Source organism: Clostridium ljungdahlii DSM 13528 (genome assembly GCF_000143685.1).
In the GTDB taxonomy this organism is placed as follows: domain Bacteria; phylum Bacillota; class Clostridia; order Clostridiales; family Clostridiaceae; genus Clostridium_B; species Clostridium_B ljungdahlii.
Genome location: NC_014328.1, coordinates 3,862,772 through 3,978,114, shown reverse-complemented (window position 1 = coordinate 3,978,114; position 115,343 = coordinate 3,862,772). Strand labels below are relative to the sequence as shown.

Genomic DNA, 115,343 nt, shown 5'->3' with positions numbered 1-115,343 from the left:
ATGAGAAAAATATTAGTGGCAGCAGTAGCAAGAGTATTTAAACCAGGTTGTAAATTTGATAATATGGCAGTTTTAAGTGGACCACAGGGAATAGGTAAAAGTACTTTTATTAAAAAACTAGGTAAAAAGTGGTACTCTGACAGCTTAACTACTGTAACTGGTAAAGAAGCATATGAGCAATTACAGGGTGTATGGCTCTTAGAAATGGGAGAAATGATGGCAACAAAGAAAGCTGATATTGAAGCTACAAAACATTTTTTATCCAAGCAGGAAGATATCTACAGGGTAGCATATGGCAGAAGGACAAGCAGATTCCCACGTCAGTGTGTAATTATAGGTACTACAAATGATAGGGAGTTCTTAAGAGATAAAACCGGTAATAGAAGGTTTTGGCCAATAGATGTAGGTGTAACAGCCCATAGCAAAAGTGTATTTAAAGATATGGACAGCTATACAATAGATCAAATATGGGCTGAGGCTGTAGCACTCTGGAATGATGGTGAGACTTTGTATTTAAGTGCTGATGAAGAAAAAGAAGCACAAAAACAGCAGGAGGCTCATAGCGAGGAAAGTGCAAAGGCTGGATTAATTGAAGAATATTTAAACAAGCCTTTACCTGAAAACTGGTATAGCCTGTGTATGGCGGATAGGAGAAATTATATACATGGATCTGAATTTGGTGATATACCTGAAGGAAATATACAAAGAACTAAAACCTGTGTAATGGAAATATGGTGTGAGCTTTTCAATGGTGATCCAAAGCATCTTACACCAATTCAGTCACGTGAAATTAATGATATCCTTAAAAGCTTAAAGGGATGGAAAAAATATAATAATTCCTTAACATTTGGGAAAATTTATGGGAAACAAAGAGCTTACACACGCAAAATTTAGGCAACAGAATTAGCAACAAAGCTATTTTTATATTTAATTACAATGGCAACAAAGGCAACAGAAAAAATAATTTTGTTGTCGAAGTTGTTGCCATTGTAATGCTAATAATACCAAAGACTTAAATACTATGAGCAACAAAAGCAACAAAAAATATTATATAAGTATTATTTATATAAATAGGCATATATGTATATACATATACACGCCTAATATACGTATACACATATATAAGAAAAAATTGTTGCCTTTGTTGCCTTAAATAGAAGGTGATTTATTGTTAGAAAGTGTTATCGAAAAAAGACTGAAAAAAGAAATTGAGAAGATAGGTGGTAAAGCATTAAAGTTTGTTAGTCCAGGGATGTCTGGGGTACCTGATAGGATTGTTCTTTTACCACATGGAAAGATTATTTTTGTAGAGCTTAAAGCACCAGGTAAAAAAAGAAGAAAGCTTCAAGAGTATAGGGCAAAGGAATTAAATACTTTAGGATTTAGAGTTGAATGTATAGATAGTATTAGTGGAGTTAAACAATTCATTAAGGAGTTGAGATAGATGCCTAAAATAAAAGTAAAATGTGAAAATTGTGGTAGAGAAATTTATAGATACAAATGTGAAATAAAAAACCATGTATTTTGTAGTAGGGAGTGTTCAAAAACTTATACAAGTAAAAGAATGACAAAAATGAATAAAGAACTTAATCCTACAAGAATGACTGATGAAGTTAAAGAAAATATAAGATGGGGCCATTTATTAAAAGGTAATGGCAAATCATACCCAAAGATTCATGGTAGACATGCGCATAGGGTAATAGCTGAAAAAGTATTAGGAAGAAAACTAAGAAAGGGAGAAATAGTTCATCATAAAGATGAAAATAAATTAAATTTTAGTGAAGATAATTTGGAAGTACTACCTTCTCAAAAGGAACATGCAAAATTACACCAAAAGAATGGCAGATTTAAATAAAAAATTGGAGAAAGAGGGAAGGTGATACTATGAAATTTATACCTTATGAATATCAGAAATATGCTATAAATCACATTATAGATCATGAAGCTTCTGGCCTATTTCTTGACATGGGTATGGGTTGAGTATGGTAAAACTGTTAGTACATTAACAGCAGTAGATGAATTATTATTTTTAGGTGAAGTTTATAGAGTTTTAGTCATAGCACCTTTAAGAGTGGCAGAAGATACCTGGAGTACTGAAGTTGAAAAATGGGATCATCTAAAACATTTAAAAATATCAAAGATTATAGGAACTAAAAGTAACAGAGAAAGGGCTTTAATGGCTGATGCAGATATTTATGTAACTAATAGAGAAAATGTTGATTGGTTGGTTAAATATTGTTTTAATAGATGGCCATTTGATATGTGTGTCATAGATGAATTAAGTTCTTTTAAAAGTTCTAAGGCAAAGAGATTTAGGTCCTTAAAAAAAGTAAGACTCTATTTTAAAAGAATAGTTGGACTTACAGGAACGCCAGCACCTAACAGCTTAATTGATTTATGGCCACAAGTTTATCTACTTGATGGTGGCAAAAGGTTAGGAAAAACAATAGGCAGCTATAGAGAACAATATTTTACCCCGGGTAATAGAAATCAATTTGTAGTTTATAACTGGAATTTAAAAGAAGGTGCAGGAGAAGCTATTGAAAATAAAATAAGTGATATTTGTGTTTCTATGAAAGCAAAGGATTATTTAGATCTACCTGAAAGAATAGATAATATCGTAGAAATTAACTTACCTGAAAAAGCAAAAGATAAATATAAAGAGTTAGAAAAGGATCTTGTGTTGGAACTTGGAAAAGAAGATATAACAGCAGCAAATGCAGCAGTACTTACGAACAAATTATTGCAGATGTCTAATGGAGCTATTTATTCAGAGGATAAGAAAGTTGTTAAAATTCATGATGAAAAATTAAAAGCATTATTTGAAATTATAGAAGCAGCTAACGGAAAACCAGTTTTAGTATTTTATAGCTTTAAACATGATTTTGATAGAATAATTAATTTCTTAAGTTCTAAGAAATTAAAAGCCGTAGGTTTAAAGGATTCAGCAGATATTAAAAGATGGAATAAAGGAGAGATACCAATACTTTTAATACATCCAGCAAGTGCGGGTCATGGCTTGAACCTTCAATATGGAGGAAATATTATTGTTTGGTTTGGACTTACATGGAGCTTGGAGTTATATCAACAGGCAAATGCAAGATTACACAGACAAGGGCAGAAGGAAACTGTTGTTATAAATCATATAATAGCAAAAGGTACTGTTGATGAAGATGTTATGAAATCCTTAGGAAATAAGAAAGTAAATCAAAATATACTTTTAGAAGCAGTAAAAGCAAGATTAGAAAAATATAAAAGTGAGGCGATATAAGCAATGAAGCATAATACAGTAAGTATAGATGAAACTATAAAAAGAGCAGCAAAAGAGGCTATAAAGGAATTCGATCAAGAAAAAAAAGAAGAAAAAAGAAAAAATGTATTTCATAATACTAAATTGCTTTTAGAACATTATAATGATCTTGTAAGTCATGTAAATAATGCCATAGATGATGTAAATAAGTTGGAACAGGATTTGGAGGATATAGATGATTTAGACAGGGATGAATTATATATATTGTCTATTAAAAAGAGTAAGAGTAAAACATTAATAATGATTGCCCACATAGATATGGCTATGGAGGTATTAAAGAAAAAGCAACATAAAATGTGTTCACCTGAGAAATATAGAGCATTAGAATTGTTTTATTTAAAAGAAAAAACATACGAGGAAGTAGCTGAGAGATTAAGTTGTGGGGTTGTTACAGCTAGAAGATGGATAAGGGAAATGACAGATGAACTTAGTATCCAGTTGTTTGGTATAGATGGCCTAAAGTTGGATATGATAAATTGATGATAAAAAGATGATATTTTAATGATAATTCTTACATGTTATAATGTTATTAAGTAAAATTATAAAAACAAAGAGACACTTAGATTAAGTTCTGAGTGTCTTATTTATGTTAAGTGTAAAGGAGGGATAGAGTTGCTTACTAAAGATCAAGAGAAGATGATTACAATGCTTATAGAAGGTTATAGGATTACTGATATTGCTAAGAAGATTGGAGTAAGCAGAACCTCAATTTATACATGGAAAGATAGTGATGAGGTTAAGGCTGAGCTGAACAGGCGAACGCAGGACATCAAGAACCAAGGCAATGCTTATATATTAAAGGATGTAAACACTTATATTGATGAAGTAAAGAAGATAGCAAAGGAAAGTACAGATCAAAGAGTAAAGTTTTCTGCTAATAAGTATTTAATAGACAGAACACTAGGTGTACCAACGGCTATAGATGATGATGAAACAGACGAAACAAACAAAACTGTAAATGAGAATGAACTTGCACAGGAGCTTGAGAAGTTCCGTAACATGAAAGTTATCAAGTAGAAAATACCTTGAAAGCATTGATATGACTATGATTGAGTGACTTTTTATAACTTCGTTAAAACACTATTTAGCGAAGTTATAATAATATAAAAGGAATAAATAATTTATTCTAAAATGTATTATAATATAATAGTATAAAAGTACAAAAGTATAATCTGGAGATGATGGTGTGAAGAAAGAAGAATTTTTAAAATTGAGTATTGAGGACAGAGTAAGGTATTTTAATGTAAGGATTAAAGAGGTAGGCTCTTATAATAAAGTTTGTAAAGAGCTTAATATTAGTACATCTCAATCTGGAATCTTAAAGAAACATGGATGGGTACGCTCAGGAGATAAATTTATATATTATAAAAATTTAGATAAAAACAATGTGAAAGATAATGAAGAAATTTCACAACAACATACGGACAATGGTGATTGCCAGGATACATGTTTAGGTAATAAACAATCAATGGAAACAGTAGGTAATATACTAACAGATAATATAGATAAATTAGCGAACTACAAAGAGGTTAGCAAAAAAATTAAAATGACTAAAGATGGATCACCATATGATACTGATAAGAGCAATATAAAACCAGTAGATAATAATATAATAAAAAAAATAGGAAGGCCTTCAAAGCCCGGTAGAAGAAAATACAGTTTAAATCTTAATATAGCAGATTTTAAGTCGCTCCAAATTTATTGCATTTTAAATGATATAACTCCTAGTGACGTATTAAATGACCTTATTAAAGATTTTTTAAAAACTATAGACCCTAATATGATAAATCATAAATATTTAAAATAAAAGGTAAAGGAAGCGTATAATATGGGTGAAAAAGATAAAAAAATTCAAACTTTAGATGTAAAAGTAACGGAATTAAAAAAAGACTTCCAGATGCAGACAATCTATTTAAGAGGCTTGGAAAAACAGTTCACATCAGAGTTTAGAGATGAATTGACCGCTGAATTTATAACTAAAAAGTAAAGGGGTGATTAAATGAGTATAGAAGAAGATGTTTGGAGATTTTTAAGAAGTAAAAATTTTTCTGAAAAAAGTACCGCAGCTGTAATGGGAAATATCTATGGTGAAAGTAGTTTTAACCCTAGCGAAATTGAATCAGGAAGTGGGGATGGTTTTGGATTAATTCAATGGAGTTTTGAACGTAGGACACAGCTTGAAGCATATGGAACTGATTTAACACACCAGCTTAATTTTTTGTGGGCTGAATTAACTGGAGACACCGGAAACACCGGGGCAGAATCCCAATGGACAAACGTAAGTGGTTACTTATCACATGATAATTTCATGTCTGGTAACGGAAGCATAAATGATTTAACTGCAGCAATGTGCTTTTGTTTTGAAAGACCAGGAGTACCACGATTAAGTACAAGGCAAGAATATGCACAAAAATATTATAATCAATTTACAGGAACCGCAGGTACACCAAGTGCAGACTCCCAGCAATCTATTTCAATACCTTCTACAAATTATCAAGTAGTTGCAAATAGCCAAAAAGAAGGACAGATACTTTATGGTAGAAGATATAGAATAACTGTAAGTGATGAAAAAGGGAATGGTTTTGATGTATCTCAATTAAGATGCACATTCAGTATTGTAAAAACTATATTAATGGAGCCTAACACAAGTGAAATAACCATATATAATCTAAATTCTCAAACAGAAAATAACATTGAATTATACGGTACAAGGGTTACAGTTGAAGCGGGGTATGAAGGTAGCCAATACGGAACGATATTTGATGGAGATATATTACAAACTATAAGGGATAAAGAGGACTCTGCTACATATAGATTAACAATAATAGCTTTAGATTCGGATAGAGCTGTAAATTTTGATATAGCTAATTATTCTATAGCAAGGGGTCAAACAGCGAGGTCTATAGTCGATCATATAGTTAATAAAGCACAATACCCTGTTAGTTTAGGAAGCATATCAGAGTCTTTAAATAATTCTCCTAAACTCACAAGAGGAAAAGTTTTCTTTGGAAAATCTTCTGACTATTTAAATCAAATTGCAGAAAGTAATGGATGCAAATATTACACAGAAGATGGAAAAGTAAATTTAGTGAAACTTGATGAAATGCCAAAAGGTGAAATATTTGAGTTAAGCCCTTCTAGTGGGTTAATAGGGACACCAGAGCAAAGTGATTATGGGATTACAGGGCAATGCTTATTAAATCCACAGATTAAAGTAAATTCACTTATTCATATAGATAATAGTTTAATAAGAGCAAAGAAAATAAGCATAACAGGGAATAGTACAGTACCAACTATGGGAGGTAGTAGTACAAATTCAACTAGGCAAAAGATTATAGATAAAGCAAAAGAAATAGTTCAAAAACATCAAGAGGGTAAAGCTGTTTACGTTCTAGGAGGTAGAGGAACAAATTCACAAGGACAAGAAATGTATGATTGCTCTATATTTGCAGAAACTTGTTATGCAGCAGCAGGAATAACAATGTCAGCACCATCATCAAGTCAATATTCCAAATGTGCAAATGGAGGGCTTATTTCAAGTGATATGAATAGATTGAAAAACGAAGGAAAGCCAGGGGATTTATTATTTGAAGGTTCTGGGGGGTCAGAACATGTTGAAATATACGATGGTAATGGTGGAAACTATGCGGCACATACAGCAAACAGGCCTATACCAGAACAAATACGACATGATAATAACATAACATCACCTTATATGACTTCTTGGGGTAGACCTAAGGAATTAATGGATGCTGATAATGGTAATCCCCCTAGCGCTAGTGGAACAAATACCACAGATTCAAATACTACGCAAACACCTGTGTATAGGTCGCTGGACAAGGATGGAATTTTTAGGGTACTAAAGGTTACCATGTCAGGAGATACGAGAGGTGACGAGTGGTATACGTCTTTTACTGCGATAGATCAGTTGGGAGGCATAATACCTATAACTGCAATTTAGTAAAGGCAAACTAAATTAGCTTTGCGTAAAACAAATTAATTATTATTAACTTACAGAGTAAACAGTTATAGTACAATCAGTAATAAGAAAAATTATTATAAAAATTGACTAATGAATAAAAACTGTACAAGCATATTTATTATTAGATATAATTGTATATATGCTTAGAGCTAAAAAGTAGTATATTGAATCCAAAAATATCTTAGAAAATGAATTAAATATAGTCTCTAAAAGTGTAAAAATAAATGAAGTAGATATAAACCCTTGGTTTTATTTGACCTCTTTTTATTATATTATTTATATAAGAAGGGGGAATATATATGAATAGGAAAATTTTAGGAATGGTTTTTAGTTTTACTTTATGCTTTACTTTATTATTTACATATGGAGTGAAAGCAGATGGATTACAGGTTACTAGACTAGGAGGACAAGATAGATTTGAAACAAATGAAAAGATTGTAGAACAAGGGTGGCAATCATCTAGTGATTACGCAATTATAGTTAGTTGGGACAGTTTTGCAGATGCTTTAGGTGCAACCACATTAGCTAAAAAATATAATGCTCCAATAATTTTAACATGTAATATTGCTATAGACCCTAGCCTTAGTGATTTATATCCTAGTACAGTAAATGAGTTAAAAAGACTAGGTGTAAAAACAGCATTTATAGTTGGTGGAACTGGCGTTATAAGCAACGGTGTGGAAGATAAAATTAAAAATATGGGAATAAATACAGAAAGATTGGCAGGAGAAAACAGATATGCGACTTCTATTGCCATAGCTAATAAAATTGGCACTCAAAATGGGGTGGTTATTGCTACAGGTGATGATTATTCCGATGCTCTTTCAATAGCCCCAATAGCTGGGAAAATGCAAATGCCTATAATATTATCGCAAAGGGATGCTTTAACTTCTATACAAAAGAAATTTATAGCTAATAATACAATTCCAAAAACTTATATTATAGGTGGGACGGATATAATTAGTGATAATGTAGCATCTAAGTTCTCAAATGTGCAGAGAATAACTGGTGACAATAAATATACTAGAAATTTAAATGTTATAAATGCTTTTGTTAATGATATTGATTTTAGTACAGCCATATTAGCATCTGGTGAAAATTTTCCTGACGCTCTTAGTGGTTCTGCTTTTGCAGCTTTAAATTGTAATCCTATATTTTTAGTTGGTGATACAAATAATAGATATATAGAAAACATATTAGGGAATAAAGGCACAAAGAATATATTCGCTTTGGGACTACAAGAATCTATAAGTGATGATGTTTTAAACGGTATAGTAAATGAAACAAATGCTTTAAATACAATAGAATCCAAGATAAAGCTTAACTCTAATTTAAGATTTGGAAATGTAGGTTCTTACAGTTACGATGGAAGTAATTATTATAGAATAGCATTATATGATTACAATAAAACTTCTAGTACATGGACAACAGATTATTACCAATATGATTTCCTAGTGGATAAAGAAACGGGAGATACTTATAAAATAGATAACTCTACTAATGAAATAAGTCCATTAGATATTACAAGTATAGGTGATAATACAAGCACACCATTAAATAGCGCTTTGACTATTAATCAAGCATTAGAATTAGTTAAATCAAAAGTGAAACTAGATGTAGGTTATACTCTGGACCTTCCTTACGTAGAATCTGAAAGAACAACTATGTATAATGGTGATAATTATTATGTTATAATCGAAGATTACGATGATGATGCTGAGATATATGAGTATTTAGTTAATGTGAAAACAGGAAAAATCATAAAACATACTCAAGATCAATATATACCAATAAATTAATACATTTAGCCTTAGAAAGTTTCTAGGGCTTTTTTATTTTGCAGGATATGTTAAATGTTTTAGAGAATATACTTATAAAAATGAAAGAAGGATTAATTTTATGGGTATATTTAAAAAGATATTTGGTAATAGAAATACATCAAGAACAAATCCTGAGCCAAAGACATGGAGAGAAGCATCTGCAAAAGCTACTAAAGGAAATGAAATGTATAAAGAAATAAAAAAAGAATTAGATTATTCTTTATATGAAAAGATATATAAAAAAGTAAAAAATAATTATATGGTAATGAAGTTTTTCCCAGAGAATATTCCCCAAAATATCGTATATCATGTAATAAATGAACATTTTAAAGGTAGGCGACCAGAAAGCATATGTGAAGATATACAAAATAAATTTTTCGATATATCAAACAAAGATATGCAGAAAATTACATTTACAATATGTAGCATATGTTCAGCAAGTTTCAATCAAAATAGAAGCCAAGATTTAGGACTTAATTGGTATATTTGGCGCTCATGTATGGATAGTAAAACTCGAAAATCTCATAAAAACATGGAAGGAATAGTTGTTAATTTTAACGAACCACCTTCACCAGAAAAATTAATTGGAGAACCCTTTATAGGAGAATATAATGCAGGTGAATGTGATGGATGTAGGTGCTATGCAGAATCAGTAATTAATATAGATTTTATCAAATTCCCAAGGCGTGTTTATTATAATGGAAAAATTCAAGTTATGAAAAAAGCGGAATTTATGAAAATATATTAATATAAGTCCGATTTAATTAATCTTTAGGCAATGATAGAGCTGTATATAGTATAGATTAAGGTCCAATATATAAATTTTTAAGTGTAGAAAAGATGATTTTGTTAATAGCTTTTATGCAGTTACAATTTTAGGAGTGAAGTGTCATGATTGAGAAATATAAACGCCATAATTGGCATGAGCTAAAAAAAGAATATATAATAGGGCATTATGATTCATTAAAAGCCTTTGCTGCTGCTAAAGGCTTAAATTATAAATCTAGTCAATTCTGGGTGCATTGCAAGGGCTGGAATTCAGTTAAGAAATATATGAAATTTAATAAACTGTTGACTGAAGGGATAGAATTATATATTAATGAATACATGAGTGGAAAACCACCTTACTTCTTTGACTATGGAAGTGCTACATGGATAAACGCTGAATTAACTTATAAATGTGATACCAGGTCAAAACCTTGTAAGTTAAAAGATATTGCTAAATGGTATGGATTAAACTATCAGTATGTTAGGCTAAGAGCCGCAAAGGAACATTGGAAAGATAAAAGAGAAGAGTATCTAATGATGGTTTATAAAAAAGTTCGTCTTAAGAGGCGAGGGCATTTCCTCTAGCGATAAAATAAAATATAGAGAAACTATCAACAAAAAATTAAACTTTTAAAACGTTGCAAATAATATAGATTTTGTTACAAATAGCTCTAATACTTACTTGAAAGGTAATGCAACTTTATCAAAAACCGAAGTAATACAAAAGGAACGTGTTTTTTATTATAACGTTACTAATAAATTTAGATTAACTAAATGTTCAAATTTTGAAGAATACAATATTATTAGGACATAATTAGATGGTAGAAAGATATAAAAGGCATAATTATGATTAATTAAAAGCCTTTGCCGCCGTTAAAGATTTAAACTATAGATCCAGTCAATTCTTTGTAAATATAAAGGGATGAATTAAAATAAAGGAAATTATTAATATGAATCCGCTTCTATTTAATAAATATAGTGAGAACCTCAATAAATTATTAGAGGATATACCACATTACTTTTATACAATAATGGAAAGTAAATTAGAAAATGTAGTAGCTACATACATTTAGAATATAAGGAATAATCCATGTACTTTAGAACAAATAGCGGAGTGGTATGGAGACATATTAGAACTTAAAGATGTAGCTTTAAAAGAGCGGTGGAAGTATTTCAGGCAAAAAGAAAAGAAAGGGCAATGTGGGTATGCTGAATACACGGGTGTATTTGAAGAGCGAAGTATAAGTAAGAAATCGTAAAGCATACTGTGTTTACATTTCCCAATTTTGGTGAGTGCTCCGGTGTACGAGTTTTGTGTTACATATTGCAAGCTTACATAAATTGAAGTGGTTGTGGGAAAGTGCGGGATATATAAACTGGAGTCACTAAGGTAAAATAAGGAGTATATAACTGAAGTAATCCTAAGAAAATATTAGATAAAATTGAATTACACTGGTAATAAATAGAATATTAATATAATTAAAGCAATGTTGGTAAGTAATAGTATATGGATACTACAAATCTTTATACAGCAAAAAAGCATGCATATAAAAACTAAAAGTATACACATATTTTTAGTTTTTATATGCAACCATTTAGTGCAACCAAAAGAAGTTTAAATAGTTGCATTTGGTTGCATTCAGAAGTAAAGTTTTTTTGAACATTATTATCAAATGATTGAATATAATATTCTCGTAGTGTTCAATACCTAAAATGCAGATAGAATATCAAGAATTTATTAAGAATTTTAAGGGAGGTTGTGACTAAACTTAAATTAAAAGTAGCTACTAAGTGTACAGTTATTGACATGTAAAAAAGGTATGCACACAAAACAAAAAAGTACGCATACAAAAAAAGAAAAAGTATGCACACAAAAAAGGATGCATTACAGGATATAGAAGAACCAAATATTGAAGAAATAAAAGATATGAGCGACGGATTAAAACTTACTGATAAACAAAGATTATTTTGCTTTTATTATAGTAGATGCTTAAATGCAACTAAAGCATATCAAAAGGCTTATGGATGCACTTATATAGAAGCAGCAAGATATTCATACAGCTTGAGGAAAAACGAGGACGTAAACAAGCTTATAGATAGATATGGATATAGGCCAAAGATAAATAATTGATAGGTAAAAAAAGGATTTAAATTAGTTTAGATGCACGGTGGAATAAGTTATGCCAAATAACGAGTTATCTAAAGAATTATTATCTATGAATAAAAAAACATATAACAGAAATACACTAATAAAAATTCAAGATAAATCCGGTTAAATATACATGTATATGAATCTAAAAATCAAAAGACTGTAACACAGGAAGTATATAAAGTTTTAAGACAGTATTTTGGAGACTTGTTTGGCGAAAAAATGGATACTATAAAATGCCAAGGTGGACTTTAGCTAAGAATATTGATTATTATGGTAAATGAAAATATATTTTAAAACAGAAGTATTTTATTGTTAAACTGTGTGAAAGTTTTGATATTACGCTTTGACAAGAGGCATGTAAACTTTCAAGATAACTTACCAAGGGAGACAAAATTGATTTTGAAAATACATAGATAGATGAACAAAATTTTTACGACCTGTGTTTGGAAAAATTTACTCAAAGTGCTAAATATTTTACAAGGTGGATGATAGGAGCAACTCATTTCTATAGGGAAAACATGGCAACATAAAAAATTAAGTTATAAATAAAATACTATAAGTATCATAGAGATTTTTAGTATACTAAGGCAAGTAAAATCAATGACTAAGATAAAGTTAAGGTGTCCAATGGGTTGGATACCTTTTTGATATGGTTTTAGGCATATCCTTGGATAGTAAAGGAATAGAGGATTTTATCATATTTTATAGAATTATCTTTCTAAGGAGATGACTTTATGACAATTTTTGTAATAATTATTATAGTGCTTGTTATTTTCTATAATATACATAAAAGTTCAAACAATAAGTCTGCAATGACAAGTGAACCAATATTAAATAAAAGCAAGGATAGTAGATTAAGAGAAAAAATAGCACGACTTGGAAACTTAGAATTTACTGATGATATTTTTAAAGAATTTGTGGCACTAGATTTTGAAACAACTGGACTTGATTATAGAAATGATAAAATAGTTGAAATTGGTGCTGTAAAATATAAGGATGAGAAAGAAACAGATAAATTTCATTTTTTGATAAATCCACATATACATATACCAGAAAAAATTACAAAAATAAACGGTATTGAGGATAGTATGGTTAAGGATAGCCCTTCTATAAATGAAGTAATTCCTAAGCTTATAGATTTTATGGGTAACTTACCAATAGTGGTTCATAACGCAAGATTTGATATTGATTTTCTAGATGAAAATATGTCAGACAATAAATATAGAGGTAATTCTGTTATTGATACACTGAGTATAAGTAGAAAAATGTTTGAGAATATAGATAATCATAGGCTACAAACTATTAAAGATTATTTAAAAATAGATTTAAATAGTCACAGAGCAATAGATGATGCTAAAGTTGCAGCAGAAATTTATTTAAAATATTGTAGAGAAGGCTATCCAATAAAAAAAGATTATGATAAATTAAGAAAGCAAAAAAATAAAATTAATCTTGAAACGTCATTTAAATATGATCCTATAGATGAAGACATATATAAATGTTTTATAGCCTATAAACTTGGTTATGAGAGAAGAGATGGTACTTTAAAGCAATTTCATAAAATCGAAGACAAAATATCTGAAATATGTAAAGAACATGGTGGAAGATATTTTAAAACTGCAGCCAAGACAGCTAAATTTGCGATAATATTTGATGATAAATCTATGTTTTATACATACATTAAAGAGCTAAGAGATAAAGGCTACAAAGTAACTTCATTTGATAAAGCATTAGAATACTTTGGTATAGCTGATATGTGGGATATAAAGGCACTGTATGAATTAAGAGATGAATACATGAAATATATGAAAAGTGATTGCTAAAGCAAAGTAAATGGTTATTCTAATTTAGTTGTGGTGTAGAAATATGGTATGGAAGTTTTATAAATAAATTTTATATTTTAAGCTACTTTTTAGTGGCTTTTTTTATTAAAAAATAATAAAAAAGTATTCGAAAATACACATAATAGATATGAATAAGAAAATATTATGTCTTATGGAAGAGGCAACATAAAATAAATTGGTTTATTTAACTAACATGAAAAATATATTTAAGCAATTTTTAATAGAGCAAATAAATTGAATTTCATAAGAATAAAAGATAGTTAGGATTGGTTGTTTAATTGACGTTTGGAGCCGTCCCTTTGTTTTAGATTCTAGGCGAGTTATTTAAACAATTAAATTCTAGTACATTACTTAAGGGGAAAATCAAATCCGCATGCGGTTTACTCCCGCACGCAAAATGAGGGAGTAAACCGCAGTAACACTGTGGTAAAGATTTTTAAAACAGAATTCCAGTGAAGGGGTGGGTTTGCATATATGCTTAATGCAAGACTTTTTTATTCACTGTTTACACATATAAATAAATTTGAACACATGATAAGGTATGCTCGTACTTAGGCACATACAGCGAAAGCTAGAAACAGATCTATACCAGTAACCTAAGTCAAAGATTTAATTGCAGGTGGATGTCCTTGAGAAAGATATCCATATATACTGCGACTCCTTATGTTAAAAATGCATAACGAGGGTAAAGGGGTTTGATCTCTACAAGCATTATTTTTGTATCCAGGAGGTTGATATAATGGCAAGTTTAAAATTCCAAATTCTTAAGCGCATTGATAGTCTCAAGTGTTTTGGTCAATCTAGGCATAAGGCCAAACAGAAACAAAAAGAGGCAGATTTATTCCTTGAAGTAAAGCAAAATTCACTCCGTGCACCAGGTATTTACAGCAAGTCAACATGTGATAACTATAAAAAACATGCATTAAATTTTGCTACTTGGGAGCGTGAAAAGCATCCTGAAAAGGAATATAAGATACTTGATAATATTCCTCGGGATCATGTGGGAGAATGGCTAAAGGAGAGTATGGACAAAGGGGAAAGTGGGTATACTACCCGCCTTAAGGCTGCATCTTTAGCAAAAATTTTCGGATGTCATACGTACAGTTTTGAAATTAAATTGCCAAGCAAAAGAGGTGATAGATTAAGAATAAAACGTAGTAGACATGATGTGGAATATGATAAGCACTTCTCTGAAAAAAACAATAAAGAGGTAAAAGAGTTTTGCAACGCTACGGGACTTAGAAGAAGTGAAGTAGCTAAAATTAAACCAGAGCAGATCATAAAGGATGAAGAGGAAAATGTAATACTAGATTTTAAATCTAAGAAGGAATACCGCGTTATGACTAAGAATGGCCGTGGCAGGTTTATACATCCTTTACGTGGTACATATAATATTATTCTTAAAGCCAAGGAAAAGGCAGAAAAAGCAGGACAAGCCACTGTGTTTGAAAAAATACATCATGCGCTGGATGTACACAGCTGCAGGAGGTATTTTGCACAGCATAAATACATGGAGGTACTTCAGGGATTAAAAGAAAAAAAGCTTGACTATATCTGCAGAGATGGATCCGGGCGTAGATATAATAAAAAGGCTCTCGGAATTACTTCTGAAAACCTTGGACATTCACGCCTTGATGTAGTGGTTAAGAATTACTTATAACAAATAGTAAACTGGATAGCCAATGAAATGTATGGAGGGGCTAGGAGTACCGCTTATAGGAGAAGAAAAGAGGTTATAAATTACATATGGGAGTCAGGTATGGTCAAAATTACTATACCTAAAGTTAGCTCAAGAATAGGAAATTCGTAAAATGCGAGTCTTTTTTTATTGATTTGAGTTTTTGATTTAATGAAATTTAATAAAACGTAGAATTATAAAATAGGTTAGAATCATTTTAGGGTAGAAATAAGTAATATAATAGCGAGCGAAAGTTAAAGGATAATATTTTCTTTTGTAGAAATATAAAATATAGAAATAAATTTTATATTATAGGAGTGATATGAAAAAAATATCGAATACGGTATTTAGTTTAATAGCATGAATAGCATATTATATAAGGGGGATTGCTATGAGTAGCTTTATATGTGGCAAATGTGGGAATAAATATCCAGTGTATAATCAGGATAAACTAAAATTTACAGGGATAGTACAAGACTCTTGTATGGATAAAGCTGCAAAATTAAAGCAGAGCTTAGATCTAAGTGATATAAAATATATTTATTATTATTTTGACAAAAAAGATTTACTAGTAATAAAAAATAATTGTAATGCAGCAGGAAAACCAAGAGAGTATTGTAGTAAGTGTATAAATCAAACTATTACTGATACCTTTAAGTATAAAGATCCACATTATGGAGATGGAGTGTATTTGTCTATACATGATAATTTAAAAATGGCATCAAAATATGTAAAATATGCTCATGGCCAACAAGTAAGTAATAGAGATTACAGAATAAAGTTTAAGATAATTTCATATATGGACTTAAAAAAGATAAAACATACTGGCGGTGTTGTGAAAAGTAAAGAAACTAAATGGTATAAAAAAGATACACTTATACTTTTAAATAATAAAGATAGAAAAGTTGCTGAGTTTAAGTGTATTGAACAGTATAAGCATGGTGAGTGGACGGTTTTATAATAGTAATAAGTGAAATAGTCTTATAATATATTTTATTAAATTACTAAAAGTAGGAGGTGATTCCATAATGGAAAATATAGGTAGTATTATAAAAAGTTTATTATTTAACTTAGGAAAAGATGAAAGTATAGCTAAAAATAATTTAAAAAAAGTTGCACTTGCAGCATGGGATCAGTCTACATCGGATGAAACATTAAAATTATTTGTATCCGCTTATGAAAAGGTAAGAAAAAATAAGAAAGAGGTATACTTTTGGAAATGTTTTAAAGCTATCCTCCTTGAAGATAATGATACAAGTACGATTCTTGGAATGATTGATTTACTGCTTGAAATTGAAGCATATAGTTTTATTAATGACAAGTACATTAATGAAATTAGAGAATGCCTATATAAGGTGTTTTTAAGTTCAAGTGAATTAGCAATTCACTACGAGTTATTCGGATATCTGATGAATTTTACCCAATATAAAACTAAACTTATTAAGGCTATTCAAGAAAGTAAGGACAAATACAAAGATTTATTACCATCTGTTGAAAGAATATGCAAAGTTGACGAGTTCATGGTTACTTTTGAAAAAATGATTTTTTCATTGTGTAATAAATGGGATAATAAGGTTGTAGCATTTTTTATACCATTTTTTGAACAGTATGCGCAATATATTCCCCAAATAGCAGCAACTATTAGGGATTATTATCGTAATGGTAATAAGAAAGAAGAGATAAATAAGTTCTTTTATAAAGTCTTAATTTGCAATAAAGAATTTGGTTATAAGAAGGAAGTAATAGAGTTAATATTATCAATATATGAAGCAAAAGACTTGTTAATTGATATGTTATCTTTATTTAAAAATTTTGTACAATATGCTGAAAAATCTGCAACTACTGTTAATGATGATTATGTTAATGATCTATCAACGGAAATATGTGAGCTTGCTGATTATATTGAAGTTGCTGGTGTTTTCAAAAACGAATTAAAGAATAGAACTTCTATATATGATGAAAATATGATTCATTTAATAAAAATATTAAAAAAGGAAAAACGATTTGTTAAATTAGAAAATGTAGCTGCAAGAAAAGATGTGATGCTTGATTATGATGATTTATTATTAATAAATAATATTTACCGAGCAGTAAAAAATTCAAATAGACAATATAGTGAAAAGCTTAAAGCCAATCTAACATATAATGCGGCTGATATGAGAGAATTTTTGAAACTTAATACAAATAATGATAATTTAGAATTTGCTATCAAAAAGTTTGGGATACAGTTATACTTTAAAGATTTTTTAAAATCAGAATTTACTGGCTGTTTACTTAGATTTCCGTATTTAAGAAAAGCAGCAATAGTAATAAATGGACATTTAACAGAAGGTAGATTGAATTTTACTATAGCACATGAATTAGGGCATTTAGTTCATGCTGTGGTGAATACTGAAGGCACTATCAGTGATCCACTATATTTATCTTTTTTCTATGATAAAGGAGAAAAAGAGTGTGATAAATTTGCAAGTGAACTACTTTTACCAGAAGTATATGTAAAACAACAAATTAAAAATTTTGATTTGGATTTTAAGTTAATATCAAATATTGCAAACTATTTTCATACTTCTATTGAAGCTACGATATGTCGTTGCATTGATTTATCACTTGATAGGTATATTTCAGTGGTTTATGAAAATTACCAAATGAAGTATTTTCACTGTAATAATGATTATATTAATGAGTTTATAAATGCGGATTTAAAAGACAAGTTGGATAATGATACCATTGCATATAAAATTGTGAATGATATTAAGGAATATGGAAATAACTATTTTTCATCAAAGAGAGAGGAGGACATTTCTATATGGTTTGATAAATATGTTAGTAGTTTTACAATAAAATCTCAGGTATATGTACAATATGAAGAAAATAAAAGAATTATTGTATTACTGCAATTACCTAATAAAGAGTTGTTTTATTAAGCAGTATACTATATGAATTGAGAAAATTAAAATATCTACATTATAATATTTATATACTTGTGGTATAATATTAGTAATAAGAGGGTGGATTATGAATTTAGTCTGCTTAGTAAAATTGTATAATGGTTAAATAATAGATAGGTCTCGGAAAAGGCTATCTATTATTTTTTTTGGAATTATTTATGTTTACTTTAGTATCAGATGATATTTCATCAGGTCTTAAAGTAATTTTATTTTCAATTTTTATATCCGAATTTTTGTTAGATAATGCTACTATAACCATAGCAGTTATTGAAAACAAACTAAAGAATAACAGTAAGTATCCTTCTGACATAAATTGCATCACCTCTTCTTCATACGCAGACATTATTAACCATAATCCACCCACAAATAAAGAAGAGGTACCTATACAATTTTTCTTATTACATTTTAAATTATAGCATATACTTTGATTACTGGAAACTTGCAAAAAAGGGAAACCCAACTTATGTAGGTGAGTAGCAAAATGATATGTACCTTTTATATTGCGTATATAGCCATTTTAAGAGTAATTTATAATTAGAAATGGAATTATGCCTATAAGCAATTTTATACTAACTATATAAGCTGTGTGAAAGATGTAATATATAAAATTATGCATTATAAGATAAAATTTATAGATTTAAAGCTGTAGTTAAAAAATAAATATATTTTTATAAACCATTGGTAGCGCAGTGATTGAATATATAAAAAATTGTCCCCATATTGTCCCCAAAGTTTTAAATAAGCATAAAAAATAGTACTTTTAAATAGTATATAATAACACTTAAACAATTGAAAATAAAGGAACTTAAAAAACACCAAAATATTATAAAATCTAAAATTCGAATCCAGAGGCCGGGAGTTCGAATCTCCCTGGGTGCACCAGTATCAATGCTTTCACGATGTCGTGAGGCTTTTTTTATTGCCAAATAACACAACCGTAACACAACCACCATAAAAATATATAAACACAAATAAAAAGACGCCCTATGAATTTATAGGGCGAACAAATCATTATCTACATATTTTGTTTTTTCGTAAAATTGCTTTCGTACAAGGTTTCCAGTATCGTCATGTCTTATAGTAATTGTAGTTCTCCATCCTTTTAGAACTCTATCTTTATAATATTTTTGTATGGAGCCTTCAGCATTTGCTTTTTTAGAGGGCATATATTACCCATTTCTTCTATATGTAATTATGACTGCTGTTTGACTGTGTATTTTAATGAATTTAGTGTATCATCAACCAGATCTGTAAAGGATTTGTTTAAGTGTCTTGAAAAATAATTTTTATTAAACTCATTTCCATTGATATATTCTAAAATCTCATCTTTAAGCTTTATTTTGGATTGTTCATCACAGAATAGAACAAGGTTTTCAAGTTGATCTATTATTGAATCAAGCGCAACTTTTGTAATAAATTTAAGCTTGTTTATATCTTTAAGTTTATTCCTGGAGGTTGTAAAGAATTTTCAGAGAGACAGTGGACTTGCAGTTGATGGTATTGTTGGGATTAATACGTGGAATAAGTTGTTTGGATAAATATTGTGGATAGTTGTTTTCAATACATATAAGGAATGTTTCTATCACGAAGTTTATGGAAACATTCCTTGTAACATAAAGATTCATCAAGAAATTAAAAATCATTACTAGAAAATAAATGTACTTTTATTTTCTAGATAAGTAAAGAACCTAATAATGCTAATTTTCATTGAAATTTATAAATAATTCTATATATGAAATAGAAAAAATATAAGGAGAAATGATAAATTAGTGAAAAGCTTACTTTTCAGTACATGATATGCTTGTTTTCATTACTTCTAAATCTCGAGAAAAATGCTCATGTAAAAGATTTTAAAACTTTTACTTTCTATATGAAGGAATTTTATATAATATATAGAATATATACTAAAGTATAGTAATGTCAAAGAAAAATATAGATTATCCAATTTTTCTATGATGAAATGTAATTTCATCATCAACTCTACATGAAAAGGTAGCTGTAAAAACAGGAATTGCAGGATGTATAGATAGAGGCAAAAAGTAATTTTATTACATTCAATATATAATAAAGAGTGAAAGGAGACTTACGAATGTTAAAAAAATTAATGAATTTTTGTATAACTACCACTATAGTATTTGGTATATCTACTGCAGCATATGCTAAGACAAGTTATAATGTAACAAGACTTTGTGGTAATGATAGATATGAAACGTCAATAAAAATTGCAGAGAATTTTCAGAGCGGTACCCTTCAAAATGTAATACTTGCAAGTGGGAGTAATTTTCCTGATGCATTGGCAGGAAGTATTCTATCAAAGAAATATAATGCACCAATACTTTTAATAAATAGTGACCTGAATAGTAATTCAGAACAATTAAATTATATAAAAAATAATGTTGATAAAAATGGAAACGTATATATTCTTGGGGGTACTGGATCTGTAAGTGATAAATTTGTAAATCATATAAAAGATTTAGGATATAATAATATCATAAGACTTGGAGGAGATAATAGATTCAGCACAAATAAAGAAATAGTTGATTCTATGGATGTTAAAAGTGGAACTCCAATTGTAATTGCAAATGGATATGGTTTTGCGGATGCATTAAGTATATCAAGTGTAGCAGCAGACAATGGTTATCCTATATTTATGACGAAAGCTGATAGTCTACCAGATGAAACTAAGGACTTAATTTTAAGTATCAATCCAAGTACGGTTTATATAATTGGTGGACAGGCCTCAGTTGAAGATAAAGTGTTAACACAGTTAAAATCACTTGTTCCATCTTTAAGTGATGATAGTATAAAAAGAATTGATGGACAAACTAGATATGATACTTCATTAAATATATGTAAATATTTTAATGTGAATACAGATACAGCTGTACTTGCAAGTGGAGTAAATTTTCCGGATGCATTATCTGGAAGTACACTAGCTTCAAAATTGAATGCACCTATAATACTTACAGATGGCAAAAATATAACAAATCAAAAAAGTTTTATGGACCCAAAAGGCTATAAAAATGTAACTATACTTGGTGGATTTGCTTCGGTAGAGTTAGCTGTAGAATATCAGCTAGTAGATCCATCAAAAATTCCTCAGGCTGAAAAAGATTATTTGAATAATTTGAAAAATTATTGCGAGTCCTATAAACAGGAAACAGATACATTTTTAAATAACTTGGATACAGTCCAAAATAAAGTTAGCAACTTAACATCAACTTATAATACTGTGGAGGATATAGATAATAGCATATCCCAATCAATTTCAGCGGTGAATGAAGTCAATTCATATCTGTCAGATTATAAAAATAATTTAAACAGCTTAAAAGATAAAGTTGCAAATTTACAGGTACCAGACAAACTTAGTAACTTGAATAGTCAGTATTTAAATAACATAAATACTCAAATTGATGATATAGATAAGTCTATAGATTATATGAACAGTTATGTATACAAGTTTAATTCTTTTAAACAGGCAGTAGATGATTTAGATTTTGATAAAGCTAAATCTATAGGAAATTATATAATTCAACCGCCAGATATACAAACTGGAAGTGCTGGGATATCAAGCTTATACGATACAGTTAATGCAGCTATAAATAGTTTACAACAATAATTTTAATTTATTAGAATTGAAAGATGTCATTCCTAGATTTTTATGTTTGGTGATGACATCTTTATTATATTTATAAAGGTGGATACAATTCTGTTTTTTTACTATAGTTGAGAAAGTTTCATAACATATATTTACTGCTCAATACATGAAAGTGCCAATGATTCCTTCAGAAAAGGACTTATATTACGGAGAAATCAGGTTAAAAAAATACTATTCAATGGATATATTAATCTGCTAAAAATGGTACTTTATTTAAGACTGTTTTAAAAACTATAAAGATGTTTAATTATATTACAAATATATACTGTAAGTATTTATACTTATTTTTTCATTTATAGTTATTAAGTTAAAAGAAGGAGTTAACTTTATGTTAAGTGAATTTTAAATTTTTATTCTTTTCAGCAATTATATAATATAAATTGTTCATGTGTTCTAAAGTAAAATTTTATATAATTATCAATTGTTATATAGTTTTTTGATTTTGAGTATATATGTTGTTATATAAATATAAAGGAAGTTGGATATGTGAGTATGTTTAAAATGAAAAATAGAAAACTAATTTTATCGTATGGAATTATAAGTATAGTTATAACACAGTATATAAATTCATTTACTATAAATTCCACTTAGAATAACTAAATCATTTAGTCTTACCTGATGGGTATATTATTGATCAAAGTATTTCTAAGTATACGTGAAAACTTAAGTGATAACGATTTTTAGGCTCTAATGAGCTTTAAATAAGAGAAATATAATTATGCGTAAGCCTAAAAAATATATGAAAAGAGATGAAAGTATGATTGCAGAAATAAAAGGGAAGATAAGTAGTACTGGCTCAAATCTTAATGATAGATTAGAAGATGATTTAACTGGAAATGTTTTTGGTAGCTTAAGATATATGTCATTTAATCACGGTTTAAAACAAATTCTTATTCAAGGGATATATCCAAGAAGTTTATCAAAGATCATTGAGAATATTGATGAAGATGAGTGGAGCGAATTTATTGAATTTTGGCCTTATGATAAAGAAGGAGAGATTGATGCTTTAATAAAGTTTGAAAATACTATTATTGGTATTGAAGTAAAGTATCTTAGTGGCATTTCATCTGATGATGATGTAAGTAATTCTCTAGGCTTGGAAGGTGAATTTACAACATATGATAATGTTAAGAGCGTAAACCAACTTTCACGTGAATCAAGAATTGTTTCACGGTCAGGTAATAATAAAAATAAGATACTACTATTTGTAGCAGATGGAGAAGCTTGCAGAGAAGTCTATAAAAATATTAAAGCTAGAAATATTATTGAAAATAATGTGGAATTTGCCTATATTTCATGGCAAGGCATTTTGTATGGTCTTGAAAATTTAAAAATAAATAATGTCTATGAAAAAGTCATAGTAAGTGATTTAAAAAATCTTTTAATAAAAAAAGGATTTGAAAGTTTTAAAGATTTTATAATTGAGGGTAATGTAGAAGAAAAGTGGTATGACTTTGGTGCTGTAAAAAAAAATACTATTTCTTTTGATGTGAAAGAAACAATAGAGGAGGATTTATATTATGAATTCAGCTGAGAATATACGAAATGCATTTAAGGTAGTAAATAAAACTTATGAGAACATAAATAAAATGATGAATTATTGTAAAACAATCGCAGATGAAGGAAACGAATATGTTGTTTCAGTTCCTAAGTTTTTAAGATGGAAATCTGACGCTGAAGTTGATGGATGGTTAATTAATGATTTTATAGTACTTTTTCAAAGTAAACATGATAAAGAATTAGAAAATGGATGGCGTAATGGGCCGATTTATGTGCTAGATATAGAGCTTAATTATGGTGATACTCCAAAGATATATATTTCAAAATTTGAATATAAGAATATGGAGAATTGGAGTAATGGATGTTCACCAACCAATCATTGGCGTTTTTATTGGCCGATAAGGAATATGAATGAGTTTGAGGGTGTAAAGACTGATGATTATAAAATATGGACTCCTAAAAAAGGAAAGGAGTCAGTAGCAGATAGTTCTTATTGGGGGATAAAAAGAGCAGTATGTTACACTGAAGAATTGATAGATATAAATGCAGATAACATACAAGAAAAAATATTTGATAGATTCTTATGGCTTAAGGACAAGTAGGCGTCAATTAAATTAGCAAAGACTTTCAAGGAAGCCAGACTAATTATTGAATGTAAATTAATACAAATCACTACCGCAAATCCCGATGATTTTTGCCCAAAAGAAGCTAAAGACTATATAAAAGAAGCTTATAAAGATCCAAATGAAGTCCGCAAATATGCATTTGGAAAAATCACCCATGATTGGGTAGAGAAATAAAAATAAACGAGAATTAACAATGAGGGAATGATTTATTAATTTTTCATGCATTAATGAAAAATTAAGTAACAAGCATAATATTCAGTTCAGTTATTACATATTCTTCTTAAATTATGACATAACTCATGTATGAGTAATGGGATTAAGAAAGCCTAGTACAACTTCCAATTATCCATAGCAAGGCATATTTTTAATTCTATGCAGTTTTGTTATTAGTAGGAGGAGATTTACAAGGGTAATAAATCTGACGAATTTGTTTCAACCACAGAGGGGGCATAAGGATAAATCTCCGCCTAATAGCTTCTGAATTAGTTCAAGGGTTGAAGTATTCTCTTTAGCCAAGATAGATGTATTAGTAAGCTGCTTACAAATACACTTCCATGGGCAAGTTTTTTTTCTATTGTAAGATAGTGGAGGAAGGCTCTGATATCTTTTTCTCCTGGCTCTGTTGCAGGTTTATCAAAATAGCCTTGAAAAATTTTAGCTTTAGTATAATATTCATCCTGAGTATGCTTGCTTTGATAAAAGCACGTATAAGGTGGACTAGACATGGGCTTGTCAAAGGCGCCAATCGTGTGTGAAAAATTCAATTTAATTAAATACTTTGTGCGTAGATGGAAGACACCAGAGGAATACACCGGCAGTACAGTTAAAATAGGAACTTTTATGAATTATTAAAGAAGCACTTTATCCGCAGGAAGCCTTCCTTTTATTTTTATCTGGAAATTTATCTATCATAAAGCTGACGAGGACTAAAAAAGTGCTGGTGCTTGAAGAAAAAATAAAGCGGTTTATTATTTTAAAACATATGGATAAATTAAAGGTATATATAAAGTATCTATATGTGTAGTAATAAATTTTTGAGGTGATAGCGAAACAAGATCATAATAGTGTATTTTAAATTCATACGCAGATATTGATTTCATGAAAATATAGGAACCTATTTTGCAAAGATGGAGGAGCACTGGGCTGCTTATTTGAAGTGATAGATGAAATAATTTATAAATTGCCTTTGGACAAGCCTTTGTTTTGAGCACTGTAGGGATAAGTCCTACATATAATAGATGTTTTACTTTAAGTGACTATTGATGCAGTAGCTAAGTGAAAAAGAAAGTGCTAGTCCAAAGCTTCCTTGCGAGGGAACCCGAGCCTATTATAAGACATAGGAGCATTACTCCCTGGGTTTGGGGCGGAGCATCCCATTAAAATTAAAGGCACTGGCCAAGCTTTTGTCTGAGTGAGGGAAGAGATAAAGCTTGGCCAGTGCTTCAGCTTATAGGTTATAACTTTTACATACAATAAACGTAAAAAAATTACATAATAAATAAAAGCAGACGTAAAAAGCATACACTTTTTTGAAATTTGAGTATAATATAAATAGGAGAAGGTGATAAAAATGTTAAGCAAAATAGAAATAGAAAACTTTAAGTCTTTTAAACATTTAACAACAGTAGATTTTACAAGCACTAATTATAAAATTCTTAAAAAAAGGAATGTTTCAGATGATGGAATACTAAAAGGTGGAATATTTGTAGGATCTAATGCCTCAGGCAAAACTAATATAATACTATCCATTAAGCTTTTACTAGAATTACTATTTGCAGAAAAAATAATTGATATTGGTTTATATAAATGTTTATTTTCCAGTAGCGACAACATAAGGCTTCACTATGAGTTTCAATTTGGAGATAACATTATTAATTACAATATTGAATATGATACAGATAAAAAAATTATGGTTGAGACTTTGCTCGTGAATAATAAAATTATGCTAAATAGGATTGGAGAAAGCGCAAAATCATATATTACAGATAATGAAGTATTTGATAATCTTGATAAAAAATCCTTGCTTTTAAGATCCATATATTTTAATACAAAGTTTAACAATTATCCTGTTTTAAAAGAGTGGTTTAACTATTTGATAAATTCAGTTTTTCTCGATGCATTTCTCAGGGGAGGAATAAATCCGTCAAACAATAACCTGGATTTGAAAGAATACCTGGACAATAACGGCGTAGATGATATTAATAGTTTCTTTAAAAAATATAAATTCGGCCAATTAATAGAGTATTCAAAGGAAAGTACGGGAAGCTTAATTTCTATAAATGCAGAAGGAAACAAAAGCATTTTCTTTAAAAGAGATGATATTGGAGAACCAATTCCATTTGTGATGGAGTCATTAGGCAATAGAAATCTTTTAAATATGCTGCCTGCATTTTTCCATGTTATAAAAAATGGAGGTATGTTAATTATAGATGAATTTAGCAGTGCATTTCACAATGATTTAGAAGAACTTCTTATTAGATATTTCATGGAAAAGTCAAGTAAGGCTCAGATATTTATAGTTTCACATTCAACTAACCTATTATCAAATACTATCTTTAGACCGGATCAGGAATATGCAGTTGAATTTAGAGGAAACGATGGAAGTTTTATAAATAGGTTTTCTGATGAAAGACCAAGAGAAGCACAGAACATAGAAAAAATGTATACGAGCGGAGTTTTTGGCGGAAAGCCGGTATATGAAAATGAGTAAAATAGTTTTTGCTGATTTTGAAGTGGTATTTTTTCAATGATGTTTAATTTGAATGGTAATAAAAGATATAATATTGAGTTGTGAGATGAATTCTTCAGTATTATTTAGATTTGGAGGCATGAAAATTGGAGAAAATAATATGTATGTCATGTCAAAAGACTATTGATAGTGATAGCCGATTTTGTAAATATTGTGGTGCAAGGGTAGTTTCAACGAAAAAGTCCAAAATCAATAATGATAAGTTAGTGAGTATTTTTCAAAATGTATGTGATACATTATGTTTAAATAGTGAGTATACTGAACAGGAATTTGAGGATGAATTTAGTAGATTTAAAAGTTATGAAAATAGGGATATTAGTGATAATGAATATTATAGATTACTTGTAGATATTATCTTTTATTCAGGTTTTAAAGCTTCAACAGTTGATAAATATCTGGATGTAATTCACTCACATTTTGAAGATTATGAGATTGTTGCAAAATATAATCTGGATCAAGTTGAAGAAATTAAAAACGATAAAAATATGATACAAAATAAGGCCAAAATAGATGCTTGCATTAGAAATGCAGTAAGAATAAAAAAGATAGTTGAAAAGTATGGATCCTTTAAAAAATATATAGATTCCTTTAAGCCAAACTCGAGTGATGAATGCCTTTTTAAACTAAAGAAAAGTTTAGAGAAGAATTTTAGTTTTATAGGAGGAACTACGGCGTATCATTTTATGACTGATATAGGATTAAATGTGTTGAAACCTGATAGAGTTATATTAAGAATCTTTTATCGTTTAGGATTAATCGATAATGAAGAAGATTTATTTAGTGCAGTAAAAGTTGGAAGATTATTTAGTAGGGCAACAAAATTGCCAATTAGATATATTGATATTATCTTTGTATCTTACGGGCAATTAAATCAAGAAAAAATGGAATGCATATGTTCTGAAAAGAATCCTAAATGCCTGAAATGTGGTGTAAAAAACTATTGTAATTATTATATTGGTAGTGTGCTATAAGAGAGTTATGTATATAAAAGAAATAAAATAGTGGTAAATAAAGGTTAACAAAATTATTAAAAAATATAGAAATGGTAATACAAAATAAAGTAGGTAATATAACTTAAAATATAATAATTTGCATACTAATATGTATTTTTATACATCAAGATTACTTATATAGTTATTTACAAAATATATAATATGTTTTGATGAAATTGTGAAATTTAATATTTGATCTGTAACACAACCGTAACACAACCGGGAGTTCGAATCTCCCTGGGTGCACCACAAAGTATTGATAACACTACATTCTAGTGTTTTTTATTTTACCCTAAAATAAAATTTGCCCTATTTTTTGCCCCTTATAGATTTTCAAAAATAAAAAAGGAGTTATTTTTCCATCATGAATTTATATAAATCATTTAATTTAGATGCCGCTTTTTTCTTCATACCTTCCAGCACATGAGTATATATCTAAGGTGATAGATATATTACTATGACCAAGTAACTCTTGGACCGTTTTTGGCTCCTCACCTAATTCAAGTAACCTAGTGACGAAGGTATGTCTTAGATCATGGAATTTCCTATCTTGTAGGCCAGCATTAGTGATTACTTTTTTAAATCTTTTACGGAGATTGCTGCAGTTTAAGTATTTACCATATATGCTGCAGAAAACTAGATCGTTAATGACTTTGCAAATCATTTTTTCTCATTAATAGAATAAATTCTAATAGTTAGCACTAAAGCTATTAGAATTTATTATAATGCTATACTTTTACTTGAAATAATTGTTATTTTAAATATAGAATTATATAGTAAACATTTCTCTTAATAATCAATTCGCACTATATTATAGGAAAGGTGATATTCATGAAAACATACTTACGACTTGAAATAATTTCACAAGATAGAATAGGAATGTGTTTAGATATTTTAAAAAAACTTTATGAGAATAACATGAGTATTCATTCTCTCGAAGTTTTTCCAAACAAAGTATATGTAAAAGTAGAAGGCTTGCAAGAGGAAGAAGAAAAATTAAATATTATTAAAAATTTACGTAATATAAATGGTGTTTTAAAAGTTCATGAAGTTGAACTACTTTCATATGAGAAAAGTGAAAGGAGACTTCATGCTATTATAGATGCTGTACAAGATGGTATACTGGCTATAAACCATAATGGAGAAGTAGAACTTTTTAACAATTACTGTGAAAAAGTGTTTCATGTAAAAAAAGAAAATATAGTTGGAAAAAATATAAAAGAACTTTTAGGCTTTGAAGGTCGTATTATCAACCTTTTAAGAACTGGTAAAGATCATGACAATATTGAAGTGCTTACAAAAAATAAAAAAAATGGTTTCCACTATATTACTTCAGGACGTTCTGTAAAAGATGATAAAGGAAAAACTATAACTGCTGTTGCATCACTTAAAGATATTAATGAAGCCATTGAAATGTCAAATGTCATTACTTCAAAAGAAGATTTCGTATTTAAAGATATTATAGGAAATAGCTCTTCTATTCTAAAAACTAAAAATATATGTGCATCTGTAGCAAAAAGTAATTCAACCATACTTCTCCGTGGCGAAAGTGGTACAGGCAAGGAACTATTTGCAAAAGCTATACACAAGTTAAGCTCAAGAGCAGATAAAAATTTTCTGGCTATAAATTGTGCTGCTCTTCCAGATGATCTTATAGAAAGTGAACTTTTTGGATATGTAAAAGGAAGCTTTACTGGTGCAGCAGAGAAGGGTAAGGATGGTTTATTCAAAGCAGCAGATAATGGCACTTTATTTTTAGATGAAATAGGTGAATTATCTCTTCCAATTCAAGCAAAACTTTTAAGGGTTTTACAAGAAGGCACTATAAGAAAAATAGGCAATACTGTAGAAGAAAAAATAGATGTAAGAATAATTGCAGCAACTAATAGAAATTTGGAGGATATGATTAAAAAAGATACTTTTAGAGAAGATTTATATTATAGACTAAATGTAATACCTATATATATTCCTAGTCTTAGAGATAGAATTGAGGACATACCTATGTTAGTTAATTTTTTTATAAAAATCTTAGATAAGCAGATGGATAAAAACATAAAAGGTGCAGAAACGGAATTCATAGAAGAACTTGTAAAGTTCAACTGGCCTGGTAACATACGTGAATTAAAAAATATTGTAGAAAGAGCTATGAATATGTGTCATGGAGTTTTTCTTAAAAAAGAAAATTTAATTATGGGTTTTCAAAAAACTACAAATCATGAAGTAACCTCCCAAAATTGTAACTTTAATTTTAAATTGAAAGATGTCGTAGCAGCTGCTGAAAAGAAAGCTCTTATTGCCGCTATGCAAGGCCATAAAAGCTGTAGAAAAGCTGCGAAATCTCTTGGAGTATCTCATACTACCATAATAAATAAATTAAATAAATACGGAATAAAAATTCATTAGTCTCCAATTCAAATTGTGCTATAAAGTCAGGTGTAGTACAAAGCTTACGGCATGTTAGACAAGAATTCAATTGAGTATGACACTCTTGTTTCTTGGGCTTCATGCAGTACTTAAAGGCATTCTAACAGCATCTAGGTTATGCCTTATATACTCCCACTCAATAAAATCTTCATTTTCTATATCTGATATATCTATCTTTTTTAACGTACCAACATCATCAATTCTAAAAAGTCCTTGCTTAGTGGGTTCCCCATGATTTTCTCATTGTAGTGTCAAGTATTTTAACTCTAATTTTAGACTAGAATTAAAAAAGCTAAAATTAATTTTCTTATATTTTATATCATTCATATTAAAAACTTTTATATTAACTTAAATTATGATTAATTTACCTATAAAATGACATTATGTTATAATTGTAAAGAAATGTTTACAATTATAAAAATTTCTTTACGTTTTAATTAGTAAAGTGGTTTAAAATGTTTACATGCTTTTTTATTAGTTGGCTTATTTTATTAAAATTCAAGCTATTACAACTTTTGAACATATTGGCATAATAAATGCTAATGTTAATTGTATTGAACTTACATAGAAACATAAAAGGAGGTATTCAAAATAATGAACCAAAGAAAAGGAAGTGCCATTGCATTATTACCATTAGGTATATTTATGGTTCTATTTCTTGGTGTTTCAATTATAATGAAAGACTTTTATAAAATGCCTGTAGTTGTAGCTTTAATAATTGCATCCACCATAGCTATACTCCAAAACAAAAAAATACCTGTAGAATTAAAGGTTGAAAGATTTTGTAGAGGTGCCGGAGACTCCAGTATCATACTTATGTGTTTAATTTTTATTTTAGCAGGTGCTTTTGCTGAAGTCAGCAAAGCTATGGGAGCTGTAGATTCTACTGTAAATTTAGGACTAGCTGTTTTACCACATAGCTTTATAGTAGCTGGTATATTTATAATTGGTTCTTTTATATCAATGTCACTTGGAACTTCGGTTGGAACAATAGTAACTCTAGCACCTATCGCAGTTGGGATTGCACAAAAAACAGGGTTACCTGTGGAATTTTTAATTGCTGCTGTAGTTAGTGGTGCTATGTTTGGTGATGGATTATCTATGATATCTAATTCTACTGTAGCTGCTACTAAAACTCAAGATTGTGAAATGGTAGATAAGTTCAAAGCTAATTTTAAGATAGTACTTCCTGCAGCTATTATAACATTACTTATATATGCATTTTTAACTTTTGGTATGCAAGTCAATCATACTGGAGTTTATAACTACCAATTTATTAAAATATTACCTTACATAGCTGTACTTGTAGTAGCTTTAACAGGCTTTAACGTAGTCTTAGTATTAGTTGGAGGTATCGTACTCGCATCTATAATAGGTCTTATTTATGGTTCCTTTAATATATTTATGGTATTTCAACTTTGTGCAAAAGGTATTGCAGGTATGGAAGACATATCTATAATATCCATACTAATTGGTGGTATAGGTGAATTAATAAAATTCAATGGCGGTATAGATTTTTTATTAAATACAATACAAAAAAGAATTCACTCCGAGAAAGGTGCTGAATTTGGCATAGGTATATTGGTTAGTTTAGTAAATTTATGTACTGCTAATAACACTGTTTCTATAATTATAGTTGGTTCACTAGCTAAGGATTTATCTGAAAACTATGGTGTAGATAGGAGAAAAACTGCCAGCCTTTTAGACACTTTTGCTTGCTTTATACAAGGATGTATACCTTATGGTGCCCAACTTTTGGTTGCTTCTAGTCTTGCAACAATTTCACCATTTTTAATAATGAAATACATTTGTTATCCATATCTTTTAGGCATTGCATCAGTATTGGCTATAATAATTGGTATACCTAAATTTAAGACTCCAGCTAAAGGTGCATTAAAGCTAGAAGAGGAAGACTCTTCTGCTAGGGTAGGTCTGGTAAAATAAAAATTATGAAAATAATATAGATTCTCATGATTATAGTTATATATAGTATTAAATTAACTTTATTTGTAACATCCTATAGTATGCAATTTTAGTTGCTTACCACAACTGGTAAAGCGGAATTTATAGAGCAAAAAATAATAATTAATAGGCAAGAAGTAAGGAGTAATAAGAGTGTGATGGATAATGGGTGAAGGTATAGGTAGTATGATTTTAAGGAGCTTGAGAGGCAGCTGCTTGGATGGGATGATTTATGCTTTTGATGCATTTTTGTATTAAAAGGTGCTATTATGGTGTTAAAGACTGATTTAACATATAAAAATCTTAATACAAATAGTAATTTATTGTGAGGATTAATTTATAAAAGAGGGCGTGTAAGTGAAGAGTGTATATGATATAAAATTGTTCGTGAATCTATATGATTGTTTCATGAGAAAAATCATGTTTCCAAGATGCTTTAATACGACAATAGAAACACATATGGGCATATTAAAAAATGAGTTGAAGGATATACATGGAAAAAAAGTGCTAGAGTTGGCTGCAGGAACTGGGAGTACGTCAGAGGTTCTACCTATAGACAATTCTTATATTGGAACAGATGTAAGTATGAGAATGTTAAATATAGCAAAATCAAAGTTTAAAAAAATGGGTTTTGAAGATACTGTATTTGAAATAGCCGATGCATGTAATCTTAAATTTGAGGCTGAATACTTTGATTTGGTAATCTGCAACTTGGCAATGACCTATTTTATTAATATAGATGATTTTGCTGATGGACTATACCATATTTTACGGCAAGGCGGAGAATATCTATGCAGTGTTCCAGTGTCGTTAAAGAATGGAAATAAAAAATATAGGATCAATGAAAAAATAGAAACACCTGAAAAAATCAAGGATTTATTTGTGAGGCATGATCTAGTATTTGAACCGCTAAAAAAACAGGCGGGAGAATTATTATATTTTAAAGCATATAAAATTGCGTACCCAGCTAAGGGTAATTAGTGTAGAAACAGAAAAGGGTGCGGATCTAAAAAAATATTTGCATGAAAGAAGCATTGGCTATCAAAAAATAAATAAGGATACTTATTTATTTTTTGTATGAGCTTATACAGAGAGTTTTATTTATAAATAATAGGACAGCAGTTATCTGCTTGTTTATAATCCTTATACAGTGCATAAGATAAACATTTTAGTCCGCCCCTGCATTTTTCTGAGTATGTACATTTAAAACATTTATCAGGAATGTTTTTATTTCTTAAGTCTTTAAATACATTATTATTAAAATAAATATCCTTTAGAGAAGTTTTAAGAGCATTCCCACATGATATAGGCATTCGTCTGCAAGGGAGTACATCGCCATTTTCAAGAATAGTAATTAATGAGTCTCCTGCACTGCATCCATAAGGCATTTCTCCACTTTTTAGAAATTGCAAAGCTCGGTTAGAATAAATTTCAAGACCAGTTAGTTTATTTCTAAGAGTTTTCTTCTTTTCATTAAGTATTATAGAGAAATATTCTAAGGCCTCTTTAGAAGTAAATAACATGTCCGACATATCCTGCCCATTTCCTATAGGAACAAGTCTATCTGTCCATAATTTTGAAGCCTTATATTTTCGTGCATACCTGGCAACTACAGGGAATTCTTTATAATTACCTTTATGTGCAGTAAATGATACTAAAGTTCTTATATTATGTTTTCTGAGTATTTTAACAGCATTCCAAGTTTTATCGAAATTTCCTTTGCCTCTTAAAGCATCGTGAGTTTCCCTGTTCCCATCAATACTTACTTGTGTATGAGCTATATTCAAACTTTTCAATTTTTTAGCTATGTCATCTGTAATATAACTGCCATTAGTAAGTATTCCAAAAGAGAAATACTTTTTATTTTTACTGAATACTTTCAATATCTGAAGAAAGTCCTTCCTAGTAAAAGGTTCTCCTCCTGTTATATTTATATGTCCTCTAATAAAATCTTTATTTTTACTTTTTGAATAAAGTCTTAATAGGTCTTTATATTGCTCCAAAATATTAAGAATTTCATTAAATGAAAGCTCTTTTCCTGCATAACACTCTTGATAACAGTGTTTGCACCTTTGATTACATTTTGCTGTTATATGCCATTGCAAGGTTAATCGGCTGGTTGGTACACAAAACATATTAATCCCCTCCACAGCCGCCACATGATGAACAACTACTACAGCTGCTGCAGGAAGAACAACTGCTACAAGATGAGCCTCCTCCTCCTGAATTATTATTTGAAGAAGAATAATGATCTTGATTTGCTATTATAGAGCTAAATAAAATTGTTTCAGGATAATTTATCAATGAAGTTGGTCCATATAGGCACATAGAATATTCTAATTCTTCATCTGATGCGTTTGACGAAGAAACCTTTGGATATTTTGATTTCATTTCATCTAGTATTAATGGTTTATCTCTGACTTTATTAATTAAGGAATAAATAAATAACATCAATACATAAAGAACTACTAATGCCAAAACAGGTTTTCTGTTAATAATGCCTAGGCAAAGTTTGATTATAAATGGGATTGTTAAAGTTAGGAAGCCTACTCCAGATATAATTTTTTCATCATTGAATGAACTGATATTAACACATTTTTTATTCTCTAATTTTTTTCTAGTTTTTTTAATGAGATTTTCAACTTTTTTAAGTAAAGTTTTTGAATGCATAATACTATCTGGGGTATCTCCATTATCATAATGTTTTAAAATCTCCCGTTCTATTTCATCTGGAAACAATAAAGAGAGCTTACTATCTTTATTTGTTTTTAAATAAGGATTAATTTTATCACCTTCTAATAAAAGATATTTGTCCTTCCATAGTTTATAAAGATAGAACTCAATAATTTCATTGCATACATTGTTATCTTTTAGCACTATTAATTCTATTGGTGTTATTAGATCTTCTTGAAGCATCTCTTTATGATATCTATGTTTCAATCTAGTTCTAGTAAAAAATAGAGAAATTCTTGTAAAAAAAATAACGCATAAAACATATTTAAAAAATAGTAAAAGAAATTGAGGCCCAGGTATACTCTTTAAATAGTGTATCACTTTAATCACTTACCTTTATAATTATTTATTTAACCTATTATAGGTTGTACACTGTTATAAGAAAGATAAAAATCCTTTTTCTGCATATCTAATAAATATGCTGGAGCTATTCTTATAATTTTATCATTAACTTTTATTACTATGGTTTCATAAAATTGACTTAAACAATTTAAATTTGTTTTCTTAGTTGAGTATCCTATGATGTCACATTTATAAGTTTCATTTTTATTTTTATAATATATGTCTTTTAAATCAGCTGCTGTACGACTTAAAAGCTTCCATTCCCTTAACTTGTTTATCTTGTCATCTAAAGTGTTAAAAATAATAGTTGAATTTAAGTCAACAACTTCATTGGAATCATCAAAACTATTTTCTTTATTGGGAGTTTTGATCAATTCTAGAAATTCGGATTCATTCAAAATTTTTATAGAAGATCCGTTTTCATTTAATTCAGCTGCTTTTTCTTCCTTGGAACTTATTCCATTTTCACCTACAAGAGATTTATCCTGGTTTCCAACTATTAAGTAATCTGTCTTTTTAGATACACCACTTTTTAATGTGCCACCTAAGTTGACTACTTTTTGCATAGCTTCTTTTCTACCTAAACTTTTAAGTTCACCTGTGAAGACCACATTTTTATTATAAAATGGATTGGACGTATCGATAATATTGTCATTGTCAGGTTTAATTTCAGATATTTTAACTGTATTGAATTTGTTATTAGTGAAACTGTTTTTAGTATTCGCAATAAAACCTTTTTGAGGATTTAGATCTTTAAAAGTTTTTATTGGAAGGCTGGTATATGTATGACAAAAAGATTCAAGGTTCTTTTTATGAGCACGTTTTATGCATTCAATTACTAAATTTGCACATGCTGCAGCATCATCTAAAGAATTATGATGATGTCCTAAATCTACTCCAAAATATTTGGCACGGTCTTCTAAAGATTTACCAATTCCTTTCCCTCCACATAATTTTGTGGATATAGGTATACTGCAGATATAGTTGAAATTAGGCATAGAAATATCATATTCTAATAAACAATTTTTTAGTACTGACATATCAAATACGGCATTGTGAGCAATTATTATATTATCATCAAAGTAAGTATGTATATCATTCCATATATCAGGAAAAAGAGGTGAATTTTCTATGTCCTTAGGAGTTATTCCATTTATGGAGATATTCTTTTTATTAAAATCAAGAGTTGGTGGATGAATTAAAAAGTAATCTTTTTTACATATTTTATTATTTTTTACAGCAGCAATTCCAAGTGAACAAGCACTGTTGAAATTATTATTTGCTGTCTCAAAATCTATTGCTACAAAGTCAAATAGCATAATAGTTTCCTCCTTATATTTTACCCGTCGTTTCTGTATTCTTTATCATCTCGCAATACTTACATTATACATGTTACTTTCTAAGTAGGTATTATGTCAATATGGGTGTATATTCAGGTACACTTTAGCAGAATGTATTGTATAATTAACTTAACAATAGACACAATAAAAACAGGGTGCTGCTAACGCCTTGTAGTATACAATTTTAGTTACTTAGGACAACTAAAATTAAAATATTTATGTTATAATATTAGTAATAAGAGGGTGGATTATGAATTTAGTCTGCTTTATAGATTTGTATAAGTGTTAAATAATAGATAGAGTTTGAGGAAGCCTACCTATTATTTTTTTAGAATTATTTATGTTTACTTTAGTGTCTGATGATAATTTATCAGGTCTTAAAGTAATTTTGTTTTCAATTTTTATATGTAAATTTTTGTTAGATAATGCTACTATAGCAATAGTAGTTATTGAAAACAAACTAGGGAATAACAATAAAATGCACTTCATATTATGCCAAATCCTGATAAAGCACTAACAGAAATTCGTTGTGTGTTAAAAAAAGGGGCATTGTTGATTGCACCGACATTTGTATATGATGAAAAATCAATAAGATACGAATTTGGTTAATGGAAAGAATTGAATTTCATACTTTTCATAAATGGAAATCTGATGAATATATAGAATTCGTCCGAAAAAAGGCTTTGATATAATTAATAGTTCTGTAATTGCAGGAGAAATGTGCCGGAATGTATATTGATTTGTAAAACATAAATTCAAATTTAATGAGGTGAAATGAATGGGCATAGAAGCAATTTACAATAGGAGAAGTATACGAAAGTATAAATCTAAAGAAATACCAATAGATATTCTTAATGAAATATTGGATGCTGGAAGAGCTGCACCATCTGGGAAGAACAAACAGCCCTGGAAGTTTATTGTGTTTGGAGGAATTAAAAAAGAAGAACTTTTATCAAAAATGGAGGCTGGAATCCAGCGTGAATTAAATGAAGAAGCATTATTGCCTAATTCAAGAGATGGAATACCAGATGCAAAGAATACTTTACGAATTATGAAAGAAGCTTCAATTATCATCATGGTTTTTAATACAAATGGTAAATCGCCATTTAAAAATATAACTACGGCAGACGAACGATTTACGGAAATTGTAGATACACTTTCTATAGGTGCAGCTATTGAAAATATGTTGTTACAGGCAGAAGATTTAGGATTAGGTACATTATGGATTGCAAATACATGTTTTGCATATAATGAACTGGTAAATTATATTGATGTAAAAACACAGCTGGTTGGGGCTGTTGCACTTGGATATCCTGATGAGAAACCAAATCCAAGACCTAGAAAGACGCCAGATAGCATTATTGAATATAGACTTTAAAAATTTATTTCCATCTTTTTTCGAAATTGTGATTATAAAATGGGATATCTTAAATTTGAGATATCCCATTTATAGATTAAAATTTATACTTTAAATTTATGAACCATTTCATTAAGTTTTTGTGCAAGTTCAGCTTGACTTTGAGCAGATTCAGAAACCTCACTTACAGCTTTTGTTATCTCATTTATACTGCTCATTATATCTTCTGAACTAGCTGCTGATTCTTCTGAAGTTGCTGATATATTTTCAACTGAACCACTTATATTACTTATAGCATTATCCATTTGTTTTGATGAAGTTGAAATTTCCTCAGCCATATTTTTTATAAATGCAGCATCTTTTTCATATTGTATACCTGTGTTCATAAGAAGTTTATAATTAGGATTTACATTATTTGATATATAATCTAAGATATCTTGTCCACTTTTCGATAAAGAATCAAAGGCATCTTTTACTTGAGAAACCATGCTTTGTATACTTACTACAGCTTGAGAAGATTGTTCTGCTAAATCTCTTACTTCCTCTGCAACTACAGCAAAGCCCTTTCCTTGTTCCCCAGCTCTTGCAGCTTCTATTGCAGCATTTAATGCAAGGAGATTTGTTTGTTCTGCTATACTTCCAATGGAATCGGCCATAATTTTAACTTCTTCGACAACTTTGCCATCCTCAATAGATTTTATAATATTATCGTGTTTTTCTTTATATATTGCATTTCCATCCTCTATATTTTTAGCCGCTTTATTTTTTATTTCAACTGCACGTTTACTTATTTCATTTGAAGAATTTTGGGCATTTATTGATTTATCTAATAATTTATTAGTTGAAGTAGAAATCTCCTGCATAGAAGCGTTTACCCCTTCTGTTGTTGAACTTAATTCTTGTGCACCTTGTGCTATTTGTTCGGTGGATTCATTTGCAGCTTCCATCATAGATGTAATTTCCTCAGTAGTTGCAGATAGCTCTTCACTAGAAGAACTTATATCTCCAGCACTATTCATTATTGAACTTATTAATTCTTTCATATTCTCACAAGCTTTATTTAAAGCTTTGCCTAAGTTTCCTATTTCATCTTTGCTATCCACTTCTATAGATTTAGTTAAATCTCCATCTCCCAAAGCTTTTGCTAAATTTAAAACCTTAGTAATTTCTTTTGAAATCATAATTGCTATAAATAAACCAATAATAACTCCAACAGCAAGCCCTAATATAATTATTGTATTGGTAATAACTAAAGATGATGTATATGTAATTTTATTTTGATTATCTGCATTATCCGCTTCATTAGAATTTGTTGCTATTAATTTATCCATATCACTGTAAATTTTCGTTCTTGCCTTAGTAATATCAGAAAAATTTTCTTGTGCGTCTTTATAATTATTTTCATCAATAAATTTTAATACCTTATTAAATGCCTCTTTGTATTCATTCCTATCCTTTTTTAACTGTGAAAAAATTGAATCTTCATTCTTAGATAATAATGTCTTCTCATAATTATCTATAATTGAATCATTTTTAGCACTTAAATCATTAATTTCTTTTTTTAACTTATTTTTGTCACCTAAATTTTGTTGATAAACAATTTTTAATAAATCTGATCGAATATCTGCAAAATTTTGTTTCGTGATCATTAAGCTTTCTATTGACTTAAGATTATAATCATGCATAGAATTAGCGTTAGAATAGATGGTTTTCATATTATGTAATCCAATAAATCCAACTACACCGATAAATAAAGCTACTAGAACAAATGAAGATATTAATTTTTGTATCATCTTTAAATTTTTAAACCACTGCATAATTTGCGCCTCCTTAAAATTTTACTAAAATTTGCTTAACATAAAGAAAATTTGCCCTAAAATGTTGAATGTATTAAGTACAACTCCCAAAATAATAATTAAGGTGAATACTATGTATATCGTATTATTCGACAAAAATATTTATTATTTTTTGATAAAAATATGAAATATTAATATAAAATTAAGTTAGATTATAGTACTAATGAAAATTTGAAATAAAGAATTTAAATAGAAATGATAAATTATAGAAAAAATTTAAAAAAGGAATTAATTATATTTTTAAGAATATTATGTAATGAGGTGATTAATATGAAACAAGAAGATATAAGCTGCATAGTAGATCATGAAAAGTTAAAATTACATATAATATACATTATAATCATTAGTATAGCAGTTATAGCAATTTTTATAACAACGTCGTGTTATTGGAATATTAAATTTGTAGATGAAGTGTCTTTTGCAGTGGCAATATCATCAATAATATTATCAATAATTGCTATAATAGTGACAATAAATGGGGAACAGAAATCTAATAATACAAAGAACAAACTTGAAAATGTATCTGATAATCTTGTAGACGTATCGCGAGAGACAAAGAGCAAATTTGAGGATGCATTTGATAATCTTGCAGATGTATCACAAGAAATAAATGTAGCAGCAAACAGACTGAATCAGATTAATGATATGAAATTTAAAATAGAAGAATTAAATAAGAATTTAGACGGAATGGATTCTAAAATTAATCATAAATTGAGAGATTTGGAATCAACGATGACCAGCTTAATAGATAATGAAGCTAATAGTCTAGATAGTGAAGATAATGATAGTTATATTAAAACATTGAAAAGTTTCTTAAAATATAGTAAAAATAATACAGATAAGAAAATTATTGTTTGCACTATATATTGGATTAATTCAATAAGTGAGATAATAAAAACTAATAAAGATAAAAATTTAAAATTTAAGTATTGTTTTGAGCAATATAACCAATATCTCAATGATATTGGTGGGAATAAAGGTCTTCAATATTATTATTTAGGGGTGGCAACAGTATTTGCTAATAATGTTTGGGTTAAAAAGCATATATTAAATGAAATGGAAGAGAAATATTATAATGAAAAAAGTATGCTGCAAAATCAAATAGAAAAGAGATTCAACGGCTAAAGCAAAATAGATTAAATAGAGTAAATAGAGTGATACTGGTGAGAACTTGAAAACAATATATAATTATCCAAACAGGAAATGGGTATAGATTTGTGTAGAAACTAAATCTATACCCATTATTTTTAGATGAATATCACTTTAATAAATAGAAACAAACTTTAAAGTTTTATAGTGCCATTTAAGCCTTTATTTGACGGCCAATTGATAATTTTGTTATTAAAATTAATTTCAACATGATCATTTAGAACCCTAATACATATACTTCGAGAATTATTTCTATACTTTAATATATTAGCTAAACATATAGCTTTTTCCAGGCCATCTCCCATTTGATAGTTGCATACTTCATCTGGTTGAGCCATTCGGGAGCCGTTATATATGGATACATTAGGCATATTCTCCAATGCATTTATAACTTCATCTTCATTTAAGTTTTCATACATATTAATAGAAACGGGATTTCGTTCTAAGGCTGCTTTGATAAAAGGATCCCATTCGGTTCTGGAAAAATCTCTTAATGCGTAAAAAGCAAGATCTGCAGAAACGTTTGTGTCTCTAATAGACTCTAAATAGTTAACAATATCTTCACGGCTCATTTCTGGCGACAACTGTATTGGCTCTGCTTTAATAAAATTTTTATTCTTTCCAGGAAGTCTTGGATCTATATTGCAAAATTCATATAATGAAGTTAAAATCTCCTTTAAAGGCATATTAGGGCAGTTAAGTTCATCCATTACACTGATAATATCCTTCTCATCATTAAAATCTACTTTGTGTTTTTTAAAGAATTCATCAAAATTATTAAGACATATCCTATTTTGTATCGGTTCCTGAGAAAATTCATACTCGTCAATCTCAGACAGCAATTTGTCTCTCGTACTCTTATTGATCTTAAAAGAGCTAGTATGCTCATAAGCATAGGCTTTTTCAGCGGGAATATATCTGTGGCCGCCATGATACTCATGCTTAATTTGAAAGAATTTTTGAAGATGGCTCTCCTGTCTAAGAAAATTGCATAACATCTCATAATCTATGTCATGTACAAGGAATTTCTTGAGCTTTTTTTCAAAGCCCATATATACTTCATGATCTATGGTTGCTTCGGGATATACTACATGGACAAAACCTGTGTTATGAGAAATAATTGTAATTTGTTCGTTTCGTATTGCTCTTTGAGCTTTTACCGTAAGTTCAGTACCGTTAAACCACATATTTTTAGTAACAATTCTTCTATTATTTGTTACTATTCCACCCTTTACATCTACAAAATTTTGTGAATGAAGTGGTGTTGCAAGTAGGTATATGTCTTTAAGAGGTATTTTACATATTATAAACAATGCAGCGGCATAAAGAGTAGATAGGGACACACATTCACCTGCACCTTTTTCATAGTTCTTTTTGTATTTGAATGCATTCATTGCTTCTACAGTTTCAGTCTTCCAATAAGGAATCATATTAGAGTTATATTTATCAAGGCCAAAATGTCGTCTAATATCCATACTAAAATAATATTTGTCTCCTTCATAACCAAACAAGGCATTACTTCTGCTTATTGTTTCAACATTCATAAAGGGTTCAAAACGTGCTATTTCATTCTCTTTAGTTGTAAGTCCCCATGTATCAATATCCAGATTGAAATCATAATTGTCCATTATATACTGCTTAAGTCTTAATATTTTCCTATATGGATTTAGTTTATCAATATCCTTAAACCATTCATCCTTTTTCCATTCCCATATAATTGGAGACATTATGTTTGCTAGCAAGAGACTATATAGAAGTTCCGGAAATATGAAAATTTCCATATCTGATAGGGTAACTGCTGATGAATACTTTTCTATATCCTTATTATTAAAAATCTCAAACACATCCTTTTTATTGATAAAATTATACTGCTACGTATATAAATTTTAACATCTTCATAGTGTAGCTACAAGTCTAGAATATGGCGAAAATATTATTTATGCTTATAAAACTAAAAGTTTTTTGATAATTTAAGCTTATTTATGACAGATAAAAGTTTTATTTTTTTAGTGACTTAAGTGATCAATTCTTTTGTTTGTAAATAGTTGAGTCCCTATGAAACTTTATCATAAAAATAATACATTTTTTACATATTTATGGAGAAGAAATAGAACTTGTACTATAATAAAAATATATATTAGGATGTTTAATTTTTTGATTATGTAAATTCCTCAAGTATAAAAACACCCACTAATCAGCTGTGAAGGAGAAAAGATGAAAAGAAATTTAAAGTTTTACGAAACATTGTTTGTGTCAACATTTTCAGTTAGCGCTTTCACCTTTGGGGGCGGATATGTGATTGTGCCATTGATGAAGCATAAATTTGTTGATACACTTCACTGGATTGATGAAAATGAAATGCTGGATATTGTTGCCATTTCACAGTCTTTGCCGGGGTCAATGGTCGTCGATGCTTCTGCTTTGGTCGGTTACCGTCTGGCTGGTATTCCAGGAGTAATTGTGGCGCTTATCTCAACGATTTTGCCACCTCTGGTAATTATAGCTGTTGTTTCACTCTTTTACCAGACGTTTAAAACAAATCCAGTGGTAAATGCCGTTCTAAAGGGAATGCAGGCAGGAATTGCGGCTATTATTGCCGATGTGGTGATTTCTGGTGGAACTGAAATCTTCAAATCGAAAAACACTCTTTCAATTTTTATCATGATTGTTTCCTTCTGTACAATTTATTTTCTAAATGCAAATGTCATATGGGTCATTCTGGTGTGTGGTGCACTTGGTGGCATTTTAACAGCTATTCAAAACCGAAAGAAGGTGATGAAAACATGATTTATTGGAAATTGCTTTTGAGTTTTCTACAGGTAGGACTTTTTAGTTTTGGCGGTGGTTATGGAATTCTTCCACTTATTCAGCAGCAGGTTGTCACACAGAATCACTGGCTGACGATGAAAGAATTTGCCGATGTAGTGACCATTTCTCAAATGACACCAGGACCTATTGTTTTGAACGCTTCCACATTCGTAGGAATGAAAATGGCAGGGGTAACAGGTGCTATTGTGGCGACTTTCGGCTGCGCATTTCCAACGACAGTACTAGCAATTATTGTTGGATACTATTATTACAAGTATCGAGACATGACGCTTGTAAAAGGAATTTTTGAAGGACTGCGTCCGGCTATCGTTTCTCTGATTGCTACAGTTGGGATGTCCATTTTGTTTTTATCACTGTTCAATGCTGAAGCATTTACTTTGAGTGTATTTTCTCATGTAGATTGGAAAGCTGTAGTCATGTTTCTAAGCTGTCTGTTCATTCTGCGCAAATGGAAAACGAACCCGATTTACATCATGCTTGGTTCTGGAGTCGTCGGAATAGTTGTTTATCTTTTGATGGGGTAATATAAAGGAATGTGTCACTTAGAGGCAAATTCTTTAAATGAACTTAGTTTTCTTACTTTTTCTAATTCCTCATCTTCTAAAACATATTTTAAAAATTTGGGATATAACTTTAAAGCCGTAATTATATCTTCACAGGCCTTATTTTCTTCATTAATTAAGGCATAAAAACAACTTCTGTTGTAATATAAAAAATGTACTTTGCTGCAATTATTAATTCCATTAGATAAAATTTCTATACCCTTTTTTGTAGCTTTATATTTATAAATTACTGCTAAATTCAAATAACTGTATTCATAATGCTTGTTTTTATTAATTGATCTCTCATAGAAACCAATGGCCTTTTTTATCATATTAAACTTATAACAAATTACTCCCATGTTGAACAAAGCTAAATAATTATTTGGATCTATTTTTAAAGCTTTTGAAAACTTCTTATACGCAAGATCGTTTTGATTTTGTTCTTCATAAATGCTTCCTAAGTTTAAATTTGCCCAAAAATCCGTAGGATTTAAACTTAAAAGTTTTTCATAAGTTTCTATTGATAAATCCTTTTCTCCAGATAAATCGTAAGCATTTGCTAGGAAAAAGTAAGCCTTATGATAATTTGGATTTATATAAATAGCTTTATTGTATAATTTTATAGCTTGTTCATAATTTCCTTCATCATCATATATTGCAGCCAAACCATAGTAAGCTCTTTCCTCGCAGTTATCTATATCTAAAGCTTCTTTGTAATACGCCTTAGCTTTCTCTGATTTTCCCAAAGTATCATATATTAAAGCTAAATTAATTATTGAATCTATATCTTCGCCATTTGAAAGTTCATAAACTTTATTATATAAATTTAATGCTTTAATTAATTTATTCTCTTCAAAGGCTTCCTCTGCTTTTTCTAAATATTTATTAATTTGTATATTATCCTTCATAAATACACTATTCCTATATAAATTATTTTATTTGATAATTGAAATATTATTATCTTTAGAACATACATTAAACTATTATTAATAGCAACTAACTTCCTTTTTATTATATTAGTGACTGTAATTTTTCAAATAGTTCTGTATGATTTTTCTTTAAATTAATTATTTTAAAGTTATTATTAACAAAAGCGTGTAATGTGCTTCCTTTTGCAATTTCCTTTTGGTCGTTTTCTCTAATAACCGAGTAGTTAAATTTTGCTTTAACTGGTGTTAATTCTTTAATCCAAGTTTTTATTAGTAGTTTATCTTCATATTTTGCACCCTGTAAGTATCTGCAGTTACTTTCAACTAGAGGAAACATTATACCGTCTTTCTCCATTTGTGAATAACTTATACCAGTCTTTTTTATAAACTGTGTTCTAGCTTCTTCAAAGTATATATAATAATTAGAATGATGAACTATACCCATCTTATCAGTTTCTGCATATCTAACAACTACCTTTGTTTCATTTATGTACAAGCTTGACACGTCCTCTCTATAATAGAATTATTATACACAATATTATAACACCATTCATTATAAAGAAGAATCCGCTCGTAATATTCAACATTGAATTTTATACAATTATGAAGTGTCTATTGCACTAAGAAATTAGTATAACAGACACTCTAGTCATATTTCGATATTCTTTTATTTAGGTGTAGATAAAAAATTTAACACGTTTTTACTTAAAGGTTAAAAAATTGGTTTATTGTCTAGGTTATCACTTTCATCCCCATTAGGATTGCTTCTCAAATATTCTCTACCATTTTTGGCCTTTCCAACATTTATGCCCTCTATTAAGCCGTCCTTTGTCATCATTATTGCTTCATCTATTGAATATATATTTCCATTTTCAAGCATTACATCAGTTATATCTCCCTGAGAATTTTTCTTTACCTTTATAACTTTAGATTTGTCACTCATACTAACACCTCACCTGTATTTTTGATATTACTTCATCAAGAGATTCTTAGGTTCAGGTGGGGTTTGCTTATAAGGAATACCTTTTCTCCATCTGAACTTTAGAAGAACTTATCCAGGCGCGTAGCAGTGCTTATCCCCTTTGAAGAAGATGGGGGTGTTAGCAATGGTAGCGATCGGATAAGGTTTCTTTTTAATATTATTTGTAGTAATGTTATATACTATTCTTATTTAAATCAATAATTAAAAGAAAAAGGTATTATGGTAATTGATGAGAAGTTAGGATAATTGTCATGAAAAGTAATAGAGAGATATTGTATAAAATGATATAATTTACTTATAGGTTAATGAGCAGCGGTAAATTTCTTCAATCTTGAAAGGAGGAAGTAAAGAATGTTTGGTGAAAAGTCTAATAAAAGATTTGAGGTAATTTTTAAAGAGGGTGCTACAGCTGGATATAAGATAATAGTAGATAAAGAAACAGGAGTTGAATATTTATTTAGTTATGATGGATATGCTGGGGGATTAACATTGTTAGTTGATAAAGATGGAAAGCCAATTATTAAAGATGATAATAAATAACATTTTTAATTTGTGTATTATAAGATAGTTCAAATTGAATTCAAATTTGGACTATCTCATAGGTAATAAAATAAACATTCCTATCATAATTTAAAAATAGAAAGTGGATTATATAAAATTGATTTTGAATAATTATATATATTAACAAAGGAAGCACTTTATCTGCAGAAAGGCTTCCTTTTATTTTTGTCTAAAAATTTAATTATGGAGGTATAAAATGATAGATAATGTATTAAAATCAATACTAACTTTTTTTAATGGTATTTTTAAAAGAAAGTATAAAGTAATTCCACAGAAAATTAATTTGAAATTCAATCAAAATGGGGAATTTAAAATTGTTCAATTTACAGATTTACACGAGTATTCTTTCAAAAATAAAAAAACTATAAGACTTATGGAAAATGTGTTAGATACTGAACAGCCAGACCTTGTTGTGCTAACTGGAGATATTATAGACGGTAGGTTTTGTAAACTAAAAGAAGAAGTTAAAAAGGCAATTGTAAATATTGCAAAACCAATGGAAGATAGAAAGATGCCCTGGGCAGTAGTTTTAGGTAATCATGATGATGAATTATGTATGGCAAATAGAAAAAACCAGATGAAAATGTACATGTCGTACAAGTATAATCTTAGTCAAAGCTTTTCAAGTGTAATTGGTAGAGCAGGAGACTATAATCTCATCATCAAGGATTTTAAAAATGATAAGCCTATATTTAACATTTACATGATTGATTCAGGCAGCTATGACATAAAAGGGTATGGGTATATAAGAAAAGAACAAATAGATTGGTATAAAAAATTATCAACTAATCTAAAAAAACAATTTGGCAAGATAATTCCATCACTTATGTTTTTTCATATTCCACTGCAGCAGCAATATAAGGTATGGCAAAGTGGAAAAGCTATAGGAGAAAGAAATGAAAAAGAATCTCCACAAGCTGTTGATAGTGGATTGTTTTCTGCACTTATTGAAATGGGGGATGTTAAAGGAGTATTTGTAGGGCATGATCATACTAACGATTATATAGGAGATTTAAATGGTATTACTTTAGGATATGGGCGTAAGACAGGATATAACTCTTACGGAAAAAAAGGCTTTGCTAAAGGAGCAAGAATAATTATTTTAAATGAAAACAATTTAGAAAAGCTTAAAACATATAAAAAATTAGAAGTGCAAAATAATAAATGAGTATTCAATTTATATTTATTAGTATACAAAAATTTTATCTTACATAAATGTATAAAATATCGTTGTAAATTTCTACATCATGTAGGGTGAAATGTAAACGTATAAATATTATACTATATACATATAGAAGATTTAAAATGTTCAAGTTTATTTCAAAAAATTATGGGGGTGAAATAACATGATACCAAAAGAGATGACTGCAATACGTGATAAAAGAATGATGGCCGCACTAAATATGAAAAGTTTTTTAAAATCAAAGAGCGAAGAAGGGAGTTTAAGTTATGAGTAAAGGTAAATCAGCAACTATATTCGCAATATTTTCTTTTTCATTTCTAGTTATGGCACAAGGAGCAACTTCTCCTGCACTTGCAAGTATAGGTCAGGCTTTCCCCAAAATAGATTTTAGTGTAGTGGTACTTATAGCTACATTACCATGTTTAACCACGATTCCATTTTCAATGATAGGAGGAAAATTAGCCGGTAATATTATGACATTTAGAAGTGTTACCATTATTGGAATAATTCTTACTATCATTGGTGGTGCTTTCCCTTATTTTACAAATAGCTTTGTTGTAATTCTTATTATGAGGGCTATATTGGGAGCTGGGGTAGGTTTAATATCTCCAATTCCATCAGCACTTATTATGAACTTTTTCCAAGGAAAAGATGTAGAAAACCTCATGGGTTACAATAGTGTTATTCAGAATATAGGTGGTATCGTATTCCAAATACTTGGAGGATTTTTATGTGTTATTAGCTGGCGAACTACCTTTTTAACTTATCTTTTGGCTGTTATATCTCTTATCGTAGTTATTTTCATGTTACCTGAGCCTGCAAAGGTAGAAAAGGCAAAGAATGAAAAAGTAAAGATGCCTGGTATGGTATATGTATGGTCAATAATTTTCCTGGTTTATACTTTAATAAATTACCCAATGTTAACGGGTATATCATCTTTAATAGTTGATAATAAATTGGGAACTTCAGCTAGTGCAGCGATGGCACTTACTATGTTCTCTATAGGTGGGATGTTAACTGGTGCAATTTTTGGAAAATTATATCATGTGGCTACAAAGTACACCATAGTTGTAGGAACGGTTCTCCATGCTATAGGATTTGTGATTTTGATCTATGGAAATAGCGTTTTTATGTTTACTATTGCAACAACTATTGTTGGAATGGGATTTGGACTTGTGGTGCCAGCTGTAATTATGTATGTTGGTATGCCGGTGCCTCAGTCAGCACAGCCTTTTGCAATTTCTATAGCTCTTGCATTTATGAGCATAGGTGGTTTTGTTTCAAGCTTCTTCTTTGCTTTTGTTAAGAATACTTTTAATATATCATCTATGAGATTTCCATTTGTATTTGGCGCTGTATGTCTTGTGATTTACTCAATTGTTCAATCATTGTTTAATCTAAAGACATCAAAGCAAGAGTCAATAGGTGTGAAATAATAGAAATTAAAGTTACTAGTATGATTTTACGTTTGTATGCTGTGCATAACGGCTGATACACACTTGGGTAAGAAAGATATTAAGAATACTATTAATAAGACACAGATGGAGAGAGGAAATTCCTTTTCCATCTGTGTTTAAGAATAACTTGGTTAAACAGTTTTTAAAAATACTGCATATTTTCTGTCTGCTATCATAATATGATTACTGATCCATTCAGATAAAAAGTCTATAATTTCTAATATTACTTTTCTTTGATTATCATCTATATCCTCTCTAGAAGAAACTTCATTTATTTTATATACATAAAATCCATGTTCTTCTTCTTGATCGTGAATATGATCGTAATTATATTTTTTTAGCATATTTTCTTCATACTCAAAATGATATTTTGTATATTCTAAAAGCTCATCAAGTATTGTCATTATTTCATCATATCTGTCATATCCATCATCTAATATTGCAATATCATAGGCTTTTTTTCCTATTTCCATTAGTTTTTTATGTTGTTTATCTATTTCATCGATATTTAAATTGAATTCTTCTTTCCATTTAAATGCCATTTTGCCATCTCCTTCTTATTAATATAAATTATTAATAAATAAATATTATCATATATTTTCAGCAAATGCAAGTGTATTTATTATAAGTTAGGCAAAAACTATTAGTAATATATGTTATTATGTATTTAAGGGGTGAAAATATGAATAAGGAAAATAATTATGAGATTTGTTATGAAAATATGTGTAAGGAATTTGTTAAATATGATCCAGAAGAAGTGGCTAAAAGAAGTAGGGCTTATTATGACTCTGAAAAAAAACAATTTACATTAACCTGTTTTAACAAAGAATACTTAATTTCTTATCCAGAGGGGAATATTGTATTAAAGAATAATGAAGATAAAGATCCATCTGTAGATATAAATACAATGCTTATGCTAAAAATGCTTATGCTTAGTTATTTATACAGGGCTACTAATAGCAGCTTAACAAATAAGTGGGTGCCTCTTAGAGAATTAGAAGGAGTTGGTCATGCTTATCAGGGATTTGCAAAAAAAGGTATAGATAAATTAGTTGAGTTTTTTGGGCATAAGGGAGACCTTTTCTTGGAAGCTGGTCTTAAACTAGGTGGAAAAAAAGTTGATGTTGGAGATGTGGGTATAAAGATTGATATATTACCTAATGTGCCTATGGCCTTTGGGCTATGGACAGCAGATGAGGAGTTTCCAGCAGATGCTACTATTCTTTACGATTGTTCTGCAGTTAAAGAGCTGCATGTAGAAGATTTAGCAGGATTATGTTCTGAAGCAGCTGATGAAATAATTAGAGCTGCCAAATCAATTCACAATTAATTGGAAAAATATTTAAAATAGCATATATATTATTTATAATGGCAAAAGGGAAGGTGATATTTATGTATGACCAGCTGGTTAGCTTAATCAGTACCGTTGGGTTTCCCATAGCAGTTAGTATATATTTGCTTATAAGATTTGAAAATAAGATTGATCTTTTAGTGAAATCTGTTGAAGATCTAAAGGCGGACATATCAGCCGTTATAAAGTACCAGAAAAAGAAATAGGCCTAAAACCTATTTCCTTTTCCTTAGCTGAATTGTATAAAAAATGTGACCATATAAAATAATCACATTTTTTATTAAAAACTATTTTCAATTTTTTGTACTTTTACTAGTAGAAGCTGTTAAAGCATTTATCATAGCAGTTTCTTGATCTTGAGTAATGGAGCCTGAAGTTACTAGAGTATCAAGTTTAGTCTTTAAGAAAGTTGTAAGTTTTTCTTTCTTAGCTTGAATGTTTGCATTTTTATTAGAAGTAAGTAGATTTTTTATAGCAGTTTCTTGATCTTTGGTAATAGTGCCTGAAGTTACTAGAGAGTCTAAGAAGTTAGTTTTTCTTGCAGTTTTTTTACTTTGAAGATAAGCTTTACGTTCAGTTTGAGTCATATTTTTGACTTTATCCATCTCAGCTTTTCTTTCAGCTTTTTCTTGACTACTGCTATTTAATATAGCAGTTTCTTGATCTTGAGTGATAGTTCCTGAAGTTACCAAGGAATCAAGAGTAGTCTTCAATGAGTTTGTAGACTTTTCTTTTTTAGCTTGAGTGTCCTTATTAGAAGTAAATAAATTCTTAATAGCAGTTTCCTGATCTTGAGTAATAGTACCTGCAGTTACTAAGGAATCAAGTTTAGAATTTAATGAGTTTTTAGTATTTTTATTTCCTGTATTAGTTGAGGAAGGAGTGAAAAGATTTAATACAGCGGTTTCTTGATCTTGAGTAATAGTACCTGCAGTTACTAGAGAATCAAGCTTAGTCTTTAAGAAATTTTGAGCATTTGATTTTTTATCAGTTTTAGAAGGAGTTAGAAGATTTAATGCGGCAGTTTCTTGATCTTGAGTGATGGTACCTGCGGTTACTAGAGGATCAAGTTTAGCTTTTAGAAAATTTTTACTATTTTTTGTTTTGAAATTTTTACTGGAACAGTACGTTGATTTTGCTGTGTTGCTAGAAAGTGAAGCTGCATTAACTGTAGTAAACCCTGTACCAATTGATACTACAAGGGCTAAAGCGGATATTATTTTAAGGTTCCTTTTTAACATTTTTAATTACCTCCTAAATATTTCTTTGATTTATCACATAATCTCACTGCTCTGTGACAGCTTTATTACAAATAAGTGAATAGGATGTTAACATTGATAAGTATGGATAAAAGAAGAATAAATAGTAGGAGAAAATTCTTATAAATGATGATATAATTTATTTGTACGCTAATTGATAAAAGTAGTTTATCCGATGACTACCTGCTCTAATACTCCTTTTCCAAGTGGGAGTAAAGAGTAGCTACGTCCATGGATAACGATTTTCCCTAAAGGATAACGCCTTCTAAGTGCTAAAGCACTAAGAATCCTGTTAATAAGCATCAGGTGGAGTCAAAAACTCCATCTGATGCCAAGAACTCTGTTTATGATATAAAAATCTTTCAAATAAAGGTGAAAAAAGATGTTTTTTAAAATATTCAGATTGATAAGAAGTTTTATATTGGCATCAGTACTGGACAAGCACAAAGAAGAATTTGTTGTAAATATTAATGAGATTAATTTAACTAGGGGAAAAATTACGGCAGTAACTTTCATTGTTATAGAGGCTGCAGAGCTTGTAATTTTGTTTACTATAGGGAAAAATATTTTTCCACCAAGAACCCATATATATTATGCGACTATGTATACTTTACTAATTTTAGTAATGGTGGTGTATTTACTGATATTTGTTAAATTAGAAAATAACATTTCTAAACATGAAACGGGTATTAATGTTGCTTCGGTATCTTTTACAATCATGATACTATTTTGGTGTGAAGGTATATCTTTATTGGATCAGTTATCTTCTGGACAGATTATTGTATATGCCATATCAATTATAGCAATTGCTGTAACTCCGATTTTTAAACCAATTACGTTATTGCTTATGTATTTGATTGTCCATTTACCATTTCTTTTTTTCCTGCCATATTTTCAGAAATCCAGTGATATATTGTGGGCAAACTGTATTAATAGTACTACTTTTTTAATAATATCCTGGATGATATCATGTATAAGATATAAAAATCAAGTAGATGATTTTAATAATAGAAAAATAATACAGAAAAAAAACGATGAATTGAAGCGGGTAAATCAAAAATTAGAAAAACTTTCTCAAATTGATAGTTTAACAGGTATCTTCAACCGTTTTGTATTTGATAAAACAATAGAAGCAGAATGGGATAGATGCAAACGCTATTTTATACCACTGTCATTAATTATGATAGATATTGATTTTTTTAAGGCATTTAATGATAGTTATGGTCATCAAGCTGGAGATGATTGTTTAAGGCAAGTTTCAAGGGTACTTTCATCTTCTGCAAGGCGTTCCTCAGATACTGTTGCCAGATATGGGGGAGAGGAATTTGCTGTTGTACTTACCCATATGGAAAAAGAAAGTGCGCTGGAATTTGCAGAACAATTGAGAAAAAAGGTTGAGCAATTAGCTATTCCGCATATGTATTCTTCTATTTCTAATTATATTACCATTAGTTTAGGAATTTGTACTGTTATTCCGTCTGATATGTTATCTATTGAACAATTTATTAAGACTGCAGATGAAGCTTTATATGAAGCTAAAAAATGTCGTAACAAGGTTGTCAGTGCATAAGCATAGTATATAAAAATAAGCGTCCGTTATTTAGGACGCCTATTTTTATATGGAAAAGAAGTAATGAATTCTAAAAAAGTTTTCATTTTGTTATTGACTTAAAGTGCACTTTAAGTGCTATGATTTTTGTTATTGGGAGGGATTTTATGTTGGAGCTGGAAATAAACGACGTATCAAGATCAACTAAATTAAAACCACATACCCTTAGATATTATGAAAGTATTGGGTTAATTATAGATGTGAAAAGAAATTCATCAGGAAAGAGAATTTATAGTGAACAGGATTTGAAATGGCTTGAGATGATAAATAGACTTAGGGCAACAGGAATGAATATAAATAAGATGAAAGAATATGCTAGGTTAAGGTATATGGGAGATAAGACGGTTACGGAAAGAAAAAATATTATGAAAGAACATTTAGAGTTTATAGAACAAAAAATCGAGAAATTATTCGAAGCAAGAGATTATGTTGCAAGAAAAGTTCAAATTTATAGTGGGATAGAGGAAAAAATCAATGGAAAAGGAAAATAGATTGGAAAGAGGATATAAGAAATTACAAGAGATTGATGGAAAAGCAGGTGAAGAGGTAAAAAATAGTTTAAGTGATATATGTCCTGACTTGGTAAAGTATATGATTGAATACTCTTTTGGAGACATATATTCCAGAAACGGATTGGACTTATTTTCACCGGATCTAGTTAAATTTATAGTATATGGTCAAGCAGATATTATGACAAGAAATAATCTAAGTAAAAATTATAGGAAAATTGCTACGATTGCTGCATTAACTGCTTTGGGTAATGCCAAACCACAATTAAAATTTCATATTGGCGCAGGGCTTAATATTGGGGTAACTGCTGATGAGATAAAAGAAATTATGTTGCTTATGACAGTTTATTCAGGTTTCCCTTCAGCAATAAATGGAGTTAATGCTTTAAAAGAAGTTTTAGATGAAAGAAAATAATATTACTATACAAAATTAACCATAAATTACTTAAATGCTGAGGATTCATCATCCCCAGCATAAAGGTAATTATCAACGTATTGAAGAAAGAATATTCTGGTTTATCTAAAACTTAAACATTTAGTAGCTTTAATACATTGATATCCTTATAATAATAGAATGTACGAAATTCAAATTATTATACTATAAATAAAAGAAGTAACTGGATAATATTATCAAGAGTTCTTATATTGTTTACATAGTGTTCAAAAAATAAATAGTTATTTTATTTATAGGACATTAAATTGTAACAAATAACTAATATAATTATAAGTGTCCTAAGAAAAATAGACTTAGCAAAAATGAAAACAATAAAGTGTAGTACATAATTGATATAATTGATATCCCCTCAAAGATAAGAATAAAAGGATGGACAAATATCGCCATCCTTTTATTTTGATTTTTTAAGTGCAGATAAGATTAGAGCCTATCGTTTAATCCAAGCTCATAAGCATATATAATTTTTGAGGTTGTTTGATTAAAATTAGGGAAATCAATTCCTAATTCCCTTGCGGCTTCCATATTAAATTTATCATTAGAATGTTTAAATTTAATATGAGGGGTTTTATTATATTTTATGTTTGTCATATATAATCACCTCCATTATATAGTGATAACCAATTATACAGCCTTATATTCAGAAAAAGTTATGTATAAAATAAAATTAATTACTTATCGAATCAGTATACTTAGAGAAACTTATTAAATGAGATTCCTAACCTATAATAACTAATATTGACAGCAGTAATCTAATTGGAATTTGTCATTATTGATATGATTTATTGAAATGTGATATACTTACTTATAGAAATTTAAGATTTTAGTTAGTATCTTTTATTAATAATAGAATTTAAAAATAAAGGCATATAGTGTATAAAACTTATCCAGGGTTTAGCAAACCTATGTACATAAGAACTCTAATGGATTAAAGCCAAAGAGTTCTTTATACACAGCATAAAACTTGCAGCTTTTGTAAAGCAGGCGAGTTGTTTGCGGATGATAACATTGGATAAATTAAATGCGCTATGTGCTTTTTTATTTTTAAATATAATAAAAATATTTTATCCGATCGCTACCATTGCTAACACCCCTAGCTTCTTCAAAGTGGGGGGATAAGCACTGCTACGCGCCTGGATAAGTTCTTCTAAGGTTTAGATGGAGAAAAGGTATTCCTTATAAGCAAACTTAACCTGAACCTAAGAATCACTTGATAAGGGAGGTAATTGATTAGAACTGCTGATTACTTATTAAACTAACCAAAAGAGTTATGGCGGAATTAGTGAAAATTGTAAAGATAATTGTTCCGAAATGTAAATGAATAAGGTTAAAAACAAATATAAATTAATGCCGAGGAGTGAAAATTCATGTTTCTTATGATCGATAATTATGATTCATTTGTATACAACTTGGTAAGGTATTTAGAAGAACTAAATGAAGAGGTTAAGATTTGTAGAAATGATAAATTAACATTGGAAGATGTGGAAAAAATGCATGTAGAGGGAATTATAATTTCTCCAGGACCTAAGTCACCTGAGCAATCGGGCATTTGTGTAGATATAATTAGAAGATTTAGTGGGAAAATTCCTATTTTAGGTATATGCCTTGGACATCAATGTATCGGGTATGCCTTTGGTGCTAATATAATAAAGGGTAAGGAGCCTGTACATGGTAAAATATTTAAAGTCCATCATAAAAATGTAGGAGTATTTAAAGAAATCAAAAATCCTGTAGAGGTTACAAGATATCATTCATTAGTAATAGAAAAGAAAACACTTCCTAAGTGTCTTAATATAACCTGTGAAACTTCAGATGGAGTTATAATGGGCGTTAGGCATGAAAAGTATCTTGTTGAAGGAGTACAATTTCATCCTGAAGCAGAACTCACAGAATGCGGACATGAAATGCTTAAGAATTTTATAGAAGAAGCAAGAATGTTTAGTAAGGGGGAATTATATGAAGTTCTTCATTGAAGAAATAAAAACAGAATTAGATGCTTTTGATATTTATTCGCTGTTTAAGGGAGACAGAACAGTTACCATTTTAGATAGCGGCATGGGTGCTGAAGATTTAGGCAGATACTCTTTTATAGGATTAAACTCTTTTACTACTTTTAAATATGAAAATAATATTTGTACTATAAATAAAAAAGAATTTAATGGCGATCCTTTTGACGAACTTAAAAAACTTATTGCAAGGTACAAAATTGAAAATAATACAGAACTTCCATATATAGCTGGGGCTATGGGATATTTTTCTTATGATATAGGGAGAACTATAGAAGAGCTTCCTGTTATGACTATAGAAGAAGTAAAAATACCTGACTGCTATTTTTATTTTTATGATAATGCAGTAATAGTAGATAACTTAAAAAAGAAGACCTATATTACTTCTTTAGGTATATTAAAGCAAAAAGAAGATAGCATTAATGAAATAAAAAGTAAAATATCTAAAGGACATAAAATTAAATATAGAAAAGTAAATGATAGTGATACAAAATTTGTATCAAACTTTGGCAGGGAGGAATATATAGAAACTGTAGAAAAGGTCAGACAGTTTATAAGAAATGGGGATATTTATATTACAAATCTAACTCAAAGGTTTTGCTGCGAGACAAAAAAAGATCCTTATGAAGTATATAAAGATTTAAGGCATATTAATCCAGCACCATTTGCTGCATTAATGAATGTTGAAGATTTTAGTATAGTATCTTCTTCACCGGAGAGGTTTTTAGAAATAAGAAATCACCTTGTTCAAACAAGACCTATTAAAGGGACAAGACCTAGAGGTAAAAATAAAGAAGAGGATTTAAAAAACAGACAAGAACTTATAGATAGTGAAAAAGATAGATCTGAATTATTAATGATTGTAGACTTAGAGAGAAATGATTTAAGCAAGGTATGCAAGCCTCATTCTGTAAAGGTAACAGAACTTTTTAAATTAGAGGAATATAGTACAGTATTTCACTTGGTATCAACTGTTTTAGGAAAATTAAAAGATGAGTATACAGCAGTAGATTGTATAAAAGCATGTTTTCCAGGTGGTTCTATAACTGGTGCACCTAAAATCAGGTCTATGGAGGTAATTGAAAAATTAGAACCTACTAGAAGAAACATTTATACAGGATGCATAGGATATTTAGGTTTTGATGGCAATGTGGATTTAAATATAGTTATTAGAACTATACTTATAAAAAATGGAAAAGCTTATTTAGGTGTTGGTGGAGGAATTACCTGGGAATCTGATGATGAAGCAGAATATGATGAAACACTTGATAAGGCTAGAGCTTTGATGAAAGTATTATAAAGGGGTGAATAGCAGCTATGATGCTCTTAAATGGTAAGATGGTAGAAGATGATAAAGTTTTTTTAGACACCGGCTTTTACTTTGGAAGAGGACTTTTTGAAACTATGCTTGTAAACAATGAACCACTTTTTCTTGAAAATCATTTATATAGGATAAATAAAGGTCTTTCTATTATAGGAATAGATAAAGAAATTACTGAAGACGAAGTTATGGATGCTGTTAACAAGCTTCAGTGTAACAATTGCGTGCTGAAGTTAGTAGTTACAGAGGAAAATACGTTGTTCAATACTAGAAAGAACAATTATACTGAGGAACAGTATAAAAGAGGTTTTAAAGTTAAAATAAGTTCTGTTAGGAGAAATGAATTTTCTCAGCTTACATACCTAAAATCTTTAAATTATTTAGAAAATATATTGGAACATGAAAAATGTATTGATGAGGGATATGATGAGGTGCTGTTTTTTAATACAGAGGATAAATTATCAGAGGGAAGTGTATCTAATGTGTTTTTTACAAAGAATAAAAAAATATATACTCCATCTAAAAAATGTGGATTACTTGAGGGTACAGTAAGAAAGTTCATAATAAATAACTTTAATGTTACTGAAGGTGAGTTCAGTAAGGAGGATTTAATGTTGGCAGATAGTGCTTTTTTAACTAACAGCATTATGGGGATAATGAAAGTCTCTAGTATTTATGATAGAAGTTTCAATGAATATAGTATTATTGAGAAAATAAAAAAAGTTTATGAAGAACAATTAAAGAAGCATTAAATATAAAGTTTCTAAATGAAAAATATTCCTGCACATAAGTTGATTTTTAAGCTGCAATATACGAGGTTTCTAATTGAAATTTAAAGTTATACATGAAATATAATGACAAAATTGAAATCATACTTAAAAACTTTTATAAATAGGTCTTAGCTTAGCATTTTAGAAAACCTTAGAAACTTAGATGTGTTTGAGGTACGAGTTTATCTAAGTTCCTTTAGGTTTTCAAAATGCCAAGCTTTAGACTTATTAAAAGTTTTTATGATGATGAAATTTGTCATTATATGATATTGTATAAGTTGATTTTTTATTTAGAGACTTTATAAGATTAATGAAATATATAATATTGGGAAATATATTGTAAGAGGGGAGGCATAAGTATGGATAGAATAGGTTTCAATAATTTTATTTCCATTATTATAGGAATATTTTTAGTTTTAACCTGCTTTTTAATCTTTTATTTTTTTCAAAAGTATCTTTTTAGTAAATATAAAAATAAAGTAAAAAATATAGTAGATAAAGATGATGATTAAGCTATCCTTTTTTCTTCAAGATTAAAGCTGCAAAGAAAAGAAACATTTCTAATCCTGTTCCAACAAATATAGATAAAAGAGGGTATGAATAAAAACTAAAATTCACTAATTGCAAGCTGTTCTTAAAGGAAGTCATACCAATAACAAAAGAAAGTAGTACAGCAGGAAATACAAGAGGTTTATATGTACTTAGTTCTGCAATTTGAGATATACCAACACTAAAGGCCCATATCATAGCTGAAGATGATGTAATAGCTGCACCGATGACAATCATAAGCCAGATAGCTTCTACTCGTTCAAAAAAGTGACCTAAATGAACAAATCTTGTAAGTTCAAGACTGACATTTATCATATTTTTGGCTTGTGGATAACTAAAAATTCCTATTGCACTTATAGCTAACATCATGATGATCAAAGTACCTAAACTAACTGCAGTAAATTTTGCGATAAATCCGTTTTCTGGATGATTGCAAATGGGAATGTACATTCCCATAATAATACATATTCCTATAAAGGATAAGATCAGAGGAGTGCCTGTTAAAGCTGGGTATAAGCCAGCTTCCAGCTGAGGTTTAAGTCTATCTAACTTTATATCTGGTATAGCAAATAAAAAAAATAAAATAAGAGCAAACAAAAAGAAGGGACCCAAAATTTCGCATACTCTTCCGATTACTTCTATTCCTTTAAAAACAGCATATGAAATTACAAGATAAGAGGAAATAAGAAGTAGTTCTGATGAATTTTTTGGAAAGAATACTATGTTAAGAATTATACTCAGTGATCTTTGCAGTATAGCAGATACAAGTAAAAAGAAAATAGGAAATAATATTCCTATAATTTTACCTAATTTTTTACCTAAAATAGTTATGCTGTATTGTACCATATTTTGGCCTGGAAATCTTATGCCCATGTAAGCATAGACAACAGCAAGGAGTACATCTAAAATCCAGGCTAGAATTACAGACAACCAGGCATCCCTTCTTGCTTGAAAAATTAGCAGTCTAATTACCTGTAGTCCACTGAAAGATGTAATGATACAAAAAAGCATCCATATAAACTGATTTGTAGTGATAATTTCTTTTTCACGCATATCTATTCACCTCAATGTGAAATTTATAACCTATTTAAAAATGTTTTGCCAATAGGCTTAAATAAATTTTCTATTAAATTTATAGGACCTGGGATACCTAAATTTTTACCAATTTGAAAAAACAAAGACATCATAAGTAAAAATACAGTACATAGAAATTCTTTCCACATATTTTTTTTTATTAGAAATATTCCCTCAAGCATCACTATTAGAATTGCTAAGATAATTACAATTGCGGTCATTTAGTTGTTTCCTCCTCATTTCTCATAACAGGATCTTTAATTATTCCTATATTAGTTAATTTAATTTCAAAACTAATTTCATATTTCATATTTGGAAATATTTTATCCCAATTTTTTTTTATATTAAACCATTTCTTTGGATAGTTATTATATATTTTTGTTGAAAAACCAATAAAATCTGTATCTAGATTTTTTTGTGACTTTGTTATCAATTTATTTAGTTCATCTTTTAGTACAGATTCAATAGCATATTCAAATCTAGACACATCTTCAGGACTAATATCGATATTTTCTGCCTGCTCAATAAAAGCACTGCCTTTACATCGAATTTCCATGTTAAAACCTTCTTCAGTTAAGTGAGGAATTATTTGAGTGGATTGTTTAAAAACGCTGGCGGTTATATTTATATTATTTTTAGCTGATTTAAGGGGAAATATATCTGTATGGCCTTTTGTATAGTCTGCCATCCAGAAAAAATTTTTAGATTCCTCACTTGTAAGTATTCCTATTAAACGATTGTTTTTGAAAATAGCCATCTTTTCCACTGTAATTCTGGGAGCGGTACTATCTTTTGATTTTTCTATATCAATTACAGGAGCAAAGGCTGAATTTGACTCCTTTTTTGATTCTATAATAAAGTTATTTATGGTCATGGGTACAATAGATCCGCTTCTTTCGAATAAACTCATCATAGTGTTTATGCCATTTGAAATTGAAGCTTCATTAAGAATTTTGCCTTTTAAGATTTCTTTAGCTGGTTTATTTGAAATAAGAATCCAATTAGTACTTCGTATTTGACGATTTCTATTTAAATAATCCATTACTTCAGAAACTCCTGATTGTGATTCACATAATTCCTTTGATAAAATGATTACTTTAGCATGTGAAAAGTCCAGCAGGGCAGAACTATTTTTCGAAAAATTTTGAATTGCATCAAAAATAGAATTTCCTGTGCTTGTTTGTATAATAGAATTATTTTCTTTTTTTAATCCATTATTGCCGTCTTTTGTGCTGTTTGGGTTGATAATTTCTAATGTTACAACAAAGGAGTTATCACTGGACATCTTATCAATACCCATGCCCACTACAAGGCTAATTTCGTTTAGTTCACTTTTATCCGTGCTGCAGCCATAAAGTGAAATTGAAAATATAAAGAGCAAAATATAAAATAACGTTGATTTATACTTCATATTTTATTATCCTTTCTCGTCTTTTCCATTTTCATAGGATGATTTTTGCCGGTGCAAATTATTATTATTGGCAAAATGAGGCCTACATTTCATATGAGGCCAGGGGAATCTTATTAAAATGTCTTTGAGTTCCTTTAAATTTAAAGGTGCTAGTGGAGAAAGATAATTTACACCAAAGGAGCTTAATGATGATAAGTGAATTAAAAGTACAATAATACCTAACAGAACTCCATATAAGCCTAAAAACGCTCCTAAACACAGCATGGAAAAACGTAAAATACGAATGGCATAGCCCATATCATAAGATGGAATGCTAAAAGAAGCTATAGCTGTAATGGCTATAACAATAACCATAATAGGAGAGATAACACCAGCTCTAACGGCTGCATCACCTATGACAAGGGCACCAACAATGCCTACAGTTTGGTTAGCTGGTGAAGGAAGACGGATGCCTGCTTCTCTAAGTGCTTCAAAAGCTGTTTCCATTAACAGTGCTTCAATAAAAATAGGAAAAGGAACTCCATGGGCAGCTCCCATAATGCTAATAAGTAAAGGTGTAGGAATCATTTCTTTATGATATAAAATAATTGCAACAAAACATCCAGGAAGCAGCAGTGAAATTACGAAGAAAATTAACCTTATGAAACGCACAAATATGGTAGTGGTATATCTTTCATAATAATCCTCACTAGTTTGCAAAAATTGAATTAAAGTAGCAGGAAGTATTAAAACACAAGGAGTACCATCTACTAAGAGTGCTATCCTACCTTCTAAAATCCCAGCGGCAACTCTATCTGGCCTTTCGCTGTGCTGAATTTGGGGAAATAATGTGTAGTGTGTATCTTCTATCAGTTCTTCTATATATCCACTTTCTAAAACAGAATCTATGTCTATTTTGGAAAGTCTCTTTTTTACATCTTCAACAATATTGTTATCTACTATTCCCTGCAAATAGGTAATGCTTATTTTTGTTTGTGTCTGTTTCCCTACTGTAAAATCTTCAAATTTTAGCTCTGAAGATTTAATTTTTCTTCTGAGTTGAGATATATTGGTGGAAATATTTTGCGTAAATCCTTCATTTGGTCCCCTTATAACTTTTTCAACATCTGTGTCTGATACGCTTTTTTCCTTCCATCCGGGTGTTTCTATTTCTAAAGCGATATCATCACTATCTAGTAAAAGTATGGTATTTCCATTTAGGAGAGCATTTGTAATTTGCCCAATAGTTGATACTTCACTTATTTTTGCAATTTCAAGAAAATATTCTTTAATTATTTCTACAGTATGATCACATTTTAAATCACTTTCAGTAACCTCTTTAATATTCATGATAGAAGGTAATATGCTTTCATTAATTGATCTTATATCCGAAAGTCCATTTATAAAAATAAGTACGCAGGAACATTTCATTGAATGTATAACAAATTTATGGTAAACAACATCAGCACAATTTGAAAATAATTCGTGCAATACGTTTAAATTATTTGAAAGAGATTTATTTAAGGGCAAATTATATCTATCATCGGATAACTTTTGTACATAAATAAGATCTGAAGTGTTTTTAGAATTAAAAAACTTCTTCACAATTAAAGATCACTCTCCTAGAAAAAATTATTTTATAATTTATCCGATGACTACCTGCTCTAATACTCCAACTTATCCAAGTGGGAGTAAAGAGCAGATACGTCCCTGGATAACGATTTCTAAGTATCAGGTGGAGTCAAGACCCCATCTGATGCCAAGAATTCTGTTTATGCTTATTCTCTGCATTAAAGGTAAAAATATTCAATTTTCATTTTTGTACTTTTACAAAAAAATATTAATATATTATAATTATATACAAGGATATTTTAAACAAATAATAAAAATATTAGCATATTTTTATCAAATATACATTAAATTATAAAAGAGGGATAGAAAATATGATTGTTACCTGTAGAAATATATTAAATTTACCAGGACTTGAAAAAATGAAAGTTGTAGCTGGAAAGGGCGGTTTAGACAGGGGAATTACCTGGGCACATGTAATAGAAGTACCTGATGTTGGTGATTTTGTAAAAGGAGGAGAACTTTTATTTATTACTGGTATAGCAATAGGAAATAATTCAGAAGTTCTCCTTAAATTTATTAAAGACATTATTTCTAGAAATTTATCTGGCCTTGTTATAAATATAGGGCCTTATATAAAAGAGACACCTAAAGGAGTTATAGATTTTGCAAATACTGCAGGTTTTCCTATATTTGAGTTACCTTTCGAGGTGAAATTGATAGATGTAACTCAAATTATTTGCAGGGCCATTTTTGCACGAAATGCGCATAAGGAATCTGTGAACAATTTTATGCGAGAAGTGATTTTTGAGGATATAAATATTGATGAGGAAATGTTGGATAGGGCAATTTTATATGGATACAAAAGAGAAAAGAAATATTGCAGCCTAATAGTTGATATTGACAATTTTAGCTCTTATATAAAGAAAAAAAATATAGATGACGAGGAAATTATATCAAATATAAAAAACCGTGTACAAGATATAGTAGAATACGTTTTAGATGAAAATAACAAAAAATATTTTTATGCAGTTCAAAGTGATGCATTTTATTTTATGGTATGTTCCAATGTAGAAAATATAGACAGGATTGCAGAATCTATACGAAATGAAATATCAAAGAGAATGGGTGATATTACTGTAAGTATAGGAATAGGAGATGAATGCAGTGATCTAAAAGATTTTAAATGCGTAATATTAGAGGCAATAAAAGCATTAAAGTTATCTAAGATTTTTGGAAAGAAGAATTGTGTTATAAAGTATAAAGGCTTAGGTATATTTAGGCTTTTTTTTGATATAGAAACCAATGCAGAGATGAAAAAACTATTTGATGAAAATTTACTTAAACTTAAAATATATGATGAAAAAAACTCCTCTGTGCTAGTAAAAACGTTAATTGCATATTTAAAGGAAAATAGAAACTTAGGTAAAACTGCAGAAAAGCTGTACATCCACAGAAATACTATAAAATATAGGATAAATAGAATAGAGGAAATATTAAACTGTGATTTGAAGGATGATGAAACTGTCTTTAATATTATGCTCTGTATAAAAATTGGGGTGTTTTTAAGATTGATTTAAATGCAATTTCTATATGGTGAACAAAAATTTATACATATATTTGTTCATAGTGGACATACTAATTAGTTTAGAAATATGGTAAATTATATACATTAAGTTTAATAAACAGTTAAATAAATAGCAATTAAATTGATAAATTACAAATTAAACGGGTTAGGTGATGGAATTATGGATTATTCAGTTTTTCAATGTCCCAAGAAAATAATATATGGGAAAGATACCGTAAATTTCATTGGAAGTGAAGCAGCGGTGTTTGGAAATAAGGCAATGATAGTTACAGGAAAACATTCGTCAAAAAAGACAGGTGCATTAGATAAAGTTTACTATAGTTTAAAAGATCAGGGAATAGATCCTGTTATATTTAATAAAGTAGAATCAGATCCTAGTGTAATTACTGTAAGGGAAGGAGTGAAAGCAGGAAAAAAAGAAAAAGTAGATTTTATAGTTGCCTTAGGTGGAGGAAGCGCTATGGATGCAGCCAAAGCCATAAGTATGGCTATAGGAAATGGAGGGGATATTTTAGATTATGAAAAAGTTCAGCCTAAAACTTACGGAATACCTATTATAGCAGTTCCTACTACAGCAGGAACTGGAAGTGAAGTTAGTAAGTTTTCTATAATAACGGATACTGAAAGAAAGATAAAGATGCTTATTTCAAGTAACTTTATAATACCTGAAGTAGCAATTTTAGACCCACTTTTGACTATGATGATGCCGCCTCAGGTTACGGCAGCTACAGGGATGGACGCTTTCACTCATGCAATTGAGGCATATATTTCAAAGGCTGCACAGCCAATGTCAGATACATTTGCAATAAAGGCAATAAAGATTATAAGTAGTAATATTTCACGGTCAGTGCTTAAAGGTGATATTGAAGCTAGGGAAAAAATGCTGCTTGGACAGATGTATGCAGGACTTGCTTTTAGTAATGCATCTACAGCACTTGTTCATTCAATGTCAAGACCCTTAGGAGCTTATTATAAAGTTCCCCATGGAATGGCAAATGCAATTTTGCTTACAGAGGTTATGAAATTTAATAGAGCTTCTTGTGCTGAAAGATTTAAAGTTATAGCGGAAGCTATGGGAGAAAATGTAGAAGGAAAATCTGTAAGAGAAGCAAGCTTGATTGCAGTAGATACTATAAAGTCTATTTTCTTGGAAACAGGGCTTCCAGTATCACTTAAAGAAGTTGGTGTAGACAAAGACAATTTTAGAAAGATGGCAGAAGATGCTATGGAAAGTAAAACTACAGCTCTTAATCCGAGAAAACCTACGGTAGAGCAGTTAGTAGAAATATATGAAAAGATATATTAAGGAGGAATTTAAATGGAAGTTTTAGAAGATACTGAGTTAGATTTAGATGTTGATCAAATTAGAGAGTATGATAAAAAGTACAACTTGCATTCCTGGAGTGCACAGAAAAATCTAAAACCACTTGTAATTACAAAGGCTGAAGGAATTTATTTTTGGGACAGTGATGGGAAAAAGTATTTTGATATGTCCTCTCAATTAGTTAATGTAAATGTAGGACATGGAAATAAAAAGATAATAGAGGCTATAAAAAGGCAGGCAGAAAAAATGCCATTTATGGGACCTTCCTATGCTGTAGATGTAAGGGCAAAATTGGCTGCTAGGGTAATAGAAAAGGCACCAGATAATATGGCTAAAGTATTCTTTACATTAGGTGGATCAGACTCCAATGAAAATGCTATAAAAATAGCTAAGATGGTTACTGGAAGATTTAAGATATTTTCGAGATATCGTTCTTACCATGGAGCAAGTTTTGGAGCTGCAAATTTAAGCGGAGAGCCAAGAAGATATACTTGTGAACCTGGAATACCTGGATTTGTAAAGTTCTTTGATCCTTATATTTACAGAGAAAAAATAAGATTTGAAAGTGAAAAAGAAGCTTCAAAATTTTATTTAAGCAAACTTAGAGAGCAGCTTATATACGAGGGTACGGATAAAGTAGCAGCTATTGTTGTTGAAAGTGTAACTGGCAGCAATGGTGTAATCATACCACCTGAAGGTTATCTCCAAGGAATAAGGAAGCTATGTGATGAATTTGGAATAGTTATGGTTTGTGATGAAGTTATGGCTGGATGGGGAAGAACTGGAGAATGGTTTGCCTGCAATAACTGGGATGTAAAACCAGATATTATCACATTTGCAAAAGGAATTACTTGTGGATATGTACCTCTTGGAGGAGTAATTGTAAGTGAGAAAATAGCAAAGTTTTTTGATGATAATGTACTTATGTGTGGGCTAACATACAATGCACATCCACTAGCTTGTGCTGCAGGCTGCGCAACATTAGATGTATATGATGAAGAAAATCTAATAGAAAATTCTAAGAAGATGGGGGTCATTTTAGGACAAAAATTAGAGGAAATAAAGAAAAAGCATTCGAGTGTAGGAGACGTCAGATATATAGGATTGTTTTCAGCAGTAGAACTAGTAAAAGATAGAGAAACTAGAGAAGCTCTAGTGCCTTATGGAAAAGATCCAGATGGAATAATGTCAAAGATAGTTGGAATGTTAAAAGAGGAAGGATTTTCAACTTATTCTCATGAGAGCTGCTTAATGATAGCACCTCCACTTATTATAAATAAAAAAGAGATGGAAGAAGCTATGAATATTTTTGATAGGGTTATGTATTCTATAGATGAATTTGTAAAAACATTAAAAAAATAAGCGTCCCTTTTGTGGAAGAATAGGACACTTAAAATTAATTAACCAATTATATTATAAATCAATTTGAAAAAATGTAAAGGAGATATTGATTATGGAAGTAAAAGATATGAAAAAAATTAGCTGTGATAAAGAAAGAATGGAAAATAAAATTGCTACTTTTAGTAAATTTGGTGCTACAGGACACGGTGGAATAACAAGGTTATCCCTATCAGAAGCAGCCCTTCAAGCAAGAGCAGAATTTACAAAGAGAATGAAATCACTAGGTGCATATATTGTAACAGATGATATGGGAAATATGTATGCTACTTTCAAAGGATTGGAGGACTTGCCTCATATTGCAATGGGGTCTCATTGTGATTCAGTAGTACAAGGAGGAAATTATGATGGAATTTTAGGAGTAATGACTGCAATGGAAGCAGCTGAAACTATAGTTAGGGAAAACATTCCTCACCGCCATCCAATTACAGTTATGATATGGACTAACGAAGAAGGAGCACGTTTTGATCCTGCTATGATGTCATCTGGTGTTGTTACTGGTAAATTTGATAAAGAAAAGATGCTGGCATCAAAGGACCCGGAAGGCGTAACTTTTGGTGAAGCTCTGGATGCAAGTGGATATAAGGGTGATGAAAAAAATAGAATAAATCCTAAAGATTATATGGCTCTTTTAGAACTGCATATTGAACAGGGACCAGTACTTGAAGCCGCCAAAAAGGATATTGGAGTTGTAGAGGGCGTTGTTGGAATGGTTAACTATGAATTCGAATTTATAGGTCAAGCTGGGCATGCAGGAACTGTTCCACAGAAATTAAGAAAAGATGCTCTTTTGGCAGCATCTGAAGCCATTTTATATCTTCACAAGGAACTAGATAAACTTGATGGCAAGTTAGTCTATACTACTGGAAGAATTAACTGCTCACCAAATGTTCATACAATTATACCAGATGACGTTAAATTTACTTTGGATGCAAGACATCAAGATCCAAAAGTAGTACAGCAGGTAGTTGATATAATTAAGAACATTCCATCTGAACTCGCAGGCTGTAAAGTTAGCTATGAGGAATTGTGGGCACGTAAAACTGTCAGCTTCAATAAAGAATTAGTAAATCTGGTTGAAAAAAATGCAAATCTTTATGGATATTCCAATATGAGAATGTACAGTGGTCCTGGACATGATTCTCAATTTGCAGCTGATATGCTTCCTGTAACTATGATATTTGTTCCAAGTATTGGAGGACACAGCCACTGTGAAATAGAAAAAACTCCTCTTGATAATTGTGTAAAAGGTGCCAATGTACTGCTTCAAACTATACTAGACATCGATAAGATGTAAATTTGATTATAAGTCTATTAAAAGGAAGAGGGGATCTATATGGAACAGCCAGTAGAAAAAGAAATATATGAATTAGATCAATCCGATACAACTGTTACAGAAAGTAAACTGTACAATGGCGATAACGCACCAGTTCCGGTTAAGGAAAGGACCTGGAATACCTATAATTTCACTGCTCTCTGGATTGGAATGGCTCACTGTATACCTACCTATATGCTAGCGGGAAGCTTGATATCACTGGGAATGAACTGGAAACAAGCATTATTTACAATTACTCTTGGAAACCTAATAGTTTTAGTACCAATTTTATTGAACGCCCATCCTGGAACTAAATATGGAATTAACTTTCCGGTATTTTCAAGGCTATCCTTTGGAGTATTTGGTGCAAATATACCTGCAATTTTAAGGGCAGTTGTTGCCTGCGGGTGGTTTGGAATAAATACCTATATAGGCGGAAGTGCATTAAATGTATTGTTTTCAGCTGTAATTCCAGGATGGAAAACTCTTGGGGGAAGTTTTCAAATAGCAGGACTTAGTTTGCCGTCTGGTATAACATTTATGATATTCTGGGGCCTTGAGATGTTTGTTATATTTAAAGGCATGGAGCAGCTGAAAAGATTTGAAAACTGGGCAGCTCCACTAGTTATGGTTTTAGCTTTTGTTTTGATGGCTTGGGCAATTAAATCTGCTCACGGCTTTGGACCACTTTTAAGTTCACCAGGCAAATTGCATACCATGAGTGATTTTATGAAAGTATTTCCTGCTTCACTTACCAGCATGGTAGGATTTTGGGCAACACTGTCTTTAAATATACCAGATTTTACAAGATATGCAAAGGGTCAGAAAGAGCAGTTAATAGGACAATCTTTAGGACTTCCTATAACTATGACAGTATTTTCTGCTATGGGTATAATAATAACTTCTGCTACTGCAGTAATATTTGGAAAAAGCATGTGGAGTCCGGTAGATATAATATCGAAATTTTCAAATCCTTTTGCAATGTTAGTAGGTTTCTTTGGTATAGTAGTTGCTTCTCTTTCTGTTAATATTGCCGCAAACATTGTTTCACCAGCAAATGATTTTTCAAATGTAGCACCGAAACATATAAGTTTTAAAATGGGAGGGCTTATTACAGGTATTATAGGAATACTCATAATGCCATGGAAGCTTTTAGCAGATCCTAGTGGATATGTGTATACATGGCTTGACACTTATTCTGGAATACTTGGACCTGTAGCTGCAATAATCATATGTGATTATTGGCTTATAAAAAAGACCAAGGTAAATCTTAAAGATCTGTATCTTAAAGAAGGATTGTATACCTATAAGAAAGGGTTTAATCCAAAGGCAATTATTGCACTTGTTTTAGGAATTTTTGCAGCTCTTATAGGTAAAATAGTCCCTAGCTTAAGTGGAATAGTAAATTATGCTTGGTTTGTAGGTTTTGGAGTTTCATTTGTTGTTTATTATTTATTAAGTGCAGGATCTAAAGATTCAGGCAAAATTAATAGTCAGCCTGAAGAATTTGAAGAATAAAGCTTTTAGATTATTTTATGAGGTGATAAATTATGGATTTGATTATAAAAAATGGAGTTATAATAACGGCTAAAGATACTTATAAAGCAGATATAGGCATAAAAAATGGGAAAATTGCAGTCATAGGAAAAGAAATTGAGGGTAGTGGAGAAGAGATAATAGATGCAGAAGGAAAATATGTATTACCAGGGGCAATAGATGCACATACACATCTTGAAATGCCCTTTGGGGGCACCATATCTGCAGATAGTTATGAGGCAGGTACGAGAGCTGCTGCCTGTGGAGGTACAACTACAGTTTTTGATTTTGCACTGCAGCAGAAAGGCCACGGCATAATTCAAACGGCTAGGGAAAGAGATGAGCTCTGTGCACCACAAGCTTGTGTTGATTATGCTTTTCACGTAGTTATATCTGATTTAAGACCAGAAATTTTAGATGAATTTCAAGCTGCAGTAGATTATGGACTTCCCAGCTTTAAAGTGTATATGGTATATAAAAAAGAAGGGCTTATGGCAGATGATGGAGTGCTTTGCCAGGTGCTTGAAAAATCCAAGGAAACAGGAGCACTTATTTCAGTGCATGCAGAAAACCCTGATTTAATAGACATAAGAACGGATAAATATCTGAAAGAAGGAAAAACTTCTGCCTGGTATCACTATATGTCAAGACCTGAATTTGTAGAAGCAGAGGCGGATAAGAGGGCAATACACTGGGCAAAATCACTAAATGCTCCCCTTTATATAGTACATCTTGCAAACAAAGAAGGTATGGAAGAAGTAAAGAGGGCAAAAGATGAAGGATATGAAATATATGCAGAAACTTGTCCTCAATATTTATATTTTACAAGCGAAGTTTACAAGAGAGAAGACGGTAGAAATTTTGTGTGCTCCCCACCAATGAAAGGGAAAGAAAGCTTAGATGCCCTATGGAAAGGTATAAAAACAGGTGATATTTCTACTATAGCTACAGATCATTGTCCATTTCAAAGTTCTGAAAAAGATTGGGGAAAAGATGATTTTACAAAGATACCAAATGGATGTATGGGCATAGAAAATATGTATCCATATATGTTAAGTGAAGCAAATAAAGGAAGGATTTCCTTTAACAAGGCAGTAGAAGTTTGCAGTGCAAACCCTGCAAAAATATTTGGATGTGATAATCAAAAGGGTAGTATTGTAATAGGAAAAGATGCTGATATTGTAATCTATGATCCTAAAAAGGAATTTACAATTTCAAAGAATAATATGCATTCTGATGTAGATTATACCATATGGGAAGGAGTTAAATTGAAAGGATATCCAGTTATGACTTTATCAAGAGGAAAGCTTGTATTTAAAGATGGAGAATTTGTAGGAAAACCCGGTTGGGGAAAATTCTTAAAGAGAAAGATAAAGAGGTAATTAGGCATTTTCTTTCAAATGCCTTAATAGGAGGACTTAATATGGACAAGAAAAATGATATGAAATTTAGTCAGATAACAGAAGAAGTTTCTAGATGTCTTTTATGTTATGATCCACCTTGCAGTAAAGCATGTCCGGGAGGAAAAAATGCAGCAGATATTATAATGTCTCTAAGATTTAAGAATTATAAAGGAGCCTGTCATAAGTTTATGAATGACTTATATAAATCTGGTGAATGTGGTCTTGCATGCAATAATAAGATGTATTGTCAAAGAAATTGCATAAGGGGAAAAATAGATAGACCCATAAAGATAAGGATGATACACAAATTTCTTCATGAAGAGAGCTTAAAAGTGGAGGAGGTAATTTAAAATGAGGGACCTTTCTATAGAGTTTTGTGGTATAAAGTGCGAAAATCCATTTTTCTTGTCCTCTTCTGTAATTAGCAATAACTTTGAAATGTGCGCTAAAGCTCTAAACATGGGCTGGGCTGGTGTGGTATTTAAGACTATAGGCTTTTATGTTGCAGATGAGGTATCTCCTAGGTTTGATGCAATAGGCAAAGAGAATACTCCTTTTATAGGATTTAAAAATTTGGAGCAGATATCAGAGCATCCTTTAGAATATAATCTAGAATGTATAAGTAAATTGAAGAGAGAATTTAAAGATAAAGTTATTGTTGCATCCATTATGGGAGAAAATGAACAGCAGTGGACTAAGCTGGCGGAGTTAGTTACAAAGGCAGGTGCAGATATAATTGAATGTAACTTTTCATGTCCCCAGATGGCGGAAGAATCCATGGGGTCAGATGTAGGTCAAAATCCTGAACTTGTAGAGAAATACTGCAAAGCTGTAAGAAGAGGAACTTCACTTCCTGTACTTGCCAAGATGACTCCCAATATAGGGAATATGGTAATCCCTGCAGAAGCTTCAATACACGGCGGCGCAGATGGAATAGCTGCTATAAACACTGTAAAAAGTATAACTAGGGTTGATTTAGATAAGTTCTCACCTTATCCAATAATAAATGGTAAGTCAGCTGTATCTGGATATTCAGGAAAGGCAATCAAGCCTATAGCTCTTAGATTTATAAGTGACTTGGCTAAGAGTGAAAAACTAAAAGAAATTCCTATAAGTGGAATAGGTGGAATAGAAACTTGGGAAGATGCAGTAGAATTTTTACTGCTAGGAGCATCCAATATTCAAATTACTACAGCTGTTATGCAATATGGATATAGAATAATAAAGGATTTGATAAGTGGATTGTCCTATTATATGGAAGATAAAAAATTTGAAAAAGTAAAAGATTTAGTGGGATTGGCAGTTAAAAATGTAGTGAATGCAGATGAACTTGAAAGGGATTATATAATTTATCCTGAATTTAGAGATCACAATTGTGTTGGATGTGGAAGATGTTATATATCTTGTTTTGATGGAGGACATCAAGCTATAAAATGGAACTATGAATCTAGAAAACCACAGCTTATTGAAGATAAATGTGAGGGATGTCATTTATGTGCAAATATATGTCCTACTGGAGATATACTAAGTGGTAAAAAAGTAATTAAAACTGCAAAAAAAGTTAGGCAATTGGCTTAAAAATTTAAATAAATAAGACTATGAGTATGTTAGCTTATAGCCTTATTTTATTTGCAAGAGTCGCAGGGCAATTTAATAGTATCATATATTTTTATTATTTTTTCATTCAACATTTTGTCAACTAAATCAATGCAATCTCCATCGTATTTTATACTATTATTTAATAGTAACACAGAAATACCGTGTACCGCACTCCACATGGTTAATATGTCTAAAGATAGATCCTTTTCTTCTATAGTATTTTTATATACAGATTTTAGGTAATTAATGGCACTTGCTTTAAATACTTGAAAAGCTCCACCTTCATAGGATGAATTATCATCTTTGCTTATATTTACAGGTTTACTAAAATCGCTTAAGAAAATAAATTTAAAATAATCTGGATTTTCAATCATAAATTTTACATATTGTTTTCCGAGTTCAACAAGTTGTTTTTTTGGATCGGAAGGATATTTATTTACAATTTCATTCAAAGAGTTTTCAAAGCTTTTTGATACTTCCATAATGATTGCAGAAATGAGTTCATCTTTATTTTTAAAATGTTTATAGGGTGCGGTATGGCTCACGCTGCACATTTTAGCTACTTTTCTTAAAGAAAAATCTTCATATCCACTATTAGTTAGAAGCTCAATTCCCTTTTTTATCATTTCTTCTTTTAAATTTCCATGATGATATTTTTCTTTATCCAATATTATCTTCCTTTCAAATTGATATATTTAAAGTAATTATAACCTTTGCCGATCATATAGGCAATGTTGTATTAAACATTGCCCGTAAAAGTTAAACATATGAGTAAAGCATTTAACCCTATTATTACACAGGTTATAATCCATCCTACAGTTTTTGTAAGAGGCTTATTGACAAGGTTACCCATGAGATCTTTTCGACTGGTTATAAGCAGCATAGGTATTATTGCAAGGGGGAGGGCAAAACTTAATGCAACCTGGCTTAGCACTAAAGCTTTCATTGGATTCATTCCAAGACATATAATAACCATTGCAGGTGTCATAGTTATAAGTCTTCTAACATTAAGTGGTATATTTAGATTTACAAAACCTTTCATAATAGTCTGTCCTGCTAACGTTCCTACTGCAGATGAAGACAATCCAGATGCAATTAAGGCTATGCCAAAAATTCCACTGGATAAGGAACCTACTAGTGGTTCTAGAGACTTATGTGCCTGTTCGATGGAGTCTACAGCTATTCCATTTTTATAAAATACTGCAGCTGAAACTATTACCATTGCTGCATTTACGATAAATGCAATGTTCATGGCAATTATTATGTCAATTCTCTCCATTTTTAAGTGACTAAGCTTAGCTTTTATGCTGTCATTTCTATGATTACGACTTTGAACCAATTGAGAATGCAGATATATAACATGGGGCATAACAGTAGCTCCTAACATGCTTACAGCTATCAATACAGCACTTCCATTTGGCAGTATGGGAACAAGGGTATGTATCCCAACAGCTGTCCAATCAGGTTTAGCTATAAATAATTCCATAGAATATGCAATGCATATAACAGTTACTAATGTAGTGATTATTGCTTCTATTATCCTTTGACCATATTTCTCCATATATACAATGATATAAGTTGCTAATCCAGTGAGAAGACCTGCATAAATCATAGGAATTTTAAATAGTAGATACAATCCAAGAGTGCCGCCTAGAAATTCTGCCAAATCTGTTGCCATAGCAGCAAGTTCGGCACAAATCCATAAAAACCAGTTGGCTTTTTTTGAAAAAATCATTCCACACATTTCAGGTAGGTTGTGTCCTGTGGCAATGCCTAGCTTTGCAGACATGGACTGGAGGAAGATGGCCATTATATTGCTCCACAGGATTACCCATAGGAGAGTATAGTTAAATTGGGAGCCGGCACTTATATTTGTAGCAAAATTTCCAGGATCTATATAAGCCACGCTTACTATAAAAGCAGGCCCTAAAAATTTGGATAATTCACGGCTTTTCCCAAGTATTCCTCTATTTTTCTTCAATACATTTAACTCGTTTTCCATATTCTAAACTTACCTTCTTTATAAAAAATTTGTTAGTCTAGGCTAAAGTTCTTTCACTACTGTAAAATATGTAATGTAGGTTAAAAGTGTTACTGATGCATATGGAAAATAGGGTTATTTAGTAACTAGAACTTAATGTTTTTAACAAACTGTTATGGTATAGATAACATATAGTTAACTTGTAAAATGTATACTTTTTTTGAAGTCAAATTAATGAGGTGTATTAAATGAGCATAGAGAATGAACTTGAGAAAATATTAGCGGAAAAAAGTATCAATACTGTTTTTCAGCCTATCGTTTCTTTGAAAAATGGTTTTGTTATAGGATACGAAGCACTTAGCCGCGGACCTGAAGGTTCACCTTTGTATTTCCCAGATAAACTTTTTTCGACTACAGAAAAGTATAATAAAACATGGGAACTTGAATTTTTGTGTAGGGTAAAAGCATTGAAAAGGCAAATTCAATTGATAAAAATAAATTACTATTTATAAATGTAGATCCTAAAATATTTAGAGATGAAAGATTTAAAAGTGGGTTTACAAAGGATTTTTAAAGAAACACAATATGTCTCCAGACTTAATTATTTTTGAAATTACGGAGAAAACTGCTATAGAAGATTATAAAAGTTTTAAAAATGCCCTTGAAAATTATATTAATCAAGGATATAAAATTGCAATTGATGATACAGGGGCAGGTTATTCAGGCCTTAAAACTTTAATGGAAATAAAACCTCAGTATATTAAAATTGATATTTCTCTCATAAAAAATGTAGATAAAGATTTATTTAAACAGGAACTTATGAGAACATTTGTAACTTTGGCAAGATCTACTAATATGAAACTTATTGCAGAAGGGATTGAAACGAAAGAAGAACTTTTAACTTTAATTGAAATAGGTGTTTGTGCTGGACAGGGATATTTTCTTTAAAGACCAGCAGGAACATTTTTAGATATTCCTCAAAATGTAAGAGAAAAAATAATTGATTATAATAAAATATCTGATAACAAAGTTAAATTTGAAAAAAGTTATATTGGAGATATTGCCCAAGAAAATAAAACATTTTCGGGATCAACTAAAAGTGAAAATATAAAAAAATTTTTTGAACAATCAAGTGTTACAGGAGTATGTATAGTAAATGAAGATTTTCCCACAGGTTTAATTATGAAACACAATCTTGATTCTATGCTTGCTACAAAATATGGAATCTCAGTGTTCTTAAAAAGACCTATGGTTTTGAAAATGGAGATAAGGTATTAAAATTCACTTCAATTTTTTTAGAAAATAAGATTAAGAAATCTTTTCCATACAATAGATTTATAGGACATTTAGGAGGAGATGATTTTGTGTGTATAATAGAAGATACTGCTGCTAAGTGTTATAAATTATGTGAAGAGATGATCCGTGAATTTGATTTGAAAATACTTAATTTTTTCAATGAAAAAGATAAAGAAAATAATTACATAGAATCCTTTGATCGAAAGGGTAATAAGGATATCTTTCCACTTACATCAATTGCATTTGGAGGAATGTACGGAAATGTCAATAGATTTAAAGATGTAGATGAAATTGGTGAATATATGAGTACTTTAAAAAAACAGGCCAAAGGAAATAGGGATAGGAGCAGCTATATAATTGATGAAGTTTATTAAAATGAGGTCAATTATATTGCAAATTAAATACTAGTATGATACACTGAATAAGTATTAGTAATAACTAATGCTTAGATTTGATTAGATGAACAACATATCTCTTTTAGAAATATATTTGTGAATCGTTTTAGATCTTGATTTTTGGAAAAGGAGGTATGTTTAAATGGCAGATAAAACTATAGTTTGCAAAGACTGTGGAGAAGAATTCGTATTCACTGAAGGCGAACAAGAATTTTATAAAGAAAAAGGTTTTGAAAATGAACCTCAGAGATGTCCTGATTGTAGAAGAAAAAGAAAACAACAGAACAACAGAGGATTCAGAAGATAATACGGTGTTTACTAAAGCCCTATAGTTTTATGCTATAGGGCTTTTAAAAGTTTAGATGATTTTCATGGAAAGGAAATTGAAAATGACAAAGCACAATGTTTGGACTAATAAAAGTACTATCTATCAATATATAAAACAGTATTTACAAATGATGATAGGATGTATAATAGTAGCCTTTGGATTTAATCTGTTTTTAAAGCCTAATGAAATAGCTTCTGGTGGGACGGTTGGAATATCAATACTAGTACAGCATGTATTTGGTGTAGAGCCTGCTATTACCCAGTGGTGTGCAAATATTCCGCTGATTTTTGTAGGATTATTTTTTATGGGGAAAAAATTTGCAATGAGAACTGTATTTGGCTCTTTGGTTCTACCTTTATGCATACTTTTTACAACACATTTTCATGCTTTGACATTAAATCCTCTTTTAGGTGCTATATATGGAGGAGTACTATCAGGTATAGGACTTGGCTTAGTTTTTAAAAGTGATGGATCTACAGGGGGAACCTCAATAATAGCTAGTATTGCCAATAAATATACAGCTTTGAGCATTGGAAATTCTCAAGGATTAATAGATGGATCTGTAATTATTTGTGCTGGTTTTGTATTTGGTGCAGAAAAAGCACTTTATGCGATTATATCCATATATATAACTAGTAAGGCTATTGATTTAATACAGCTAGGATTTAGTGGATCAAAAGTTGCCTTTGTAATTTCTGATAGATCACTACTAATAAAAAAAGCTGTATTAGAGGATTTAAACAGAGGGGTTACCGTGCTGTCTGGTTTTGGTGGTTATACTGAAGAAAAACGTACAGTTTTAATGGTAGTTATGGATCAATCAGAATTGAACAGATTTAAAACTTTCATAAAAAATATCGATAAAGACTCATTTATAATAATAAGTGATACCCATGAAGTTTTAGGACAGGGATTTAAATTATATAGTGGAGTTAAGAACAAAAAAATAGTTTGATAATCAGGCTGTAAAGTATTTTCGAGGTTTATAATACAAAACTGTAGAAAATATGTAAACTGTAGTATATAATAATTAATAATTGACAACAGTTTTTTTTAGATTAATATGTTAAAATAGAAATAGGTATGGATAAATTTTAAGATAGAGGCGAGAAATTTGATAGATATAAAAACTGAAAAAGAAATAGGATATATGGCTGCAGCAGGGAAGATACTAGCATCGTGTCATAAAGAAATTAGAAAAATGATTAAGCCAGGTATAACTACTATGGAGATAGATGCTTTTACGGAGAAATTTTTAAAAGAAAATGGGGCAACCCCTGAGCAAAAAGGTTATATGGGTTTTCCGTATGCTACTTGTGCTTCAGTAAATGATGAGATCTGTCATGGATTTCCAAGCAACAAACCTTTAAAAGAAGGTGATATTGTAACTATAGATATGGTTGTAAATTTAAATGGATGGTTGGCTGATTCTGCATGGTCCTATGCAGTAGGAAATATATCTAAGGAAGCTGAGGACCTTATGAAGGTTACAAAAGAATGTCTTTACAGAGGTATAAAGAAAGCTGTTGTTGGAAATAGAATAGGTGACATAGGACACGAAATACAAAGCTATGCAGAGCCACTAGGATATTCAGTAGTAAGAGATTATACAGGACATGGCATAGGAAAAGTAATGCATGATGATGTATGTGTACCTCATTATGGTAAACCAGGAAGAGGACTTAAACTTAGAGAGGGTATGGTAATTACTATAGAGCCTATGATAGATATAGGTACTTATTCAACTGTAGTAGATAGCAATAATTGGACAGCACGTACTGCAGATGGAAGTCTTTCAGCACAGTATGAGCATACTCTCGCTATAACGAAAAATGGACCTATTATTTTAACTGATCAAGACAGCATTTAGAAAGTAGAAATTAAGCAGCCGTGGATAAGTATCAGCAATACATGACATTATTCACGGCTATATATCTTTAATAATTAAAAAATAATGGAACCTAAATCAGTTCACAATTCACGAATTGCAATTGATTATTTTGTATTATGAATTATGTTATGATTTGCTATATATGGTAAATGCCATATATAGATTGACATAATAGCCCGTAGGGCTTATTTTTATACGCTAATATATAAATCTGAAAGGAAGGTATTTATGGGAAAAAGTGATATGTCAGAATCATCTAAAAGTAATGAAGTAAAACAAAAATATCTAGGAAATAAAGGTCTTATAATCCTTATCTCTTTATTAAGTGCATTTGTGCCTTTATCCACGGATCTTTATCTTCCAGCATTGCCTATGATGTCTGAATATTTCCATGTATCACAGGCTGTTACTAATCTTACGCTTATAATGTTTTTTGTATTTTTTAGCATAGGCACGCTTGTTTTTGGACCGTTAAGTGATAAATATGGACGTAAACCAGTACTTATTATGGGTCTTGTATTTTATTTAATAGGCAGTGTAATGTGTGTATTTTCGGCCAATATGACTCTTTTAATATTTTCTAGAATTATTCAAGCTGTTGGAGGAAGTGCAGCTAGTGCAGTAGCTACAGCTATTGTTAAAGATGTTTACAGCGGCAAAAAACGAGAATCGGTTTTATCTATTGTTCAATCTATGACAGTAATTTCTCCAGCTGTAGCACCAGTTTTAGGCTCATGGACTTTAAAAGTAACTTCATGGAGAGGAATATTTGTGGGGCTTGCCCTTATAGGAGTAGCATCTCTAATAGGATCTGTATTGCTAAATGAAACCTTAACAAGTTACAATAAAGGAACAGTAATGCAGACATTGGGAAGGTTAGGCGTAGTACTTAAGAATCCAGGATTTTTTTCTATGTTACTTATATTTTCTGTAGTAAATATAGCATGTATGGCGTTTATATCTGCATCATCCTATATATATCAAGAGGGCTTTAAACTTACAAGTGAAGTATACAGTTATTATTTTACTTTAAATGCAGTGGGAATGTTATTTGGTCCATTCCTTTATCTTAAGCTTGCAGGTCATCTTAAACGTGAATTTATCATTGATGCTTGCTTTATTGTAATGATAGCCAGCGGTATATTAGTTTGTATATTTGATAACAGCAAACCTTGGGTATTTGCATTAGCTCTCTTGCCTTCTACTATAGCATCATGCTGCATGCGTCCGCCAAGTACTAACTTGATGCTTGAGCAGCAGCAGAAAGATACAGGTTCAGCATCCTCACTTATAGGTGGGTTTGCAATGATTATGGGAAGCGTAGGCATGGTTATTGTTTCATTTAATTGGCCCAATCAAGTTTTTGTAATAGGAGCTCTAACTGTTGTAATAGGACTAATTTGTGGAATTGGATGGAAATTGGCTTATAAAAAACCATATGTAAGACATTTTTCTGAAATAGATATGGAACAATGTGATGTAGCAGAATAAAGAGACTTTCTAAGTAAAAATGGACTTATACTTCGGATATTTTTTACAACCACAAGTATGATTAAATACTTTGATAAGTCTAAGCAGAAAATTTATAAAAACATAAGGTCTTTTGAAAACTCATACCTCAGACAATTCAAAAGACCTAAGTTTTTTATAAATTTTCCACTAAGACTTATATACAAAGTTTTTAAATGTACTTGTTTATTGTAAAAATATGCCTGCGTATAAGTCCATTTTTAAGCTATAAAATCTGTATTTGATTATAATATCAAATATTTATTATAGTATGTTAAACATAATGATTGAATTATTACATATATGTTTACTTTTTTAAGTAACACTATAGGGATGCCAATTTGAAATTGCTATTATGTGATTTGATATAAGACAACTTTTAGCCTAGAAAGTGTGTATAAAAATATATTATAGTTGCTGTTATAACTATTTATAAATCAAATAAGTGGATAGAGCTAAATGTGATATCATAAAATCAAATGTTATAATATCTAGAGTTAAGGGGGAATATGTAGTGGCAGATTATAGAGAATTATGGAGTAAGTTGGGAATAGATCTAGAAAAACATGATAAATTATGTGAAGTGCTTCCAGAATTATACGGTGGCGTTTATTTAACCCAAAAAAATAGACCAGAGGGAATGAATTATTTTAATCTTGTAGTAGCTGAAGTCCATGGATTAAGGATACAGGAACTGGATGACTATAAAGCACAAGGTGGAAAAGTAGTAGGCACATTTTGTGTGTTTGTTCCTGATGAAGTTATACTTGCAGCAAAAGCAATAGGGGTAGGTCTTTGCTCAGGATCTCAATTTTGGGTTGAAGATGGTGAAAAGGTTTTACCAAGGAACATATGCCCTTTAATTAAGGCACTTATGGGTGCAAAAGTTGGAGGAACGTGTCCATATTTTCAATCGTGTGATATGTTAATTGGAGAAACAACCTGTGATGGAAAGAAGAAAGCTTGGGAAATATTAAATGACTATGTTCCAGTTCATGTTATGGAATTACCACAGATGAAAAGAGAAAAAAATTGTAAGGCTTGGGAAGAAGAAATAAAGGAATTTATAAGCAAGATGGAAGAACTTACGGGCAATAAGGTAACTGTAGAAAGTTTAAGACAGGGCATAAAGACTGCAAATGCGAAGAGAAGGGCACTTAAAAGATTATATGATTTGAGAAAATATAAGCCATCTCCAATAAGTGGATTAGATGTTTTATTGATATCACAAATTGCTTTCTATGATGATCCAGATAGATTTGTAGAAAAATTAAATGAACTATGCGATGAATTGGATGAAAGAGTTAAAAAAGGTGTAGACGAGGGTAAAAAAAGGATCATGATAACAGGAACCCCAATGGCACTGCCTAACTGGAAACTTCATTCTATCATAGAAGGATTAAATGCACAGGTAGTAGTTGAAGAAACATGTACAGGAACTAGATACTTTGAAAATGAAGTTTGTGAAGATGGAGAAACTATAGACGATTTAGTAAAAAATTTAGCTGACAGATATATGAAGATAAACTGTGCCTGCTTTACCCCAAATACAGGAAGAATTGATGATATAATAAAATATGTAGATGAATATCATGTAGATGGGGTAATTGATTTTAATCTTTCATTTTGCCATACTTATGCAGTAGAACATAAGGATGTAGAAAAAGTGTTAAAAGAAAAAGATATACCTTTAATTCAGATAGAAACGGATTATTCTACAGAAGATTCAGGACAGATAAAAACAAGAGTAGAAGCATTTTTAGAGATGATATAATGTAGGAGATTTATAGTATGTCAAATAAAAGATACTATATACTTTTTCCATCTCATACTGAAGGGATAAAGATGGAAAAGTTATTAAAAGGGAGTAAATTAGAATATACAATTGTGCCTACACCTAGGGAAATTTCATCCTGCTGCGGCATATCTATAATGTATAACAAGAAGGATGAAGAAGAAATAAAGCTGATGGCACAACAGCATAATGTAAAAACATTAGGCTTTCACTGTGTAGATAAAAAAATTGTGAATCCTTATTTATAATAACTCAACTTTTTTAGTTAATAGTTAAGAATGAAGAATTAATAGTTATTGTGGATTTTTTTTGTTACACTACAAAAAATCACCATTTACTATTAACTTTTCATTATTAATTATTAATTTATCTTAATATAAAAGGTGGAATTTTGTGATTTACGTAGGTATAGACATAGGTTCTACTGCTTCAAAAGTTTGTATATATGACAGTGGAATTAAGGAAACATTTGCACTTCCAACAGGTTGGAGCAGTGTAAAAACTGCTGGTGTCATAAAAGATAGACTAAAGGAAATAGGATTGGGGAAAGATAATTGTAAAATAGTAGCTACGGGGTATGGAAGAGTATCTGTTCCCTATGCTGATAAAACTATAACTGAAATTACTTGCCATGGAAAAGGTGCTTACTACCTTTTAAAAGATGACTGTACAGTAATTGATATAGGCGGCCAAGACACCAAGATAATTACCATAAAAGGTGGTAGAGTTACTAATTTTACTATGAATGACAAATGTGCAGCAGGTACAGGAAGATTCCTAGAGCTAATGGCTGGTACTTTAGGCTTTACCATAGATGAACTATGTGAAAAAGCTAAGAGTGGAAATGGAGTTACTATAAGTTCTATGTGTACTGTGTTTGCTGAATCTGAAATAACAAGTTTAATTGGAAATGGTACAAGGAGAGAAGATATAGCTTTTGGAGTAGTTGATTCTATTACAAGTAAAGTAAAATCTTTATGTCAAAAGCATGGAGACGAATTTAATTATTTTTTAACTGGTGGTTTAAGTCAAAATAAGTATATAATAAACACCCTTTCTAAAAAATTAAGCTCACCTGTTAAAAACAGTAAATTTGGAAGATATGCAGGTGCTATTGGAGCAGCTCTTTTAGCTTCAAAATTAAAATAACATGTTGACTTTGATTTGAAACTGTGATATCCTAAACACAGTAAAAATTAAACAGTAAAAGACCTTTAAAACTAGTCCTGTGAGACTAGGAAGGCATATGTAGAATATAAAATTATTATATTATGGTATAATAATGCCTTCCTTAAAGGAAGGCATTTTTTTACACCTTTAAATTTAGCACGGAGAGGCTGAGAAGGAGGAATTATTAATGTTAAAAGGAAGACATCTAATAGATATAATGGATTTTTCAATAGAAGAATTAGATGAGATATTCAAACTTGCAAATGAAATAATTTCAAAAGAGAAGGATTTTTCAAAGGTATGTGATGGAAAGCTTCTAGCAACCTTATTTTATGAACCAAGTACTAGAACTAGACTTAGTTTTGAATCTGCTATGATTAGGTTAGGTGGAAAGGTAGTAGGTTTTTCGGAACCTAATTCAAGTTCTGTTTCAAAAGGTGAAAGTATAGCAGACACAATAAGGGTAATTGGATGTTATGCAGATATTATAGCTATGAGACATCCTAAAGAAGGTGCACCTAAGATAGCATCTATGTATTCTACAGTACCTGTTATAAATGCAGGAGACGGTGGTCACCAACATCCAACACAAACACTTACAGATCTTTTAACCATTAAATCTATAAAAGGAACATTATCCAATCTAAAAATAGGCTGCTGTGGTGACTTGAAGTTTGGAAGAACAGTACACTCACTCATAAATGCCATGTCCAGATATGAAAACAATAGTTTTACTCTTATATCCCCGGAAGAATTGAAAGTACCTGATTACGTTAAAAAAGAATTAAATAGAAAAGGTGTTAACTACAGCGAAACTAAAAATTTAGAAGATGCTATAGGTTCTCTTGACATACTTTATATGACCAGGGTACAGAAAGAAAGATTTTTTAATGAAGAAGATTATATAAGACTTAAAGATATATATATATTAAGCAAAGATAAAATGTCTAAAGCGGGTAAGGATATGATAGTACTTCACCCACTTCCAAGAGTAAATGAAATTCCATATGAAATAGATAGTGATCCAAGAGCTTGTTACTTTAAACAAGTTAAATATGGTATGTATGTGAGAATGGCATTAATGTTGAAATTACTTGGAATTAGGTAGGGGAGGAAGATAAACATGCTTACAATAAATAGTGTAAAGAACGGTATTGTAATTGACCATATAAGAGCAGGATACGGAATGAAAATATTTAATTACCTAGAACTAAACAAGGCAAAGTATTCTGTGGCGCTTATAATGAATGCCGTAAGTGAAAAATTAGGAAGAAAAGATATAATTAAAATAGAAAATAATTTGGAACTGGATTTTACAGTACTTGGATTTATAGATCCTAACATTACAATTGATATAATAAAAGATGAAAAAATATATAAGAAGATAAAATTGAAACTTCCAGACAAAATTGAAAATATAATAGAATGTAAAAATCCAAGATGTGTTACTTCTGTAGAAAAAAATATACCTCATATTTTTAATCTGGTGGACGAAAAAACAGGTGCCTATAGATGTGAATATTGCGATCAGATATATGAGAATTTATCGAAATATCTTTAAATTAAAGTAAAATTATATTTAAAGAAAGGGCTTTTTATGATTATAGATAAATTGTACGATGATGTTTTAAAAAAGGGAAATGTATGTGTGGGACTAGATACTGCATTAGAATATATACCAAAACATGTATTAAGTTCAAATGAAAATATAGCAGATGCTGTATTTGAATTTAATAAAACTATAATAGATAGTACTTGCGATGTAGTAGCTTGTTATAAAGTACAAATTGCATACTACGAAGCCTTGGGTATGGAGGGACTCAGGGCATATAGTAGAACCTTAAAGTATATAAGAAATAAAAAGGTTTTAACGATTGCAGATATCAAAAGAGGAGATATAGCAAAAACAGCGGAAATGTATGCAAAGGCACATTTTAAAGGTGAATTTGAAAGTGATTTTATAACTTTAAATCCTTACATGGGATTTGATACATTAGAACCTTACTTACCTTATATTGAGAATGACAATAAGGGAATGTTTGTGCTCATACGTACGTCAAATAGAGGAGCAGAAGATATTCAGTATATAGATACTAAAGAGGATAAAAAACTTTACAATATAGTAGGAGAAAAAGTAAATTTTCTTGGAAAGAAATATTTAGGAGACTGTGGCTACAGTTCCATAGGTGGGGTAATAGGGTGTACTCATCAGGAAGAAGGAATACAGCTTAGACACAATCTAGATAGTGTATTTTTCTTAATACCTGGATATGGAGCCCAAGGGGGAACAGCTCAGGACATTGCTGCTTATCTTAAAAAGGGCAACGGCGGTGTAGTGAATTCTTCAAGAGGAATACTTCTAGCATATAGAAAAAGAAAAAATGGCGAAAAGAATTATGGAGAATGTGCTAGAGAAGAGTGTATTAGAATTAGAGATGATATATTTAAGGTATTTTCAAAGAAATAGCCAGTTAGTATGCTAGTCTATTTTCTTTCAAATGCCTTAAGGCATCAAAAAATATTTAGAAATGGAGAAGAAATGCATTGAAAAATGAGTTAAGCTATACCACTGAAAAAGTATATAAAAATGAAAAAACAGCTGAAGGTATTTATAAACTTGAAATTCAGGGAAAGTTCAAGGGCAAACCAGGGCAGTTTTATATGCTGAGGTGCTGGAAACTAGAACCACTGCTTTCAAGGCCTATAAGCATACATTATTTAGATACAAATAAAATAGTTTTTTTGTATCAAGTAGTAGGGGAAGGTACTGAAAAGTTAAGCAAATTGAAAACGGGGGATGAAATAAAACTTTTAGGGCCTTTGGGAAATGGATTTGATATAGAAAATTTGAAAACAAAAACTGCTATTATTGCAGGAGGTATAGGAATTGCCCCAATGTTTTATCTTGCTCAAAGCATAAGAAAACAACATGAGAATTGTAAATTAGATCTTTATGCTGGTTTTAGAGATAGTGTGTATTCTATAGATAAATTTAAACCTTTTGTAGATGACATATACATTTCTACAGAAACGGGAAGTCAAGGTACAAAGGGCTATGTAACTGATGAATTTAGGCCTGAACTCTATGATGCTGTACTATGTTGTGGGCCGGAAGTTATGATGAAAAAAGTAATAAGTATGTGTAGCAAAAAACAGGTAACCGTATATGTTTCAATGGAAAATCGTATGGCCTGTGGAGTGGGAGCATGTCTTGTATGTACTTGTAGTACCATTAAAGGTAATAAACGAGCATGTAAAGATGGACCAGTTTTCTTAGGAAGCGATATAGTACTGTAATTTTTAAAAAGTTTGAAATAACTAGTTAGTATGCTATTTCAAATGCACAAAGATAAAAGGGGAAAGGAAGTTTAACCAATTGATAGATATATGCGGTGTGAATTTTAAAAATCCTGTAATCGGAGCATCTGGAACCTTTGGATTTGGTGAAGAATATAATCAAATTTATGATGTATCAAAATTGGGAGGAATATGTTCTAAGGGTCTTACGTTAAAAAGAAAAGAAGGAAATGGCGGCATAAGAAGCTATGAAACTAAAGCAGGTATATTAAATAGTGTGGGACTTCAAAATCCAGGAGTAGAACATTTTATAAATTTTGAACTTCCTAAAATGAAAAAATTTGATACAGTTGTTATAGCTAACATAGGCGGAAGTACTATAGATGATTATGTTGAATCCGTGGAGAAGCTAAGTAGTTCGGATGTAGACATTATAGAACTGAACATATCTTGCCCTAATGTAAAAAGTGGGGGTATGGCTTTTGGAATAAAATCAAAGGTAGCCTATGAAATAGTAAGTGCTGTAAGGAAAGTCTGCAAAAAACCACTTATGGTGAAGTTATCTCCTAATGCTGAAGATATCGTAGATATGGCGTATAAGTGCTGCGATGCAGGAGCGGATAGCTTATCCCTTGTAAATACATTTAAGGCTATGGCTATAGATATTAAAAACAGGAAGGCAGTATTTGATAATATAACTTCCGGATTGTCGGGACCGGCAATAAAACCCATTGCATTAAGAATGGTATATGAAGTTTCAAAAGCTGTAAAAGTTCCTGTAGTTGGAATAGGTGGAATAGTAAGCTTTCAAGATGCGATAGAATTTATAATGGCGGGAGCTTATGCAATTCAAGTAGGTACTGCAAACTTTATAAAACCAGACATATGTTTGGATATAATAGATGGTATAGAGAAATATATGAAAGATGAAAATATAAAAGATTTAAGTGAAATAAGAGGAATAATTTAGGAGGACAGTTATGGATAATTTAGTTATAAATACATTGAAAGAAGTAGGAGCACTTTTGGAAGGGCATTTTCTACTTTCTTCAGGAAAACACAGTGATAGGTATTGTCAGTGTGCAAAACTTTTACAGTATCCTGACAGGGCAAAAGATGTAATAGCAGTTATTGCAGACAAATTAGAGAATGTTGACTATGATAAAATAGTTGGACCTGCAATGGGGGGGATATTAGTTTCCTATGAACTTGCAAGGCAAACGGGCAAACCAGGAATATTTGCTGAAAGGCAAAATGGAAATATGACTATAAGAAGGGGATTTGAAATAAAAGAAGGAGAAAAAATTATAATTTCTGAAGATGTGGTAACTACAGGAAAATCATCTGTAGAGGTTGCTAAGGTAATTCAGGAATTAGGTGGAGAGGTTGTAGGCATATGTTGCATAGTAGACAGAAGAGCAGAAGGTGTCAAAATAGAATATCCAATTTATAGTGCAGTAAAACTTAATATAAACACTTATGATAAGGAAAATTGTCCTATGTGTAAGCAAGGACAAGAATATGTAAAGCCTGGAAGTAGAGTATTCAAATAAGTCGAAAAAATCAATGCACGATGCAGAATTGACAATTAAATTATTAGATTTTAGATTTTTCATAACGCTCACGGAGAAAAATCCACAGAAATTGTGAATTGATTACTTAAAAATAAGCCTATTTCTATAGCACATTAACTGTGTTTTTAGGAATAGGCTTATTTAAGTAAATAGCTTAAATAAGCCTTTCACAATTTTATGGAGTTTTACAAAAAATTATTACTATTTATAAGATTTTTGAGGTATAATAAGTAATGAATTCCTACAATATTATTTATTATATACATGAAAAATTAATAGTGATTTTTTATTGTGTATAATTTTATATAATGGATAATCCTTTGGGAATATTAATCAGGGAATCACCACTTTCTATAATGGGTGATTTAACTTCCCATAGTTATTAATACTAAGTATAGGAGGAGTTTTTTAGTGGGTAAACCAAGTATTTTTAGCAAAGAATATGAAAAGAAAATGCAGCGGCATAAGAGAAATAAAGTTATACTTATTGTAGTATGTTTGATGGCAGCAGTGTTAGTTGTAGTTTACATAAGGGGAGCATTTAGAGATGTAGTAAAGGAAACAAGTAAAGTAAAGAATAATATTGTTTCTGAAAACAAACAGACAAAAAATAATACGGATAGTCAAAAATCATCTCAACCAAATACTCAAACTAAGTCTAAGGATGCAGCAAGTCAGAATTCATATAAAATAAAATTGAGTAGTGGAAAAGATGTAAGTTTAATATATCAAGGTAAGGGTAATGATAAAGTATTTAAGGCAGATAGCAGCGGTACATATGATGTAAGCCCATCAGGTAAGAATGCACTTTTGTTTGATGATAAGTCTCAGAGTATATTGTTAGTGGATGCAAGTGGAAATAAGCAGGATATAACAAATCCACAGTATGTATCTACTACAGGAACTGTAATAGCAAAAGATTCTCAATTAACTAATAATCCAGGATATGTATGGTGTTCTTCACCTAAATTTATAGATGACAATAATATTGCATATGTAAGTCAACTCCCATGGATTGGAAAAACTACAAAATACGTGTGGATAGAAAGCTTGCAGAATAAAAATCATGTTATGGTTCAGAATATAGAAGGTGAAGATATAAAGTTTCAGGGAATAAATGAAAAGGGACTTACGGCCATTGTAGATGGTAAAACTGTTTATTTAACGGCATCAGGTTCCGTTACCCAGTAGAAGGTGCATCCTTCTACTGGTTATTTTTGCAATGGAGTCATATGATAAATTTGGAGGAATTATGGATATAGGATTGTCATCAGCTAGCTTTTACCCAAATGTAAATACGGAAAATAGTATAGCTTTGATGAAAAATTTAGGATTTAATTTAGGAGAAGTATTTTTAAATAGTATCAGTGAATATAGTGAAAATTTTGGAGACATACTTTTAGAGCAAAAATTAAAGAACAATTTTATTATAAATTCTGTTCATGCTTTTTCTTCTTCTTTTGAACCTAATTTATTTGATGAATATAAGAGGAGAAGAAATGATGCATTTTTACAGTTTAAACAAGTATGTAAACTAGCCAGAAAAGTTGGAGCTAAGTGCTATACGTTTCACGGAATGAAACATAAAAAACTCTATAATGTAATTAACTATGATCTGGTTTTTGATGTTTATGATAAATTATTATATACAGCAGGAGAAGAAGGCATAAAGTTGTGCCAGGAAAATGTATTTTGGTGTATGTCAGGAAATATTGATTTTTTATATACACTTAGAGAAAAATATGAGGATTCCCTATACTTTACACTGGATATAAAGCAAGCCTATAGAGCAGGAAGGTTACCTGAAGAATATATAGATATTATGTCAGGAGCTATAGAAAATTTACATATAAACGATAGAAATTCAATAAGTTCATGTTTGCTTCCAGGTAAAGGTGATATAAATTATAAGAAGTTATTTTGTAAGCTGCGGGAAGCAAATTATAATAAGGTTGGTATAATTGAAGTGTATAGTGACAATTATAAAAACTATGATGATTTAAAAGAATCTAAAGATTATATTGAAAAGTGTTTGTAAAAATTAAAAAAAACTATAAACTTTGAGATTTTTGGTATATAATTATAATACCAATTTTAATTCCCAATAATAAGAAATATATAGAGTAAAACTATGAATTTAACTTTTACAATATAATTATTGTATATATACTAAAATATTAGTTGAATTTTACGGTGCAATTATATAAAATATCACTATTGAGTTTTACAATTTAGGCAGTAAAGAAAGGCAATGCTCACATCATATAGGAATGTTTATAAATATATGGTATAATAGCATAGTTGATATAAGCATGTATAGTAATTAGTAGGAGGAATTTTATAAATGAATGTTAAGAAGGAAAAGATAGAAGAAAATGTTGTAAAATTAGAAATAACTGTAGAAGCAGAAAAGTTTAATGAATCTATGAAAAAAGCATTTGCTAAAAATGCAAAGAAGTTCAATATACCTGGCTTTAGAAAAGGTAAAGCCCCTATGAATATAATAAAGAAATACTATGGTGAAGGCGTATTTTATGAAGATGCAATAAATTTCTGCTGTGATGATACATATCCACAAGCCATTAAGGAAAATGATATAAAGCCAGTAGATTATCCTGAAATTGATATAGTACAAATAGGAGAAGGAAAGGAATTCATATATACTGCAAAAGTAGTTGTACTTCCTGAAGTTAAACTTGGAGAGTATAAAGGCTTAGAAGTTAAGAAAAATACATATGAAGTAAAAGACGAAGAAGTAGAAGCAGAATTAAAGACAATGCAGCAAAAGAATGCTAGAATAGAAACCAAAGAAAGTGGAAGTATAGAAAAGGGAAATATAGCAGTAATAGATTTTAATGGATTTGTAGATGACAAAGAGTTTGAAGGTGGAGCAGGAAAAGATTATCAGTTAGAAATCGGATCCGGTACTTTCATAGATAATTTTGAAGATCAGCTAATTGGACTTAATGCTGGTGATTCAAAGGATGTTCATGTTACATTCCCTAAAGAATATGGAAGAGAAGAGCTAAATGGTAAAGAAGCTGTATTTAAAGTTACTGTTAAAGAAATAAAGATTAAGGAACTACCTGAATTAGATGATGAATTTGCTAAAGATATATCAGAATTTGATACTTTAGATAAAGTTAAAGAAGATATAAAGAATAAGAAAAAAGAAGCAAATGAACTTAGGACTAAAAGAGAATTTGAAGAAGCAGTTTTAGATAAAGTTTGCTCAAATGCAGAAATTAACATACCAGAAGTTATGATAAAAAAAGAAATAGATACTATGCTTAAAGATTTAGAATTGAGATTAAAATATCAGGGATTAGATCTTAAGACATATTATCAATATACAAATAATACTGAAGAAAAAGTAAGAGAATATATGAAAGAATCAGCAGAAAAAAGAGTAAGAACAGATTTAGTAATTGGTGAAATAGCAAAAGTAGAAAAGATAGAAGCAACTGATGATGAACTTATGGAAAGAGCAAAAGAAATGGCTGCACAATATGGTAATAAAGAAGCAGAAAAAACTGCAAAAATAATTTTTAATAATCAAAAATCATATTTAGAGACAGATGTGGTTAATGAAAAAGTTGTAAAAATGTTAGTAGATAGTAGTAAAGCAACAGCATAGATTATATTTAAATTAATTGCCAGGAGCTTTTCTGGCAATTAATTTAAAATAAAAAAGTTCAAAGGTTCATCCTTATAGATTGATATAAATTAATTTTAATATATATTAATTGCCTTAAATGGTTATATAAGAGGAGGAGAGTTTATGAGTTTAGTACCAGTAGTTGTAGAACAAACAAGTAGAGGGGAAAGGTCTTACGATATTTATTCTAGGCTTTTAAAAGATAGAATAGTAATGCTGAGTGAAGAGGTTAATGATGTTTCTGCTAGTCTGGTAGTAGCACAGCTGTTATTCCTAGAAGCTGAAGACCCTGACAAAGATATATATCTTTATATAAACAGTCCAGGTGGATCAATAACCTCAGGAATGGCAATTTATGATACAATGCAGTATATAAAGTCAGATGTGTCCACTATATGTATAGGCATGGGAGCTTCTATGGGAGCATTTTTGCTTACAGCTGGTGCAAAGGGAAAGAGATTTGCACTTCCAAACGCAGAGATAATGATACATCAACCACTTGGAGGATTCCAAGGTCAGGCAACTGATATTGGAATTCATGCAAAAAGAATATTAGACATAAAGAAAAAGTTAAATACTATAATAAGTGAAAGAACAGGGCAGCCCCTTGAAAAAGTTGAAAAAGACACTGAGAGAGATAACTTTATGACAGCAGAAGAAGCAAAAGAATACGGATTGATAGATGAAGTTATTACCAAAAAGAAATAACCTTTAGTGAGGTGTGGAAATGGCCAAAAATGATGATAAAAAACAACTTAAATGCTCATTCTGCGGTAAAACACAAGATCAAGTTAGAAGATTAATTGCAGGACCAGGCGTATATATATGTGATGAATGTATAGAATTATGTTCTGAAATAATAAGTGATGAATTTGAAGAAGATGTTCAAATAGATATGACTTCTATACCTAAACCTGTAGAAATAAAAAATTATCTTGATCAATATGTAATAGGTCAGGAAGATGCAAAAAAATCACTGTCTGTAGCAGTGTATAATCATTATAAGAGAATAAATTCGAATAATCAAAATGATGATGTAGAACTCCAAAAAAGTAATATATTATTACTTGGTCCTACAGGATCAGGAAAAACATTGTTAGCTCAAACTTTAGCAAAATTTTTAAATGTACCTTTTGCTATTGCAGATGCTACTACTTTAACGGAAGCTGGCTATGTAGGTGAAGATGTAGAAAATATATTGTTAAAGCTTATACAAAATGCAGACTACGATATAGAAAGAGCTGAACATGGAATAGTATATATAGATGAGATAGATAAAATAGCAAGAAAATCAGAAAACCCATCTATAACTAGAGATGTTTCAGGAGAAGGCGTACAGCAGGCGCTGTTAAAGATATTAGAAGGTACAGTAGCTTCAGTGCCACCTCAGGGTGGTAGAAAACATCCGCATCAAGAGTTTATTCAAATAAATACTACAAATATATTATTTATATGCGGTGGAGCTTTTGATGGCATAGACAATATAATAGAACGTAGAACTAGAGTAAGTACTTTAGGCTTTGGTGCAGAAATACAATCTAAAAAGGAAAAAGACATAGGAAAACTCTTAAAAGATATAATGCCTGGAGATCTTCTAAAGTTTGGACTTATACCAGAATTTGTAGGTAGAATTCCTATTATAGTAACTTTAGAGGCATTAGATAGGAGTGCTCTTGTAAGAATATTAAAAGAACCTAAAAATGCACTGATTAAACAGTATAAAAAACTCTTTGAATTTGATGATGTAGAACTTGAATTTAAAGAAGATGCACTGGAAGCTATATCAGATGAAGCGTTAAAGAGAAATACAGGAGCTAGAGGCCTTAGAGCTATTATAGAGGAAACTATGAAGGATGTAATGTTTGATATACCTTCAAAAGAGGAAATAGCTAAAGTAATAATTGATAAGAATGCAGTGGATACAAAGAAGCCAGAACTTATAGAGGCAGAGGATGGAAAGAGGACACCTATCAAATTAAAAAAATCAAGAACACGAAAGGGCCCTGAAACTGCATAGGTTATTAAAAAGAGAGTACTGGTTTCGGTACTCTCTTTTAAGCAATAGTTAAGTATATAAAATGCTGATATATGAATTTAAACTATTTAAAGTGAGGAGAGAAAGATGGATAAAAACTTAAAAGTTCTTCCTCTAATTCCATTGAGGGGTATTACTGTATTTCCATACATGGTTTTACATTTTGATGTAGGTAGGAAAAAATCCATACTTGCACTAGAAGAAGCTATGCTTGTAGATCAAAAAATATTTTTAACCGCTCAAAAAGAAGCTAAAATTGAAGAACCAGAAGAAGAAGATATTTTTGAAACAGGTACTATTTGTAATATAAAACAAATATTGAAATTGCCGGGAGACACAGTTAGAGTACTTGTAGAAGGTGAAACAAGGGCAGTATTAAAAGAGTGTATAAGTAAAGATCCCTTTTTTAAAGTAGAAGTGGAGATTTTGGAAGACGGAGAAGAGTGTAGCGACAATAAAAATTGTGAAGCTCTAGCCCGTACTATTAAAGATAAATTCGATGAATACATAAAATTGTCTGGAAACATACCAGTAGAAACAATAATAACATTAGATGAATTAAATAATTGTGGAAGATTAGCTGATACTGTAAGTTCATATTTAATGCTAAAGCAAGAAAAAAGACAGGAAATCCTGGAATGTTATGACATAGAAGAAAGACTTAAAAAGCTTTTAAGTGTACTTGTAAATGAAATAGAAATTTTAAAGTTAGAAAGAAAAATAGGAGTAAAAGTAAAAAATAAGATAGATAAAGTTCAAAAAGAATATTATTTAAAGGAACAACTAAAGGCAATACAAGAAGAACTTGGGGAAGATGACGAAGATAAAAAAGAAATGAAAAGGTATAAAAACAAAATAAGTAAAGCAAAGCTTCCTAAAGATGTTAAAGATAAGGCACTGTATGAATTAGATAGATTAAAAAATACAGGAACCTATTCTGCAGAAGGGGGGGTAATAAGAACTTATTTGGATTGGATACTTGATTTACCTTGGAATGCCCAAACTAAAGATAATTTAGAGATAAAGTCTGTTAGAGAAATACTTGAAAAAGAGCATTATGGACTAAAAGATGTTAAAGATAGAATAATTGAATATCTTGCAGCTAAAAAAATGAGTAAATCACTTAAAGGTCCAATACTGTGCCTTGTAGGACCTCCTGGAGTTGGAAAAACTTCTATTGCAAAGTCTATAGCTCATGCTTTAAATAGAAATTTTGTAAGGATGTCCCTTGGAGGAGTAAGGGATGAAGCTGAGATAAGAGGACATAGGAAGACCTATGTAGGGGCTATTCCAGGAAGGATAATATATGGAATGAAACAAGCCAAATCTAAAAATCCACTATTTTTATTAGATGAAATAGATAAGATGAGTGGTGACTTTAGAGGAGATCCTGCAGATGCTCTTTTAGAAGTATTGGATAGTGAGCAAAACAGCACATTTAGAGATCATTACCTTGAGTTAGATTTTGATTTGTCAAATGTAATGTTTATAACTACAGCAAATACCCTTGAAACTGTCCCAAGACCACTTTTTGATAGAATGGAAGTAATAGAGGTATCTGGGTATACTAGTGAAGAAAAACTTCATATATGTAAAGAACATCTTATACCTAAAGAGTTAGAACAAAATGGGGTAGGGGATAATAAAATTATTTTTTCGGATTCAGCTATATACAAGTTAATAGACAGTTACACTAGAGAATCAGGAGTTAGGAGTCTTGAGAGGAGAGTTGCATCCATTATAAGAAAAGCAATAGCAGAAATTATGGAAAAGGGCAGGAAAAATATAAATGTTACTGTAACTAAAGTAAAATCTTACCTTGGACCTGAAATATTTACTTATGATAAGGTAGATAAGGAAGATAAAGTGGGAGTAGTTACGGGAATGGCATGGACAGGATACGGAGGGGATACTCTTCCTGTAGAAGTAAGCGTAATGCCTGGAAATGGTAAGTTGCAATTAACAGGCCAACTTGGTGATGTGATGAAGGAATCAGCTAAAACAGGATATAGTTATATAAGGGCTAATTCCCATAAATATGGAATAGAAAGTGGATTTTATAAAAACTATGATGTGCACATACATGTTCCAGAAGGTGCAGTACCAAAAGATGGACCTTCTGCAGGAGTCACTATGGTTACTGCAATGATATCTGCACTTAACAAAAATAAAGTAAAACACAATGTAGCTATGACTGGGGAGATAACATTAACGGGAAGGGTTCTTCCTATAGGCGGATTAAAAGAAAAGAGTCTTGCAGCGTATAGGGCAGGTATAGATACGGTTATAATACCTATGGAAAATGAAAAAGATCTTTTGAAAATTCCAAAGACAGTTAAAAGCAAATTGAAATATATACTTGCAGATAATATAGATACTGTACTTGAAAATGCAATCTTAAGAGATAATTAAGCGGGGTATTATTTATGGAAATAAAACAGTCAGAATTTATAATTTCAGCAGTAAGTCCTAGGCAATATCCTGTGGATAACAGAGTAGAAGTAGCTTTTGTAGGTAGATCTAATGTAGGAAAGTCTTCACTCATAAATACCTTAACAAATAGAAAAAAGCTAGTTAAGGTCAGTGCTACGCCTGGAAAGACCAGGCAAATAAATTTTTTCTTAATAAATAATGACTTTTATCTTGTAGATTTACCTGGATATGGTTATGCAAAAGTTTCCAAGAAAGAAAAGGAAAGTTGGGGAAACATAATAGAAAAGTATTTAAATGCTAGACAGCAATTAAAAAAGATAGTGCTTATTTTAGATTGCAGGCATAAACCAACAGCTGATGACATAACTATGTATAAGTGGATTAAGCACTACAACTATGATATTGCTATTGTAGCTACTAAAATTGATAAAGTGTCTAAGAACCAACTGTCTAAGAATTTAAAAGTTATAAGAGATACTTTAAAAATGAGTGGGGAAGATGAGATTTTAACTTTTTCTGCATTAAATAAGCAAGGAAAAGAGAAAATTTTAGAAGTTTTGGAATCTACAATAAATTCCTATTAAAGGGTAAAATATTAGTGCAGGATTCATAGAATAAATTTAAGTTAAGGCAAGCAAATAATAGCAAGGAGAAATTAGCCATGTTTAAATTGGATATTATAAAGGATGTCCTTGTATTTTCAATTGTATATGTACCACCATTTTTAGTGTTTTCAAAGTTTTGGAGAGATAAAAAGAAGAGTAATTTACTATTAGTGTTAATTGGAATAGCTTATATGATTACTTGCATATTTACGGAAAATTTTATACCTTTTATATTTGTGCTTTTAAATATAAGATATTTAAGACATAGGGATGGACCATATGAATTTGATATAAGAAGATTTAAATTTTTTAAAGCTTTAGCAGCAGTGGTGGTATTTTATTTGATAACAATAGGTATATCTATAACTGAAACTATTATACTTTCTAATTTTAGAGTTGAATTAAAACAGCAGGATATAGTTACACATATGGCTAATATGTCTTTAAATAAATTTTTGATAATGATACCTGTAGTCATAATATTTGCACCTATACTTGAGGAATTTGTATTTAGATGGCTTTTATTTAAAAAAATATTTACTAAGAGAATGGGAGTATATCTGGCTGCAATTTTGAGTAGCTTAATATTTGCAGTAATTCATTTTAGTTTAAATGCATTCCCTATAATATTATGGATTGGTATTTATAATTGCTATTTAATAAATAAAAAGGGATACTGGTATGCAGTCTTCAATCATTGTGCATTTAATTCAGTAACAGTGGCAGCACTTTTACTGCAAAAACTTAATATGATGTAATAATATAAAAAGGGAGTGTTCAAAACAATTTAAAAAATTGCTATTGTAACACTCCCTTTTGAAGGAGATAATTAAAAAAATGTAATTTAATTATTTATTATTATTATTGGAATTCATAAAACTATTTAATATTTTAGCTGCGTCTGGAGAATTTTGAAGTTGTCTTAATGCATCTAATATCTCACCTTTTCCACTGCTATTGTCTTCCGTCTGAGACAATTTTCTTTCCAATTCTGCAAGCTGAGAGTTTATATTGGACTGATTAAACTCAGGCACATTATTTTTCTTGGAAATATCCCCTAAATTTAGATTGCTCAACATTGCACCCAATTGGTCATTGGAAGAGTTTCTGGAGTTACCACCTAGGGCAGATATTATTGAGACAAGTTGAGTTATATCTATATTATTTAGAAGATCACCTAAATTGAAACCAGTATTGTAATTTTTGCGATGGTGTTTTGACATCATATTCACCCCTCATTTTTAAGTAAACAGATTTGTATTTATTTAAATTAAACATAATTAATTTATAATATATATTATTCATAGGTAAAAAATTTGATACTAAAATTAAAGCTTATACCTAAAATTCTAAATTAAACTAGAACAGGTTTAATTTAGAATAAAGTTTTACTAAAAAGTTTATAAAAAGTAACGATATAAATTATTATAAACACTAAATATATTGGGGGTAAGGACTATGTCTAAAATTTCTAATTTATTAGAAATTATAATAATGCTGCAATATAAAGGTTTAACTACTGCATCAGAATTATCTGAAATTTTGGAAGTGGATAAAAAAACTATATATAGATATATAAGAAATTTGAACGAAGCAAGTGTACCTATATATACAAAAAAAGGAAGAAATGGTGGATTTTATATAGACCAAAATTTTTATATAAAACCTTCCAACTTAAGTGAAAATGAACTGGAAGCTCTTCTTATGGCGGAGGAAATACTTACATCAAAAAATGGTTTTGTGTATGAAAAGGATTTAAAAAATGCGATTTTTAAAGTAAAAAGCGTAAATGTAAATAAAAATGAGGATTTAAGTAAAATAAATGACAATAAGAATTTTTCAATAAATTATGTAGGAAATATGGAAAATCTAGAAGATAAGATATCTAAGATAAATTATTCTATGAGCAGGGGAAGAAGTTTAAGCATAAATTATTTTTCAGTAAATAAAAATAATTTAACTATGAGAAAAATAGATCCCTACGATTTGATATTTAAAGAAGGAGATTGGTATATAATAGGCTATTGTCATATGAAAGGTGATATACGCAGCTTTAAGCTAAATAGAGTAAAAAATTTGAAAATTAGTAAAGATATATATATGAGACCTCATACATTTTCACTAAAAGAATATTTGGACAAGAACTGGGGTATATTTATGGGTGATAAAATAAAGGTAGTAATAAAGTTTAGTGAGAAGGAAGCTGCTTTTATAAAAGATACTACATGGCATATACATCAGCATATAGACCAGCTTGAAGGTGGAAAGATACTTTTTACTATATACTTAAATGAATTGGAAGACATTAAAAAATGGGTACTGAGCTTTGGAAAAGATGCGGAAATAATTGAACCTATAGAGCTTAGAAAAGATATAAAGAGAGAATTAGAGGAATTGTATAAAATATATTAAAAATTTTAATTTTTATGAATAATTTGTTTGGAATGGGACATTATAATAAATGTAATTAGGAGATTTAAATCTCCTAGCATCAAGTAATAAAAATGTTATTTGATGTAATAACCCCCCATCCCCCTTGGGACCGCGAGAACGGTCCCTTTTTTATTTAGCTTTATACATAGATGCAATTTTAAAATGATATTTTTTTTCACTACTTTTATCTGGTATGAGAGCTAAGTTTAGAGTATAATTTTTTACTATGTTGGTATCTGTGTTAGAAATGGCTTTAAAGTTTAATGTCCAGGATAACTCAGAAGTATTTCCATTTGTATCACATTTAGTTTCCATGAACAGTGCATCCTGAAATACATAGGAGTTGTTTTCACCGGACATGTTACCTATTAGAGACATATTTTCACTGGATATGCTAGAATAAAATATATCTTTAGGTTTGTAGGATTCACTTTGAGGAAGTCCTTGAATTAATTTAATAAATGCACATATAGTATCCTTTCCCATAAAAGTACTGTCACTCTCATAATTGTAATTTTTAAATTTATAGTTTAAAAAAATGTAATTTGAAAGTGTCATGCTGTCTCCTTGGAGTTTACCAGATATTACTTTTGGTGTCTTGTTGTTTTTACAGTCTATAAATCCCAATATGTTGTTATAATTTGAAAATATATTATCAAATTTGTTATTATTGAATGTAAAAACACGTTGAACTGGTTTATTTGCAATGGAACCTTGTACAAATATTTCAGGAATCTTATTTCTGGATACATCCATAAGAATTACTCTAATGGGCCAATAAGGAGAATAACTTTCGATTGTAGGGGAATTTCTATCTGTTTGAAAATTAAAGGACTTATCTCCAATCATTACTTTCATTGAATACTTATTTTCATTACGCACAATAGATAATATATCATCTTTTCCATCACCATTAAAATCTGCTTTTATTTTTTTATTATTTGAAATAGTGTTAAATGAAGGAGAAGAGCTTCTGGATACTATAAAAATTATGACTGCTGATATAAATATCAATAGTAATATAAAAAAGTAGATATATTTTTTCTTTAGAAATATTATCCTAAATTTCATAAATTTCACCTCCACTTAATTATATGAATGTATTATATATTTAATTATTATGTACAAAATAAATTTATAGAAAAGGGGCTTAAATTATATTTAAAGGAGATGATAGAATTTATGCTCAAAAATAAGACAATTACATTTTTATTAATGATAATATTGTTATTTAATTTATCTGCATGTGGGAAAAATACAGAAACACTCAAAAAAAATAGACAGATAAATGTATATGTAGGTGTAAAGGATAAAGAATCTTTAAATATAATAAAATTTTTAACAGATGAATATAAAAAGAAAAATCCTAAAGTAAAGGTAAACATAAATAATGCGATAGGAGAAAAAGTGGATGAAAATGTAAGTGAATCTAGTGATATAGATATCGTAATTGCTTCAAGAAATGACATGCTAAAGTTAGTTAGAAAAGGACTTTTAGCGGATATGGGAAATACGTATGAACAAAATAAATTAACTGATAAATATTATACTTCAGTAAAATCTTATGGTAGGTTTAATGATAGATATTATGGAATTGCTGTAATGCCTTATACTATAGAGATACTCTGCAATAAAAGTGCCTTCGATAAGTTAGGCCTAAAAATACCAAATAATATAGATGAATTTAATGCTTCTTTGAAGACAATGAACTCTACATCAATGAGAGTACCTGTAGTTCTTAATGAAGGAATGGATATTAATAATACTTTATTTTCTATTATATCAAGCAATACAATTACTATGAAGAAACTTGAAAATATATATGATAGCGGACCTTCTGCATACAAAAAGTTAACTGAGGTTCAAAAAAGTTTCGATTTGTTAAATGATCTTGTAAAAAATGGATCTATAAACAAGGATACTTTTGAAATAGGAAATGAATCAAGTTTAAAAAAGTTTGATAAAGGAGACATTCCAGTAATAATAGCATCTTCATATTATGTGAATAATTTAAAAAGCAAAAATATAAAATGCTTTGAGTACTATAGCCCAAATTCTAAAAGTCAGTTAAAAGTTCCAATTATGGCAGATGCTATAATGAGTGTTCTTATAAGTAGTAAGAACACAGAAGAGACAAACGAATTTATAAAGTTTGCATTTGGAAAAGATGCTCAAAAGAAGTTAAGTGACAAAGGTTTTGTAACAGGATTTAAAAGCTCAGACATTTCAAAAGATGGTATAAAAAAGTGTGTAATAACTCATTTGGAAAACAGCACGGAAGACAATATAGCATTTATATATAATGTACCAGAAAGCTTTAAAAATAATATATCAAGCAAGGTTGACAGTATACTTTCTGGAAAATACACTAAAAATGAATGGAATGAAGTAGTAGATGAGTCATCTTAAAAATAGGCAGTTATCTTAATTATAAAAGATAACTGCCTTAGATTTTGCTCCCCACAAGCATTATTCTTTAGAATTTTTTTGGCAGTCTTTACATATGCCGTAAAAATAAACCTGATTACTTAATACTTCGTAGTCAACACAATCTTTAATTTTATCATTTAAATTAGAAAAACAAATTCCTTCTACGTCATCTACTTTCTCACAAACTATACACTGTATATGAGAATGAGGATGAACATTTCCATCATATCTAAAGTTGCCTTCTCCTATATTGATTTCCTGTACTAAATTTACATCAACTAAAGTTTTTAGAGCCTTATAAACAGTTGCTAGGCTCATAGTAGGATATTCTAGCTGAAGGGCTTTATATATGGTTTCAGCCGAAGGATGCTTCTTGGTAGATTGTAAATATTTATATACAGCAATACGCTGTGGGGTAAGTTTTAGCTTTTTTTCTCTAAAAATAGAAGTTAAATTATCCATATGCACCATCCTTATTTTATAATCAATTCTACTATATAATAAAAATTATTAGTTGTCAAAATTAAATTTGTGGTAATTATTATAATAAATGTTATATACTTATATTGATTAAGATAACATATATATAGTTGTTAATAAATATACAATACATAACTGAAACAAAATGATCATAAATTAATAAAAGGTTATAAAATATATATTTATTATTATAAAAAGCTTGATTATTAAGAAAATTGTGGTATTATTAACTTGTAAAAGTTAATAAATTAACATACTTTATACCTATTTCTCATTTAAAATAAGAGCGGAAATTTTCACTCTTATTTTTTTACATTTATCCTTAGAATTTGTATATTTTATTCAAATATTATATAATAACTAAGGTAAGTTAGCACGCAATGCTGGCTTTATGCAGGAGGGTAAAACTCATGAATATTTATTTTGTAAGACATGGACAAACAAATGAAAATAATAATAAATATTATTACGGAAGGCTTGACGTATCTTTAAATGAAAAGGGTTTAAGTCAAGCAGAACAGACAAAAAAGCTTTTAAGTAATATAGAATTTGATGATATTTATGTAAGTGACAGAAAACGGGCATCTCAGACAGCTAAGATAATTTTAGGAAGTAATTCTAAGGAGATTATTACAGATGAAAGATTAAATGAGATGAATCTTGGAAAGTTTGAAGGTAAAAATTACAAAGAAATAATGAAACTTTACCCTGAAGAATGGAAAAAGTGGAGTGACGATTGGAAAAGTGTGTCACCACCTGAAGGAGAAAGTTATGTTGAATTTTATTCTAGAGTAAAAAGCTTTATGGATGATATTTTAAAGTTAAACAAAGACAACGTTTTAGTAGTTACTCACAGCGGTGTTATAAGATCAGTTTATTGTTATGTTTTAAATGGTATACTTGATTTTTTCTGGAAATTTTCTTCAAAGAATGGAGATATTACTCTAGTTAAGTATGAATATAGTAATTTATTTATAGATAGTATCACCCATGTTAATACATAATATTGATTACAATTTTATTCAAATATACTATAGATTATACTAGGGGGTAATTACTTTGAAGAATCTAATAAATGATTTCTTTTTAATGGTTCAATTTATGACTAGAATTCCAATTAATAAAAGCTTCTCTTGTGAACAAGAAAATTTTAGGAGAGGCACTGTCTTTATGCCAGTTATAGGACTATTGGTAGGGGGAATTCAATGGATAGTGTACAAACTATGTATAATGGTGCTTCCTGTAAATGTAAGTGTAGCTATAATACTTTTACTCGGTATCATAATTACAGGTGCACTGCATTTAGATGGACTAGGAGATATGAGTGATGGTTTTTTTGCCTTTAAAGGTAATGACAAAATTATAGAGATAATGAAAGATAGCAGAATAGGAACTTATGCGTGTGCTACTATAGTTATGGATATAATATTAAAATACAGTCTTCTTTGTTCTATAGTGCCTAGGTTTTCTTTTATAATAATAGCTGCACCTGTTATAGGTAGATTTTCAATAGTATTTATAGCTTTTATAGGTAGAACGGCTAAGAAAACAGGAACAGGAAACTTCTTTATAGGAAATATAGGAAAGTTACAGATGTTTCTAGCACTTGTTGTAACTATTGCCATTTTACTTTGCGGTATGAATCCAAAATATGCTGCTATAATGATACCTGCTGCTTTGATTATGGCACTTTTAATAAATGTATTTTGTAACAAAAAAATTGGAGGCCTTACAGGAGACTTATTTGGGGCAGATAATGAGATGGTAGAAATACTTACTATGATAATAGCTGCTGTTATACTTACTAAGCTATTATAAACAGAGTTATTGGCATGATATGGAGGATAAAATATGGGAAAGATAACTTTAATAACAGGAGGCAGTAGAAGTGGAAAAAGTACATTTGCAGAGAAAATTCTTGAAAATGAAGATGACGTACTTTATATAGCAACTGCTGTAGTTACCGACAGTGAAATGGAAAAGAGAATTGAGAAGCATAAACTGAGAAGAAATCAGAAATGGGAAACTTATGAAGGTTTTACTAAGTTAGACAAGGCTATAGAAAAATCCAGCAGTAAATACATAATGTTAGAATGTATAGGAACTATGGTAACTAATATAATTTTTCAAAAAAACTATGACTTTGACAATATTACATCTGATGACATAGAAAAATTAGAAAAGGATATAATTAAGGAAGTAGATAATATAATATCTTCTGTAAAACATAGTGACAAGCATATTTTAATTGTTACTAATGAAGTAGGATATAGTGTAGTGTCTGAGTATAAGCTAAGCAGAGTATTTGTAGATATTTTAGGAAGGGTTAATCAGTTTATAGCTCGCTTTAGTGATGAAGTATATATGGTAGCTTGTGGTTTGCCTATAAAGCTAAAGTAAATTATTTTTTATTAGAAAGGTTAAATGATATGAAACATAATAGAAAACTAAATATATTTTTGATTATCATAATTATAGTTTCTATAATTCCTTTAACTTCTTGTATAAAAGACAATGTGCAGCCTATTTCAAAAACTGAATATATGCTTGGTACTATATGTACTATAACGGTATATGACAATAAGCCTGAATCAGTTATAGATAAAGCGTTTGCCAGAATTAAAGAAATTGAAAATAAGATGAGTGTAAATAAACCTGGCACAGAATTGGATGCAGTGGCAGATGCTGCAGGTAAGAATTTTGTCAAAGTATCCAAGGATACATTTTATGTTTTAAAAAAGGGAAAATACTATTCAGAACAGTCATCAGGGGCTTTTGACATAACAGTTGGGCCTTTAGTTAAACTATGGGGAATAGGAACAGATAACGCTAGACTTCCTTCTCAAAGCGAAATAGATGAAAAGAAATCACTTATCAATTATAAAGATCTATTATTAGATGAAAAGGATAGTAAGGTAATGCTAAAAAGACAGGGTATGTCTTTGGACTTAGGTGGAATTGCAAAGGGATATTCTGCAGATGAGGCTGCAAGAATACTAAAGGAAAATGGGGTTAAACACGCCATTGTAAACTTGGGAGGAAATATTTTAGCTATAAATACTAATACTAACGGAAAACCATGGAACATAGGAGTACAAGATCCTTTTAAAACAAGAGGAGATCCTGCTGGAGGGTTAAATGTTACAAATAAAACTGTAGTAACTTCAGGCATATATGAAAGGTATTTCGAAAAAAATGGGAAAAAATATCACCATATATTAAATCCCTTTACAGGATATCCTATGGATAATAATTTAGCTAGCGTTACCTTAGTCACAGATGTTTCCATAGATGCTGATGCCATGACTAAAAATATATTTTATCTAGGAGTGGATAAGGGAATGGACTATGTAAACAAAAAAAATGGATTACAGGCTATATTTATTACAAAGGATAAAAAAGTTTATGTCACAGATGGATTAAAAGGTAATTTTCAAATTACTAATTCGAGTTTTAAGCTTATGGATAAAAAGTAACTTTATACATGAATGGCATGAAAAGGGTAGAAGTAGAATATATAATTGCTGCACATTATAATATGCAACTATTTGCAAGATGATAAATAATAAATAGCAAGGAATTATATATAAAACTTGATATATGACAAGTTTAGTAGTATTATGATGGTGACAATGTCTATTAGGTAATAATGTACTTAAATAATGAGTACAGGCTTGAATTTTATATTTATAAAGATTTGAGTATAAGGTAGTTCACTGTATAAAATATATTTAATGTAATTATAATAATGTAGGTGGAGGTATTTAATATGTCTGAAATAACTAAGAATATGACTATAGCTGAAATTATTAAAATGAATCCCAAAAATGCAGAAAGATTGATGACTTTTGGAATGGAATGTGTGACCTGTGGTGAATCTCAAGGAGAGACATTAGAAGAAGCTGCAAATGTACATGGATTAAATGCAGATAATTTAGTAAGGGCATTAAATGCACTATCTTAGAATTGGAATTTGTTAATAAAAAGTATATTAAAAAATTAAATGAATATATAAATTAAAAAGTGAAAAGTGAGGTTGAAAATTATGGCAAAGATATCTAAAGATACAACTATAGGTGAAATAGTAAAAATGAAGCCAGCATATGCTGAAACATTAATGAATTTTGGAATGGGATGCATAGGCTGTCCTGCATCTTTAGCAGAAACAGTTGAAGAAGCTGCTGCAGTACATGGCATTGATGTTAACAGTTTAGTTAAAGCTTTAAATGAAGTAGAAGATAAATAATAAAAAACATTAAAATAGATAGGATGATAAAATCCTATCTATTTTTGCATTTTGTTGTATCAGCAAGTCTACAGCTAGTACATTTATCATCGCAGGATTCTAGATGAATCATTACTTCCGTATTTTGAAGTGAGTGACTCATTTCGTTTTCTATGTCATCACACAATTTATGAGCATCTTTTATATGCATATCTTCAGGAAACACTAAATGAACATCCACATATCTTTTATTTCCAGATTTTCTTGTTCTAAGTTTGTGAAAGTTGCAGTAACCGGAACTGTATTTAGATATACAATCTTTTACAATACTGATTTCCTTATCAGATAATTTTACATCTACTAATGGATTAAAGGCTTTTTTTAGCAGACATAAGGCTTCCTTTAAAATAAATAAAGCTACAATTAATGCTATTACAGGATCTAGAAAATGCAGTTTTGTAATCCATATTAGAAAAAGCCCTACGCCAACTCCAAGGGAAGTATATACATCTGTTTTAAGATGAAGAGCATCTGCTTCTAAAGCAATAGAGTCATTTTTTTTAGCTACTTTATATAATCTTTTGGATACTAAAAAGTTTATTGCAGCAGAAAAAAACATAACAAAGAATCCTAGACTGGATGAGGATACTTCTCCTCCGCTTACTATCTTTTTTATAGCTTCTACTATTATCCATATGGATGCAGCAAATATAAGCAGTGCTTCAATTACACCGGATACATTTTCGAATTTACCGTGCCCGTAAGGATGCTCTGCATCTGCAGGCTTGGATGATATTTTAACAGAAAAAAACGATATTATAGCTGCAATTAAATCCATAGTTGAATGTATGGCTTCTGACAGGATACTAACTGATCCTGTAATTATCCCAACTATTAATTTCATAGTTATTAAACATGCATTAGAAATTATAGAAAGTCTTGCTGTCTTTACTTTTTCATCCATTTAAAAAACATCTCCCCTAAAATTTAGCAGTTATCAAATGATAAGAACTAATACCTATTATAATAGGACAAAAATCATTATAAGTCAATAGAAGACTACTTCGATATGTATTCTCAATTGATAAAGAAAATTGACTTCAATATAACCTAAATAATAGGGAAATAAACACACAATTTATTATATGTAAATTAAACAAATATGATTATAGGTATTCTAAGCAAAAAATCAACCTTATACTCCGGATATTTTTACAACCTTCAGCTCATTAAATATTTTGATAAGCCTAAGAAAAAAATTCTAAAAAACCTAAGAACTTTTGAAAACTCGTACCTCAAACAATTAAAAAGTTTTAAGTTTTTACGAATTTTTTTCTAAGACTTATATACAAAATATTTAAAAGAGCTTCACTATTGTAAAAATATGCCTGTGTATAAGTTGATTTTTGAGTTAGAGTACCCATATAAATCTATATAGGGCTTCTAATTGAAATTTAAACTTATACATAAAGTGTAATGACAAAATTGAAAGCACCTTTAAAAACTTTTTCATAAGTCTTAGCAAGGCATTTTAGAAAATCTTAGGAGATTAGATATGTTTAAGGTACGAGTTTATCTAAGGTTCTTAGATTTTCAAAATGCCAAGCTTTAGACTTGTCAAAAGCTTTTATGGTGCTAAAATTTGTCATTATATGCTTTGTATAAGGTAACTTCAATCTAGAAACTCTATATTTAAATTAAGAAAGTTATCCGCCTAAAGTTATATCCTGATCGTTATACCATTTTAGAGCATGTATTAAATGTTCCATTTTAAAATCAGGCCAATAGTCATCTATTATGTAAAAATCTGAATATACAGATTGAACTGGTAAAAATCCGCTGAGCCTTCTTCTACCACCCCATCTTATTATTAAATCTACTCTTGATATATCATGGGAATTTAGACTGGATATAATGGAATGTCTATTTGTAGTTGATAAATTTTTAGTTTTACCTAAATCCCATTCCCACCCGTAATTTACTAAAAAATTAACTTTTATTCCCCCTTTACCGAAATCTTTTCTAACCATATAAGGGAGAAGTTCTTTTGGAAACATAGGAGATTCAGAGTTTCCAACTACTAAAAGAGAAGCATTTTCTTTTGAAAGTATTTTTACAGCTTCTATACAAGCTTTGGTGAAGGCTTTAGCTTGAATTGATGGTCTTTTAGTATTATCTGTAGTGAATCCATAATAGGTTAATTCATTTATTCCTAATTTTTCACATAATTTAAATAATTCTATTCCAGGTTTTAGACCAAAACTATATCCTTTTTCTTTGCTTAACCCTCTTTTAACTGCCCAGCGCCTGTTTCCATCTGGAATTATACCTATGTGATTTGGCAGTGCCATTTTTACATCCTCCTCTAGTTTAAGTACTAATTTAAATTATTACCAAGAGTTGGATTATTATTCTACAATGAAAATTGAATATAAAAAACTAGACAGTTTTTTATATTATACGAGTAAATCCTTCTCCTAGTACTTCATTTACATCATTTACAGTAATAAAGGCCTTGTCATCTAAAACTTTTATATAATTTTTTAACTTTAAAAACTGTTTTCTGTCCAAAATGGTGGTTATAACTTCTTTATTGCTATTTTTATAGGCTCCTTTGGCGTAATAGATAGTCGCACTTCTAGATAGTTCATTTACAATATATTTTTTTATATTTTCACCATTGTTACTTATTATAGCAACTTGCTTATAGGAGTTCAAACTTAATATAACTTTATCAATTATAGTAGAGTTCAATATTACTCCAAGAATTGCATACATTCCTTTGCTTACTCCAAGTATTAGGGTTGCTGCTATAGTTATTGCGATGTCTGCCATTAGAACAGATTTGCCTATGCTTATTTGAGTGTATTTGTTTATTATTTTTGCAATTATATCTGTCCCACCAGTAGAGGCGTTTAAGTTAAATACAATTCCCATACCTAATCCACATATGAGTATGCCTAATATAAGTTGAATTAAAGTATCATTGCTGAAAGGCTTTATATTGGGATATATTTTTCCCATTAAAAGTACAAGAGCGGATATAGAAAAACTACAAAATATGGTCTTACCACCAAACACAGGTCCTATTACAATTATACCAATGGTAAAAAGTATAACTTCCATGCCCATCATTAAAAGGCCTATTGGAATATTTGGAAATATACTGTTTATAATTATAGCGATACCGCTTGTTCCTCCAGCTGCTATATGATTTGGAGCTAGAAAAAAATAAGTGCCAAAAGCTACGAAAAGTGAACCTACTAGTATAAGAAAAATATCTTTCAAATTTATTTTCATAAGTCAAAGCCTCCTATATATAATTTCTATTTAATTTCGTAGTTTATTCATCAAAAAAAGCACATAAAATCCAAGTAAGAAATTCTTAGATTTATATGCTCTCATTACACACAAATTCATTGTGAGAATGTCTTTTCAAATTTACTTCCAATAATATTATATAATGATAGATATTTTAATGTCAATATGATCTTAACGTCACATTATTTGCGGAATATGGGTTTAAATAGTATGCATAATAAGTGATTTCGTCATTTAACTTGTATTATTTAATTAGTAATATTATAATAAAATAGTAAAGTAAATAAATGTATAAAAGCTATTAAACTTATACAAAATTTATCAAGTTTTGCAGCAAAGCCTTATCAATGAATCTTACTTAGTGAAAGTGTTACAGTAGGTAGCCATCAGATAAAATTTAGAATAGTGGGTGATTTTTTTATGCAAGATGTGATTCTTACAGAATCAGGTAAAAAAAAGTTAGAAGATGAATTAGAATATTTAAAAACAGTTAAGAGGGTAGAAATCAAGTTAGCGTTGAAAGCAGCACGTGCACAAGGTGATTTAAGTGAAAATGCAGATTATGATGCTGCAAAAGATGATCAATCTATGACTGAGACTAGAATACAGGAACTTGAAGCTCAGCTCAAGAATGCAGTAATAATCGAAAGCTCTTCGGAAGCAGATGTATTCGATATAAATAAAACCGCATTAGTAAAATTTTGTGACGTAGATGAAACTGAAGAAGTTACCTTAGTTAGTACAGTAGAAGCAGATGTTAAGAATATGAAGATAAGTATAGAGTCTCCTTTAGGAAAGGCACTTTATAAACTAAAAGTAGGTCAAAAGGCAACTGTGGCATCTCCTGATGGAAGTTATGATGTGCAGGTTGAAAAATTATTGTAAAATAAGTGTGTTGAATGTTTTATTTTTATAAGTTAAATTGATGAAAATATGTTGACAAATAATTAGCAGTTTGCTACAATTTATTAAATTAAATATTAAGTTCTTATCAAGAGCGGCAGAGGGACTGGCCCTATGAAGCCCGGCAACCTGGATGTAATCCAACGGTGCCAATTCCAGCAGGTATTACCTGAAAGATAAGAAGTGGAAGAATATAAATCTTCCTGTAGACTTATCTACAGGAAGATTTTTTTGAGTATAAAAAATAATATTAAAATTTATTTGGACGATTCAATAAAGGACTTCGATTATGTTTATCCTGCAGCAGGATCTAAAGAATATGCACTTAAAATAAGTCCCTCAGAAATAAGTGAACTTACAAAAGGAGAATGGATAGATGTAGGAGAATAAAATATCTATGTAGGTATTTTAAGGAAAAATAAACTTATACTCCGAACATTTTTTACAAACACAAGTCCGGTTAAATATTTTGATAAGTCTAGATAAAAAATTCTAAAAAAACTAAGAACTTTTGAAAACTCGTACCTCAAACAATTCAAAAACCCTAAGTTTTTACGAATTTTTTACTAAGACTTATGTACAAAATATTTAAATGCACTTGTTTGTTGTAAAAATGTTCTTACGTATAGGTTTATTTTTAAGTTAAAAAACTATAAGATATTTATAAGTTCAACCTTCACTTTTAAGTTATATGTATTTTAATTTAAAACTACCTTTTCTTCTTGACGGAAAATCCGAATTTGCCTAGAGGTTTTGAATTTATAGGAAAGTATTCTCCGTGAGAATAACATATGAGATTAGCTTTTTCTAAATGTATTTTCCTCTTATTGTCTATTAGATTTTCATCTACGTGAACCGATAAAATTTCAGCTATAAATAAATGATGGCTTCCAAGAGGAATTATGCTTTTAACCTTGCATTCCATGTTAACAGCACATTCTTTTATGCAAGGAACAGATATTTTTTCACTTTTTTCTAATTCTAATTTACATTCTTTTATTTTATTAAAGTCTCTGCCAGATTTTACACCGCATAAATCTACAATTCTGGTTAAATTTCTAGAGGGAAGGTTTACTGCAAATTCCATTGTCTCCTTTATGTATTTATAGGATAATCTCTCTGGTTTTATAGCTATAGTAATCATAGGTGGTTTAGTACATGCAGTGCCTACCCAGGCAGCAGTGAACACATTTATATCGCTATTTTTACTTTTTGAAGTTATAAGTACTGAAGGTACAGGATTCAGCATACAACTGCCTTTAAAAAATATTTTAGACATTGTAAATCTCCTTTTCTATTAAAGTATTGCTTTAAAATCTATTTAATATGAGGTATTATGGTAAATATTATTATGATAAAAATTTTTGCAATTTTATATGTGTATATATAATTTAGAAACAATATTTTTAAATTACAAAAAGCCCCAAAACCCTTAAATTGAGACGTATTCCTTGGGACATAGGGCTTAATTGTTTTATTATAAGACGTTTAAATAGTATACTTAAAGTAAACTAATGAGATTTTTTGCTTTTAGCCACTTCAACGGAAACTCTTCTTCCCTGAAGTTTTTTACCATTAGTTTTTTTCAATATAATAGAAGATACTCTTTCTGGGACATTTATAAATGTAAATTTATTTAGTATATCTATATCACCTATTTCATAGGCTTCGACTGAAGATGTTTCACTTATAAATTTTAAAAGTTTTCTAGGAGTTAAATTATCCATTCTACCTATTGAGAGGAATAACCTAACATCTTTTTCATCTACAGTTAAGGAATTTTCCTTATAATCAAAGCTCAATTCTTTGTCAAAAATTATTTTCATAAGAGCAGCTGCTACGTCTACTAGATTGTATTCTTCATCTAATTCAGTTGCTATAGGAATAAAGTTTTTATAATTGTCTTCAGATATAATGCTTTTAACTTGTTCCTCTATATTTTTATACTTAGCTTCATAGATATCATCTACTGTAGGAATTTCCTTCCTTCTTATCTTACTTTTGGTGAACTTCTCTATTTGCTTTAAAAGTATGTATTCTCTAGGTGTTACTAAAGAATAGGCAATACCTTCTTTGTTTGCCCTTCCGGTTCTTCCAATTCTATGAACATAAGATTCTGTATCCTGTGGAAGGTCATAATTTATAACGTGGGAAACATTTTCCACATCTATACCTCTTGCAGCTACGTCTGTGGCAACTAAGAATTCAAGGGAACCTTCTTTAAACTTTCTAAGGGTATTTAATCTCTGGTTCTGTCCCATGTCACCGTGCATACCTTCTACATTGTATCCTCTAGCCTGCAAACCTTCTACTAATTCATCTACACCACGTTTGGTTTTGCAAAATATTATGGCACTTGAAGGCTCATCTACGTCTAGAATTCTACATAAAGATTCAAATCTATCTTTTTGTTTTATCTCATAGTAATATTGTTTTGTTTTATCTACAGTCAATGTGTTCTTAGCTATTTTTATACTCTTAATATTTGACTTCATATACCTGGAAGACAATTTCTTTATCTGATCTGGCATAGTAGCAGAGAAAAGTAATGTCTGTCTGTCAGAATTTGTAGCTTTTATTATGTTTTCTATATCTTCTATAAAACCCATATCCAACATTTCATCTGCTTCATCTAATATTAAAAATTCTATATTGCTAAGATCTAAAGTTTTTCTCTTTATATGATCAAGTATTCTTCCAGGGGTGCCTACTACTACATCCATACCTCTTTTTAAAGATCTAATCTGCCTGTCTATAGGTTGACCACCGTATATAGGTAATAGGGCTACTTTTTTGAATTTAGCAATTCTGGACAACTCATCATTTACTTGAATTGCAAGTTCTCGGGTGGGAGTAACTATAAGAGCTGAGATGTGTTTGCTTTTGGTAGTTATCTTGCTTAACATAGGTGCTCCAAAAGCTAAGGTCTTTCCTGTACCTGTCTGTGCCTGACCAATTACGTCGTTCCCATCTAGTATTACAGGGATTGATTCAGCTTGAATTTGAGATGGTTCTTCAAATCCCATATCATCAATTGCTTGAAGAACCTTAGGATCTAAATTTAAATCACTAAAATTAATATTTTCCATTAAAACTCCTCTTTCTTTTTTATATTACAAAACAAAGTTTATCATATCATAGTATATACATATTATCAAATTTTAATTTAATTTTCTGTAATTAACAATTAGTCTAATTTTATGCTCTTTCTATTTCACTGTATATAAATTATAATATAATGTACGATAGTTTTTATTTAAAGAGGAGAATTTATATGTTTGATGCTAGACAGAAAGTTTTACCTAATGGTATAAAACTTATTACTATAAAAAGAGATACTTATATAGCGGCTTTTCATGCTGGAATTAAAATAGGAGCTATATATGAAAGTGTTCAGGAAAAGGGTATATCACATTTTATTGAACATATGCTTTTTAAAGGTACTAAGTCTAGAGACAATAAGAAATTAAACAATGATTTAGAAATCCTGGGAGGAGAATATAATGCATATACAGACAATAATTCTACAGTGTATAGTATTACTTCATTAAGGGAAGAATTAGAAAAGTCTGTGGAAATTATTTCCGATATGTTTATAAATTCTATATTTCCGGATGAAGAAATTGAAAAGGAAAGAGAAGTTATATTATCAGAAATAAAAAGCAGTAAAGATGATATAGAATCTTATAGTTTTGAAAAAGTAAATAAACTAGCTTTTAAAAAAGGTCCATTGAGATATGATACTGCAGGAGATGAAGAGGGAGTAACTAAATTTACAAGGAAAGATTTAATAGAATTTTATAATAATTATTATGTTCCCAATAATTGCTTCATAACAGTAGTTTCTTCTTATGAACACGAAGAGATTTATGATTTGATATGGAAATATT

114 protein-coding genes, 2 pseudogenes and 1 riboswitch (2 of these 117 running past the window's edge) are annotated in these 115,343 nt (G+C 30.0%); of the genes and pseudogenes, 86 read left to right on the top strand and 30 right to left on the bottom strand.

Annotated features, from left to right (window positions below; all coding sequences use genetic code 11):
* The 17 genes and pseudogenes from CLJU_RS17970 to CLJU_RS17890 all read left to right on the top strand — a co-directional run.
* A protein-coding gene (locus CLJU_RS17970; protein ID WP_013240277.1) for a virulence-associated E family protein crosses the window boundary here: on the top strand, positions 1-894 show its end. 1,530 nt of this gene lie to the left of the window's left edge; only the last 894 of its 2,424 coding nucleotides appear in the window; its start codon lies off the left edge, out of view; its stop codon occupies positions 892-894.
* A gap of 274 nt (positions 895-1,168) precedes the next feature.
* Positions 1,169-1,444, top strand: a complete 276-nt coding sequence (locus CLJU_RS17965) for a VRR-NUC domain-containing protein (protein WP_013240276.1) — start codon at positions 1,169-1,171, stop codon at positions 1,442-1,444.
* Positions 1,445-1,855: an HNH endonuclease gene (locus CLJU_RS17960; protein ID WP_013240275.1), complete on the top strand. Its 411-nt coding sequence runs from the start codon at positions 1,445-1,447 to the stop codon at positions 1,853-1,855.
* Between the two features lie 29 nt (positions 1,856-1,884).
* Positions 1,885-3,271, top strand: a pseudogene (locus CLJU_RS17955) (SNF2-related protein).
* 3 nt (positions 3,272-3,274) lie between these two features.
* Positions 3,275-3,790 (top strand): helix-turn-helix domain-containing protein, encoded by a 516-nt coding sequence (locus CLJU_RS17950; protein WP_013240273.1) that lies wholly within the window; start codon positions 3,275-3,277, stop codon positions 3,788-3,790.
* 132 nt (positions 3,791-3,922) lie between these two features.
* Positions 3,923-4,327: a helix-turn-helix domain-containing protein gene (locus CLJU_RS17945; protein ID WP_013240272.1), complete on the top strand. Its 405-nt coding sequence runs from the start codon at positions 3,923-3,925 to the stop codon at positions 4,325-4,327.
* A 169-nt stretch (positions 4,328-4,496) separates the two neighbouring features.
* On the top strand, positions 4,497-5,117 hold the full coding sequence (locus CLJU_RS17940) for a hypothetical protein (protein ID WP_013240271.1): 621 nt from the start codon (positions 4,497-4,499) through the stop codon (positions 5,115-5,117).
* A 21-nt stretch (positions 5,118-5,138) separates the two neighbouring features.
* Positions 5,139-5,297, top strand: coding sequence for a hypothetical protein (locus CLJU_RS22685; RefSeq protein ID WP_156496159.1), 159 nt, complete (start codon positions 5,139-5,141; stop codon positions 5,295-5,297).
* A 12-nt stretch (positions 5,298-5,309) separates the two neighbouring features.
* A complete protein-coding gene (locus CLJU_RS17935; RefSeq protein ID WP_013240270.1) occupies positions 5,310-7,271 on the top strand; it encodes a phage protein in 1,962 nt (653 codons plus the stop codon).
* A 320-nt stretch (positions 7,272-7,591) separates the two neighbouring features.
* Positions 7,592-9,091: a cell wall-binding repeat-containing protein gene (locus tag CLJU_RS17930; protein WP_013240269.1), complete on the top strand. Its 1,500-nt coding sequence runs from the start codon at positions 7,592-7,594 to the stop codon at positions 9,089-9,091.
* A 100-nt stretch (positions 9,092-9,191) separates the two neighbouring features.
* Positions 9,192-9,860, top strand: a complete 669-nt coding sequence (locus CLJU_RS17925) for a phage-like protein (protein ID WP_013240268.1) — start codon at positions 9,192-9,194, stop codon at positions 9,858-9,860.
* A gap of 143 nt (positions 9,861-10,003) precedes the next feature.
* Complete coding sequence (locus tag CLJU_RS17920; RefSeq protein ID WP_013240267.1) at positions 10,004-10,465, top strand: hypothetical protein; 462 nt, start codon at positions 10,004-10,006, stop codon at positions 10,463-10,465.
* 1,279 nt (positions 10,466-11,744) lie between these two features.
* Positions 11,745-12,011 (top strand): terminase small subunit, encoded by a 267-nt coding sequence (locus CLJU_RS17915; protein WP_013240266.1) that lies wholly within the window; start codon positions 11,745-11,747, stop codon positions 12,009-12,011.
* Positions 12,012-12,766: 755 nt separating this feature from the next.
* Positions 12,767-13,855 carry a 3'-5' exonuclease gene (locus tag CLJU_RS21495; RefSeq protein WP_013240265.1) on the top strand — a complete coding sequence of 363 codons (1,089 nt, stop codon included), beginning with the start codon at positions 12,767-12,769 and terminating at the stop codon, positions 13,853-13,855.
* A gap of 760 nt (positions 13,856-14,615) precedes the next feature.
* Complete coding sequence (locus CLJU_RS17900; RefSeq protein WP_013240264.1) at positions 14,616-15,536, top strand: site-specific integrase; 921 nt, start codon at positions 14,616-14,618, stop codon at positions 15,534-15,536.
* 409 nt (positions 15,537-15,945) lie between these two features.
* A complete protein-coding gene (locus tag CLJU_RS17895; RefSeq protein ID WP_013240263.1) occupies positions 15,946-16,515 on the top strand; it encodes a hypothetical protein in 570 nt (189 codons plus the stop codon).
* A 67-nt stretch (positions 16,516-16,582) separates the two neighbouring features.
* Entirely contained in the window at positions 16,583-18,478 is a 1,896-nt protein-coding gene (locus tag CLJU_RS17890) for an ImmA/IrrE family metallo-endopeptidase (protein ID WP_013240262.1), read from the top strand.
* Positions 18,479-18,632: 154 nt separating this feature from the next.
* Here the strand turns inward: CLJU_RS17890 and CLJU_RS17885 are convergent, their stop codons facing one another.
* Together CLJU_RS17885 and CLJU_RS22680 are read right to left on the bottom strand one after the other, a co-directional pair.
* Complete coding sequence (locus CLJU_RS17885) at positions 18,633-18,812, bottom strand: hypothetical protein (RefSeq protein ID WP_013240261.1); 180 nt, start codon at positions 18,810-18,812, stop codon at positions 18,633-18,635.
* A gap of 682 nt (positions 18,813-19,494) precedes the next feature.
* Entirely contained in the window at positions 19,495-19,668 is a 174-nt protein-coding gene (locus tag CLJU_RS22680) for a hypothetical protein (RefSeq protein WP_013240260.1), read from the bottom strand.
* A 258-nt stretch (positions 19,669-19,926) separates the two neighbouring features.
* Between CLJU_RS22680 and CLJU_RS22465 the strand changes: the two genes are divergently transcribed.
* The 4 genes from CLJU_RS22465 to CLJU_RS17870 all read left to right on the top strand — a co-directional run bounded on the left by CLJU_RS22465 (position 19,927) and on the right by CLJU_RS17870 (position 24,262).
* The gene (locus tag CLJU_RS22465) at positions 19,927-20,040 is read left to right on the top strand and encodes a peptidoglycan-binding domain-containing protein (RefSeq protein WP_242825689.1); all 114 of its coding nucleotides are present in this window, start codon (positions 19,927-19,929) and stop codon (positions 20,038-20,040) included.
* A 551-nt stretch (positions 20,041-20,591) separates the two neighbouring features.
* Complete coding sequence (locus CLJU_RS17880; protein ID WP_013240259.1) at positions 20,592-22,121, top strand: cell wall-binding repeat-containing protein; 1,530 nt, start codon at positions 20,592-20,594, stop codon at positions 22,119-22,121.
* Positions 22,122-22,878: 757 nt separating this feature from the next.
* The gene (locus tag CLJU_RS21490; RefSeq protein ID WP_013240258.1) at positions 22,879-23,694 is read left to right on the top strand and encodes a hypothetical protein; all 816 of its coding nucleotides are present in this window, start codon (positions 22,879-22,881) and stop codon (positions 23,692-23,694) included.
* Entirely contained in the window at positions 23,681-24,262 is a 582-nt protein-coding gene (locus CLJU_RS17870; RefSeq protein WP_013240257.1) for a hypothetical protein, read from the top strand. The genes CLJU_RS21490 and CLJU_RS17870 overlap by 14 nt, the downstream gene beginning before the upstream one ends.
* Before the next feature lie 459 nt (positions 24,263-24,721).
* Here CLJU_RS17870 and CLJU_RS23370 read toward each other — a convergent pair.
* Positions 24,722-24,862 (bottom strand): annotated as a pseudogene (locus CLJU_RS23370) (IS91 family transposase); the annotation flags it as partial.
* Between the two features lie 147 nt (positions 24,863-25,009).
* Here CLJU_RS23370 and CLJU_RS23220 point away from each other — a divergent pair.
* The 3 genes from CLJU_RS23220 (at position 25,010) to CLJU_RS17855 (ending at position 28,006) form a co-directional block, all read left to right on the top strand.
* The gene (locus CLJU_RS23220; RefSeq protein ID WP_275935557.1) at positions 25,010-25,138 is read left to right on the top strand and encodes a hypothetical protein; all 129 of its coding nucleotides are present in this window, start codon (positions 25,010-25,012) and stop codon (positions 25,136-25,138) included.
* 718 nt (positions 25,139-25,856) lie between these two features.
* Positions 25,857-26,996 (top strand): AAA family ATPase, encoded by a 1,140-nt coding sequence (locus CLJU_RS17860; RefSeq protein ID WP_013240256.1) that lies wholly within the window; start codon positions 25,857-25,859, stop codon positions 26,994-26,996.
* Between the two features lie 125 nt (positions 26,997-27,121).
* A complete protein-coding gene (locus tag CLJU_RS17855) occupies positions 27,122-28,006 on the top strand; it encodes a DNA-3-methyladenine glycosylase I (RefSeq protein ID WP_023162291.1) in 885 nt (294 codons plus the stop codon).
* 409 nt (positions 28,007-28,415) lie between these two features.
* Here the strand turns inward: CLJU_RS17855 and CLJU_RS21885 are convergent, their stop codons facing one another.
* Positions 28,416-28,691 carry a site-specific integrase gene (locus CLJU_RS21885; protein WP_242825688.1) on the bottom strand — a complete coding sequence of 92 codons (276 nt, stop codon included), beginning with the start codon at positions 28,689-28,691 and terminating at the stop codon, positions 28,416-28,418.
* Positions 28,692-28,858: 167 nt separating this feature from the next.
* On the opposite strand from CLJU_RS21885, the gene CLJU_RS17850 reads away from it, so the two are divergent.
* From CLJU_RS17850 to CLJU_RS17840, 3 genes are all read left to right on the top strand, one after another.
* Complete coding sequence (locus CLJU_RS17850; RefSeq protein WP_013240254.1) at positions 28,859-30,430, top strand: sigma 54-interacting transcriptional regulator; 1,572 nt, start codon at positions 28,859-28,861, stop codon at positions 30,428-30,430.
* 615 nt (positions 30,431-31,045) lie between these two features.
* Complete coding sequence (locus CLJU_RS17845) at positions 31,046-32,395, top strand: Na+/H+ antiporter NhaC family protein (protein ID WP_013240253.1); 1,350 nt, start codon at positions 31,046-31,048, stop codon at positions 32,393-32,395.
* 375 nt (positions 32,396-32,770) lie between these two features.
* On the top strand, positions 32,771-33,394 hold the full coding sequence (locus tag CLJU_RS17840) for a class I SAM-dependent methyltransferase (RefSeq protein WP_013240250.1): 624 nt from the start codon (positions 32,771-32,773) through the stop codon (positions 33,392-33,394).
* Between the two features lie 116 nt (positions 33,395-33,510).
* Here CLJU_RS17840 and CLJU_RS17835 read toward each other — a convergent pair whose 3' ends face one another.
* The 4 genes from CLJU_RS17835 to CLJU_RS17820 form a co-directional block, all read right to left on the bottom strand.
* Positions 33,511-34,548, bottom strand: coding sequence for a radical SAM/SPASM domain-containing protein (locus CLJU_RS17835; protein WP_013240249.1), 1,038 nt, complete (start codon positions 34,546-34,548; stop codon positions 33,511-33,513).
* A gap of 1 nt (position 34,549) precedes the next feature.
* Positions 34,550-35,353 (bottom strand): hypothetical protein, encoded by an 804-nt coding sequence (locus CLJU_RS17830; protein ID WP_147453363.1) that lies wholly within the window; start codon positions 35,351-35,353, stop codon positions 34,550-34,552.
* A gap of 143 nt (positions 35,354-35,496) precedes the next feature.
* On the bottom strand, positions 35,497-36,807 hold the full coding sequence (locus CLJU_RS17825; protein WP_013240247.1) for an exonuclease domain-containing protein: 1,311 nt from the start codon (positions 36,805-36,807) through the stop codon (positions 35,497-35,499).
* 306 nt (positions 36,808-37,113) lie between these two features.
* Complete coding sequence (locus CLJU_RS17820; RefSeq protein ID WP_013240246.1) at positions 37,114-37,317, bottom strand: hypothetical protein; 204 nt, start codon at positions 37,315-37,317, stop codon at positions 37,114-37,116.
* Positions 37,318-37,606: 289 nt separating this feature from the next.
* On the opposite strand from CLJU_RS17820, the gene CLJU_RS17815 reads away from it, so the two are divergent.
* Positions 37,607-38,206, top strand: coding sequence for a nitroreductase family protein (locus CLJU_RS17815; RefSeq protein ID WP_013240245.1), 600 nt, complete (start codon positions 37,607-37,609; stop codon positions 38,204-38,206).
* Between the two features lie 83 nt (positions 38,207-38,289).
* Here CLJU_RS17815 and CLJU_RS17810 read toward each other — a convergent pair whose 3' ends face one another.
* On the bottom strand, positions 38,290-40,002 hold the full coding sequence (locus CLJU_RS17810; protein WP_013240244.1) for a methyl-accepting chemotaxis protein: 1,713 nt from the start codon (positions 40,000-40,002) through the stop codon (positions 38,290-38,292).
* 309 nt (positions 40,003-40,311) lie between these two features.
* Here CLJU_RS17810 and CLJU_RS17805 point away from each other — a divergent pair, with 309 nt between their 5' ends.
* On the top strand, positions 40,312-41,166 hold the full coding sequence (locus tag CLJU_RS17805; protein WP_013240243.1) for a hypothetical protein: 855 nt from the start codon (positions 40,312-40,314) through the stop codon (positions 41,164-41,166).
* A 158-nt stretch (positions 41,167-41,324) separates the two neighbouring features.
* Here the strand turns inward: CLJU_RS17805 and CLJU_RS17800 are convergent, their stop codons facing one another.
* A complete protein-coding gene (locus CLJU_RS17800) occupies positions 41,325-43,034 on the bottom strand; it encodes a hypothetical protein (RefSeq protein ID WP_013240242.1) in 1,710 nt (569 codons plus the stop codon).
* 370 nt (positions 43,035-43,404) lie between these two features.
* Between CLJU_RS17800 and CLJU_RS17795 the strand changes: the two genes are divergently transcribed.
* Together CLJU_RS17795 and CLJU_RS17790 are read left to right on the top strand one after the other, a co-directional pair.
* The gene (locus tag CLJU_RS17795; RefSeq protein WP_013240241.1) at positions 43,405-43,977 is read left to right on the top strand and encodes a chromate transporter; all 573 of its coding nucleotides are present in this window, start codon (positions 43,405-43,407) and stop codon (positions 43,975-43,977) included.
* A complete protein-coding gene (locus CLJU_RS17790; protein WP_013240240.1) occupies positions 43,974-44,543 on the top strand; it encodes a chromate transporter in 570 nt (189 codons plus the stop codon). Before CLJU_RS17795 ends, CLJU_RS17790 begins: the two co-directional genes overlap by 4 nt.
* Positions 44,544-44,557: 14 nt before the next feature.
* Here CLJU_RS17790 and CLJU_RS17785 read toward each other — a convergent pair whose 3' ends face one another.
* The 3 genes from CLJU_RS17785 to CLJU_RS17775 form a co-directional block, all read right to left on the bottom strand.
* Positions 44,558-45,469, bottom strand: a complete 912-nt coding sequence (locus tag CLJU_RS17785) for a tetratricopeptide repeat protein (RefSeq protein WP_013240239.1) — start codon at positions 45,467-45,469, stop codon at positions 44,558-44,560.
* 103 nt (positions 45,470-45,572) lie between these two features.
* Complete coding sequence (locus CLJU_RS17780; protein ID WP_013240238.1) at positions 45,573-45,986, bottom strand: acyl-CoA thioesterase; 414 nt, start codon at positions 45,984-45,986, stop codon at positions 45,573-45,575.
* 216 nt (positions 45,987-46,202) lie between these two features.
* Positions 46,203-46,433, bottom strand: a complete 231-nt coding sequence (locus CLJU_RS17775; RefSeq protein ID WP_013240237.1) for a DUF3892 domain-containing protein — start codon at positions 46,431-46,433, stop codon at positions 46,203-46,205.
* A 390-nt stretch (positions 46,434-46,823) separates the two neighbouring features.
* Between CLJU_RS17775 and CLJU_RS17770 the strand changes: the two genes are divergently transcribed.
* The 3 genes from CLJU_RS17770 to CLJU_RS17760 all read left to right on the top strand — a co-directional run bounded on the left by CLJU_RS17770 (position 46,824) and on the right by CLJU_RS17760 (position 49,652).
* Entirely contained in the window at positions 46,824-47,012 is a 189-nt protein-coding gene (locus CLJU_RS17770; protein WP_013240236.1) for a DUF6440 family protein, read from the top strand.
* A 217-nt stretch (positions 47,013-47,229) separates the two neighbouring features.
* Positions 47,230-48,201 (top strand): metallophosphoesterase family protein, encoded by a 972-nt coding sequence (locus CLJU_RS17765; protein WP_013240235.1) that lies wholly within the window; start codon positions 47,230-47,232, stop codon positions 48,199-48,201.
* A gap of 281 nt (positions 48,202-48,482) precedes the next feature.
* Positions 48,483-49,652 carry an MFS transporter gene (locus tag CLJU_RS17760; protein WP_013240234.1) on the top strand — a complete coding sequence of 390 codons (1,170 nt, stop codon included), beginning with the start codon at positions 48,483-48,485 and terminating at the stop codon, positions 49,650-49,652.
* 152 nt (positions 49,653-49,804) lie between these two features.
* Here CLJU_RS17760 and CLJU_RS17755 read toward each other — a convergent pair whose 3' ends face one another.
* Positions 49,805-50,215, bottom strand: a complete 411-nt coding sequence (locus CLJU_RS17755; protein WP_013240233.1) for a bacteriohemerythrin — start codon at positions 50,213-50,215, stop codon at positions 49,805-49,807.
* Positions 50,216-50,355: 140 nt separating this feature from the next.
* Between CLJU_RS17755 and CLJU_RS17750 the strand changes: the two genes are divergently transcribed.
* Entirely contained in the window at positions 50,356-51,003 is a 648-nt protein-coding gene (locus tag CLJU_RS17750) for a DUF3786 domain-containing protein (protein WP_013240232.1), read from the top strand.
* Positions 51,004-51,065: 62 nt separating this feature from the next.
* Positions 51,066-51,230 carry a YvrJ family protein gene (locus CLJU_RS21875; RefSeq protein WP_013240231.1) on the top strand — a complete coding sequence of 55 codons (165 nt, stop codon included), beginning with the start codon at positions 51,066-51,068 and terminating at the stop codon, positions 51,228-51,230.
* An 87-nt stretch (positions 51,231-51,317) separates the two neighbouring features.
* On the opposite strand, the gene CLJU_RS17740 is transcribed toward CLJU_RS21875, so the two are convergent.
* The gene (locus CLJU_RS17740; protein WP_013240230.1) at positions 51,318-52,265 is read right to left on the bottom strand and encodes a hypothetical protein; all 948 of its coding nucleotides are present in this window, start codon (positions 52,263-52,265) and stop codon (positions 51,318-51,320) included.
* Positions 52,266-52,665: 400 nt separating this feature from the next.
* Here CLJU_RS17740 and CLJU_RS21485 point away from each other — a divergent pair, with 400 nt between their 5' ends.
* The 3 genes from CLJU_RS21485 to CLJU_RS17725 all read left to right on the top strand — a co-directional run bounded on the left by CLJU_RS21485 (position 52,666) and on the right by CLJU_RS17725 (position 54,816).
* Positions 52,666-53,853: a GGDEF domain-containing protein gene (locus CLJU_RS21485; RefSeq protein ID WP_013240229.1), complete on the top strand. Its 1,188-nt coding sequence runs from the start codon at positions 52,666-52,668 to the stop codon at positions 53,851-53,853.
* 146 nt (positions 53,854-53,999) lie between these two features.
* Complete coding sequence (locus tag CLJU_RS17730; protein WP_013240228.1) at positions 54,000-54,383, top strand: MerR family transcriptional regulator; 384 nt, start codon at positions 54,000-54,002, stop codon at positions 54,381-54,383.
* The gene (locus CLJU_RS17725; protein ID WP_013240227.1) at positions 54,367-54,816 is read left to right on the top strand and encodes a carboxymuconolactone decarboxylase family protein; all 450 of its coding nucleotides are present in this window, start codon (positions 54,367-54,369) and stop codon (positions 54,814-54,816) included. Before CLJU_RS17730 ends, CLJU_RS17725 begins: the two co-directional genes overlap by 17 nt.
* 459 nt (positions 54,817-55,275) lie before the next feature.
* Here the strand turns inward: CLJU_RS17725 and CLJU_RS22675 are convergent, their stop codons facing one another.
* Entirely contained in the window at positions 55,276-55,443 is a 168-nt protein-coding gene (locus CLJU_RS22675; RefSeq protein ID WP_023162269.1) for a hypothetical protein, read from the bottom strand.
* A 776-nt stretch (positions 55,444-56,219) separates the two neighbouring features.
* On the opposite strand from CLJU_RS22675, the gene CLJU_RS17720 reads away from it, so the two are divergent.
* The 4 genes from CLJU_RS17720 to CLJU_RS22670 all read left to right on the top strand — a co-directional run bounded on the left by CLJU_RS17720 (position 56,220) and on the right by CLJU_RS22670 (position 59,461).
* Positions 56,220-56,825 (top strand): anthranilate synthase component II, encoded by a 606-nt coding sequence (locus CLJU_RS17720; RefSeq protein WP_013240226.1) that lies wholly within the window; start codon positions 56,220-56,222, stop codon positions 56,823-56,825.
* Positions 56,809-58,158 (top strand): aminodeoxychorismate synthase component I, encoded by a 1,350-nt coding sequence (gene pabB / locus CLJU_RS17715; protein WP_013240225.1) that lies wholly within the window; start codon positions 56,809-56,811, stop codon positions 58,156-58,158. Before CLJU_RS17720 ends, pabB begins: the two co-directional genes overlap by 17 nt.
* 17 nt (positions 58,159-58,175) lie before the next feature.
* On the top strand, positions 58,176-58,931 hold the full coding sequence (locus CLJU_RS17710) for an aminotransferase class IV (RefSeq protein ID WP_013240224.1): 756 nt from the start codon (positions 58,176-58,178) through the stop codon (positions 58,929-58,931).
* A gap of 377 nt (positions 58,932-59,308) precedes the next feature.
* Positions 59,309-59,461, top strand: coding sequence for a hypothetical protein (locus CLJU_RS22670; protein WP_013240223.1), 153 nt, complete (start codon positions 59,309-59,311; stop codon positions 59,459-59,461).
* Position 59,462: 1 nt separating this feature from the next.
* On the opposite strand, the gene CLJU_RS17705 is transcribed toward CLJU_RS22670, so the two are convergent.
* The 4 genes from CLJU_RS17705 to CLJU_RS17690 are packed head-to-tail and all read right to left on the bottom strand — an operon-like array spanning position 59,463 to position 63,567.
* On the bottom strand, positions 59,463-60,551 hold the full coding sequence (locus tag CLJU_RS17705) for a GerAB/ArcD/ProY family transporter (protein WP_013240222.1): 1,089 nt from the start codon (positions 60,549-60,551) through the stop codon (positions 59,463-59,465).
* 23 nt (positions 60,552-60,574) lie between these two features.
* Positions 60,575-60,793, bottom strand: coding sequence for a hypothetical protein (locus CLJU_RS17700; RefSeq protein WP_013240221.1), 219 nt, complete (start codon positions 60,791-60,793; stop codon positions 60,575-60,577).
* Positions 60,790-61,983, bottom strand: a complete 1,194-nt coding sequence (locus CLJU_RS17695; protein WP_013240220.1) for a Ger(x)C family spore germination protein — start codon at positions 61,981-61,983, stop codon at positions 60,790-60,792. The genes CLJU_RS17700 and CLJU_RS17695 overlap by 4 nt, the downstream gene beginning before the upstream one ends.
* Before the next feature lie 6 nt (positions 61,984-61,989).
* Positions 61,990-63,567: a spore germination protein gene (locus CLJU_RS17690; RefSeq protein WP_013240219.1), complete on the bottom strand. Its 1,578-nt coding sequence runs from the start codon at positions 63,565-63,567 to the stop codon at positions 61,990-61,992.
* Between the two features lie 338 nt (positions 63,568-63,905).
* On the opposite strand from CLJU_RS17690, the gene CLJU_RS17685 reads away from it, so the two are divergent.
* The 8 genes from CLJU_RS17685 (at position 63,906) to preA (ending at position 73,673) form a co-directional block, all read left to right on the top strand.
* The gene (locus tag CLJU_RS17685; protein ID WP_013240218.1) at positions 63,906-65,111 is read left to right on the top strand and encodes a PucR family transcriptional regulator; all 1,206 of its coding nucleotides are present in this window, start codon (positions 63,906-63,908) and stop codon (positions 65,109-65,111) included.
* A 168-nt stretch (positions 65,112-65,279) separates the two neighbouring features.
* Positions 65,280-66,425 (top strand): iron-containing alcohol dehydrogenase, encoded by a 1,146-nt coding sequence (locus CLJU_RS17680; protein ID WP_013240217.1) that lies wholly within the window; start codon positions 65,280-65,282, stop codon positions 66,423-66,425.
* 12 nt (positions 66,426-66,437) lie between these two features.
* A complete protein-coding gene (locus CLJU_RS17675) occupies positions 66,438-67,805 on the top strand; it encodes an aminotransferase class III-fold pyridoxal phosphate-dependent enzyme (RefSeq protein WP_013240216.1) in 1,368 nt (455 codons plus the stop codon).
* 106 nt (positions 67,806-67,911) lie between these two features.
* The gene (locus CLJU_RS17670; protein WP_029702246.1) at positions 67,912-69,138 is read left to right on the top strand and encodes a Zn-dependent hydrolase; all 1,227 of its coding nucleotides are present in this window, start codon (positions 67,912-67,914) and stop codon (positions 69,136-69,138) included.
* A gap of 39 nt (positions 69,139-69,177) precedes the next feature.
* The gene (locus CLJU_RS17665) at positions 69,178-70,674 is read left to right on the top strand and encodes an NCS1 family nucleobase:cation symporter-1 (protein ID WP_013240214.1); all 1,497 of its coding nucleotides are present in this window, start codon (positions 69,178-69,180) and stop codon (positions 70,672-70,674) included.
* A 32-nt stretch (positions 70,675-70,706) separates the two neighbouring features.
* Positions 70,707-72,074 carry a dihydropyrimidinase gene (gene hydA, locus CLJU_RS17660; RefSeq protein WP_013240213.1) on the top strand — a complete coding sequence of 456 codons (1,368 nt, stop codon included), beginning with the start codon at positions 70,707-70,709 and terminating at the stop codon, positions 72,072-72,074.
* Between the two features lie 41 nt (positions 72,075-72,115).
* Positions 72,116-72,445, top strand: a complete 330-nt coding sequence (locus CLJU_RS17655; RefSeq protein WP_013240212.1) for a hypothetical protein — start codon at positions 72,116-72,118, stop codon at positions 72,443-72,445.
* Between the two features lies 1 nt (position 72,446).
* A complete protein-coding gene (preA, locus tag CLJU_RS17650; RefSeq protein WP_013240211.1) occupies positions 72,447-73,673 on the top strand; it encodes an NAD-dependent dihydropyrimidine dehydrogenase subunit PreA in 1,227 nt (408 codons plus the stop codon).
* Between the two features lie 47 nt (positions 73,674-73,720).
* Here the strand turns inward: preA and CLJU_RS17645 are convergent, their stop codons facing one another.
* Both CLJU_RS17645 and CLJU_RS17640 read right to left on the bottom strand, forming a co-directional pair.
* Positions 73,721-74,362: a TetR/AcrR family transcriptional regulator gene (locus tag CLJU_RS17645; RefSeq protein WP_013240210.1), complete on the bottom strand. Its 642-nt coding sequence runs from the start codon at positions 74,360-74,362 to the stop codon at positions 73,721-73,723.
* A gap of 71 nt (positions 74,363-74,433) precedes the next feature.
* Positions 74,434-75,696, bottom strand: coding sequence for an Nramp family divalent metal transporter (locus CLJU_RS17640; RefSeq protein WP_013240209.1), 1,263 nt, complete (start codon positions 75,694-75,696; stop codon positions 74,434-74,436).
* Between the two features lie 227 nt (positions 75,697-75,923).
* Here CLJU_RS17640 and CLJU_RS23215 point away from each other — a divergent pair, with 227 nt between their 5' ends.
* The 24 genes from CLJU_RS23215 (at position 75,924) to CLJU_RS17530 (ending at position 98,419) form a co-directional block, all read left to right on the top strand.
* Complete coding sequence (locus CLJU_RS23215) at positions 75,924-76,187, top strand: EAL domain-containing protein (RefSeq protein WP_013240208.1); 264 nt, start codon at positions 75,924-75,926, stop codon at positions 76,185-76,187.
* Positions 76,188-76,260: 73 nt separating this feature from the next.
* Positions 76,261-76,623 (top strand): EAL domain-containing protein, encoded by a 363-nt coding sequence (locus CLJU_RS23210; protein ID WP_013240207.1) that lies wholly within the window; start codon positions 76,261-76,263, stop codon positions 76,621-76,623.
* Between the two features lie 269 nt (positions 76,624-76,892).
* Complete coding sequence (locus CLJU_RS23070) at positions 76,893-77,345, top strand: diguanylate cyclase domain-containing protein (protein ID WP_144289726.1); 453 nt, start codon at positions 76,893-76,895, stop codon at positions 77,343-77,345.
* Between the two features lie 163 nt (positions 77,346-77,508).
* Positions 77,509-77,673 (top strand): zinc-ribbon domain-containing protein, encoded by a 165-nt coding sequence (locus CLJU_RS17630; protein ID WP_013240204.1) that lies wholly within the window; start codon positions 77,509-77,511, stop codon positions 77,671-77,673.
* Between the two features lie 82 nt (positions 77,674-77,755).
* Positions 77,756-78,649 (top strand): YitT family protein, encoded by an 894-nt coding sequence (locus CLJU_RS17625; protein WP_013240203.1) that lies wholly within the window; start codon positions 77,756-77,758, stop codon positions 78,647-78,649.
* 159 nt (positions 78,650-78,808) lie between these two features.
* Positions 78,809-79,564: a type I methionyl aminopeptidase gene (map, locus tag CLJU_RS17620; RefSeq protein ID WP_013240202.1), complete on the top strand. Its 756-nt coding sequence runs from the start codon at positions 78,809-78,811 to the stop codon at positions 79,562-79,564.
* A gap of 249 nt (positions 79,565-79,813) precedes the next feature.
* Positions 79,814-81,076, top strand: a complete 1,263-nt coding sequence (locus CLJU_RS17615) for a multidrug effflux MFS transporter (RefSeq protein ID WP_013240201.1) — start codon at positions 79,814-79,816, stop codon at positions 81,074-81,076.
* A 532-nt stretch (positions 81,077-81,608) separates the two neighbouring features.
* A complete protein-coding gene (locus CLJU_RS17610) occupies positions 81,609-82,868 on the top strand; it encodes a double-cubane-cluster-containing anaerobic reductase (RefSeq protein ID WP_013240200.1) in 1,260 nt (419 codons plus the stop codon).
* Positions 82,869-82,885: 17 nt separating this feature from the next.
* The gene (locus CLJU_RS17605; RefSeq protein WP_013240199.1) at positions 82,886-83,137 is read left to right on the top strand and encodes a putative Se/S carrier protein; all 252 of its coding nucleotides are present in this window, start codon (positions 82,886-82,888) and stop codon (positions 83,135-83,137) included.
* 145 nt (positions 83,138-83,282) lie between these two features.
* The gene (locus CLJU_RS17600; protein WP_013240198.1) at positions 83,283-84,038 is read left to right on the top strand and encodes an acyl-CoA dehydratase activase; all 756 of its coding nucleotides are present in this window, start codon (positions 83,283-83,285) and stop codon (positions 84,036-84,038) included.
* Between the two features lie 208 nt (positions 84,039-84,246).
* Complete coding sequence (gene pyrB / locus CLJU_RS17595; RefSeq protein ID WP_013240197.1) at positions 84,247-85,167, top strand: aspartate carbamoyltransferase; 921 nt, start codon at positions 84,247-84,249, stop codon at positions 85,165-85,167.
* A 15-nt stretch (positions 85,168-85,182) separates the two neighbouring features.
* Positions 85,183-85,620 (top strand): aspartate carbamoyltransferase regulatory subunit, encoded by a 438-nt coding sequence (locus tag CLJU_RS17590; protein ID WP_013240196.1) that lies wholly within the window; start codon positions 85,183-85,185, stop codon positions 85,618-85,620.
* Positions 85,621-85,656: 36 nt separating this feature from the next.
* Positions 85,657-86,526: an orotidine-5'-phosphate decarboxylase gene (gene pyrF / locus CLJU_RS17585; protein ID WP_013240195.1), complete on the top strand. Its 870-nt coding sequence runs from the start codon at positions 85,657-85,659 to the stop codon at positions 86,524-86,526.
* Between the two features lie 77 nt (positions 86,527-86,603).
* Complete coding sequence (locus CLJU_RS17580; RefSeq protein WP_013240194.1) at positions 86,604-87,356, top strand: dihydroorotate dehydrogenase electron transfer subunit; 753 nt, start codon at positions 86,604-86,606, stop codon at positions 87,354-87,356.
* Between the two features lie 79 nt (positions 87,357-87,435).
* Positions 87,436-88,326: a dihydroorotate dehydrogenase gene (locus CLJU_RS17575; protein ID WP_013240193.1), complete on the top strand. Its 891-nt coding sequence runs from the start codon at positions 87,436-87,438 to the stop codon at positions 88,324-88,326.
* A 10-nt stretch (positions 88,327-88,336) separates the two neighbouring features.
* A complete protein-coding gene (gene pyrE, locus CLJU_RS17570) occupies positions 88,337-88,909 on the top strand; it encodes an orotate phosphoribosyltransferase (RefSeq protein ID WP_013240192.1) in 573 nt (190 codons plus the stop codon).
* Positions 88,910-89,341: 432 nt separating this feature from the next.
* Complete coding sequence (locus CLJU_RS17565; protein WP_013240191.1) at positions 89,342-90,121, top strand: hypothetical protein; 780 nt, start codon at positions 89,342-89,344, stop codon at positions 90,119-90,121.
* Positions 90,122-90,182: 61 nt separating this feature from the next.
* Positions 90,183-90,968, top strand: a complete 786-nt coding sequence (locus CLJU_RS17560) for a sugar phosphate isomerase/epimerase family protein (RefSeq protein ID WP_013240190.1) — start codon at positions 90,183-90,185, stop codon at positions 90,966-90,968.
* Positions 90,969-91,274: 306 nt separating this feature from the next.
* Positions 91,275-92,567: a trigger factor gene (gene tig / locus CLJU_RS17555; RefSeq protein WP_013240189.1), complete on the top strand. Its 1,293-nt coding sequence runs from the start codon at positions 91,275-91,277 to the stop codon at positions 92,565-92,567.
* A 144-nt stretch (positions 92,568-92,711) separates the two neighbouring features.
* Positions 92,712-93,296: an ATP-dependent Clp endopeptidase proteolytic subunit ClpP gene (gene clpP, locus CLJU_RS17550; protein WP_013240188.1), complete on the top strand. Its 585-nt coding sequence runs from the start codon at positions 92,712-92,714 to the stop codon at positions 93,294-93,296.
* A 19-nt stretch (positions 93,297-93,315) separates the two neighbouring features.
* On the top strand, positions 93,316-94,605 hold the full coding sequence (gene clpX, locus CLJU_RS17545; RefSeq protein WP_013240187.1) for an ATP-dependent Clp protease ATP-binding subunit ClpX: 1,290 nt from the start codon (positions 93,316-93,318) through the stop codon (positions 94,603-94,605).
* Between the two features lie 105 nt (positions 94,606-94,710).
* Positions 94,711-97,035, top strand: coding sequence for an endopeptidase La (gene lon / locus CLJU_RS17540; protein ID WP_013240186.1), 2,325 nt, complete (start codon positions 94,711-94,713; stop codon positions 97,033-97,035).
* A 14-nt stretch (positions 97,036-97,049) separates the two neighbouring features.
* The gene (gene yihA, locus CLJU_RS17535; RefSeq protein WP_013240185.1) at positions 97,050-97,640 is read left to right on the top strand and encodes a ribosome biogenesis GTP-binding protein YihA/YsxC; all 591 of its coding nucleotides are present in this window, start codon (positions 97,050-97,052) and stop codon (positions 97,638-97,640) included.
* Between the two features lie 77 nt (positions 97,641-97,717).
* On the top strand, positions 97,718-98,419 hold the full coding sequence (locus CLJU_RS17530; protein WP_013240184.1) for a CPBP family intramembrane glutamic endopeptidase: 702 nt from the start codon (positions 97,718-97,720) through the stop codon (positions 98,417-98,419).
* A gap of 90 nt (positions 98,420-98,509) precedes the next feature.
* Here the strand turns inward: CLJU_RS17530 and CLJU_RS17525 are convergent, their stop codons facing one another.
* The gene (locus tag CLJU_RS17525) at positions 98,510-98,887 is read right to left on the bottom strand and encodes a hypothetical protein (RefSeq protein ID WP_242825687.1); all 378 of its coding nucleotides are present in this window, start codon (positions 98,885-98,887) and stop codon (positions 98,510-98,512) included.
* A gap of 232 nt (positions 98,888-99,119) precedes the next feature.
* On the opposite strand from CLJU_RS17525, the gene CLJU_RS17520 reads away from it, so the two are divergent.
* Entirely contained in the window at positions 99,120-100,073 is a 954-nt protein-coding gene (locus tag CLJU_RS17520) for a helix-turn-helix transcriptional regulator (protein ID WP_013240182.1), read from the top strand.
* A gap of 150 nt (positions 100,074-100,223) precedes the next feature.
* Here CLJU_RS17520 and CLJU_RS17515 read toward each other — a convergent pair whose 3' ends face one another.
* Positions 100,224-101,165 carry an FG-GAP repeat domain-containing protein gene (locus tag CLJU_RS17515; protein ID WP_013240181.1) on the bottom strand — a complete coding sequence of 314 codons (942 nt, stop codon included), beginning with the start codon at positions 101,163-101,165 and terminating at the stop codon, positions 100,224-100,226.
* Between the two features lie 111 nt (positions 101,166-101,276).
* Between CLJU_RS17515 and CLJU_RS17510 the strand changes: the two genes are divergently transcribed.
* Positions 101,277-102,503, top strand: coding sequence for an ABC transporter substrate-binding protein (locus CLJU_RS17510; protein WP_013240180.1), 1,227 nt, complete (start codon positions 101,277-101,279; stop codon positions 102,501-102,503).
* 60 nt (positions 102,504-102,563) lie between these two features.
* Here CLJU_RS17510 and perR read toward each other — a convergent pair whose 3' ends face one another.
* Positions 102,564-102,986: a transcriptional regulator PerR gene (perR, locus tag CLJU_RS17505; RefSeq protein ID WP_013240179.1), complete on the bottom strand. Its 423-nt coding sequence runs from the start codon at positions 102,984-102,986 to the stop codon at positions 102,564-102,566.
* Positions 102,987-103,414: 428 nt separating this feature from the next.
* On the opposite strand from perR, the gene cobC reads away from it, so the two are divergent.
* The 6 genes from cobC to CLJU_RS17475 all read left to right on the top strand — a co-directional run bounded on the left by cobC (position 103,415) and on the right by CLJU_RS17475 (position 107,250).
* A complete protein-coding gene (cobC, locus tag CLJU_RS17500; RefSeq protein ID WP_013240178.1) occupies positions 103,415-104,008 on the top strand; it encodes an alpha-ribazole phosphatase in 594 nt (197 codons plus the stop codon).
* A 55-nt stretch (positions 104,009-104,063) separates the two neighbouring features.
* A complete protein-coding gene (gene cobS / locus CLJU_RS17495; protein WP_013240177.1) occupies positions 104,064-104,822 on the top strand; it encodes an adenosylcobinamide-GDP ribazoletransferase in 759 nt (252 codons plus the stop codon).
* 33 nt (positions 104,823-104,855) lie between these two features.
* The gene (gene cobU / locus CLJU_RS17490) at positions 104,856-105,404 is read left to right on the top strand and encodes a bifunctional adenosylcobinamide kinase/adenosylcobinamide-phosphate guanylyltransferase (RefSeq protein WP_013240176.1); all 549 of its coding nucleotides are present in this window, start codon (positions 104,856-104,858) and stop codon (positions 105,402-105,404) included.
* 29 nt (positions 105,405-105,433) lie between these two features.
* Positions 105,434-106,480, top strand: a complete 1,047-nt coding sequence (locus CLJU_RS17485; RefSeq protein ID WP_013240175.1) for an FAD:protein FMN transferase — start codon at positions 105,434-105,436, stop codon at positions 106,478-106,480.
* Between the two features lie 293 nt (positions 106,481-106,773).
* Positions 106,774-106,968, top strand: a complete 195-nt coding sequence (locus tag CLJU_RS17480) for a DUF1858 domain-containing protein (protein WP_013240174.1) — start codon at positions 106,774-106,776, stop codon at positions 106,966-106,968.
* 81 nt (positions 106,969-107,049) lie between these two features.
* Entirely contained in the window at positions 107,050-107,250 is a 201-nt protein-coding gene (locus CLJU_RS17475) for a DUF1858 domain-containing protein (protein WP_013240173.1), read from the top strand.
* Positions 107,251-107,284: 34 nt separating this feature from the next.
* Here the strand turns inward: CLJU_RS17475 and CLJU_RS17470 are convergent, their stop codons facing one another.
* The 3 genes from CLJU_RS17470 to CLJU_RS17460 all read right to left on the bottom strand — a co-directional run bounded on the left by CLJU_RS17470 (position 107,285) and on the right by CLJU_RS17460 (position 110,529).
* On the bottom strand, positions 107,285-108,193 hold the full coding sequence (locus tag CLJU_RS17470) for a cation diffusion facilitator family transporter (protein WP_013240172.1): 909 nt from the start codon (positions 108,191-108,193) through the stop codon (positions 107,285-107,287).
* Positions 108,194-108,935: 742 nt separating this feature from the next.
* On the bottom strand, positions 108,936-109,580 hold the full coding sequence (locus tag CLJU_RS17465; RefSeq protein WP_013240171.1) for an undecaprenyl diphosphate synthase family protein: 645 nt from the start codon (positions 109,578-109,580) through the stop codon (positions 108,936-108,938).
* Between the two features lie 100 nt (positions 109,581-109,680).
* Positions 109,681-110,529, bottom strand: a complete 849-nt coding sequence (locus CLJU_RS17460; protein ID WP_013240170.1) for a YitT family protein — start codon at positions 110,527-110,529, stop codon at positions 109,681-109,683.
* A 441-nt stretch (positions 110,530-110,970) separates the two neighbouring features.
* On the opposite strand from CLJU_RS17460, the gene greA reads away from it, so the two are divergent.
* Positions 110,971-111,435 carry a transcription elongation factor GreA gene (gene greA / locus CLJU_RS17455; RefSeq protein ID WP_013240169.1) on the top strand — a complete coding sequence of 155 codons (465 nt, stop codon included), beginning with the start codon at positions 110,971-110,973 and terminating at the stop codon, positions 111,433-111,435.
* 100 nt (positions 111,436-111,535) lie between these two features.
* Positions 111,536-111,636, top strand: a riboswitch (SAM riboswitch).
* A 48-nt stretch (positions 111,637-111,684) separates the two neighbouring features.
* Positions 111,685-111,843 carry a YbaK/EbsC family protein gene (locus tag CLJU_RS22665; protein WP_013240168.1) on the top strand — a complete coding sequence of 53 codons (159 nt, stop codon included), beginning with the start codon at positions 111,685-111,687 and terminating at the stop codon, positions 111,841-111,843.
* A gap of 319 nt (positions 111,844-112,162) precedes the next feature.
* On the opposite strand, the gene CLJU_RS17450 is transcribed toward CLJU_RS22665, so the two are convergent.
* The gene (locus CLJU_RS17450) at positions 112,163-112,732 is read right to left on the bottom strand and encodes a flavin reductase family protein (protein ID WP_013240167.1); all 570 of its coding nucleotides are present in this window, start codon (positions 112,730-112,732) and stop codon (positions 112,163-112,165) included.
* Positions 112,733-112,964: 232 nt separating this feature from the next.
* Positions 112,965-114,542 carry a DEAD/DEAH box helicase gene (locus CLJU_RS17445; protein ID WP_013240166.1) on the bottom strand — a complete coding sequence of 526 codons (1,578 nt, stop codon included), beginning with the start codon at positions 114,540-114,542 and terminating at the stop codon, positions 112,965-112,967.
* Between the two features lie 185 nt (positions 114,543-114,727).
* Between CLJU_RS17445 and CLJU_RS17440 the strand changes: the two genes are divergently transcribed.
* Positions 114,728-115,343 carry the start of a M16 family metallopeptidase gene (locus CLJU_RS17440; protein ID WP_013240165.1) on the top strand. 635 nt of this gene lie beyond the right edge of the window, so the window shows 616 of its 1,251 coding nt (coding positions 1-616); its start codon is at positions 114,728-114,730; its stop codon lies off the right edge, out of view.

Excerpts from the sequence above, each read along its gene's own strand:
- CLJU_RS17960 (WP_013240275.1), top strand. The coding sequence starts at position 1,445 with ATGCCTAAAATAAAAGTAAAATGTGAAAATTGTGGTAGAGAAATTTAT.
- CLJU_RS17950 (WP_013240273.1), top strand. The coding sequence starts at position 3,275 with ATGAAGCATAATACAGTAAGTATAGATGAAACTATAAAAAGAGCAGCA.
- CLJU_RS22685 (WP_156496159.1), top strand. The coding sequence starts at position 5,139 with ATGGGTGAAAAAGATAAAAAAATTCAAACTTTAGATGTAAAAGTAACG.
- CLJU_RS17935 (WP_013240270.1), top strand. The coding sequence starts at position 5,310 with ATGAGTATAGAAGAAGATGTTTGGAGATTTTTAAGAAGTAAAAATTTT.
- CLJU_RS17930 (WP_013240269.1), top strand. The coding sequence starts at position 7,592 with ATGAATAGGAAAATTTTAGGAATGGTTTTTAGTTTTACTTTATGCTTT.
- CLJU_RS17925 (WP_013240268.1), top strand. The coding sequence starts at position 9,192 with ATGGGTATATTTAAAAAGATATTTGGTAATAGAAATACATCAAGAACA.
- CLJU_RS17920 (WP_013240267.1), top strand. The coding sequence starts at position 10,004 with ATGATTGAGAAATATAAACGCCATAATTGGCATGAGCTAAAAAAAGAA.
- CLJU_RS17915 (WP_013240266.1), top strand. The coding sequence starts at position 11,745 with ATGCACACAAAAAAGGATGCATTACAGGATATAGAAGAACCAAATATT.
- CLJU_RS21495 (WP_013240265.1), top strand. The coding sequence starts at position 12,767 with ATGACAATTTTTGTAATAATTATTATAGTGCTTGTTATTTTCTATAAT.
- CLJU_RS17900 (WP_013240264.1), top strand. The coding sequence starts at position 14,616 with ATGGCAAGTTTAAAATTCCAAATTCTTAAGCGCATTGATAGTCTCAAG.
- CLJU_RS17895 (WP_013240263.1), top strand. The coding sequence starts at position 15,946 with ATGAGTAGCTTTATATGTGGCAAATGTGGGAATAAATATCCAGTGTAT.
- CLJU_RS17890 (WP_013240262.1), top strand. The coding sequence starts at position 16,583 with ATGGAAAATATAGGTAGTATTATAAAAAGTTTATTATTTAACTTAGGA.
- CLJU_RS17885 (WP_013240261.1), bottom strand. The coding sequence starts at position 18,812 with ATGTCAGAAGGATACTTACTGTTATTCTTTAGTTTGTTTTCAATAACT.
- CLJU_RS22680 (WP_013240260.1), bottom strand. The coding sequence starts at position 19,668 with ATGCCCTCTAAAAAAGCAAATGCTGAAGGCTCCATACAAAAATATTAT.
- CLJU_RS17880 (WP_013240259.1), top strand. The coding sequence starts at position 20,592 with ATGTTAAAAAAATTAATGAATTTTTGTATAACTACCACTATAGTATTT.
- CLJU_RS21490 (WP_013240258.1), top strand. The coding sequence starts at position 22,879 with ATGCGTAAGCCTAAAAAATATATGAAAAGAGATGAAAGTATGATTGCA.
- CLJU_RS17870 (WP_013240257.1), top strand. The coding sequence starts at position 23,681 with ATGAATTCAGCTGAGAATATACGAAATGCATTTAAGGTAGTAAATAAA.
- CLJU_RS23220 (WP_275935557.1), top strand. The coding sequence starts at position 25,010 with ATGGGCTTGTCAAAGGCGCCAATCGTGTGTGAAAAATTCAATTTAATT.
- CLJU_RS17860 (WP_013240256.1), top strand. The coding sequence starts at position 25,857 with ATGTTAAGCAAAATAGAAATAGAAAACTTTAAGTCTTTTAAACATTTA.
- CLJU_RS21885 (WP_242825688.1), bottom strand. The coding sequence starts at position 28,691 with ATGATTTGCAAAGTCATTAACGATCTAGTTTTCTGCAGCATATATGGT.
- CLJU_RS17850 (WP_013240254.1), top strand. The coding sequence starts at position 28,859 with ATGAAAACATACTTACGACTTGAAATAATTTCACAAGATAGAATAGGA.
- CLJU_RS17845 (WP_013240253.1), top strand. The coding sequence starts at position 31,046 with ATGAACCAAAGAAAAGGAAGTGCCATTGCATTATTACCATTAGGTATA.
- CLJU_RS17835 (WP_013240249.1), bottom strand. The coding sequence starts at position 34,548 with ATGTTTTGTGTACCAACCAGCCGATTAACCTTGCAATGGCATATAACA.
- CLJU_RS17825 (WP_013240247.1), bottom strand. The coding sequence starts at position 36,807 with ATGCTATTTGACTTTGTAGCAATAGATTTTGAGACAGCAAATAATAAT.
- CLJU_RS17820 (WP_013240246.1), bottom strand. The coding sequence starts at position 37,317 with ATGAAGTGCATTTTATTGTTATTCCCTAGTTTGTTTTCAATAACTACT.
- CLJU_RS17815 (WP_013240245.1), top strand. The coding sequence starts at position 37,607 with ATGGGCATAGAAGCAATTTACAATAGGAGAAGTATACGAAAGTATAAA.
- CLJU_RS17810 (WP_013240244.1), bottom strand. The coding sequence starts at position 40,002 with ATGCAGTGGTTTAAAAATTTAAAGATGATACAAAAATTAATATCTTCA.
- CLJU_RS17805 (WP_013240243.1), top strand. The coding sequence starts at position 40,312 with ATGAAACAAGAAGATATAAGCTGCATAGTAGATCATGAAAAGTTAAAA.
- CLJU_RS17795 (WP_013240241.1), top strand. The coding sequence starts at position 43,405 with ATGAAAAGAAATTTAAAGTTTTACGAAACATTGTTTGTGTCAACATTT.
- CLJU_RS17790 (WP_013240240.1), top strand. The coding sequence starts at position 43,974 with ATGATTTATTGGAAATTGCTTTTGAGTTTTCTACAGGTAGGACTTTTT.
- CLJU_RS17785 (WP_013240239.1), bottom strand. The coding sequence starts at position 45,469 with ATGAAGGATAATATACAAATTAATAAATATTTAGAAAAAGCAGAGGAA.
- CLJU_RS17775 (WP_013240237.1), bottom strand. The coding sequence starts at position 46,433 with ATGAGTGACAAATCTAAAGTTATAAAGGTAAAGAAAAATTCTCAGGGA.
- CLJU_RS17770 (WP_013240236.1), top strand. The coding sequence starts at position 46,824 with ATGTTTGGTGAAAAGTCTAATAAAAGATTTGAGGTAATTTTTAAAGAG.
- CLJU_RS17765 (WP_013240235.1), top strand. The coding sequence starts at position 47,230 with ATGATAGATAATGTATTAAAATCAATACTAACTTTTTTTAATGGTATT.
- CLJU_RS17760 (WP_013240234.1), top strand. The coding sequence starts at position 48,483 with ATGAGTAAAGGTAAATCAGCAACTATATTCGCAATATTTTCTTTTTCA.
- CLJU_RS17755 (WP_013240233.1), bottom strand. The coding sequence starts at position 50,215 with ATGGCATTTAAATGGAAAGAAGAATTCAATTTAAATATCGATGAAATA.
- CLJU_RS17750 (WP_013240232.1), top strand. The coding sequence starts at position 50,356 with ATGAATAAGGAAAATAATTATGAGATTTGTTATGAAAATATGTGTAAG.
- CLJU_RS21875 (WP_013240231.1), top strand. The coding sequence starts at position 51,066 with ATGTATGACCAGCTGGTTAGCTTAATCAGTACCGTTGGGTTTCCCATA.
- CLJU_RS17740 (WP_013240230.1), bottom strand. The coding sequence starts at position 52,265 with ATGTTAAAAAGGAACCTTAAAATAATATCCGCTTTAGCCCTTGTAGTA.
- CLJU_RS21485 (WP_013240229.1), top strand. The coding sequence starts at position 52,666 with ATGTTTTTTAAAATATTCAGATTGATAAGAAGTTTTATATTGGCATCA.
- CLJU_RS17730 (WP_013240228.1), top strand. The coding sequence starts at position 54,000 with ATGTTGGAGCTGGAAATAAACGACGTATCAAGATCAACTAAATTAAAA.
- CLJU_RS17725 (WP_013240227.1), top strand. The coding sequence starts at position 54,367 with ATGGAAAAGGAAAATAGATTGGAAAGAGGATATAAGAAATTACAAGAG.
- CLJU_RS22675 (WP_023162269.1), bottom strand. The coding sequence starts at position 55,443 with ATGACAAACATAAAATATAATAAAACCCCTCATATTAAATTTAAACAT.
- CLJU_RS17720 (WP_013240226.1), top strand. The coding sequence starts at position 56,220 with ATGTTTCTTATGATCGATAATTATGATTCATTTGTATACAACTTGGTA.
- pabB (WP_013240225.1), top strand. The coding sequence starts at position 56,809 with ATGAAGTTCTTCATTGAAGAAATAAAAACAGAATTAGATGCTTTTGAT.
- CLJU_RS17710 (WP_013240224.1), top strand. The coding sequence starts at position 58,176 with ATGATGCTCTTAAATGGTAAGATGGTAGAAGATGATAAAGTTTTTTTA.
- CLJU_RS22670 (WP_013240223.1), top strand. The coding sequence starts at position 59,309 with ATGGATAGAATAGGTTTCAATAATTTTATTTCCATTATTATAGGAATA.
- CLJU_RS17705 (WP_013240222.1), bottom strand. The coding sequence starts at position 60,551 with ATGCGTGAAAAAGAAATTATCACTACAAATCAGTTTATATGGATGCTT.
- CLJU_RS17700 (WP_013240221.1), bottom strand. The coding sequence starts at position 60,793 with ATGACCGCAATTGTAATTATCTTAGCAATTCTAATAGTGATGCTTGAG.
- CLJU_RS17695 (WP_013240220.1), bottom strand. The coding sequence starts at position 61,983 with ATGAAGTATAAATCAACGTTATTTTATATTTTGCTCTTTATATTTTCA.
- CLJU_RS17685 (WP_013240218.1), top strand. The coding sequence starts at position 63,906 with ATGATTGTTACCTGTAGAAATATATTAAATTTACCAGGACTTGAAAAA.
- CLJU_RS17680 (WP_013240217.1), top strand. The coding sequence starts at position 65,280 with ATGGATTATTCAGTTTTTCAATGTCCCAAGAAAATAATATATGGGAAA.
- CLJU_RS17675 (WP_013240216.1), top strand. The coding sequence starts at position 66,438 with ATGGAAGTTTTAGAAGATACTGAGTTAGATTTAGATGTTGATCAAATT.
- CLJU_RS17670 (WP_029702246.1), top strand. The coding sequence starts at position 67,912 with ATGAAAAAAATTAGCTGTGATAAAGAAAGAATGGAAAATAAAATTGCT.
- CLJU_RS17665 (WP_013240214.1), top strand. The coding sequence starts at position 69,178 with ATGGAACAGCCAGTAGAAAAAGAAATATATGAATTAGATCAATCCGAT.
- hydA (WP_013240213.1), top strand. The coding sequence starts at position 70,707 with ATGGATTTGATTATAAAAAATGGAGTTATAATAACGGCTAAAGATACT.
- CLJU_RS17655 (WP_013240212.1), top strand. The coding sequence starts at position 72,116 with ATGGACAAGAAAAATGATATGAAATTTAGTCAGATAACAGAAGAAGTT.
- preA (WP_013240211.1), top strand. The coding sequence starts at position 72,447 with ATGAGGGACCTTTCTATAGAGTTTTGTGGTATAAAGTGCGAAAATCCA.
- CLJU_RS17640 (WP_013240209.1), bottom strand. The coding sequence starts at position 75,696 with ATGGAAAACGAGTTAAATGTATTGAAGAAAAATAGAGGAATACTTGGG.
- CLJU_RS23215 (WP_013240208.1), top strand. The coding sequence starts at position 75,924 with ATGAGCATAGAGAATGAACTTGAGAAAATATTAGCGGAAAAAAGTATC.
- CLJU_RS23210 (WP_013240207.1), top strand. The coding sequence starts at position 76,261 with ATGTCTCCAGACTTAATTATTTTTGAAATTACGGAGAAAACTGCTATA.
- CLJU_RS17630 (WP_013240204.1), top strand. The coding sequence starts at position 77,509 with ATGGCAGATAAAACTATAGTTTGCAAAGACTGTGGAGAAGAATTCGTA.
- CLJU_RS17625 (WP_013240203.1), top strand. The coding sequence starts at position 77,756 with ATGACAAAGCACAATGTTTGGACTAATAAAAGTACTATCTATCAATAT.
- CLJU_RS17615 (WP_013240201.1), top strand. The coding sequence starts at position 79,814 with ATGGGAAAAAGTGATATGTCAGAATCATCTAAAAGTAATGAAGTAAAA.
- CLJU_RS17605 (WP_013240199.1), top strand. The coding sequence starts at position 82,886 with ATGTCAAATAAAAGATACTATATACTTTTTCCATCTCATACTGAAGGG.
- pyrB (WP_013240197.1), top strand. The coding sequence starts at position 84,247 with ATGTTAAAAGGAAGACATCTAATAGATATAATGGATTTTTCAATAGAA.
- CLJU_RS17590 (WP_013240196.1), top strand. The coding sequence starts at position 85,183 with ATGCTTACAATAAATAGTGTAAAGAACGGTATTGTAATTGACCATATA.
- pyrF (WP_013240195.1), top strand. The coding sequence starts at position 85,657 with ATGATTATAGATAAATTGTACGATGATGTTTTAAAAAAGGGAAATGTA.
- pyrE (WP_013240192.1), top strand. The coding sequence starts at position 88,337 with ATGGATAATTTAGTTATAAATACATTGAAAGAAGTAGGAGCACTTTTG.
- CLJU_RS17560 (WP_013240190.1), top strand. The coding sequence starts at position 90,183 with ATGGATATAGGATTGTCATCAGCTAGCTTTTACCCAAATGTAAATACG.
- tig (WP_013240189.1), top strand. The coding sequence starts at position 91,275 with ATGAATGTTAAGAAGGAAAAGATAGAAGAAAATGTTGTAAAATTAGAA.
- clpP (WP_013240188.1), top strand. The coding sequence starts at position 92,712 with ATGAGTTTAGTACCAGTAGTTGTAGAACAAACAAGTAGAGGGGAAAGG.
- clpX (WP_013240187.1), top strand. The coding sequence starts at position 93,316 with ATGGCCAAAAATGATGATAAAAAACAACTTAAATGCTCATTCTGCGGT.
- lon (WP_013240186.1), top strand. The coding sequence starts at position 94,711 with ATGGATAAAAACTTAAAAGTTCTTCCTCTAATTCCATTGAGGGGTATT.
- yihA (WP_013240185.1), top strand. The coding sequence starts at position 97,050 with ATGGAAATAAAACAGTCAGAATTTATAATTTCAGCAGTAAGTCCTAGG.
- CLJU_RS17530 (WP_013240184.1), top strand. The coding sequence starts at position 97,718 with ATGTTTAAATTGGATATTATAAAGGATGTCCTTGTATTTTCAATTGTA.
- CLJU_RS17525 (WP_242825687.1), bottom strand. The coding sequence starts at position 98,887 with ATGATGTCAAAACACCATCGCAAAAATTACAATACTGGTTTCAATTTA.
- CLJU_RS17520 (WP_013240182.1), top strand. The coding sequence starts at position 99,120 with ATGTCTAAAATTTCTAATTTATTAGAAATTATAATAATGCTGCAATAT.
- CLJU_RS17515 (WP_013240181.1), bottom strand. The coding sequence starts at position 101,165 with ATGAAATTTAGGATAATATTTCTAAAGAAAAAATATATCTACTTTTTT.
- CLJU_RS17510 (WP_013240180.1), top strand. The coding sequence starts at position 101,277 with ATGCTCAAAAATAAGACAATTACATTTTTATTAATGATAATATTGTTA.
- perR (WP_013240179.1), bottom strand. The coding sequence starts at position 102,986 with ATGGATAATTTAACTTCTATTTTTAGAGAAAAAAAGCTAAAACTTACC.
- cobC (WP_013240178.1), top strand. The coding sequence starts at position 103,415 with ATGAATATTTATTTTGTAAGACATGGACAAACAAATGAAAATAATAAT.
- cobU (WP_013240176.1), top strand. The coding sequence starts at position 104,856 with ATGGGAAAGATAACTTTAATAACAGGAGGCAGTAGAAGTGGAAAAAGT.
- CLJU_RS17485 (WP_013240175.1), top strand. The coding sequence starts at position 105,434 with ATGAAACATAATAGAAAACTAAATATATTTTTGATTATCATAATTATA.
- CLJU_RS17480 (WP_013240174.1), top strand. The coding sequence starts at position 106,774 with ATGTCTGAAATAACTAAGAATATGACTATAGCTGAAATTATTAAAATG.
- CLJU_RS17475 (WP_013240173.1), top strand. The coding sequence starts at position 107,050 with ATGGCAAAGATATCTAAAGATACAACTATAGGTGAAATAGTAAAAATG.
- CLJU_RS17470 (WP_013240172.1), bottom strand. The coding sequence starts at position 108,193 with ATGGATGAAAAAGTAAAGACAGCAAGACTTTCTATAATTTCTAATGCA.
- CLJU_RS17465 (WP_013240171.1), bottom strand. The coding sequence starts at position 109,580 with ATGGCACTGCCAAATCACATAGGTATAATTCCAGATGGAAACAGGCGC.
- CLJU_RS17460 (WP_013240170.1), bottom strand. The coding sequence starts at position 110,529 with ATGAAAATAAATTTGAAAGATATTTTTCTTATACTAGTAGGTTCACTT.
- greA (WP_013240169.1), top strand. The coding sequence starts at position 110,971 with ATGCAAGATGTGATTCTTACAGAATCAGGTAAAAAAAAGTTAGAAGAT.
- CLJU_RS17450 (WP_013240167.1), bottom strand. The coding sequence starts at position 112,732 with ATGTCTAAAATATTTTTTAAAGGCAGTTGTATGCTGAATCCTGTACCT.
- CLJU_RS17445 (WP_013240166.1), bottom strand. The coding sequence starts at position 114,542 with ATGGAAAATATTAATTTTAGTGATTTAAATTTAGATCCTAAGGTTCTT.